The following is a 112,846-nucleotide window of genomic DNA, read 5'->3' as shown; positions in this document are numbered from 1 at the left end:
CGGCCGCGCGCGTCGAAGATCAGGTTGTGCATCGGGCAGTTCATCGGCTTGAGGTAGTAGTCCACGCCCTCGTCGAGCTGCATGGGCGGGTACATACCGTCCGCGTACCAGTCCAGGTGGCCGCTCTTCTCGAAGAGCTTCCCCTTGGTGGCGTGCGGGGTGTAGACGAACTCGTAGCCCTCCTCCTCGTGCCGGCGGCGCGAGTAGTCCTCCATGGCGCGGCGGATGATGCCGCCCTTGGGGTGGAAGACCGCGAGGCCGGAGCCGATCTCCTCGGGGATGGAGAAGAGGTCGAGCTCGTTGCCGAGCTTGCGGTGGTCGCGCTTGGCGGCCTCCTCCAGGAACTCCAGGTGCGCCTTGAGCTCGTCCTTGCTCGGCCAGGCGGTCCCGTAGAGGCGCTGGAGCATCGGGTTCTTCTCGCTGCCGCGCCAGTAGGCGGCGGCCGAGCGCATGATCTTGAACGCCGGGATCATCCGGGTGCTGGGCAGGTGCGGGCCGCGGCAGAGGTCGCCCCAGCACAGCTCGCCGCTCTTGGCGTCCAGGTTGTCGTAGATGGTGAGCTCGCCGGTGCCGACCTCGACGTCGGCACCCTCGCCGGCGGTGGCGGCGGAGCCCTTGAGGCCGATCAGCTCCAGCTTGTACGGCTCGCCGGACAGCTCCTCGCGGGCGGCCTCGTCGGTGACGACGCGGCGCGAGAAGCGCTGGCCCTTCTTGATGATCTCCTGCATCTTCTTCTCGATGGCCTTGAGGTCATCGGGGTGGAACGGCTTCTCGACGTCGAAGTCGTAGTAGAAGCCGTCCTTGACCGGCGGGCCGATGCCGAGCTTGGCCTCCGGGAAGAGCTGCTGCACGGCCTGGGCCATCACGTGCGCGGTGGAGTGGCGCAGGATGTCGAGGCCGTCGGGGCTGCCGATCACGACCGGCTCGACCTCGTCGCCGTCCTGGACGGCGTAGGCGAGGTCCTTGAGCTGGCCGGCGACCTTGGCCGCGATGATCGAGCGGTCGTCCGCGAAGAGCTCGGCGGCCGTGGTGCCCGTGGTCACCACGCGCTCTTCCCGATCGGGTTCGCGGTTGATGATTACCCGGACGTCCGTCACCGGTCTCTCCTGACGTGCTGGATTCAGAGGACGCAGCACAGCGCTGCGCCTGACGATGGTACCGAGACCGGTGGCCCCACCGTCACCTCCGTACCCCTCCTATGCCTCACGCCCCTCCCCCAGGGTCTTGAGCAGCCGCTCGCGCTCGGCGTCCTCCAGTCCGCAGGGCTCGAGGCCGGAGGGCCGGGTGAGGCGGCGGAAGCCGCCGCGCCGTTCCAGGCGGCCGGAGATCCGTACGGGGGTGCCGGCCAGGTGGGCCTCGGCGGCGAGCCGGTAGGCGGCGTCGGGCAGCCGCACCTTGACCTCGTCGACCTCGGCGCCGCCGAGCACCCGCAGCCGGACGCTGCCGGGCCCGGCGGGGTCGGCCCGCTTGAGCCGGACCACGAGGCCGACCAGGGTGACGGCGACGGCGGGTTCGAGGCGTTCGAGCAGTTCGGCGGCCTCGGCCAGGGCGGGCAGGTCGCCGGGCGAGAACTCGACGGCGGTCCGGCGGTCGCCGAAGCCGCCCGGGGTGCCGGCGGCGGCCGACCAGGCGACGGTGAACCGGCTCGCGGTGGCGCCGCGCACGAGGTCCTGGACCGCGTCGACCAGCTCGCGGCTGACCCCGGACTGGACGGCGTTCTCGAAGGCCTCGGCGCCGCCGCTGACCCGGCGGTAGTCGACGGCGTCGCGCAGCGCCTCCAGGGCGCGGACCAGGGTGGTGATCGCCGCCCGGCCCTCGGGGGCGGGGCTGTGGGCGGTGAGTCCGGGGCCGTCGGCGACGACCAGGACCCGGTCCAGGAAGTCGCCGGCCCAGCTGTCCAGGCGGGCGCCGAAGTAGGCGGCGCGGGTGCGGCCGGCCTTGGCACCGGCGGCGAGCATGGCGCGGGCGGCCCGCCGGAGCCGTTCGGTCTCGTCCCAGGGCGCGGTGCCGGGGGTGGCGGCGCCGTGCGGTCCGGCCGGGTCGCGGTGCCAGTGCAGCTCGTCGCCGGGGACGGCGAGGGCGAGCAGGATGGCCCGGGCGGAGGGGCTGGCGGAGCGGGAGAGCGCGGTGACGGCGTCGGCGAGCAGGTCGACCGCGTCGTCGAAGCCGTCGCCGGCCGGGACGAGCAGGCTGACGGCGGGGTCGGTGCCCTCGGGGGGCGTCCAGCGCCCGTAGCGGGCGGAGGGTCCGCCGCGCCGGACCCAGCCGTGCCGGGCGAGCAGGACGGCGAGCACCGCGGGGTCGACGGCGGCTGGATCGGGCAGCGGCCCGGTCTGCGGCGGTTCGCCGGGCGCGGGGCGCAACGGCCCGTGGGGCAGTGTCATGGAGCGGCTCCTCCCGGCCGGGGGCCGGGCCGTCACGGGCTGCCGCCCGCTCCGACCCTGGCCATGATGTCGCACAGGGCGCGGTCGTCGAAGACCTTCGCGGTGGGGACGCGGACGTTGGTCCGGCGCTGCCCGGTGACGGGGTGGCCGGCCAGGTTGACCCAGTAGCAGCAGTGCCGCAGCTCCAGCGCGTCGGGCCGGGCGGCGAGCCAGCGGTCCACCCGGTGGGGCAGCAGCATGACGACGAGGATCCGGGGCACCGCGACCCGGGGCCGGGCGAGCTTGCGCAGGTGGTCGTTGTCCAGGGTGAAGGAGAAGAAGGCGCCGCGCGGGTCGGGCGCGATCTGCTGGGTGGCCTTCAGCTGGATCTTGACGGTGACCTCGTCGTCGACCTCGTGGCTGCGCGAGCCGTGGCTGACCTGCCAGTCGATGCCGTTGTCCGGGAACGGCTGCGAGAGCGAGCAGCCGGCCGCGGCGACGACCGCGTGCAGATAGCCGACCTGCAGGGTCTCCATGCAGGCCGTCACCGCCAGATCGCCCCGCAGGACGGCCGCCGCCTCGTCGGGCTGCGGCTGCGTCAGCGCCATGACCGTCCGTCCCTCCCCCGTCCCCCCGGCCGGTCCGGATTCGAACACGGCACCCGTGGGCAGGGTGCCCGGCCGGTGTCGCGCCAAACGGTTGAGGGGGTGTCAGGGGCGGGTATCACCGGGGCGGGAACACGCTGTTTTCGAGGGGCAGTCATGCAGCAGCACTGGTTCACCGGCCCGCTCGCCTCCTTCGACACCGAGACCACCGGCGTGGACGTCGAGTCCGATCGCATCGTCTCGGCCGCCCTGGTCGTCCAACCCGCCCCGGGCGCGGCCCCGGTGGCGACCACCTGGCTCGCCGATCCCGGCGTGCCGATACCCGACGGGGCCCGCGCGGTGCACGGGATAGACGACGCCAGGGTGCGGGCGTTCGGGCGCCCGGCGGCGGCGGTGGTGGCCGAGGTGGCCGCCGCGCTGGCCGAACAGGCCCGGGCCGGGCGGCCGGTGGTGGTGATGAACGCGCCGTACGACCTGACGCTGCTGGACCGCGAGCTGCGCCGGCACCGGGGGACGTCGCTGGCCGAGGCGACCGGTCCGGCGGCGCTGCTGGTGCTGGACCCGCGGGTGCTGGACAAGCACGTGGACCGCTACCGCCGGGGCCGGCGGACGCTGACGGACCTCTGCGCGCACTACGGGGTCGAGCTGACCGGGGCGCACGAGGCGGCGGCGGACGCGACGGCGGCGCTGGAGCTGGTGCGGGCGGTCGGTGCCCGGTTCCCGGGGGCGCTGGGCGGGCTGACGGTGGGCGAGCTGCATCTGCGGCAGGCGGTCTGGCACGCGGCGCAGGCCCGGGGGCTGCAGGCCTGGTTCGACCGGTCGGGGGCGGACGAGCAGGTGGACCTGTCCTGGCCGATGCGCCCGGCCCGGTGCGGTTGCGGGCGGCGGCTGTCGCCGGAGCACGACTGCGAGGTGGCGGCGTAGCGGCCGGCGGCACTCGACGCGCACGAACGCCGCAGGCCCTGACCGGTATCCGATCAGGGCCTGCGTGCTGTCCGGTGGGCGATACTGGGATCGAACCAGTGACCCCTTCGGTGTGAACGAAGTGCTCTCCCGCTGAGCTAATCGCCCGGGCAACGAGAAGAACTGTAGCACCATTCGGGGGGTGCCGTACAACTCGTTCGGGGAGTGCCGCCCGACGCTCCCACAGAACTCCCGCGCGGTGCGGAAGATGACTGCGCCTCAGAACATTCCCCGACACCGTTCACCGGATTGCGGGAAATACATGTGAGGCCCAGCCGATAATCGGCTGGGCCTCACATATCACAATGCATTCCGGTGGGCGATACTGGGATCGAACCAGTGACCCCTTCGGTGTGAACGAAGTGCTCTCCCGCTGAGCTAATCGCCCGGGTGCAGGGAAAACATTACCGCATCCCGGAGGGTGGTCCGAACCCGCTCTCCCGGCGGCCCGACCGCCGCCCCCGGCGACGCCCTCACCCGGACGGCCCCGCCCGGCGGGCGGGCGGACGGCTCAGTCCTCGTGGATCTTCCAGGGCATGACCAGCCCGTACTTCCACAGGTACCAGCCGCCGAGCGCGGCGATCACCGCCAGACCGATCGCGGTGAGCGTCAGATTGCGCCGCCGGACCTTCGGGTCCAGGGCCTTCTGGGCCGCCTCGGCCACCTTGCGGCGGGTCCAGCGCAGCGCCAGCTGGGCCCAGACGAACTCGGTCGCCCAGATGCCCATGCCCAGGAAGATCACCACCCAGCCCGGGCCGGGCAGCGGCAGCATGACCACACCGAGCGCCACGACGGCCAGGCCGACCAGGAAGACCGCGACCTGCCAGCTCAGGTGCAGCGGGCGGGAGCGGCGGATGAAGCGCGGGGCCCGCGAGCCGAGCGGCCTGCCGCCTTCCGCGCCGGCCTCCGCCGCCCCCTCCGCCGCCCCCTCCGCGCCGGGGCCCCCGCTCCCGTCGTCCGCCCCCGTCGGCACCCCCGTGTCGTCCGGCACGACCACATCCCCCGTTCCGGTGTTCCCGCCCGCGTCACCGCGTGCCTTGTCGCTTCGCACAGTCATGCCAGGAAACTAACCGAGAAGGGCTCCGCTAATCGCCCGGAGGCCGGTCTGTGGCGATTCCGCAATGCGCCGTAAGGGGTACGACTCGCGCCCGAATCGGGACAGAGGGGTTTACATCGGTCTTGGAGGTGGGATGGTCCGTTCGCCGACGTGCGATTCCCCGAGCGCACACTGAGCGAAAGGCCATGGCGCTTATGAACACCACGGTCAGCTGCGAGCTGCACCTGCGCCTCATCGTGTCCAGCGAGTCCTCACTGCCCGTCCCCGCGGGCCTGCGCTACGACACCGCCGACCCCTATGCCGTGCACGCCACGTTCCACACCGGCGCGGACGAGACCGTGGAGTGGGTGTTCGCCCGAGATCTCCTCGCGGAGGGGCTGCACCGACCCACCGGTACCGGCGACGTCAGGGTCTGGCCGTCGCGCAGTCACGGGCAAGGGGTGGTCTGCATCGCCCTGAGCTCTCCGGAAGGAGAAGCCCTGCTGGAAGCCCCGGCCCGGGCGCTTGAGTCTTTCCTCAAGCGGACGGACGCCGCCGTGCCACCCGGCACCGAACACCGTCACTTCGACCTCGACCGGGAGCTGTCCCACATCCTCGCCGAAAGCTGACCGACCGGAGGCGGTCACGCCCCGCTGTCGGCGGGGTCGTCACCCCTGCCGTCACCGCAGCCGTCCTACTCGGGGGCACGGCAGCACACTCAGCCGCGCACGACGCGGTCTCGGGGCCGGTGACGAAACGGTTCACCCCGACCGGGGTGGGCCCGCAGCACCGCACGCGCCCGGCACCGGAGCCGGCCATCCCACGGGTGGCCGGCCTCGCTGTCGGGCGCGACCGTTTTCCCGGCGCTCCGCCGTTCACTCCCCCGCCCGCACGGACGGCCGTGCCCGGGACGCCGCGCCGACTGCCCCGGAGTCCGCCCCGGCAGGCACCGTCCGGCCCGGCCCTCGGAGGAAACTCCGTACAGACCTACGGAATCCGTACGCGTCTTCGAAGCAAGCCACCGCCGGACCCCTCGCCGCCCCGGTAAGGTCTGGGAATGACCCGTAGTCGCGGGGTGCCCACGGCCCCCTCCGCACGAGGAGCCTCCACGTGCTGATCACCCATGACACCGAGTGCGCCCTGAGCATCCTCGTCGAGCTGCTCAACACCGCACCCGAGGTGTGCGGCACCGAGCTGCTGCCCGACACCGCGGCGCTCGACGCCTTCGTGGTCCGGCAGGAGATCAGCGAGGTCGACTCCCTCACCGAGGACGACCTGCGCCAGGTGCACGAGCTGCGCTCCCGGCTGCGCGAGGTCTTCGGCACCGAGTCCACCGAAGAGGCCGCCGAGCAGGTGAACGCCCTGGTCGCGGCCGCCGGGACGACACCCCGGCTGACCAACCACGACCACCACGGGTGGCACATCCACTACTTCGCGCCGCACGCCGCCCTCGGCGACCACCTGGCCGCCGAGCTGGGCATGGCGCTGGCCTTCATCCTCACCGCGGGCGAGCGCGAGCGGCTGCGCCGCTGCGAGGCGCCGGACTGCGCGAGGGTCTTCGTGGACCTCTCGCGCAACCGCTCGCGCCGCTACTGCGACAGCCGCACCTGCGGGAACCGGCTGCACGTGGCCGCCTACCGGGCCCGCCAGCGCTCGGCGGAAGCGGTGCCCTCGGCCTGAGCGGCCCGGGGCCCCGGGGAGACCGGGGGCGCGGGGAGACCGGGGAGACCGGGGCCGGGACGCCAGGAGCGGGGCGGAACGGGGCGGTCAGAGGCCGCGCCGGCGCAGGATCTCCTCGATGTCGGCGAACTCGTCCAGACCGTCGTCGCCCTTGCCGCCCTTGCCTGCCTTGCCGGGCTTCCCTGCCTTGCCCGCCCTGCCCTGCTCGGCCCGGGCGGCCTCCTCGGCCCGCTTCGGGGCCGGCCCGGCGGCCGGGGCGCCGGCGGCCGGGGCCACGGCCGGCCTGGCCGGCGCGGGCCCGGCGGCCGCCGGACGGGACTCGCTCCCGCCGGCCACGGCCCCGCGACGGCCCGCCCAGCGGGTGGCGGCCAGCAGACCGGCCGAGACACCCAGCAGCACGATGCCGGTCCACACCCGGGGATCGAACACCAGCTTGGTCGCCCAGTCGGCCAGCTCGTCGCCGATCGTCCGCGCCACCGGGAACAGACCGGTCAGATAGAGGCCCAGCGGCACCAGCGCCACGGCGAACCAGCGGGTCGCGGAGAGGTAGCGCCGGCGGTAGGCCCGCAGGCCCGCCACGGCCACCCCGGCCGCCGTGAGCGCGACACTCACCGCCGCCGTCAGCACGGCCGCCTCCGCTCGCCCGTCACCGCGGCCCGGGGCCCGGTCCGGCCCTCGGTGCCCGGGGCCGTCCTGCTGGTCGGGGCCGTCGCGGCCGTCACCGCCGCCCCGTCGGTCGAAGTCGTCATCCCGTCGGACCTCCCGTCGCTCCCGGTCTGGCCGGGCCCGGCCGCCGACTGTCCTGGCGGGGGCCCCACAGGTGGAACACTGGAGGCATGATCGAAGGTTCCCTCCCCCGTCTCGAGTTCTGGTGCGAACTCCAGTGCCCGGACTGCCGCACCGCCTTGGACGACGTCCGCGAGCTGCGCGCCCGCTACGGCGACGCGCTGCCGATCGAGCTGCGGCACTTCCCGCTCGAGAAGCACAAGTACGCCTACGCCGCCGCCGAGGCCGCCGAGGAGGCGTTCGCCCAGGGCCTGGGCTGGCCCTTCGTCGAGGCGCTGCTCGCCCGGGTCGAGGACCTCTCCGAGCGCGGCACCGAGGTGCTGCTCGAGGTCGCCCGCGAGGTCGGGGTCGACCCCGAGGAGGTGGACACCGCGCTGGTGGACGGCCGGCACATGCTCACCGTCGACGCCGACCAGGCCGAGGGCCGCGCGATCGGGGTGAAGGGCACGCCGACCTACATCGTCGCCGGGCAGCGCTTCGACGGCGGGCAGAGCCAGGACGGCCTGCTGGAGCGCCTCGTCGCCGCCGTCGAGGCCGCCGGGGCCACCCGCACCGCCTGACCCGCGCCTGACCCGCGCCGACGGCCCGGCGGCTCACAGCAGCTGCTTGCCGTAGACCCGGTTGGTGACCCGGTAGCCGAGCGAGTCGTACAGCCGGACCGCGACCTCGTTGCCGCTGAAGACGTTCAGCCCGAGGTCGCGGACCCCGGCCGCCAGGCACTCGCGCTCCGCGAGCCGCATCAGCGTCCGCCCGTGCCCGCGCCCCCGGTGCTCGTCGGCCACCTCCACCACCATCACCCAGCCGAGCGGCGCACCGTCCGACAGCTCACGGACCCGCAGTGCCAGCCAGAGCGAGCCCAGCGGCTCCTCCCCCGCCCCGTACAGCCGGCGCAGCGCCACACCCGGGGTGCCGGCCCCCTGCGGCAGCAGCTTCAGGTGGTCGGCCTCGGCCTTGGCCCGGGCCTGCTCCTCGCCCAGCCCGGAGGCCAGCAGGTCGCGCACATAGCCCTCCTTGGCCTCGACCAGCCAGGCCGGGAACGCGGCGTCGTCGATCGGGCGGGCGACGACGCCCCCCGGCAGCGAGGGCCGGCCGTCGAGCCGCTTGATCATGTTCCGCATCCGCTCGGTGTAACCGAGGGTCACCGCGAGCGAGCGGGCGATCCGCGCGGTCTCCGGGATGTCCGCGTCCACCCGGACGCAGCCCCAGCCCCGCAGCACCTCCTCGGCGGCCAGCGCGGCGATCGTGCCCCGGCCCCGGCCGCGCCCGCTGCGCACCTCCAACTCGGCTATCTCGCCCCAGAGTCGGTCGCCCCGGGGGACGGCCGTGGTGCGCAGCCCGCCGACCGGGCGGCCGTTGACGCAGATCTGCCAGCGTCTGGTCCGGCCGCCCGCGGCGGTGGGGGTCTCCTGGCTCTCGGGGCGCAGCGTGATGGTCATGTCCCGCTCCCTTCCCCGCCGTCCGGCCGTTCTACCGGTCGGGGCCCCTCGGGCGTGCCCGGCGGGACCCTGCGCACGGGGCCCCCGGGGGTCTCAGGGGTCTCAGGGGTCGAGGTCGTCGCCGCTGAGCCGGGCGAAGGCCGCCATGGCCCCGAGGGTGACCGGGCCGGGGCCGGCGAGCTCCCGGTCGTCGATCCGGGTGACGGCCTGGACGTCGCGCAGGGAGGAGGTGAGGAAGACCTCCTCCGCCTGCTGGAGGGCGTCCAGCGGCAGGTCGGCCTCCTCGGCGCCGCACCAGTCGACGACGAGCTGCCGGGTGATGCCGGCCAGGCAGCCGGAGGCGAGCGGCGGGGTGAGCAGCCGGCCGTCGAGGACGACGAAGACGTTGGAGCCGGTGCCTTCGCAGAGCCGGCCGGCGGTGTTGGCGAGCAGCGCCTCGGAGGCGCCGACGCGGTGGGCGGCGGCGAGGGCGACGACGTTCTCGGCGTAGGAGGTGGTCTTGAGTCCGGCGACGGCGCTGTGCTCGTTGCGGCGCCAGGGGACGACCGCGACGGCGGTGGTGTCGGGGCGGCGGGCGGCGGTGCCGAGGGAGGCCACCAGGGTGGGGGCGCCGTCGCCGCGTTCGGAGCCGAGCGGCGCCCGGCCGCCGGTGTAGGTGAGGCGCAGCCGGCCGAGGGGCATCGGGTTGGCGTCCAGGACGGCGGCGCAGGCCTCGCGGACCAGGTCGTGGTCGGGGTCGGGCAGTCCGAGGCCGCGGGCGGAGCGGGTGAGCCGGTCGAGGTGGCGGGTGATCGCGAAGGGCCGGCCGTCGACGGTCTTCATGGTCTCGAACACGCCGTCGCCGGTGGTGAGTCCGTGGTCGAGCACGGACAGGGCCGGGTCCGCGGAGTCGACGAGGGTGCCGTTGACCCAGCTGGTGGTCGGGTGCTGCATCGCGGGGGGCTCCTCGCGGGACGGGCACGGGCCGGCCGGGTCCGGGTGGCGGCCGGTCCGGTCCGTGTCGGGTTCAGTCGGTGTCGGAGTACGTCTCGGCACCCGACGCTATCGCGACCAGGCGGGCCGCCTTCAGTTCGGTTTCCGCCCATTCCCGTTCGGGGTCGGAGTCCCAGGTGATGCCGGCGCCGGTGCCGAAGCGCAGTTCGGGTGCCGCCGGGTCGGTCCGGTCGATCCAGAACGTGCGGATGCCGACGGCGAGTTCGGCCTCGCCCCGGTCGGCGTCGACCCAGCCGACGGCGCCGCAGTAGGGGCCGCGCGGCGCGGTCTCCAGGGCCTCGATGATCCGCAGGGCGCTGGACTTGGGGGCGCCGGTGACGGATCCGGGCGGGAAGGTGGCGGAGAACAGCTCGGGCCAGCCGGCGTCCTCGCGCAGGGTCCCCTCGACGGTGGAGACCAGGTGGACCAGGCCGGGGTGCTTCTCGACCGCGCACAGGTCGGGCACGGTGACGCTGCCGGTGGCGCAGACCCGGCCGAGGTCGTTGCGGACCAGGTCGACGATCATCACGTTCTCGGCGTGGTCCTTGTCGAGCAGGTCGTGCTCGGTGCGGCCGGTGCCCTTGATCGGGCCGGAGGCGACGGTGCGGCCGGTGCGGCGCAGATAGAGCTCCGGCGAGGCGGTGGCTATCTCCACGCCGTGGCCGGGCAGCCGGATCGTTCCGGCGTAGGGGGCCGGGTTGCCGTGGGCGAGCAGGCCGGTGAGGGCGTCGATGTCGGAGCGGTCCGGGTCGGGCAGCGGGGCGCAGAGCACCCGGCAGAGGTTGGCCTGGTAGACCTCGCCGGCGGCGATGTGCTCGCGGATCCGGCGGACGCCCCCGGTGTAGGCGGCGCGGTCGAGCGAGCTGTGCCAGCTGCCGGCGGCCGGGCCGAGCCAGCCGGCACCGGAGGGCGCGGCCGGGGCGGGGCGGACGTCGTCGAAGCGGGCGCAGGTGAGCCGGCCCTCGAAGTCGTGGGCGACGGCCCACCAGCCGGTGGAGTCCAGCGCGGCCGGGTCCGAGGTGATGTCGCGCAGTCCGGTGGCGACGCGGCCGCCGAAGCGGGCGAGGGGCTGCTGGGGGGCGGGGTGGCCGGACACGGTTCTCCTGCACAGGGCTTTGCGAGGTTGCGGTGCCTGAAGTGTAGGTCGGGAGGAGTGAGCAGAGTCGGGCGTCGCGCGGGCGTACGCCGGGTGACCTGCGGGTGTCACTCAGGGTGTTCCGTCGCCCCCGGTGGGTCCGTCCGGGGTGGTCGGAGCCGGGGCGGCCGGGGGGCGTCGGGCGGGGACCCCGGGGGCACGCTGCGGGAACGGATTTTTAGCTGGCCCGGGAATCCGCTAGAGTTCAACACGTCGCCAGGGAGCGCAGCCGGGAAAACCGGTGAGGATCCCCGGGGGACAGGCGGACGTGGCTCAGTTGGTAGAGCATCACCTTGCCAAGGTGAGGGTCGCGAGTTCGAATCTCGTCGTCCGCTCGACGAAGGACAGTGTAAGATCGTCCTTCGAGTGTTGCCTGGTGGAGTGGCCGAGAGGCGAGGCAACGGCCTGCAAAGCCGTGTACACGGGTTCAAATCCCGTCTCCACCTCCAAGAGGATCCCCGGTTCCACTGGGTGTCCTCCCCGCGCGATTAGCTCAGCGGGAGAGCACTACCTTGACACGGTAGGGGTCACTGGTTCAATCCCAGTATCGCGCACCACGCCCGGTTCCACCGAGGCATCAGCCCCGCGCGATTAGCTCAGCGGGAGAGCACCACCTTGACACGGTGGGGGTCACTGGTTCAATCCCAGTATCGCGCACGTCGGATCCCCCGGGATCCGCTGCGGAAGCACCGCACCAGCGCGATTAGCTCAGCGGGAGAGCACTACCTTGACACGGTAGGGGTCACTGGTTCAATCCCAGTATCGCGCACGTCAGGCCCTCCGGGGTCTGCTGCAGAACCGCCTTACCAGGCGCGATTAGCTCAGCGGGAGAGCACTACCTTGACACGGTAGGGGTCACTGGTTCAATCCCAGTATCGCGCACAGTGACGGCCGGGGCCGCGACTCGAACGAGTCGCGGCCCCGGCCGTTTTCGGCGTTCCGCCCCCGGTGGCTGTGCGGCCCGTCCGTGGAGTGGTCCGCGGGATGCGTGACGGGAAGAGCCGCGTACGGTCGCCCTCACCGACGTCCGTACGCGGCATCTCCGCCTGCCGGGGCGCTCTGCGCGCCGCACTCGCCCGTCCGCGAGTTGTCGCGGCGGCGGCCTCCCCGGCGGCACCGGCTCCCCGTCCCCAGGGGATCAGTGCCAGCTTCTGTGGTGCGCCTCAGTGGCCGAGCAACTCGGCCACCGCCTGCGCCTGGTTCGCCATCTGCTCCCAGCCTCCGAACAGGACGGCCAGCAGCACCGCGCAGGGCAGCGCCATGGCCAGCGCCACCGCCGGGTGCCTGGTGGGCTCCGCGGCCTGCGGCTGAGTGAAGGCCGGCCGACGGCGGCGGGAGGTGGATCCCGAGTGCTGCGCTGCCATGCCCTGACTCCTGATTCGTGAGCTCGGCCGGTGGTGGAAGGCGGAACGGTGGTGCACGTGGACGCGGTGGACGGCTTACCTCGGGGGACGAGCTCCCCGTCCACCGCTGAGAACAACGGTATGGCGCGAGGGGGTTGGCGGACGTCATGCCGTCGTACTGTTCTCCGGGCCTCCCGGAGGATGACGACCGGACCTGGGGCCTACTACCGCAGGCGGAGACGCCCGCCGCGGCTCCCCCGGGGGAACCCTGAGAGGGGACCCCGAGAAACGATTCGGCACGGCCCCGCCGACTGTCAGTCCAAGATCCGACAATCGGACGGTGGCTTCAGGTGTTGCGTATCAGCACACCGCAGCGGGCAGTCCGTAAGCTGTGCCGGACAGGAACTGACGACGCCCCACTCGACGGGGCCTCACCGACAGTCTGACGGGGAAACGGGAATGACGATGATGCGGCTGAGGCGTGAGGACCCCCGCATCGTCGGGCCGTACCGGCTGCACCGGCGGCTCGGGGCGGGCGGCATGGGCGTGGTCTACCTCGGCTCCGACCGCCGGGGGCAGCGGGTCGCACTCAAACTGATCCGGGCCGAACTGGCCGAGGACGTCGAGTTCCGTACCCGCTTCGCCCGCGAGATCGCCGCCGCGTCCAGGATCCGGGGCGGCTGCACCGCCCGCGTCATGGGCTCCGACATCGAGGCCGACCGGCCCTGGCTGGCCACCGCGTACGTCCCCGGGCCCTCGCTGTACAAGCGGGTCGGCGACGAAGGGGCGCTGGGCTGGCCCGAGGTCGCCCGGATCGGGGCCGCGCTGGCCGACGGGCTGGTCAAGGTGCACGAGGCGGGCGTGGTCCACCGGGACCTCAAGCCCTCCAACATCCTGCTGTCGCCGCGCGGGCCGCGGATCATCGACTTCGGCATCGCCTGGTCGCGCGGGGCGAGCACGCTCACCCACGTCGGCACCGCCGTCGGCTCCCCCGGCTTCCTCGCCCCCGAGCAGGTCCGGGGGGTCGCCGTCACGCCCGCGACCGACGTCTTCGCCTTCGGCGCGACGCTCGCCTACGCGCTCACCGGGGACACCCCGTTCGGGTCCGGCGCCTCCTCCGAGGTCATGCTCTACCGCGTCGTGCACGAGGAGCCCGACCTCTCCGCAGTGCCGCCGCAGCTGGCGCCGCTGATCCGGGCCTGCCTGGCCAAGGAGCCCGCCGAACGGCCCGGCGCGGCCGCGCTGCACGAGCGGCTGAGCGAGCTCGCCGTGCGGGGCGCGGGCGGCGGGTCCGGCGGGCCGTTCGGCCGGGGCCGCGGGGCCGGGGCGCGCGGCGAGGCGGCCGGACGGGACGACCCGTCCGGTCGGGCCGGGGCCGCGCCCGGAGCGGCGGGCCGGCCCGCCGAGGGACGACCCGGGCCCGGCGGCGCGGACCGGCCCGGCGCCACCGCGCGCCCGGCCCAGGCGGCACCGGCGGGAGCGTCCGCCGCCGCGCCGCGCGGCGTCCCGGCTCCCGGCCGGGCACCCGACCCGGCGGCGGCCCGGGCCCGGGCCGGCGGAATCGGCCGGAGCGGCGGGGCACCCGGCGGCGCGGTGCGGCGTGCGCCCGGCCAGGGGCACGACAGCAGCCAGGCGGTCACCGCACCGCTCCCCCGGCCCGAGGCGGTCCAGGCCACCCGGCCGATGCGCGAGCGGCAGACCACGCCGCCGCCCGGACACGACCGGGTCCAGCGGCCCGGCCGGCCCCGCGACCGGCAGCACACCCCGGTGCCCGGCGGGCGGCCGGGCACGGCACGGCAGCGGCTGCTGCGGCAGCGGCTCGTGGTGTTCGTGACGGTGACGGTCGGCGTGGCGCTGGCCATCGCGGCGGCGCAGGGCTGCGAGAACCGCGACAACCAGGGGCTGCGGCCGTCCGTGAGCTCCTCCGTGGCCCAGGGCTCGACGGGCGCCCCCGGGGCCGCTGCCGGGGCCGCCGTCCCCGGGGAACAGACGAACGGCGGGACGCCCCCGGCCGGGGCGGGACTCTCGGCGGACGGCATCGCGCCGTCGACCAGCCCGCTGGCCGCCGCGGCCCACGGCGCCCCGGCGGCCGGGGACGCGGCGCTGGCGCCCGCCCAGGGCGCCGGGCCTGCGGTCGACTGGCCGAACCGCTCCTACGCCGATCCGGCGGGCGGCCCCGCGGTCACCCTGCGGGACGGCCGCTCGGCCGGCCCGGGGCCGCAGGTCGTGCTCAGCGCCGTACTCCCGGCGCGCTACAAGGGCGGGCCGGCGGCGCTGGTCGTCCTGCGGCGCTCGGAGGGGTCGGTGCCGGTCGACCTGGTGCAGCTCTTCTCGTTCACCGGGGACACCCCGGTGGCCCTGACCTCGCGCTCCTCGGCGGCGGATCCGCAGGCGGCAGCGACCTGGCGGCTGGACAACGGCGCGCTGGTCCGCGAGGAGCGGGTCGCCCAGACCGGGGCGGTCACCTCCACCCGCTACGCGCTGCGGGCGGACGGCACGCTGGACGAGTCCTGGCCCGGTTCGGCCACCACGACCCCGGCGGTCACCCCGCCCCCGGCAGCCGCCCCGGCACCGCCCACGGCCCCGACGGGCTGACGTCCGGGGAGCACCTGGGAGTACCTGGGAGCCTGCGGGAGTGCCCGGGAGTGGGAAGTCCGTCGGGCCGACTTCCTGTGCAGCGCCCCCCGGGGGCCGAGGGGCGGGGTCAGCGGGTGGCGGTGACGGCGTAGAAGGCCACGGCCGCGGCGGCGCCGACGTTCAGCGAGTCGATGCCGTGGGCCATCGGGATGCGGACGGCGTGGTCGGCGGCGGCCAGGGCCTGCTGGGTGAGGCCGTCGCCCTCGGCCCCGAGCATCAGCGCCGTCCTGGCACCGCCCTCGGGGACCACCGAGGCCAGGTCCACGGCGGTCTCGGCCGGGGTGAGCGCGAGCAGCTCGAAACCGGCGGCGCGCACCGTCCCCAGGGCGGCCGGCCAGGGCTCCAGCCGCGCGTACGGGACGGCGAAGACCGCGCCCATCGAGACCTTGACCGCGCGCCGGTACAGCGGGTCGGCGCAGTCGGGCGACAGCAGCACGGCGTCCATGCCGAGGGCGGCGGCGCTGCGGAAGATCGCGCCGAGGTTGGTGTGGTCGACCAGGCCCTCCAGCACGGCCACCCGGCGGGCGCCCGACAGCAGGTCGGCGGCGTCCGGCAGCGGCTGCCGCTCCATCGAGGCGAGCGCGCCGCGGTGGACGTGGTAGCCGGTGACGGCCTCGGCCAGGTCGGGTTCGACGACGTGCACCGGGGCGTCGGCCTCGGCGATGACGTCCGCCATCACGTCCAGCCACTTGGGAGTCAGCAGCATCGACCGCATCCGGTAGCCGGCCGCGAGGGCGCGGCGGACGACCTTCTCGCCCTCCGCGATGAACAGGCCCTCGGCGGGTTCGCGGCGGCGGCGGAGTTCGACGTCGGTCAGGCCGGTGTAGTCGGCGAGACGGGGGTCGGCGGGGTCGGTGATGGTGCTGGGTTCGGACACCCTGCGATCTTGCCAAGTCGGGCCGGTGAAGGCCAACCGGCCCAACGCTCGTCGCGGGTGGCCTTGGCCCGTCGGCTCGCGGAGTGCAAATATGACGTATGGCCCGTTTTTCGGGCCGATCCTGGGCTCCGTCGGACCCTGGTGCGACCGGTTCCGCTTCCGGCTCCCGATCCACCGGTACCGCCGCCGGCTCCCCCGGTGGGCGCCCACACGGTCGGCACCAGCACGCCCGCACGGCCCGGCCCAAGCCGGTCCGGCTGCGCTCGGTGGCCGGACAGGTCTTCGCGTTGCAGGTCGTGGTGGTGCTGTTGCTGGTGGTGGCCGCCGTGGTCGCCCTGGTGGTGCAGTCCCGCAACGACGCCCGGCAGGAGGCCACCACCCGGTCCGTCGCGGTCGCCCAGACCTACGCCAACTCGCCCGGCATCGTCGAGGCGCTGCGCTCCCCCGACCCGAGCGCGGTCCTCCAGCCCTCGGCCCAGGCGGCACGGATCAACGCGGGCGTGGACTTCATCGTCGTGCTCAACAACGACGGCATCCGCTACACCCACCCGAACCCGGACCGGATCGGCCACAAGTTCGTCGGCAACTACCAGCCGGCGCTGTCCGGGCAGGTGGTGACCGAGGAGGTCACCGGCACCATCGGGCCGCTGGTGCAGGCGATCGTGCCGGTGCGGGCGCCGGACGGGCAGATCGTCGGGATGGTGTCGGCGGGCATCACGATCGCCAATGTGAGCAGCGCCAGCGAGCGGCAGCTGCCGGTGGTGCTGGGCGCGGCGGCGGCCGCGCTCGGGCTGGCGACCGGTGGGGCGGCGCTGATCAGCCGGCGGCTGAAGCGGCAGACCCACGGCCTGGGGCCGACCGAGATGACCCGCATGTACGAGCACCACGCGGCGGTGCTGCACGCGGTGCGCGAGGGCGTGCTGATCCTCGGCGGTGACGGACGGCTGCTGCTCTGCAACGACGAGGCGCGCCGGCTGCTCGACCTGCCGCCCGACGCCGAGGGGCGGCCGCTGGCCGAGCTGGGCCTGGAACCGGCGCCGCTGGAGCTGCTGGCGGCCGGGCGGGCGGTCACCGACCAGGTGGTGATGGCCGGTGAGCGGCTGCTCGCGGTGAACGTGCGGCCCACGGACCGGGACGGCGGGCCGCCCGGGTCGGTGGCGACGCTGCGGGACTCCACCGAGCTGCTGGCGCTGACCGGGCGGGCCGAGGTGGCGCAGCGGCGGCTGCGGCTGCTGTACGACGCCGGGGTCACGGTGGGCAGCACGCTGGACGTGACCCGGACGGCGGAGGAGCTGGCCCAGGTGACGGTGGGCCGGTTCGCGGACATCGTCACCGTCGACCTGGCCGAGCAGGTAATGGAGGGCGACGAGCCGCCGACCGGGGCGCTGCTGCGGATGCGGCGGGCCGCGCTGTCGGCCGCGCGGGACGATCCGCCGTTCTACCCGGTGGGCACGGTGGTGGAGGTCGTGCCGTCGACGCCGCTCGCGGGCACGCTGAGCAGCGGGCTGCCCGGGGTGGAGCCGCGGCTGGCGGAGGCGCAGGCGTGGCGGGAGCAGGATCCCGAGGGCGCGGCGCGGGTGCTCGCCCACGGGGTGCACTCGCTGGTGCGGGTGCCGTTGAAGGCGCGCGGGGTGCTGCTCGGGGTGGCGCGGTTCTGGCGCTCGGAGCGGCAGGAGCCGTTCGAGGAGGAGGACCTCGCGCTGGCGGAGGAGCTGGTCTCGCACGCCGCCGTCTGCATCGACAACGCCCGCCGGTACACCCGGGAGCACGCGATGGCGGTGACCCTGCAGCACAGTCTGCTGCCGCGCAGCCTGCCGGCGCAGAACGCGCTGGAGGTGGCGCACCGGTACCTGCCGGCGCAGGCGGGGGTGGGCGGCGACTGGTTCGACGTGATCCCGCTGCCGGGCGCGCGGGTGGCGATGGTGGTCGGGGACGTGGTCGGGCACGGGCTGCACGCGGCCGCGACGATGGGGCGGCTGCGGACGGCGATCCACAACTTCTCGACGCTGGACCTGCCGCCGGACGAGCTGCTGGGGCACCTGGACGAGCTGGTGAACCGGATCGACCAGGAGGAGTCGGCGAGCGGCGGGGCGGCGGCGGCCGTGACGGGTGCGACCTGTCTGTACCTGATCTACGACCCGGTGTCGCGGCGGTGCACGCTGGCCAGTGCCGGGCATCCGCCGCCGGCGCTGGTGCGGCCGGACGGGACGGTGGTGTTCCCGGAGCTGCCGACGGGACCGCCGCTGGGGCTCGCGGTGCTGCCGTTCGAGACGGTGGAGCTGGAGGTCGAGGAGGGCAGCCGGCTGGTGCTGTACACGGACGGGCTGGTCGAGGACCGTCAGCGGGACATCGACGTGGGGCTCGAGCTGCTGCGGACGGCGCTGAGCGGGCCGCCGCGCACTCCGGAGCAGACCTGTGCGGACGTGCTGGGGGCGCTGCTGCCGGCGCGGCCGCAGGACGACATCGCGCTGCTGGTGGCGCGGACCAGGGTGCTGCCGGAGGACCGGGTGGCGCAGTGGGAGGTGCCGGCGGACCCGGCGGCGGTGTCCGGGGTGCGGGCGGCGGTGGCGGAGCGGCTGGAGCAGTGGGGGCTGGACGAGGCGGCGTTCGTCACCGAGCTGATCCTGAGCGAGCTGGTGACCAATGCGATCCGGTACGGCACCGGGCCGATCCGGGTGCGGCTGCTCCTCGACCGGTCGCTGATCTGCGAGGTGTCGGACGGGAGCAGTACGTCGCCGCACCTGCGGTACGCGGCCACCACGGACGAGGGCGGGCGCGGGCTCTTCCTGGTCGCGCAGTTCGCGGACCGGTGGGGGACGCGGTACACCGCCACGGGGAAGGTGATCTGGACGGAGCAGCCGTTGGAGTGAGGTGGGGTGCTGCGCTCCCTCACCCCCGCACTTTGCAAAGTGCGACTTTGCAAAGTGCGGGAGAACGGCCGCCCCTCGTGCCGCTGCCCTCAGGCGTCCGGGGTGGCGAGGACGTTGACGACGTCACCGATGACGATGACGGCCGGGGGCTTGATCCGCTCGGCCTCGACGGTGGCGGCGACCGTCGCCAGGGTGGCGTCGACCCGGCGCTGGGCGGCGGTGGTGCCCTCCTGGACGACGGCGACCGGGGTGTCGGCCGCCCGGCCGTCCCGGATCAGCCGGGCCGCGATGGCGCCGATCTTGTCGACGGCCATCAGCAGCACCAGGGTGCCGGTCATCCCGGCGAGCGCCTCCCAGTTGGTCAGCGACCGCTCGTCGTCCGGCCCCACGTGGCCCGAGACCACGGTGAACTCGTGGGTCATCCCCCGATGGGTGACCGGCACCCCGACCGCCGCCGGCACGCTGATGGAGCTGGAGATGCCCGGCACCACCGTGACCGGCAGCCCCGCCTCCACACAGGCCAGCAGCTCCTCGCCGCCGCGCCCGAACACGTACGGGTCGCCGCCCTTGAGCCGCACAACGAACTTGCCGGCCCTGGCGTGCTCGACCAGCGTCCGGTTGATCGCCTCCTGCGCCATGAAGCGCCCGTACGGGATCTTCGACGCGTCGATGACCTCGACGTGCTCCGGCAGCTCGGCGAGCAGCTCGCGCGGTGCCAACCGGTCGGCCACCACCACGTCCGCGTCGGCGAGCAGCCGGCGGCCGCGCACCGTGATGAGGTCCGGGTCGCCCGGGCCGCCGCCGACCAGTGCCACCCCCGCACCCCGGGCGCGGTACTGGCGGGCGGCGAGCGAGCCGTCCCGCAGCCCCTCGACGATCGAGTCCCGCAGCGCGGCCGAGTGGCGCGGGTCCCCGGTGAGGACGGCCACGGTCGCCCCGGCGTCGCGCCCGCTGGCGGGCGTCCACGCGGTGGCGGCGGCGGCGTCGTCGCTGCGGGCGCAGAACACCCGCCCGCGCTCCGCCTCGGCGCTGACGGCGGTGTTCACCGCCGGGTCGTCGGTGGCGACCAGTACGTACCAGGTGTCGGCGAGGTCGCCCTCCCGGTAGCGGCGCTCGTGCCAGGTCAGCTCACCGGCGTCGGCCATCGCCTGCACGGCCGGGGTGGTGACCGGCGATATGAGGTGCACGTCGGCGCCGGTGGCGAGCAGCGCGGGCAGCCGCCGCTGGGCGACGTGGCCGCCGCCGACCACCACGACACGGCGGCCGGCCAGCAGCAGGCCGACCGGGTACGGGGTGCGAGCGCGGCCCTCGGTGCTGGGGTTGGGCCCCTCCTGCCCGTCGGCGGGCAAGGAGGGCGGGGTGGGCGCGGTCATCGGCGGTGCTCCTGGGTCGGGTGAGGGTGTGCTGGGGTACGGCGCCGCTCCGCGCACCGGCGCGCCCTCGGGCCGGTGCACGGAGCGGTGCGGACGGGCGTCAGGCCTTCTCGGTGACCCCGGCGGAGTCGAAGGTGGCTACATCGTGCATCGCGCGGGCCGCACTCTGCACCAGTGGCAGGGCCAGCAGGGCGCCCGTGCCCTCGCCGAGGCGCAGGTCGAGGTCGATCAGCGGGCGCAGTCCCAGCTTGGCCAGGGCGGCCTGGTGGCCGGGCTCGGCCGAGCGGTGGCCGGCGATGCAGGCGGCGAGCACCTCGGGGGCGATCGCCTTGGCGACGAGCGCGGCCGAACCGGCGATCACGCCGTCCAGGATCACCGGGGTGCGCAGGCTGGCCGCGCCGAGCAGGAAGCCGGCCAGGGCGGCGTGCTCCAGGCCGCCGACCGCGGCCAGCACGCCGATCGGGTCGGCCGGGTCGGGCTGGTGCAGGGCCAGCGCGGCGCGGACGACCTCGATCTTGCGGGTGTGGGTCGCGTCGTCGATGCCGGTACCGCGGCCGGTGACCTCGGCCGGGTCCAGCCCGGTGAAGACCGAGATCAGGGCGGCGGAGGCGGTGGTGTTGGCGATGCCCATGTCGCCGGTGATCAGCGCCTTGTTGCCGGCCGCGACGAGGTCGCGGGCGGTCTCGATGCCGACCTCGAGGGCCTTGAGGGCCTCCTCGCGGGTCATCGCCGGGCCCTGGGTCATGTCGTCGGTGCCGGGCTTGACCTTGCGCGGCAGCAGGCCGGTGGTGCGGCCCTGCTGGATCGCTTCGGGCAGCTCGGCGGCCACGCCCACGTCGACAACGCAGACCTCGGTGCCGATCTGCTTGGCGAAGGCGTTGACCACCGCTCCCCCGGCCAGGAAGTTGCCCACCATCTGGGCGGTGACCTCCTGCGGCCAGGGGGTGACGCCCTGGGCGTGCACGCCGTGGTCGGCGGCGAAGACCGCGACGCAGGCGGGCTCCGGGATCGGCGGCGGGCACTTCCGGGACAGGCCGCTGAGCTGGGCCGAGATGATCTCCAGCATGCCGAGCGAGCCGGCCGGCTTGGTCATCCGCTTCTGCCGGTCCCAGGCCTCGCCGAGCGCCTTGGCGTCCAGCGGGCGGATGCCGCGCAGGGTCTCGGAGAGCACGCTGTGCGGCTCCTCGCCGGGCAGGGCGCGGTTGCCGTACTGCTCCTCGTGGACGACCCAGGACAGCGGGCGCTTCTTCGCCCAGCCCTGCTGCTGGAGCTCGGGCTCGTCCGGGAAGGCGTCGACGAAGCCGACGCACAGGTAGGCGACGACCTCCAGGTGCTCGGGCAGGCCGAGCTCGCGGACCAGCTCCTCCTCGTCGAAGAAGCTCACCCAGCCGACGCCGAGGCCCTCGGCGCGGGCGGCCAGCCAGAGGTTCTCGACCGCGAGGGCGGCCGAGTACGGGGCCATCTGCGGCTGGGTGTGCCGGCCCAGGGTGTGCCGGCCGCCGCGGGTGCGGTCGGCGGTGACGACGATGTTGACGGGCGTCTCGAGGATCGCCTCGATCTTGATTTCCTTGAACTGCTTCGCGCGGCCCTTGGGGAGCGAGTCGGCGAACGCCTCGCGCTGGCGCTCGGCCAGTTCGTGCATCTTGCGGCGGGTCTTGGCGGAGCGGATGACCACGAAGTCCCAGGGCTGCGAGTAGCCGACGCTGGGGGCGGTGTGGGCGGCCTCCAGGACGCGGATCAGCACCTCGTGGGGGATCGCGTCGGGGCGGAAGCCGTTGCGGATGTCGCGGCGCTCGCGGATGACCTGGTGGACGGCCTCGCGGCCGAGTTCGTCGTAGCCGGGGGCGGCGGGGCCGCGCGGCTCGGCGGGCTCCTGGGGCTCGGCGGCCTCCTCGGCGTCGGCGGGCTGCTCGCCGTCGACGGGTGCCTCGGCGGCCGCGGGCGCCTCGGCGGGGTCGGCCGGGGCCTCGGGGGTCTCGGCCGTGTCGGTGGGCCCGGTGGCCTCGGCCGGCTCGGCCGCAGTGGCGGGCTCTGCGACGGCGGCGGTCGGCTCGGTGACGGCGGTCGGCTCGGCCGGGGTGCCGTCCTCGGCCTGCGGGGCCGGGGCGGTCTCGGCGGCCTCGGTCGCGGGCAGTTCGGCGGGGGCGTCGGCCGGGGGCGCGTCGACGGGCACGGCGTCCGTCGGCAGCGTGTCCGTCGGCACGGCGGGCTGCTCGACCGCGGGCTGCTGCTCGGCGGGGGCCTCGGCCGGCTCGGCGACGGCGGCGGACACCGGCTCGGCCGGGACGTCCACCGGGGCGGCGACGGGCTGGCCGGAGGGCATCTCGCCGGTGCCGGCGGCGGTCTCGGCGGCCGCCTCCGGGGCGGGGGCCTCGACGGGGGCCTCGGCGGCGGCTTCCACCGCGGCCGGGCCGGCCACGGGCTCGGCCACCGGCTCGACGGGCGCCTCGCCCTCGGGCCCGGCGGCCTCCACCGCGGGCCCGGGCTGCTCGGCCGGGACCGGCTCGACGGCGGCGGGCGCGGCGGGCTCGACGGCCTCGGGCCCGGCCTGGGCGGGGGCCTCGGCCGGGTCGGCGACGGGCGCTATGGGGGCGGACTGCTCCGCCTCGGTCCCGACGGCGGCCGGGGCGGACTGCTCGACCAGCGGCTCGGCCACGGGCTCGGCGACCGGCTCGACCTGCGGGAGGCCGTGCGGGGTCGGCGCGGCGAGGAAGGCGGAGATGCGGCGCGGCTGACCGCCCCCGGCCTGTGCCTCGGCGGCGGCTTCGGCGACAGCGGCGGAACCCTCGGCGGCGGGAGCCTCGGCGGTCGGAGCCTCGGCGATGGGAGCCCCGGCCGGGGCCTCGACGGCGACGGCGGCCGGCTCGACGACGGCCGGCTCGGTGTTCCCGGGTGCCGCGGTGGTCTCGGGGACGGCCTCGACCGGCGCCTCGACGACCGCCTCGGCCACGACCGGCGCCTCGACCGGAACGGCGACGGGCAGCACGACGGGAGGCTGCTGGACGGCGGCCTCGACCGGCTGCGGCGCGGGTACGGGCTGGACGGCGACGGGCACGGCCATCGGCTCGGGCTGGACGGCGGCCGGAACCACCGGGATGCCGTGCGCGGGCGTGCTGCCGGTCGACGGGCCGCGGTCGGCCAGCGAGCGGACCGGGACCTGGCCGGTCATCAGGGACGGGTCCGGGATCGGCGGCCCGGCGTGCAGCGGTCGGCGCGGCGACTGAACGGCCGTCACCGGCTCGGGGCCCTGCTGCTGGGCCGGCACGGTCTGGACGCCGGGGGCGGCCTGCGGCGCGAAGCCGTGGGGGGCGCCGGCCTGGTCGGCGCCGAGCACGGGCGGCTCCAGCGGCGGCCAGGACGGCTCGACGGGAGTGCCGGGCGGGGTCTGCGGGTCGGCGGCCTGGTCGGCGGCGGGCGCCGTCGGCTCGCCCCAGGAGCCCTGCGGACCGGGCATCAGCAGGACGTCGTCCTCGTCGTCGAGGCCGTCCGGCTGGTCGACGAAGTGGAACGTCGGGCGCGGGGCGGCGGCCCAGGCCTCACCGGCGGCGCCGGGCGCTCCGGGGGCGGGCGCGGCGAATCCGGGCGCGCCGAGCGGGGTGCCCGGTGCGGGGACGCCCGGTGCCGGGACACCCTGCACGGGCACGGCCTGGGCCGGCACTCCGTGGGCCGGGACGCCGTGGGCGGGTACGCCCTGCGGCGGGAGGACGGCGGCGCCGGGCGGGACCGCACCGGGAACGCCGACCCCGGGCACACCGGGGAGGGTGCCGTCCAGCGCGACGCCCTGTACGGGTGCGACAGCCGCGACGCCCTCCGGGCCGCCGAGCCGGTCGGGCCCGGCGAGCAGGTGCTCCGGCAGTCCCTCGTTCGGGACGTGGCCGCCATCGGTCATGTCAAAGCTCCTTCCAGGCCGCTGCCGCGCCCTCGGCGACACGATCACCGACCGCAGCGCCCATCCGCACGGGCCGGGCCTGCACCGGCCCGCCCCTCAATCACACACGGCCGCCGCGCCGAGGCGCTGCGGCCGAAATCCTTCCGGCGCGCTGCGGCACCCCGGCCCGCGCGCCACCCGGGTGGGGCGGCGCGTCATCTGAGACAACGACAAGCCGGGGCAACCGGCACGACCGCACCGGACCCTACGGCATTCTCCAGGTCCGGCGGGCGGCCCGTCGAATTGCCCACACTCCGAACCCCGTCGGTCTGCGCCATGTCAGAAAGGCACCGGACCCGACCGGATCGGGCGGGCTGTCGGACACCGCAGCCGTCCCGGACGCCACACTACCGGCCCGGGGAGGCCGCCTCCCGAATCGGTGTCCGGATGCGACCTGGATCACCGTCCGGCCGGGCCGTGCGCCGGGTCCGGGCCCACGGCCCGACCGGAGCGCACGGTGGGCGGACGCGGCGGACGGGCCCGGGAACACGTGGATCGGCACCGGCTCCCACCGGGATCACCACCCGGCGCCACCGGGTCTTCACGGTTTCTGCGCGCCCCAGAGCAGGAAGGTGCCCGGGTCGCCCATGCCGAGGCGCAGGCCGGGTCCGTCGGCGGCGGCCCCGGCGGGCGGGAGCAGCGGCGCGGACTGGAGCAGCGCGCCGTCGGCGCGGTAGCCAGCGCCGGCGATGACGCGGCGGACCTCCTCGGCCTCGGCGAGGGTGCGGGCGACGGCGACGATCCGTTCGGGGCGGCGGGAGAGCACGGCGCGCACGGCTTCCGGGCCGCCGGTCTCGACGACGGCGGCGTCGGGTTCGGGGAGTTCGCCGAGGACGTCGGGGCCCCGGCCGTGGACGATCTCGACCTCGACGCCGTAGCGGCGGGCGTTGACGGCTAGCCGGGCGCAGGCGGAGCGGTCGGCCTCGACGGCGACGACGGCCGCGCCGAAGCGGGCGGCGTCGACGGCGAGGGCGCCGCTGCCGGCGCCGACGGTCCAGACGAGGTCGCCGGGGCGGGCACCCAGGCGGGCGAGCACGAGCGCGCGGACGTGCGCCGGGAGCGTGTCGGATGCGCCGGGTGCGCCGGGGTCGGCGGGGGCGCCCGGTGGGGCGGGGGTGCGGCCGGTGCCGGTGTAGGTCTCGGTGGGCAGGGCCCAGCCCCGGTCCGGTCCCGGGTAGCCGACGGGGCGTCCGGCGAGCCAGCCGGCGGCCTCGCCGGCGGCGCCGTTCGCGGGTCCGCCGCCGGGGCCGCCGCCGCTGCTGCCGCCGATGACGAGGACGACGCTGGGGTCGCGCCAGATGTGGTCGGCGACGCGGTCGGAGGTGAGGACGGTGACGTCCTCGTCGGGGGTGCCGAGAGCTTCGCAGACGACGAAGGTGCGGTGGACGCCGCGGAGCATGAGGGCGAGTTCGGCGGGGCCGGCGCCGGGTGCGGTGAGGACGGCGACCTTGGGGTGGGCGCGGCAGAGGTTGGCGGCGCGGCGCAGGCGGCCGCCGTGCGCGCTGGCAACCTGGGCGTCCTCCCAGGGCATGCCGGCGCGGGCGAAGGCGGCGGCGACGGAGGAGACTGCGGGGAGGACTTCGAGTTCGAGGCCGTACTCGGGGCGGCGCAGGGTGCGGACGACGCCGAAGAAGCCGGGGTCGCCCTCGGCGATGACGACGGCGGCGCCGCGGTGTTCGGCGATCCGGCGGGCGGCGAGCTGGATGCTGCCGAGGGCGATGCGTTCGGCGGCGGGCGGCACCGGGAGGGCCTTGAGCTGGTAGGGGGCGCCGGCCACCAGGGTGGCTGCGGCGAGGGCCGCGGCGGCGGCCTCGGTGAGCGGTGTGCCGTCCCACCCGATGACCGTGATCCGGTCAGCCATCTGTGGCTGTTCTCCCTCGCCGTCCGTGCGCCGACAGGCGGCGCCGGCGTGCGGCACCGGTGGAGAGGCTACCGGGTGTGATCCCCTCGGCGCGGACATCTCGTACACATGTCCGTGCCGGTCGGCCCCGAAGGGCAGCCCGGCGGTGGTCCGGGCCGGTTGTACGGGCCCCTCGTACGTCCGGTCGTGCGGGTCGGTCGCGCGGGCCCACGTGCGGGTCAGTCGCGCAGCACGTAGCGGTGGCCGCCGGCCCAGGCGGGGGCGGCGGCCTCGGGGGTCTCCAGGTCCTCGGGGAGCAGGCTCCACAGGATGAGGTCGCTGCGGCTCTCGCCGACGGCCGGACGGTCCGGGGCCGGGCGGTCGGCGGCCCGGCGGTCGTGGCCGGAGGAGGGGTAGTAGCCCGAGGGGTCGTAGCCGGAAGGGTCGTAGCCCGAGCGGTCGTGGCCCCGGCGGTCCCCCGCCGCACCGGCGGCGGACTCGCCGGACTCGCCGGACTCGCCGCGCACTATCCAGGCGCTGCGCAGGACGCCCTCGCTGATGCCGCCGATCTTCTGGGCGACCTGCTGGGCGGCGGTGTTCCCGGCGGCGGTGCGCAGTTCGAGGCGCAGGAAGTCCCGGTCCTCGAAGAGCCACTGGGCGACGCCGAGGACGGCCTCGGGGGCGTAGCCCTCGCCGCGGGCCCAGGCGGCGGTGACGAAGGAGATCTCGGTGGAGCGCAGCCGCCAGTCGGTGTGCCGGAGTTCGACCAGGCCGACCAGGCGCTGGGTGAGGTGTTCGGTGACGGCGAGCACGATGCCGCGGCCGGTGGCGCGGTGGGCGGGTGCGAGGGTGCGGGCCAGGTCGAGGGCGTGGGCCTCGGTGAAGGGGTGCGGGTGGTCGGTCCAGGCCAGGACGAGTTCGTCGGCCATCATGTCGGCCAGGCCGGGGGCGTCGTCCTCCGCAAGCGGGCGCAGCAGCAGCCGTTCGGTGCTGATGGCGGTCTCGGGGAAGCTCGCTGCCATGCCGTCTCTCCTCGCCGGGTCGTGGACACACCGTACGCCTCGCCGGTGCCGGGTGGTCACGCGGTGCACGGACCGGACGACGGTACGTCAGAAATGGGCCTGTCGGACCGTCACTGGTGCATACTGCCCGACCGGGCCCCCGCCTGGTTGCGGCGGGGGCCCGGTCGGTGGTCCGGCGGGACGGGTCGGGAGCGGTCGGCTCCGGGGATCAGAACGCCGGGATGACGGAGCCCTGGAAGGTGTCGTCGATGAACTTCTTGACCTCGGCGGAGTGCAGCAGCTCGGCGAGCTTCTTCACCCGCGGGTCGTTCTCCTTGCCCTTCTTGACGGCGAGGATGTTGGCGTAGGGGTTGCCCTCGGCCTTCTCCAGCACGATCGCGTCGGTGGCGGGCTTGAGGCCGGAGTCGAGCGCGTAGTTGCCGTTGATGACGGCGGCGTCGACGTCGGCGATGGAGCGGGGCAGCTGGGCGGCCTCCAGCTCCTTCCACTTGAAGTTCTTCGGGTTGCCGGTGACGTCGGCGGGGGTGGCGGCGGTGCCGGCCCCGTCCTTGAGGGTGATGAGCTTGTTGTCGGCGAGCAGCTTGAGCGCGCGGCCCTCGTTGGTGGCGTCGTTGGGCAGGCCGATGGTGGCGCCGTCCGGCAGGTCGGCGATCGCCTTGACCTTCTTGGAGTAGACGCCCAGCGGCTCCAGGTGCACGGCCTCGACGGAGACGATGTCGGTGCCGCGCTTCTTGTTGAAGTCCTCCAGGTACGGCACGTGCTGGAAGTAGTTGGCGTCGGCCGAGCCGTCCTGCACCGCCGTGTTGGGGGTCACGTAGTCGGTGACCTCCTTGACGTTGAGCTTGAGGCCGGCCTTGTCCGCGAGGTTGTCCTTGACGTACTTGAGGATCTGGCCGTGCGGGGTGGGGCTGGCGACGACGGTGAGCGGCGCGTTCGCGTCCGAGGAGGACGAGTCGCCGTTGCTGCCGCAGGCGGCCAGCGAGAGGGCGATGCCGGCGGTGGCGAGGACGCTGGTGAACTTCAGGGCGTTGCGCACGAAAAGTGCCTTTCTGCGTATTGCGGGGAGCCGCGTCCGAGGATCGGACGGGCAAGTCTGCGAGGCGGGAGGCCTGCGGGAGGAGGAGGCCCGGAAGGTCCGGGAGGCCCCGAGGATCTAGGAGGCGACGAGGTCGGTGTCGGCGCGGGGGCGCAGCAGCCTGGTCCGGCCGCCGCCGCGGCCGCGGTTGGCGAGCCGTCGCACGGCGTAGTCGCCGGCCAGCTGGATCACGGTGACGATGATCGCGATCTCGGCGACGATGACCCACATGAAGGCGGTCTCGAAGCGCAGGTAGCCGTAGCGGTAGGCGAGGTCGCCGAGGCCGCCGCCGCCGACGGTGCCGGCCATCGCGGAGTAGCCGATGAGCGCGATGACGGTGGTGGTGACGGAGGCGACGATGCCGGGGAGGGCCTCGGGGACGAGCGTCTTGCGGACCAGGGTCCAGGTGTTGCCGCCCATCGCCTGGACGGCTTCGACCAGGCCGCGGTCGACCTCGCGGACGTTGGTCTCCACGAGCCGGGCGAAGAAGGGGATGGCGCCGACGGTCAGCGGGACGGTGGCGGCCTGCCAGCCGAGGGAGCTGCCGACCAGCCAGCGGGTGAAGGAGAACAGCGCGATCATCAGGATGATGAACGGCAGTGAGCGGGCGAGGTTCACGACCGCGCCGAGCACCTTGTTGACGGGCTGGTTCTGGAGGGCGCCGCCCTTGGCGGTGAGCACCAGCAGCACGCCGAGCGGCAGTCCGAGGACCACGGTGCACACGGTCGACACTCCGACCATCTGGAGGGTCTCCCAGGTGGCGGGCCACATCAGTTCCTGCATCTGGTCCCAGGTCATGCCACCGCTCCGTTCGCCGTTTCGATCACGTCCACCTGGAGGCCCTGTTCGCGCAGGAAGCCGATGGGCACCACGTTGTCGTGCCGCGAGCCGGGCAGTTCGACGCGCATCCGGCCGACCATGCGGCCGGCGATGGTCTCGACGGCGGCGCCGAGGATGTTGATTTCGATCTGGTAGGTGCGGGCGAGCTGGGAGACGAAGGGCTGGGCCGGGGCGTCGCCCTGGAAGGTGATCTCCAGCACGGTGGCGCCGGGGTGGCCGGTGCCGAATTCGCTGAGCGGGAAGAGTTCGCGGGCGAGTTCGGAGCCGGGCCGGGCGAGCAGGTCGGTGAGCGCGCCGGACTCGACCACCCGGCCGCCGCGCATCAGGGCGGCGGAGTCGCAGACGGACTTGATGACGTCCATCTCGTGGGTGATGAGCAGGACGGTGAGGCCGAGCTGTTCGTTGAGGTCGCGCAGCAGTTTGAGGATGGAGCGCGTGGTCTCGGGGTCGAGCGCGGAGGTGGCCTCGTCGGAGAGCAGCACCTTGGGGTCGCCGGCGAGGGCGCGGGCGATGCCGACGCGCTGCTTCTGGCCTCCGGAGAGCTGGCCGGGGTAGCTGCGGGCCTTGTCGGTGAGGCCGACGAGGTCGAGCAGTTCGGCGGCCTTGCGGCGGCGCTGGGTGCGGTCCAGTCCGATGATCTCCAGCGGGAGTTCGACGTTCTGCTGGACGGTGCGGGAGGACAGCAGGTTGAAGTGCTGGAAGACCATGCCGATGCGGCGGCGGGCTTCGCGGAGGTCCTTGCCGGCGCGGTTCTCGCCGCCGGCGAGGGCGGTGAGGTCGACGCCGTCCACGGTCACGGTGCCGGAGCTGGGGCGCTCCAGCATGTTGACGCAGCGGATGAGGGTGGACTTTCCGGCGCCGCTGGTGCCGACGACTCCGTAGACCTCGCCGGGGCGGACGTGGAGGTCGACGCCCGCGAGGGCGGTCACCTCGCGGCCGCGGGATCGGTAGACCTTGGTGAGGTCCGTGGTGGTGATCACAGCTGCTTCCGTGGGTCGGGGGCGGGCGGCGTGCGGAGGTCGCACCGCCGTGCGGTCGGCGACGGGAACGGCGTCGCACCGGGGGGATCCGGACCTGCCACCCCTTGATCGTCGCCGCTGGGCGGCCGGGCCGCGCGACGGCGTGGCCCTTACGAGTCAGTGGACCGCCGGCGGGTGTGCGGGCAGGCCGAAGAAGGGGGTGCGGGCAGGACGGGCGCGTCCGCACGGACGGGAACGACGCCGGGTTTCTCGCTTCGGGGCGCGAGGAGAGGCACTCTCAGCGGGTGCCGGGGGCGGTGGCCCTCAGCGGTGACACATTCGACGGCACATGGCGCTCTCACCTGCCGGCGGGGTGCCGGTGGGGGTCCATTTCGTCGTCGCAGTCATGTGAGCCAGTAAATCAGATGGTTCGAGGAGGTCCCAATTATTTCGCAGCGGCGTCCGCAATGCGGACACTCGTGGCATTGAGCTGGGCGAACGGCGACCGGCGCCGCCTTCGGGAGTCCGAATGATGGCGGCGCCGGTTCGACGGGGCCCGCGCGGGGCGGGCCGGGGCCTCGGGTGACGGGCTTCGGGCGGTGGGCTTCGGGCGGTGGGCTTCAGGCGGTCGCGGCGAGCGGGGCCGCGACGGACTTCTCCAGGTGCACCAGGGTGATCCGGCCGCTGATCTGTTCGACGGTGGTCTGGCGGTAGCCCTGGCGGGCGTAGAGGCGCAGGTTGCCGAGGCTGCGGTGGCCGGTGAAGAGGCGGTAGGAGTTCACCGCGCCGTCCGCGGCGAGGCGGCGCTCCAGGGCCTCCAGCAGTCGGCCGCCCAGGCCGTGGCGCTGCATCCGGGGGTGGACGACCAGGCGCCCTATCCGGCCGACGCCGTCGGGTCCGAGGTGGCCCCGGACGGTGCCGACGATCTCGTCGCCGAGGCGGGCGACGAGCACGTGCCGTTCGGTCAGCTCTTCTCGCAGGCTCTCCAGGGTCTGGGTCAGCGGCTCGATGGCCCAGTCGCCGTAGAGCTCGGCCTCGCTCTGGTAGCCGAGGTACTGGAGCTTGAGGATCTGCTCCGCGTCGTCCGTCCCGGCGGTCGAAATGTTCACGCTCATGCCCATGTGCGGGGGCCTCCCCATCGTTGTACCCGGCGCGCGAGAGGTGAGGGTGACGCACCGGTTGGCTGCCGGAGGGTGTCCCGGCCGGGGATCCGCCCAGACCGGGGGTGGCGCACGAACGTACCAGCCCGCACGGCCCTGGTGGGGCCGTGTCGGCGGCGGCGCGCTCACGGTCAGTATCCGAGCGGGCGCGCCACCGTCAAGAGCCGCGTTCGCCAGCGCCTTACCCGGCTGTCAGCTGATCTCAACCTCGTGGCCGCCGGACGTGGCGAGGGTCACGCCCGGCGGGGCGCGGCGGGACAGGTGCCGGGCGAGGACCGCGCGAGGCCCGGGCGGGGGCGGCGGGGCGCGGGCGGGGAGCGGGCCGGGGGCGGCGGGGCGCGGGCCGGGGGGAGCACCGCCGCCGCTCAGGCGTAGCGCTCGGCGTGCAGCAGGACGCGCAGGCAGGCCAGGCAGCGGGCCCGGGTGGGGCCGATGGAGCCGCGCGGCATGCCGAGGCGGCGGGAGAGCTCGCGGTAGGTCGGCGGCGGGTCCTCGGCGAGGGCGGCCATCAGCTGCGGGCAGCGTCCGGGCAGCGCGGCGACGGCCTCGCGGACGAGGCGGCGGCGCAGCTCGGCGAGGACCTCGTCCTCGGCGGAGGGGACGGACGGGAGGGCGGTGCACATACCGTTCTTGACCGGGTGGGGGCCGTCCCGGTTACGGGTGACCGGTCGCATACGGACGGGAGGGGCGCGGCGGAGTACCCGCCGCGCCCCTCCCCCGTGCCGGGTGGTGGGGGCCGGTCAGCCCGTCACCCACTCCTGCTGGGCGGCGAGGTCGGCCTTGATCTCGCCGAGCTGGACGGCGACGGCGCTGGGCGCGGTGCCGCCGCGGCCGTTGCGGGAGGCGATGGCGCCGTGGACGTTGAGCACCGACCGCACCTCGGGGGTGAGGTGCGCGGAGATGGCGGCGAACTGCTCGTCCGTCAGGTCGGCGAGTTCGATGCCGTGCGCCTCGCACTCCTTGACACAGGCTCCGGCGACCTCGTGCGCGACCCGGAACGGCACGCCCTGCTTGACGAGCCATTCGGCGATGTCGGTGGCGAGGGAGAAGCCGGCCGGGGCGAGCTCCTCCAGCCGCTCGCGGTGCACGGTGAGGGTGGCCATCATGCCGGTGAAGGCGGGCAGCAGGACCTCGAGGGTGTCGCAGGAGTCGAAGACCGGCTCCTTGTCCTCCTGGAGGTCGCGGTTGTAGGCGAGCGGGAGGGCCTTGAGGGTGGCGAGCAGGCCGGTGAGGTTGCCGATGAGCCGGCCGGACTTGCCGCGGGCGAGCTCGGCGATGTCGGGGTTCTTCTTCTGCGGCATGATCGACGAACCGGTGGAGAAGGCGTCGTGCAGCGTGATGAAGCCGAACTCCTTGGTGTTCCAGATGATCACCTCCTCCGCGATCCGGGACAGGTCGATCCCGATCATCGCGGTGACGAAGGCGAATTCGGCGACGAAGTCGCGCGAGGCCGTGCCGTCGATCGAGTTGCCGACCGAGCCGCCCTCGAAGCCGAGGTCGGCGGCGACGGCCTCCGGGTCGAGGCCGAGCGAGGAGCCGGCCAGCGCCCCGGAGCCGTAGGGGGAGACGGCGGTGCGGGCGTCCCACTGGCGCAGCCGCTCGGCGTCCCGGCCGAGGGCCTGCACGTGCGCGAGGACGTGGTGGGCGAAGAGCACGGGCTGGGCGTGCTGGAGGTGGGTGCGGCCCGGCATCGCGGTGTCCGGGTGGGCCTCGGCGAGGCCGACCAGGGCGTGCTGGAGGTCGAGCAGCAGTCCGCCGATGGTCTTCGCGTGGTCCCGCAGGTACATCCGGAAGAGGGTGGCGATCTGGTCGTTGCGGGAGCGTCCGGCCCGCAGCTTGCCGCCGAGGTCGGGGCCGAGCCGCTCCAGCAGGCCGCGCTCCAGGGCGGTGTGGACGTCCTCGTCGGCGACGGTGCCGGTGAAGGTGCCGGCCTCGACGTCGGCGAGCAGCCGGTCGAGTCCGTCGTGCATGGCGGCGAGTTCGTCGGCGGTGAGCAGGCCGGCCTTGTGCAGGACGCGGGCGTGGGCCTTGGAGCCGGCGATGTCGTAGGGGGCGAGGCGCCAGTCGAAGTGCACCGAGGCGGAGAGCCGGGCCAGGGCCTCGGAGGGGCCGTCGGCGAAGCGGGCGCCCCAGAGGCGGACGTCGCCACCGGTGGCGGTCTGGTCGGCGGACATCGCTGGCTCCTTACGGACGTGCGGGAAAGGGGGGTTGGGGGGTGGTCCCGGCCGGCCCCGCGGGAGCGGGGCGCGGCCGGGTCCGGGGCGGCTCAGCCCAGGTCGCGGCGGGCGGCGATCTTCGAGGAGAGGCCGAAGATCTCGATGAAGCCCTTGGACATCGACTGGTCGAAGGTGTCGCCGGTGTCGTAGGTGGCGAGGTTGAAGTCGTACAGCGACTGGTCGGACTTGCGGCCGTTGACGACGGCCCGGCCGCCGTGCAGGACGATCCGGATCTCGCCGGAGACGTGCTGGTTGGCCTCGTTGACGAAGCCGTCCAGGGCGCGCTTGAGCGGGGAGAACCACAGGCCGTCGTAGACCAGTTCGGCCCACCGCTGCTCGACCTGCCGCTTGTAGCGGGCGAGTTCGCGCTCGACGGTGACGTTCTCCAGCGCCTGGTGGGCGGTGATCAGGGCGATCGCGCCGGGGGCCTCGTAGATCTCCCGGGACTTGATGCCGACGAGGCGGTCCTCGACCATGTCGAGCCGGCCGACGCCCTGGGCGCCGGCGCGCTTGTTGAGCTCCTCGATCGCCTGCAGGACGGTGACCTTGCGGCCGTCGATCGCGACCGGGACGCCGGCGTCGAAGGTGATGACCACCTCGTCGGCCTCGCGCGCGGTGGCGGGGTTCTGGGTGTACTCGTAGACGTCCTCGATCGGGGCGTTCCAGATGTCCTCGAGGAAGCCGGTCTCGACGGCCCGGCCGAAGACGTTCTGGTCGATCGAGTACGGGGACTTCTTGGTGGTGGCGATCGGCAGGCCCTTGGCCTCGGCGAAGGCGATCGCCTTGTCCCGGGTCATCGCGTAGTCGCGGACCGGGGCGATGCACTTGAGGCCCGGGGCCAGCGAGTTGATGCCGACCTCGAAGCGGACCTGGTCGTTGCCCTTGCCGGTGCAGCCGTGGGCGACGGTGGTGGCGCCGTGCTTCTGGGCGGCGGCCACCAGGTGCTTGACGATGACCGGCCGGGAGAGGGCGGACACCAGCGGGTACTGGCCCTGGTAGAGGGCGTTGGCCTTGACGGCCGGGAGGCAGTACTCGTCGGCGAACTCGTCGCGGGCGTCGGCGACCTCGGCCTCGACGGCGCCGCAGTCCAGCGCCCGCTGGCGGATGACGTCCAGGTCCTCGCCGCCCTGGCCGACGTCGACGGCGACGGCGATGACCTCGGCGCCCGTCTCCTCGGCGATCCAGCCGATGCAGACGGACGTGTCCAGACCGCCCGAATAGGCGAGTACGACGCGCTCGGTCACGGCTTTCTCCTTCACAACTGTGCGAACAGGCTTACGGCGACAGGCATAAGTATGCACTACTCCGTATGAATCTCAAAACCCTGTGGCGGGGAAGGTTCCGGATACGCCAGTGGGCCCGGTCGGAACCGGGCCCACAGGGCGGTGCGGGGCTGTGCGGGGGCCGTACGAGGACTGCACGGGGGCTTGTGGCGAGGGCTGGGCGGGGGCTGTGCGGGGGGCTACTGCGCCTTCGCCTGGGCGAGCTGCATGAGGTGGTCGGCGAGGGCCTGGCCGCCGGCCGGGTCGCGGCTGATCAGCAGGACGGTGTCGTCGCCGGCGATGGTGCCGATGATCTCGAACACCTCGGCCTGGTCGATCGCCGAGGCCAGGAACTGCGCCGCGCCGGGCGGGGTGCGCAGCACCACCAGGTTGCCGGAGGCGGTCGCGGAGACCATCAGCTCGCCGGCCAGCCGGGCCATCCGGCCCTCGGTGGCGGACTCCCCCATCGGCGCGCGCGGGGTGCGGTCGCCGCCCTCGGCCGGGACGGCGTAGATGAGCGCGCCGTCCCGGTTGCGGATCTTCACCGCGCCCAGCTCGTCCAGGTCCCGGGACAGGGTGGCCTGGGTGACCACGAGTCCGTCGTCGGCGAGCAGCTTGGCGAGCTGGCTCTGCGAGCGCACGGGCTGGCGGGTGAGCAGGTCCACGATCCGCCGGTGGCGCGCGGTGCGGGTCTGCGGGACCTGCGGCGTCGGGCCGGCGGCGGGCTGGCCGGAGTGGGGAACGGTCATGTGATTATTCTCCCGGACTACGCTCGGTTCGCATCGTCCGGGGCGTCCGCCCGCACGGCCCGCAGGACGGCCGGCAGCGCGGCGAGGAAGGCGTCCGCCTCCTGCTCGGTGAGCACCAGCGGCGGGGCGAGGCGCACCGCGTCCGGCACCGCGGCGTTCACCAGGAAGCCGGCCTCCTGGAGGCCCGCCTGCACCTTCGCGGAGACCGGGGCGGTGAGCACGATGCCGAGCAGCAGCCCGGCGCCGCGCACGTGCGAGACCAGCGGGTCGTCGATCGCCTCGACGCCGTGCCGCAGCCGCTCGCCGATCTTGCGGGCGTGCTCCAGCAGCCCTTCGGACCCGATGGTGTCCAGCACCGCGAGCGCGGCCGCCGCGACCACCGGGTTGCCGCCGAAGGTGGTGCCGTGCTGGCCCGGGGTGAGCAGCTCGGCGGCCTCGCCGAAGGCGAGCACGGCCCCGATCGGCAGGCCGCCGCCGAGCGCCTTGGCGAGCGTGACGACGTCCGGCTCGACGCCGTCGAAGGCCTGGTGGGCGAACCAGTGGCCGGTGCGGCCGACGCCGGTCTGGATCTCGTCGAGGACGAGCAGGGTGCCGGTGGCGCGGGTGATCTCGCGGGCGGCCCGCAGATAGCCGTCGGGCAGCGGGACGGCGCCGTTCTCGCCCTGGATCGGCTCCAGGAAGACGGCGGCCGTGTCGGTGGTGACGGCCGCGCGCAGCGCCTCCACGTCGCCGAACGGGACGTGGGTGACGTCGCCGGGCAGCGGGCGGAACGGCTCCTGCTTGGCGGGCTGGCCGGTGAGCGCGAGGGCGCCCATGGTGCGGCCGTGGAAGGCGCCCTCCAGGGCGACCAGGTGGGTGCGGCCGGTCCGGCGGGAGATCTTGAAGGCGGCCTCGTTGGCCTCGGCGCCGGAGTTGCAGAAGAACACCCGTCCGGGGCGCCCGTCGAGCTCCAGCAGCCGTTCGGCGAGGGCGACGGTGGGCTCGGCCAGGAAAAGGTTGGAGATGTGGCCGAGGGTGGCGATCTGCCGACTCACGGCCTCGACCACGGCCGGGTGGGCGGTGCCGAGGGCGTTGACCGCGATGCCGCCGAGCAGGTCGGTGTAGGCCTTGCCGTCGGCGTCCCAGAGGGTGCTGCCCTCGCCGCGGACCAGCGGGATCCGCGGGGTGCCGTAGTTGTCGGTGAAGGCGTGCTGCCACCGCTCGGTCAGCTGGGCGTTGGAAGTCATGCGAGTCCCCCGGTCACGGTCGGTTCGTCGTCGGGCACGACCATGGTGCCGATGCCCTCGTCGGTGAAGATCTCCAGCAGCAGGCTGTGCGGCACCCGGCCGTCCAGCACGCGGGCGGTGCCGACGCCCGAGCGGACGGCGTTCAGGCAGCCCTCCATCTTGGGCACCATGCCGGAGGCGAGGCCCGGCAGCAGTTCCTCCAGCTCGGTGGCGTCCAGCTGGCTGATCACGTCGTCCGAGTTCGGCCAGTCCTTGTAGAGGCCCTCGACGTCGGTCAGCACGACGAGCATCTCGGCGCCGAGGGCGACCGCGAGCGCGGAGGCGGCGGTGTCGGCGTTGATGTTGTAGACGTGGCCGTCGGTGCCGCGGGCGATCGAGGAGACCACCGGGATCCGGCCGTCCGCGATCAGCGCCTTCACCGCGCCGGCCTCGACGTTGACGATGTCGCCGACCAGGCCGATGTCGACCGACTCGCCGTCGACGACCGCGTAGCGCTTGACCGCGGTCATGGTGTGGGCGTCCTCGCCGGTCATGCCGACCGCGAACGGGCCGTGCTCGTTGAGCAGGCCGACCAGCTCGCGCTGCACCTGGCCGGCGAGCACCATCCGGACCACGTCCATGGTCTCCGGGGTGGTGACCCGTAGGCCGTTGGTGAACGAGGACTCCAGGCCGAGCCGGTCCAGCTGGGCGCTGATCTGCGGGCCGCCGCCGTGCACCACGACGGGGTGCAGCCCGGCGAAGCGCAGGAAGACGACGTCCGCGGCGAAGGCGGCCTTGAGCTCGTCGTCGACCATGGCGTTGCCGCCGAACTTGATGACGACGGTCTTGCCGTGGAAGCGCTCCAGCCAGGGCAGGGCCTCGATGAGCGTCATGGCCTTGGGCAACGCGGTGTTGTTCCGGGCCTGTTCGCCCTTGGGTGCGATCTTCACGGTTCTGGTCATCCCCCGGCTCGGGTGGCGGCGTTCGGACGGGTCGGCCGGCGGGCCGGCCCGCCGTCAGGTGGAGTAGGCGCTGTTCTCGTGCACGTAGTCGGCGGTGAGGTCGTTGGTCCACAGGGTGGCGGCGGCCCCGCCGGCGTTGAGGTTCGCGGTGATCACGACCTCGCGCCCGCTCATGTCGACCAGGTCCCGGTCCTCCCCCACGCTGCCGTCGCGGCACACCCAGACGCCGTTGATCGCGACGTCGAGGCGGTCCGGGTCGAAGGCGGCGTCGGTGGTGCCGATCGCGGCCAGCACCCGGCCCCAGTTCGGGTCCTCGCCGTGGATGGCGCACTTGAGCAGGTTGTTGCGGCCGATCACCCGGGCGACGCCGACGGCCTCGTCCTCGGTGGCGGCGCCGGTGACGTCGATCCGGATGTCCTTGCTCGCGCCCTCGGAGTCGCCGATCAGCTGCCGGGCGAGGTCGGCGCAGACCGTGCGCACCGCCTCGTCGAACTCGGCCGGCTCCGGGGCGGTGCCGCTGGCGCCGGAGGCGAGCAGCAGCACGGTGTCGTTGGTCGACATGCAGCCGTCGGAGTCGATCCGGTCGAAGGTGGTGCGGGTGGCGGCGCGCAGCGCGGTGTCCAGGGCGGCCGCGTCGGCGTCGGCGTCGGTGGTGAGCACGACCAGCATGGTGGCCAGGCCCGGGGCGAGCATGCCGGCGCCCTTGGCCATGCCGCCGACGGTCCAGCCGGCCGGGCTGGTGACCTGCGCGGTCTTGTGGACGGTGTCGGTGGTCTTGATGGCGATCGCGGCGGCCTCGCCGCCGGCGGCGTCCAGCGCGGCGGCGGCGGTGGCGACGCCGGGCAGCAGGATGTCCATCGGCAGCCGGACGCCGATCAGGCCGGTGGAGGCGACGGCGACCTCGCCGGCGCTCAGCTTCAGCTCCTCGGCGACCTTCTCGGCGGTGGCGTGGGTGTCCTGGAAGCCCAGCGGGCCGGTGCAGGCGTTGGCGCCACCGGAGTTGAGGACGACGGCGGAGACCGTGCCGCCCTTGAGGACCTGCTCGGACCAGAGCACGGGGGCGGCCTTGACCCGGTTGGAGGTGAAGACGCCGGCCGCGGCGAGCGAGGGGCCGTCGTTGACGACCAGGGCGAGGTCCGGGGTGCCGGAGGCCTTGATCCCGGCGGTGACGCCGGCCGCCCGGAAGCCCAGGGCCGCGGTCACGCCGATGTTCTGGTGGTCGGTCACGGTGCGACTCCGTTCACGGGAAGGCCGAGCTCCTCGGGCAGACCGAGGGCGATGTTCATGCTCTGCACCGCGCCGCCGGCGGTGCCCTTGACCAGGTTGTCGATCGCGCTGATCGCCACGATCCGCCCGGCGGCCCCGTCCAGGGCGACCTGCACCAGCGCGGTGTTGGCGCCGTAGACGCTGCTGGTCTGCGGCCACTGCCCGGCGGGGAGCAGGTGGACGAACGGCTCGTCCGCGTACGCCTCGGCGTAGGCGGCGCGCAGTTCCTCGGCGCCCACCCCCGGCCGGGCCTTCGCGGAGCAGGTGGCGAGGATGCCGCGCGGCATCGGGACCAGGGTGGGGGTGAAGGAGACGCTGACCGGCTCGCCCGCGAGCGGGGTGAGGTTCTGCGCCATCTCCGGGGTGTGCCGGTGGACGCCGCCGACGCCGTAGGCGCTGACGCTGCCCATCACCTCGCTGCCGAGCAGGTGGGTCTTGGCGGCCTTGCCGGCGCCGGAGGTGCCGGAGGCGGCGACCACCACGGCCTCGGGCTCGGCGAGGCCGGCCGCGTAGGCGGGGAACAGCGCCAGCGAGACGGCCGTCGGGTAGCAGCCGGGGACGGCGATCCGGTTGACGCCCTTGAGCGCGTCGCGGTGACCGGGCAGTTCGGGCAGGCCGTAGGGCCAGGTGCCGGCGTGCGCCGAGCCGTAGAACTGCTCCCAGTCGGAGGCAGCCTTGAGCCGGAAGTCGGCGCCGCAGTCGACCACCAGGACGTTCTCGCCGAGCGCCTCGGCCACGGCAGCGGACTGTCCGTGCGGCAGCGCCAGGAAGACCACGTCGTGGTCGGCCAGCACCTCCGGGGTGGTGGGCTCCAGGATCCGGCCGGCCAGCGCCGGCAGGTGCGGCTGGAGCAGTCCCAGCGCGGTGCCCGCGTTGGAGCCGCCGGTCAGCGCCCCGATCTCGACCTCCGGGTGGCCGAGCAGCAGGCGCAGGACCTCGCCGCCCGCGTATCCGCTCGCGCCGGCGACGGCGACTCGCAATGCCATGGCGTTCCTCCTTTGTCGAGGCATGAATATACGCAGTACCGAACATTCATGCAAGGAGCACAGGAGAGCGAACCGAAGACCGAATCGGAAGCCGGAAGCCGGAAGCCGGACCCGCCCAGGACTTGTTAGCAATTTAGCTAATCTGCTAAACAGTCTCCCATGACCGAATCCCACGACGACAGCGGGGTCTTCAAGGCACTCGCCGATCCGACCCGGCGCCAGATCCTGGAGGACCTGCGCGGCGGCGAACTCGCGGCCGGGCAGATCGCGGGCCGGTTCGCGATCAGCGCGCCGTCCGTCTCCCGGCACCTCGGCGTGCTCCGGACGGCCGGACTGATCACCGAACGCCGGGACGGCAACCGGATCCTCTACGCACTGGCCGAGGACCGCCTCGCGGCGTGCGTCGGCCGCTTCCTCAGCGCGGTCTGCCCCGAGCAGATCGTGCTCCGGCACACCAAGTGGCGCCCGGACACCCGGGCCGACGAGAAGGGGACCGAGGCATGACGGGCCTGAGGCAACCACGGCTTGCCAGCGTCGTCGAACGCCGGCTCCTGGTGAACTACCGGGTCGACCCCGGGGCGGCCGCCCGGCTGCTCCCCGCGCCGCTGCGCCCGCAGCTGGTGCGCGGCCACGCCGTCGCCGGCCTCTGCCTGCTGCGGCTCGGCCGGGTCCGCCCGGCCTGGGCGCCCGCCTCGCTGGGGCTGCGCAGCGAGAACGTCGCCCACCGGATCGCCGTCGAGTGGGACGGGCCCAACGGCGTCGAGACCGGCGTCTACATCCCGCGCCGCGACACCGGATCCCGGCTCAACGCCTGGGCCGGCGGCCGGGTCTTCCCCGGCGAGTACGGCCTCGCCGACTTCACGGTGGACGAGGGCGCCGACCGGCTGCGGGTCGCCTTCGCGACCCGCGACGGCGACCTCCGGGCCGAGGTCGCCGTCGAGCTCGCCGCGGAACTGCCCGCGAGCCGGCTGTTCAGCGGCCTGGCCGAGGCCTCCGCCTTCTTCCGGTGCGGCTCCCGGGGTTTCTCCGCGACCCGGGACGGCGGCCTCCGGCTGGACGGCATGGAACTGCACACCGACGCCTGGCGGCTGGAGGCCTGCCGGGTGGAGTCCGCCGCCTCGTCCTTCTTCGACGACCCGGAGCGCTTCCCGCCGGGGAGCGCCGAGCTGGACTGCGCGCTGGTCATGCGGGACGTGCCGGTGGCCTGGGACCCGCTGCCGGCCATGGCCGTCAGCGCTTGACGGCCTTCAGCACCACGAACTTCGGATTGCCCGCGACCGTCCGGCAGTTGCCGAACAGGCGGCGCAGCTTGACGTGGTAGTCGAGGTGGCGGTTGCCGACCACCCAGAGCTCGCCGCCGGGGCGAAGCGCGCGCTTGGCGCCGGTGAACATCCGCCAGGCGGTGGCGTCGGTGGTGGCCCGCTGGGAGTGGAACGGCGGGTTGTTGAGGACCAGGTCCACCGAGTCGGCCGGCACGTCCGCGTCGGCGAGCGCGTCGGCGGTGCGGAACTCCGCCCGGGCGTCCGGGCCGAGGTTGGCGCGGAAGGTCTCCTCGGCGGAGGCCACCGCCTGGTGCGACTCGTCGACGAAGAGCAGCTCGGCCCCGGGGGTGGCCAGCGCCACCGCGGTGCCGACCACGCCGTTGCCGCAGCCGAGGTCCACCACCCGGTCGCCGGGGGCGGCGGTCGGCAGGTGGGCGAGCAGGAAGCGGGTGCCGATGTCCAGGCGGTCCGCGCAGAAGGTGCCGGCGTGGTTGACGACGGTGCGGCCCGAGACCGCGCCGATGTCGCCGGGCAGGGCGTAGCGGTACGGCCACGGGTTGGGGCCGGGGTCGAGCGCCCGGTCCGGGGTGCAGAGGATCAGCCGGGCCTTGCGGACCGCGAGCGAGGTGCGGGTCGGGCCGAGGATCCGCTCGAAGAGCTTCAGGGTGGAGGTGTGGATCTCGGTGACCATGCCGGTGCCGAGGACGACCGTGTCCGGGTGGACGGCCGGGGCGAGCCGGAGCAGCTGGTCCTCCAGCAGGGCGAGGCTCCTCGGGACCCGCACCAGCAGGACGTCGATCCGCTCGGGCGGGGTGTCGCGGGTGGTCAGCAGCCGGGCGGCGGCGGGGTCGGCGCCGGCCCGGGCGAGGTTGGCGAGGGTGGCGCGCTGGGCGAGGTGCGAGTCGCTGATCTGGGTGAGCTCGGCGGGGGCCGCGGCGGCCGGCGCGGTGGCGAGCGCGGTGGTGAGCGCGCCCCAGCGGTCGCCGAGGACGGTGACGGCGCGGCCGGCCAGGGCGGTGGACCGGCCCTCGGCAGAGTCGGCCTCACCGGCCAGGTGCCGCAGCAGGTACTCGTCGGCGGCGTCCCAGGCGCGCAGCCGCTCGCGCGGGTCCTCCGGGAAGCGGGTGAGGCCGAGGGCCCCCCAGGGAGTCGGGAAAGGGGTCGGGGCGGCCGGTTCGGCGAGGGGATTCATTGTGGCCCAGGCTAACCGACCGCCGGACCGCCCGTGCCGGGCCCGGGAGGGGCGGTCCGGGCGCGGGGCGGGCGGTCGGGGCCCGGGGCGGGCACGTGCCGGGCGCGGTGCGGGGCCGCGGCCGATACTGGAAGGGCCCGAGGGATCCCGAGGGAAGGCACGAGGCCATGGATTGGAAGCTGGAAGTGGTGGTGGTCCCGGTGGCGGACGTCGACCGGGCCAAGGTCTTCTACGAGGAGCAGGCCGGTTTCGCCGTCGACCACGACACCCGGATCCGGGACGGCCTGCGGGTGGTGCAGCTGACGCCGCCCGGCTCCGGCTGCTCGATCGTGCTGGGCACCGGCCTGACCGACGCCCCGGCCGGCTCGGTGAAGGGCCTCCAGCTCGTGGTGCCGGACATCGACCGCGCCTACAAGGAGCTGCTGGCCCGCGGCGTCGAAGTGAGCCCGGTGCAGCACTTCGAGGCCGGGGACCGGGTCGACGGCCGGGGCGAGGTGTGGAACTCCTTCGTCTTCTTCAACGACCCGGACGGCAACGGCTGGGCCGTCCAGGAAGCCCCCGGCCGCCGCTGAGCGCCGCACGGCGCGGTCCTAAGCTCGGAGGATGGTCGAGAACGAGGGAAACGTCCGGGTGGACAGCTGGATCTGGTCGGTGCGGCTGGCGAAGACGCGGTCGGCCGCCGCGGCGGCCTGCAAGGCCGGGCACGTGCGGGTGAACGGCGAACGGGCCAAGCCGGCGCAGGCGGTGAAGCCCGGCGACGAGGTCCGGGTGCGCCAGGAGGGCTGGGAGCGGGTCGTCGTGGTGCGCAAGCTCATCCGCAAGCGGGTCGGCGCCGAGGTCGCGGCCGACTGCCTGGTGGACAACAGCCCGCCGCGCCCGGCCCGGGAGTTCGTGGCCGCCCCCGGCCTGCGCGACCGCGGCGCCGGCCGCCCCACCAAGCGCGACCGCCGCGACATGGACGGCCTGCGCGGCCGCTGACCCCGGCCACCGGGGCCGGGCGGACCGCCCGGCCCCGGGCCGCCGCTCCCTCGGGCGACTGCCCGGCCGCCGCTCAGTTCTTGAAGGCGACGCCGGCGTAGGCCGAGACGTCCTGCCAGCCGGCCGGGAGGTCGGCGGTGGGGACGTGGCCGGCGACGGGGCGCCAGAGCGGGAGCTGGACCAGCCCGGGGCCGACGAACTCGAAGTCGCCGAAGAAGGGTTCGACGGCCGCGCGGGGGCGCAGCACCAGCGGCGCGCTGGCGCTGCGGTAGATGCGGGTGCCCTCGGCGGCGCTCTCGCGGGAGGCGAAGTCGGGGCTGCCGTGGGAGAGGATCAGCGCGCTGCCGGGGGCGAGCGCGTCGCGCAGGGTGCGGACGATCCGCTCGGCGCCGTCCTCGTCGCGGATGAAGTGCAGCACGGCGACCAGCATCAGGGCGACCGGCTCGCCGAGGTCGACGGCGCCGCGCAGGGCGGGGTGGTCGAGGATCGCCTCGGGCTCGCGCATGTCCGCCTCGATGACGGAGGTGTGGCCCGCCGGGTGGCCGGAGAGCAGGGCGCGGGCGTGGGTGGCCACGATCGGGTCGTTGTCGATGTAGACGACCCGGGCGTCGGGCGCGGCCCGCTGGGCGACCTCGCTGGTGGAGCCGACGGCCGGGATGCCGGTGCCGATGTCGACGAACTGCCGGATCCCCCGGCCGGCCGCGAACTCCACGGCCCGGCCGAGGAACTCGCGGTTGGTGCGGGCCAGCAGCGGCAGCGCCGGGTAGGCGGCGATGGCGGCCTCGGCGGCCTTGCGGTCGGCCTCGAAGTTGTCCTTGCCGCCGAGGTAGTAGTCGTACATCCGGGCGGTGTGCGGCACGCCGGTGTCGAGTTCCGTCGGCGGCTGCCAGTCCTCGGCGCGCGCCCATTCCCATGCGTCCACGACGTCGGCCGTCGTGCTGGTGTCCTCGGTCATCTTCCGCCCCCTGGTGTCCGCTGCGTGTCCGCCGCGTGCTGTGCGCCGGCCCGTCCGCTGCCGGACGTCCCGGGCCCCCGTCGCGCCGTGCGGCCGTCGGGCGGCCGCCGAGCGGCCCCCACCGCACGGTGCGCCGTGATCGTAACCGACGACACGCCGCCGAAACAGCGGTAGTTCAGGTTTCCGCAGCGTCCGAACGATGCCGCGCGGGCGGCCTGGTCCCGGTCCGCGCCCGGCGCGGCCGCCGTTCGCCGCCGGGGGGCGGCGTCTCTATGCTGGCTGCCGATGACTGTCGACCGGCGCACCGTTCTGCGCACCACCGTCAAGCTGGCCGCTCTCGCCTCGGCCGGCGGGCTGCTCACCGCCTGCGGCGACACCGGCCGCCGCCGGGCCGATCCGGGGTCGTTCGCCGTGCGTCCGGGCCCGGTGGACCCGTCCGGCACCGTGGACCCGGCCTGGCCGGCCGACGAGGGTCCCGCCTCACCCGCGCCCACCGCGTCGGCCCCGCCGTCCGACGGGCCGGTGCCGGACGGCTCGGCCGCCCGGGCCGCGGCGGCCGCCAGTGCGCCGCCCGTCCCGCCGGTGCTGCCGCCGTTGGCGGCCGGCACGCCCTTCGAGGTGGCGTACGGGCCGCGCACCGGCCGCAATGTCGCGCTGACCTGCCACGGCAGCGGTGATCCGGCGCTGGCCACGGCGCTGCTGGAGACCGCCGAGAAGCGCGGCGTCGGCCTCACCGTGATGGTCGTCGGCAGCTGGCTGGACCAGCAGCCGCAGATGGCCCGGCGGATCCTGGACGGCGGCCACGAGCTGGGCAACCACACCCAGAACCACCAGAACATCTCGGCGATGTCCCCGGACCGGGCGCGCGACGAGATCGCCCAGTGCGCGGAGCGGCTGCAGCGGCTGACCGGCTCGATCGGCCGCTGGTTCCGCCCGTCCGCCGCCCAGTACGCGACGCCGATGGTGCGGGAGCAGGCCAGGGCGGTCGGCTACGAGCACGTGCTCGCCTTCGACGTGGACCCGCGCGACTACGCCGACCCGACCGCCGCCGAACTGCAGCGGCGGGTGCTCAACTCGGTGCGCGGCGGCTCGGTGGTCGCCCTGCACATGGGGCACCGCTGCACGGTGGACGCCCTGCCGGGCATCCTCGACGGCCTCGCCAAGGCCGGCCTCACCCCGGTGACCGCCAGCCGCCTCTGCGCCTGACCCCGGTCGTCCCGGCCCGCCCTCCACGGCCCCACAGCCCCTCTCCGCCCGGGCCGGACGGGGGCCGTGGGGCCGTGGGGCGGCCGTGGGATGCTTCGGGCATGCGCTACATCATCATCGGGGCGGGTGCGGTGGGCGGCACGATCGGTGCCCGGCTGCACGAGGGCGGACACGAGGTGGTCCTGGTGGCGCGCGGCGCGCACCTGGGGGCACTGCGCGCGGAGGGGCTGTGGTTCGGGACGCCGCAGGGCACCCGGACGCTGCGGGTCCCGGCGGTCGGCGGGCCGACGGAGCTGGAGCTGCGGCCGGACGACGTGCTGCTGCTCGCCGTGAAGTCGCAGGACACCGCCGCCGTGCTGGCCGAGTGGGCGCCGCGCCCGGTGGCGGGCGGCGGGACGGCCGGCGAGCGGCTGCCGCTGGTGTGCGCGCAGAACGGCGTGGAGAACGAGCGGCTCGCGCTGCGGCTGTTCCGCGAGGTGCTGGCGGTGTTCGTGTGGATGCCGTCCACCCATGTGGCGCCGGGCCGGGTGAGCGCCAACGGCACCCCGGTGAGCGGGATCCTGCGGCTGGGCGGGTACCCGTCCGGCAGCGGGGGCGAGCGGGCCGCCGCGATCGCCGCCGACCTCGACGGGTCGGGCTTCAGCGCGCCGGTGGACGCGGACGTGGCGCGCTGGAAGTACACCAAGCTGCTCGGCAACCTCGGCAACGCCCTGGACGCGGTGGCCGGGCGGGGCCCGTACGGCCGGGGGTCGGCGGACGGCCGGCTGGAGGCGCTGTACGAGCGGGTGACCGCCGAGGGCGCGGCCGTGCTGGCGGCCGCCGGCATCCCCCACGACGATCCGGACGAGCTGGCCCGCACCTGCGGCAAGGCTCTGCGGCTGGAGCCGGTGGAGGGCGAGCAGCGGACCGGGTCCTCGTCCTGGCAGAGCCTGGCGCGCGGGACGGGTTCGATCGAGGCGGACCACCTGAACGGGGAGATCGTCCTGCTGGCGCGGCTGCACGGGGCGGCGGCGCCGCTGAACGAGGCGCTCCAGCGGCTGGCCGGGGAGTTCGCCCGGGCCGGGCGGGCGCCGGGTTCGCTGACGCCGGAGGAACTGGACGCATTGGCGGCGCTCGCCGGCCTCTGAGCGCCCCTCCCCCGCTCCGTCACGCCCGCGCGCTGTCCCGCCCCGCACGCCCGCACCCGGACACCCCGCACCCGGTCAGCCCATCGGGTCGTCCGGCCCGTAGGCGCGCAGCCGCAGCGTCCGGGCGTCCGCCGCGCGGATCTCCTCCGCGCGGCGGACGAGCTCCTCCAGGTTGTCCCGCCCGGCGTGGATGAACCGGCCGTGCAGCGCGTCGAAGCGCCCGCGCGCGGCGTCCACGGTGACGGCGACCATGTACGGGACGGAGCCCCAGGCCTTCATGTCCTGGAACATCGGCATCCCGGCGGTCATGTCGGTGGCGACGGCGCCGGGGCTGATGTCGAGGACGACGATGCCGTGCTCGGCGAGCGGGTCGGCGAGGTTGTCGGAGAGCCGGAGCAGCGCGGCCTTGGAGGTGGCGTACGCGGTGTACCGGCTCTCGGGGCGCAGCGCGAAGCCGGAGTTGAGGTTGACGACGCGGCCGCGGCGGCGCTCGACCATGCCGGGCAGGACGCAGCGCAGCAGGTTGTAGGGGCCGCGCAGGTTGACCTCGACGACCTGCCACCACTGGTTGACGTCGGTCTCCCAGAGCGGGGCCTCGACCGGGTCGGTCCGGCCGGCGTTGTTGACCAGCAGGTCGATCGGGCCGAGGTCGCGTTCGACGAGGCGGACGGCCTCGCGGACCGAGCCGGGGCGGGTGACGTCGGCGGTGACGGCGACGCCGCGCGAGCCGTGCCGGACGCATTCCTTGAGGGTGTCGGTGAGGGTCTCGTGGGTGCGGCCGACCAGGCCGACGGCCATGCCCTCGGCGGCGAGGCCGATGGCGATCTCCCGGCCGATGCCGCGGCCGGCGCCGGTGACCAGGGCGACCTGTCCCATGAGCGATCCCGTCGGCATGCCCCTGCTCCTTCGCGTCTCCCCGGCCACCCGCTGTCCGGCCCGCATTCTGTCCCCCGGCGGGCGGGGGCGGTGCCCGGGGCGCCGTACGACGCGGACGGGCCCACCCGTTCGGCGCAGGCCCGGGGCGGCGGCGGGGCGGGGGCGGGGCGGGGGCGGGGCGGGAACGCGCAGGGAGGGACCGGGGACCGGCGGGGCGACGCGGTCGGGACGACCTGGGGGCGGGGACCGGCCGTTCCGCCCGGGGAGGGGATGACCTACTCGCCGGTAGGGAGTAGTAACGTCGTCGGGACGGTGCACCGGTCCGCACATACCGGTGCCCCCGAACCGCCGAACAGCAGCTGCTGGGCCACTGTCGCTGGGCGACCCCCGGCACCACCGAAGGGCAACTGAGTGAGTGACATCGCGCGCGTCGGAGTGATCGGCTGCGGCCTGATGGGGTCGGGCATCGCGGAGGTGTTCGCCCGGGCGGGGCTGGACGTCCTGGTCGCCGAGGCCAGTGGGGAGGCGCTGGAGTTCGGGCGCACCCGGCTGACCAACTCACTGGAGACGGCCGTGAAGCGCGGCAAGCTGACGGAGGAGGAGAAGGACGAGGCGCTCGCCCGGCTGTCCTTCACCGTCGACCTGGCGGACTTCGCCGACCGCGACCTGGTGGTCGAGGCGGTCGCCGAGCGCGAGGACATCAAGGTGAAGATCTTCGAGACGCTGGACCGCGTCGTCGAGCGGCGGGACGCGATCCTCGCCTCCAACACCTCCTCGATCCCGATCGTGAAGCTGGCCGCCGCCACCTCCCGTCCCGAGCAGGTGATCGGCCTGCACTTCTTCAACCCGGCGCCGGTGCAGAAGCTGGTCGAGGTGATCCCGACCCTGACCACCTCCTCGGCGACCACCGACCGCGCCGAGACCTTCGCCGTCGAGGTGCTGCACAAGGCCCCGATCCGCGCCCGGGACCGGGCCGGCTTCGTGGTCAACGCGCTGCTGGTGCCGTACCTGCTGTCCGCGGTGCGGATGTTCGAGACCGGTGTGGCCACCGCCTCCGACATCGACAAGGGCATGGAGGCCGGCTGCGCCCACCCGATGGGCCCGCTGCGGCTGTGCGACCTGATCGGCCTGGACACCATCGTCTCCATCGCCGAGTCGATGTACGACGAGTACAAGGAGCCGCTGTACGCCGCTCCGCCGCTGCTGTCCCGGATGGTCGACGCGGGCCTGCTGGGCCGCAAGTCCGGCCGGGGCTTCTACGACTACACCGCGACCGCCTGACGGTCCGCCGGCAGCGGACGTGACGGGGCCCGGGAGCGGTATCCAGCTCCCGGGCCCCTGATGTGCCACCCAATTGCTCTGCACCGGCACGTTTAAGGGTGTGGGTCAGTCTCACAACGTTGCTCTGCCATTGAAGCTACCGCGCCACGGAGAGGCGCAGACGGGAGTCGAACCCGCAACCCACGCTGTAGCACACACCCGGTCGATCCGGCACTCGGCGGCGAATGCTGAGTCTTGAGCGAGAGTCTGAGTCTTACGGGGCGCCTCTGCCATTTGGGCCACTCCGGCAGGTGGTGCCGGAGGAGGGAATCGAACCCCCACCATTTCCCCGGTATCAGCTTCAACCTCAGTATCAGCTTGCGCTCTTCGCGCCACCCCCGGTCTCACCCGGGGGCGATCATGGGGCTACCCGAACAGGTAGCCGAACACCGCGTCGCCCACCCTGCGGTCGTCGACCTCGGCCCCGTTGGCCTCCTCGCGGGCGAACTGCACGGCCTGCTGGAGCTTCTCGACCCGCTCGACGAGCTCGTTGACCCGCCGGGCCGGGAGCGCCCCGGAGAACTTCACCGTCGTCCAGTAGCCGATCGCGATGTCCTCGTAGTACACCTCGACCTGGGCCGGGTGCTTCTCGGTCGCCTCGGCCTTGACGTGGTTGCGCGGCACCTTCCTGGTCCGGTTGGTGCGCACCGCCTCGGTCTTCCAGGAGTCCGTGGACGGGTCGTGGCTCCAGGCCTCGGCGGCGTCCAGCACGGGCAGCTTGCGGACGAAGGTCCGCAGGTCGGTGAGCTGCTTCTCCAGGAAGAGCAGGTAGGTGACCGGCGCGTCGGCGACGAGGGTGCGGCCGTCCACCACCACGTCCGCGCGGGCGGTGGTGTTCGCCCAGTCCTTGGTCGCGACCACGTCGAACAGCCTGGTCAGGGTGGTGGCCGTGGCCCGCAGCACGTCCTCGGCCTTGATCTGGACCCGGGTGGACTCCGGCGGAAGCTGCTCCCCCTCCTCGTCCTTGGGCTGGTAGGTACGGGAGATGCCGGCCAGCAGCGGGGGCTTCTGCAAGTCCTGGTGGGACTGCGTCAGCTCCTGGAAGGACTTCGACTTGACGCCCTTTTCGACGGCGATGATCTGGTTCAGCTTTGCCACGTCGGGGACGCTACCAGCGCACGCGTTCGACCGTCATCCGAATTACGGGGCACCGCACGTCCGTTCCGGGCACGCCCGCGGCGGGAGGCCCGGCCGCCGCCGCGCCTCCCGCCCGCCACCGGGCGGTCCGTCAGCTGTTGATGGCGTAGCTGTCCCCGTAGACCTTCCACTTCAGCGGCGGGTTGAGGTCGAAGTTCTTGGCGTTGAGGAACACCGTCTGCTCGGTGTCGACCCGGCTGGTGTCGGAGTGGGCCTCCTCCTTCAGCATCACGGTCTTGCGGGCCGCCAGGAAGGCCTTGAGGTAGGCGGCCTCGTCGCCGCCCTGGGCGGGGGTCTTGGCCTTCTTCATGGCGGCCTTGCGGATGCCGCCGAAGCTGTCCGAGCTGTCGCCGGGGCCGTGCATGACGATCGCGTCGTAGTAGGCGAACTGGCCGAGCGCGCGCAGGCCGTCGGCCTTGGCCTGGTTGACCGCGGGGTTGAAGTAGACGCGGTCGCGCTCGTCGTTCTGGGCCTGCTGGAAGACGCTGTCCTTGGCGGCGGTGGCCCAGTCCTTCTCGAAGGCGGAGCCGAGGCCGGCGTGCGACTCGGTGCCGTTGACCTTGCGCAGCGCCGGGAGGTACTTGGCGAGGATGTTGCCCGGCTTGAGGTCGGTGTAGTGCTCGACCAGGTCGAGCATGTCACCGGTGCCGGAACAGAAGCCGATGATGCCGGCGGTGTAGCCGCGGCCGTCCTTGATGTCCTCGATGTACTTGTACTGGGACTTCCAGTCGAGGGAGGAGTTCTCGGCGCTGGACACCAGCTGCATGGCGATGTCCTTCTTGTGCGGGTCGTCCAGGCCGACGGCCGCGAGCCGGGTGGCGCTCGCGGGGGCCGGGGCGGCGTGGACGGTGCCGGCGGCCGCGACACTGGCCGGGACGGCGACCAGCAGGGCGGCGAGGGCGAGCCGGGCGGTGGGGTGCTTGAGTCGCATGGGGCGCTCCGTTTCCCTGGTCCGGGGCATGGGGGTCTCCGGACCCATGAGGAGAGTTAGGAAAGTTTCCTAACTAGATTGAAGCGTTCACGCCCACCACCGCGCAAGGCCCTGACGCCATCTTTGCGGGCCCGGTCATGCGAAAGGCCCCGACCGGAACTCCGGTCGGGGCCCTCGTACCGCTGGGCGGACTGTCCGTCAGGCGCCGCGCAGCACCGCGCCGGTGCGGGCGACGGCCTCGGCGACGGCCGCCTCGCGGGCGGCGCTCGCCTCGTCGGCGGTCAGCGTCCGGTCCGCGGCGCGGAACCGCAGCGCGTACGCCAGCGACTTGCGGCCCTCGCCGACCTGCTCGCCGGTGAAGACGTCGAACAGCCGGATCGCCTCCAGCAGCTCGCCGGCCCCGGCCCGCAGCGCGGCCTCGACCTCGGCGGCCGGCACGGCCGCGTCGACGATCAGCGCGACGTCCTGGGTGGCCACCGGGAACCCGGAGACCGGCGGGCCGTCGACCCGCACGGCGCCGTCGGCGGACAGCAGGTCCAGGTCGAGCTCCATCGCGGCGGTGCGCTCGGGCAGGCCCAGCGCCTTGACGGCGCGCGGGTGCAGCTCACCGGCGTGGCCGACCACCCGGTCGGTGCCCGCCACGACCAGCTCGGCGCAGCGGCCCGGGTGCCAGGGCAGCAGCTGGCCCCGGCGCACGTCCAGCTCGACACCGGCGGCCCGGGCCACCGCGCGGGCGGCCTCGATCGCGTCGGCCCAGCCGGCCGCGGAGCCCTTGCCCCACCAGCCGGACGGCAGCCGCTCGCCGGCCAGCGCCACCGCGACCCGGCGCGGCTGGTGCGGCAGCGCGGCGTCCAGCGCGGCCAGCTCCTCGGCGCTGGGACGGCGGTCGACGGCCGGGCGCGGGGCGACCGACAGCTCGTCCTTCGGCAGGAACACCGTCCCCGTCTCGAAGATCGCCAGATCGGTGTTGCCGCGGCCGATGTTGCGGCGCAGCGCCCCGAGCAGGCCCGGCAGCAGCGTGGTGCGCAGCCCCGGCTCCTCGTCGTTGAGCGGGTTGACCAGCGTCACCGTCCGGCGGCGGCGGTCGTCCGGCTCCAGGCCGAGCGCGTCGAAGGACGCCTCGCCGACGAACGGGTAGTTGTTGACCTCGACGAAGCCGGCGCCGGCCAGCGCCACGCCCACCCGGCGGTGCGTCCGCTGGGCCTCGGTCAGGCCCTTGCCCGGCGGGACGGTGGGCATCCGGGCGGGGACGTTGTCGTACCCCTCCAGTCGGATGACCTCCTCCGCGAGGTCGTACGGGTCGGTGAGGTCGGGGCGCCAGGTCGGCGGGGTGACCTCCAGGACGTCGGCGCCGGAGACCGAGCAGCCGATCTCCTGGAGGCGCCGGGTGACGGTCTCGCGGCCGTACCCGGTGCCGGCGACCCGGTCGGGCAGGTCGGCGGCGATGGTGATGGTGCGCACCGGGTGCGGGGCGGCGATGTCGGTGACACCGGCCTCGGCGGTGCCGCCGGCGATCAGCACCAGCAGGTCGACGGCGCGCTGCGCGGCGGCGCGGGCGGCCTCCGGGTCGACGCCGCGCTCGAAGCGCTTGGACGCCTCGGAGGGCAGCTTGTGCCGCTTGGCACCGCGGGCGATGGCGACCGGGTCGAAGTGCGCCGCCTCGATGATCACCTCGGTGGTGCCCGGGCCGGCGGCCGGGTCGAGGATCTCGGTGGAGGCGCCGCCCATGACACCGGCCAGGCCGATCGGGCCGCTGTTGTCGCAGATCAGCAGGTCCTCGGCGGACAGCGTGCGCTTGACGCCGTCGAGGGTGGTCAGGCTCTCGCCCGGCTCGGCCCGGCGGACCGTGATCGGGCCGTCCACGCGCTGCTTGTCGTAGGCGTGCAGCGGCTGCCCGACCTCCAGCATCACGTAGTTGGTGATGTCGACGGCGAGCGAGATCGGGCGGATGCCCGCCTTCTGCAGCCGGCGCTGGAGCCAGATCGGGGACTTGGCGGCCGGGTCGATGCCGACCACGGTGCGGGCCACGAAGCGGTCGCAGCCGGCCGGGTCGTTGACCTTCACCAGGTAGCCGAAGGAGTTCGCCGGCGGCACGTCGAGCAGCGCCGGGTCGGCCAGCGGCAGCCCGTACGCGGCGGCGGCCTCGCGGGCGACGCCGCGCATGGACAGGCAGTAGCCGCGGTCCGGGGTGACGGCGATGTCGAGCACCTCGTCGACCAACTGGAGCAGCTCGATCGCGTCGGTGCCGGGCTCGTACTCGGGCGGCAGCACGATGATGCCGTCGTGGTCGTCGCCCATGCCCAGCTCGCGGGCGGAGCAGATCATGCCGGCCGAGGTGTGGCCGTAGGTCTGGCGGGCGGCGATCGGGAACGGACCGGGCAGCACGGCGCCCGGGAGGACCACGACGACCTTGTCGCCGACGGCGAAGTTGGTGGCGCCGCAGACGATCTCCTGCGGGTCGCCGGTGCCGTTGGCCTCGCCGACGTTGACCCAGCAGTGCCGGATCGGCTTCTTGAAGCCGGTCAGCTCCTCGATGGAGAGCACCTCGCCGACCACCAGCGGGCCCTTGAGGTCGCCGCCGATCTGCTCGACGGTCTCGACCTCCAGGCCGGCCCGGACCAGGCGCTCGGCCACGTCGCGGCCGGTCTCGCCGGCCGGCAGGTCGACGTACTCGCGCAGCCAGGAAAGCGGGACGCGCATCAGATCTCCATCCCGAACGGGAGGGTGAAGCGCACGTCACCCTCGACCATGTCGCGCATGTCGGCGACGTTGTGACGGTTCATCAGGATCCGCTCCAGGCCCAGGCCGAACGCGAACCCGCTGTAGCGGTCGGGGTCGACACCGCAGGCGACCAGCACCCGCGGGTTGACGACGCCGCAGCCGCCGAGCTCGATCCAGCCCTCGGAGCCGCAGGTGCGGCAGGGCCGGTCCGGGTTGCCGACCGACTCGCCGCGGCACACGAAGCACTGCAGGTCGATCTCGGCACTCGGCTCGGTGAACGGGAAGTACGAGGGCCGCCAGCGCAGTTCCAGGCCGTCGCCGATCAGGGTCGAGACCAGCTGCTCGATGGTGCCCTTGAGGTCGGCGAAGGTGATGCCCTCGTCCACGGCCAAGCCCTCGACCTGCCGGAAGACCGGGGTGTGGGTGGCGTCCAGCTCGTCGGTGCGGTAGACCCGGCCGGGGCAGACCACGTAGACGGGGGGCTTGCGGTCGAGCAGGGTGCGGGCCTGGACCGGGGAGGTCTGGGTGCGCAGCACCACGCCGGAGTCGGCGGAGCCGTCCGGGGCCCGGACGAAGAAGGTGTCCTGCATGGAGCGGGCCGGGTGGTCCGGGCCCAGGTTGAGGGCGTCGAAGTTCAGCCACTCGGCCTCGACCTCTGGGCCCTCGGCGACCTGGTAGCCCATCGCGACGAAGGTGTCCTCGATGCGCTCGGCCAGCGTGGTCAGCGGGTGGCGGGCGCCGCGCGGGGTGCGGTCGTAGGGCAGGGTGACGTCCACCGCCTCCTCGACCAGCACCCGGGCGTCGCGCTCGGCCTCCAGTTCGCCCTGCCGCTTGGCGAGGGCCTGGTTGACGGCGCCCCGGGCCTGGCCGATCAGCTTGCCGGCGGCGGCCTTGGCGTGCGGGGGCAGGGCTCCGATCTCGCGGTTGGCGAGGGAGAGCGCGGAGCGGTCGCCGGTGTGGGCGACCTTGGCCTGCTTCAGCTCGTCGAGGCTGGTGGCGGCGGCGAACGCGGCGAGCGCCTCGTCCCGGGCCGCCTCCACCACCTCGGGCTTGAGGGCCTCGACCTCGACCGGGTCGTACGACTTGTTGGGTGCCGACATCTCTATCTTCCCGTGCTCCTGCTCGTCCGTGCTCAGGTAAGGGGGCTCGTGCGCCCTCCGGGCCCGCCGACGGGCAGGAGGGGGCCACCGCGTCACGCCCGGCGTGGCCGGGGCACGGGCAGCCGGTCTCCGAACGGGGGAGGTGGGATGTCCGCGGCACAACCGCGCAGGGCGTTCCACAACGCCAAAGGTCGAGTGTAGTCGCAGCGCGTAGCGCGACCGCCGTCAAGCCCGCCCGTGGACCGACCGCGCCCTGCGGGGCAGGGCGCCGGTGCTCGTTCAGAGCATGAAGTCGGGGATCCCGGCGGGCAGGACGAATCGGAACCGGGCGCCGCCGCCGGGTGCGCGGTCCACCCGGATCGAGCCGCCGTGGGCCTCGACGATGCCCTTGACGATGTAGAGGCCGAGGCCGGTGCCGCCGCGCCTGGAGCCGCGCCAGAAGCGGGTGAAGACGCGTGGGACCGCCTCTTCGGGGATGCCGCTTCCTTCGTCGCTCACGGTGACCGCTGTGCCTTCCACGATGCGGGGCGGGGTGCCGGGGCGCTCCCAGACGGGGGCCTCGACGACCTCCTTGGCCGGTGCCACCTCGATGGTGACAGTCCCCTCGCCGTGGCGCACCGCATTTTCCAGCAGGTTGGCGAGCACCTGGTCGACCTTGTCCGGGTCCGCCCACAGCACCGTCAGCGGCTCGCCGATCCGGATGTCGAAGCGGTCCTCGGGGATGCCGGTGGCGACCTTGCGCTCGACGTGGCGGCGGACGGCGGCGCCCAGGTCGACCACCTGCTTGCGCAGCTCCAGCCGACCCGCGTCGATCCGGGAGATGTCGAGCAGCTCGGCGATCAGCCGGGTGACCCGGTCGGCGTCCGCGTCCACGGTCTCCAGCATCAGCCGCTTCTGCCCGTCGGTGAACCGCTCCCACTTGGCGAGCAGGGTCGCCGTGAAGCCCTTGACACTGGTGAGCGGCGAGCGCAGCTCGTGGGCGACGGTGGCGATCAGTTCGGCGTGGCTGCGCTCGGTGCGGCGGCGGGCCTCGGTGCCGCGCAGGGCGATCACCAGCTTCTCCACCGGCCCCTTGGGGCGGGACCGCACGTAGCGGGCGGAGACCAGCACCTCGCGGCCGCCGGGCAGCAGCAGATTGCGCTCCGGCTGGCTGGTGCGGACGGCGAGGCCGCCGTACGGGTCGGTCAGCTGCCACCAGCGGCGGCCGTCGAGGTCCTCCAGCGGGAGGACGTCCTCCAGTCCGCTGCCGAGGGCGGCCCCCGGTTGGACGCCGGTCAGCCGGGCGGCGGCGCGGTTGAAGCAGACCACCCGGCCCAACGCGTCGGCGACCACCAGGCCGTCCGGCAGGTCGTCCGGGTCGAGCTCTGGCCCGCTGCCGACCATGGGTGTCCTCCCCGATTACCCACCGTGTCTTTCCCCCCACCGAGGCAGACCCTAGCGCCTCCCAGCCTCGGGTAATAGGGCCCACGACGAGTTCCCGGCGCGCCCGGGCGGCCCCGTTCCCGGGCTGTCGCCGGGGGACCGGCCCCGGGACGGCCGGGCGTGGCGCGCAGCCCGGCCGGGCGGGGGTGCCGCCGGCGGCCGCTACCGGGCGGCCGCGCGGCACCCGCCGGGCGAGCGCTGGGCGCGGGCCGAGGCGTACAGGCAGACCGCGGCGGCGGTGGCCAGGTTGAGGCTCTCGGCGTGCCCGTGGATCGGCACGCGCACGACCTCGTCGGTGAGCGCGCGGGTCTCCTCCGGGAGCCCCCACGCCTCGTTGCCGAACACCCACGCGCCGGGCGCGCCCAGGGTGCCCTCGTCGAGCTCCTGGTCGAGGTCGCGCTCCCCCGCGCCGTCGGCGGCGAGCACCCGCACGCCGGCCTCGCGCAGCCGGCCGATCGCCTCCTCGACCGGCACGCCGACGGCGACCGGGAGGTGGAACAGGCTGCCGACCGAGGCCCGCACGGCCTTCGGGTTGTAGAGGTCCACGGAGGCGTCGGTGAGCACCACGGCGTCGGCCCCGGCCGCGTCGGCGGTGCGCAGCACGGTGCCGGCGTTCCCGGGGTCGCGGACGTGGGCGAGCACGGCGACCAGCTTCGGCCGGGCGGCCAGCACCTCGGCGAACGGGGTGTCGATGAAGCGGCAGAGGGCGACGATGCCCTGCGGGGTGACGGTGTCGCAGATCCCGGCGATCACCTCGTCCGTGGCGGTGAGCACCGGCAGCCCCTCGGCCAGCGCGGACTCGACGATCCCGGCGTGCCGTTCGGCGGCCTCGACCGTGGCGTACACCTCGACGACGACGTGCTCGCCCGAGCCCGGCAGCCGCCCGTACGCGACGGCCTCGCGCACGGCCTGCGGGCCCTCGGCGAGGAAGCGGCGCTCCTTGCCGCGCTGGCTGCGCTTGGCGAGCCTCCGGGCGGCGATGACGCGCGGCGAGCGCAGGGAGGTGAGCAGGGGCGTGTCGGTGCTCGGCATGGTCTCGTCTCTGTACTGGCGTCTGTGCGGTGACGCTGCGCGGTAACGCAAAACCGGACCCGCAGGATCGAGCCTGCGGGTCCGGTCAGCTCAACACAACTGATCCGAGGATCAGGCGGCGTCGGCGGCGGCCTTCGGGGCGTTGACGTCGGCCGGCAGCGCCTTCTGGGCGACCTCGACGAGCGCGGCGAACGCACCCGGGTCGTTGACGGCCAGGTCGGCCAGCATCTTGCGGTCGATCTCGACGCTGGCGGCCTTCAGGCCCTGCACGAAGCGGTTGTAGGTGATGCCGTTGGCACGGGCCGCAGCGTTGATGCGCTGGATCCACAGCTGACGGAAGTCGCCCTTGCGCTTCTTGCGGTCGTTGAAGTTGTAGACCAGCGAGTGGGTGACCTGCTCCTTGGCCTTGCGGTACAGGCGCGAGCGCTGGCCGCGGTAGCCGCTGGCGCGCTCCAGGATGACCCGGCGCTTCTTGTGGGCGTTCACTGCCCGCTTGACGCGTGCCACTTGATTACTCCTTGGGTTGGACCACGGACTACTTCACGTGGTCCGTCATTCGAATGGGTCGGGAAGGATCAGCTGCCCCGCACACGGCTGGCGCCGGGCGGGAGGGCGATCACTTGCCGAGAAGCTTCTTGATCTTCTTGGCGTCGGCGGGGGCCAGCTCGACCGTCCCGGCCAGCTTGCGGGTCAGCGTCGAGGGCTTGTGCTCCAGGAGGTGGCGGCGGCCGGCGCGCTCGCGCAGCACCTTGCCAGAGCCACTGATCTTGAAGCGCTTGCTGGCGCCACTGTGCGTCTTCTGCTTCGGCATGTCGCCGTATCTCCTCGTCGGTCCGTCCACGCCCGCGCGGTGTGCGCCGCGCGGGCGTGAAGGATGGATCTGCGGTGACCGGGCGGATGCCCTGTCACCCTGGTGGCCGGTCTCCCGGGCCGCTCTGACCGGGGAAGGTCAGGCGCCCTGGGAGGCCTCGGCCGGCTGCTCGACCGGAGCGGCGGCCTCGGGGGCCTCCGTCTCGGCGGCGGCGTCCTGGGCCTCGGCGAGGTCCTCCGTGAGGTCCTCGGCGACGTCCTCGGACTCCAGGAGCTCGTCCTGGGCCTCGAGGAGATCCTCGGAGTCCGCGGCGGCGTCGGAACCGGGGGTCCGGCCCTGACGCTCGGCCTTGCGGGCGTCAGCGAGGGCGCGGGCCTCGGCCATCGCCTCGGTCTTCTTCTTGTGCGGGCCGAGGACCATGATCATGTTTCGGCCGTCCTGCTTGGGCGACGACTCGACGAAGCCCAGGTCCTGGACGTCGTCGGCGAGCCGCTGGAGCAGACGGAAGCCCAGCTCGGGGCGGGACTGCTCACGACCACGGAACATGATCGTGATCTTGACCTTGTCGCCCTGCTTGAGGAACCGAACGACGTGACCCTTCTTGGTGTCATAGTCGTGCGGATCGATCTTCGGCCGGAGCTTCATCTCCTTGATGACCGTGTGCGCCTGGTTCTTGCGCGCCTCACGGGCCTTCATGGCCGACTCGTACTTGAACTTGCCGTAGTCCATGAGCTTGCACACCGGCGGCCGGGCGGTCGCCGCGACCTCGACCAGGTCGAGGTCGTACTCCTGCGCGAGCTCCAGCGCCTTGGCAAGCGGCACGATGCCGACCTGCTCGCCGCTGGGACCGACGAGTCGCACCTCGGGGACGCGAATCCGGTCGTTGATGCGGGGCTCGGTGCTGATGGGGCCTCCTCGGTTGCACCTTCTGCGATGCGGCCGTCGGGCGGCGGTCGCACGTAGTGGACTCGACCACTGGGCGGGGCTTCATTCGTGCTGCGCTGTGGGTCCCTACGCCCACACCGCGACACGAAAAAAGCCCCGCTCGGTACAAGCGGGGCTCCACACAACCGGGGGCGGCACCCGGTGAGGGGTGCTGCGGCGACTGTCGGCGCTGGGCGCCCGTCGCGGACCGGACCCGTCGACCGCGAGGCCGCTCGGGTGGGAGACTTTCGCGGTTGCCCTCTCGGGCCTCCTGGGTGGAGCCTCCTCTTGCTGGCCGGGGTTCCCTGGGGATTCCTGGCCGGTCAGTCTCGAAGCATACAGCGCCGGGGGATCGAACGCCATTCCGCCCCGGCCCGGCCCGGCTTGTACGCTCCCTCTGTACGGACACCGGCACGACGGAACGAGCCCCCCTTGAGCAGCGAGCCCATCCAGAACCCCGCCGCGGACGACGAGGCGATCGGCTTCGACGACCTCACCCGGGACATCGCCGAGGTCCCGGCCGTCGAAGTGATCACCACCGTCGCGGTGCACCTGATGAGCGCCGCGGCCGTCAAGTGCGGTCTCGCCGAGGGCGGCGACAAGGACAAGGACCTCGACGAGGCCCGCAAGCTCATCACCGCGCTGGCCGGGCTGGTCACCGCCGGCGCCCCGGAGATCAGCAACTTCCACGCGGCGCCGCTGCGGGACGGCCTGCGCTCGCTGCAGCTGGCCTTCCGCGAGGCCTCGATCGTCCCGGACGCCCCGGGCTCGGGCCCGGGCGAGAAGTTCACCGGGCCGGTCTACTCCTGAGCCGACGGCGCACGGCGGAGGGGCACCTACTCACGTGAGCAGGTGCCCCTCCGTCCGTCGTCAGCGCCGGTAGAGCGGTTCGCCGGGCAGCCCCGCGCCCGCCGGGAGGACCGCCAGGTCCAGCCCCAGGTCCAGCCGCACCCGCAGCACCGGGTCGGTGGCGACCGCCCGGCCCACCCGCTGCGCGGCCTCCTGCATCCCGGCCCGGTCCAGCGCCGGGTCCAGGACCACCGCCAGCACGCCGTCCGAGTCCTCGGCCGCCGCCAGCACCCCGGCGACCACCTGCGGCTCGGCGGCCAGCAGCGCCCGCACCGCCTCCCGCACCTCCGGGTCGGCGGCCGGCGCCAGGTACGGCCGGTTCTCCGCCAGCGCGCGCAGCCGGGCCCCGGACAGCAGGAACGGCACCGGCCCGGCCGGGTCCAGCAGCAGGGTGTCCGCGCGCTCGGAGAAGGCGACCATGGCGGCCTGGGGCGCGGCCACCGGCGCCGGGCGGGCGTCGGCCCGCCAGCGGGCCAGCGACTCCAGCGAGGTGAAGGCCGGCAGGGCGCGCCGGCCGTCGGCGGCCTCGACCAGCGGGACGGCCATGTCGCTGCTCTTGTCGTGCTTGTGCCCGTGCTCGTCCACCTCGACCTCGCCGAGGATCGCCACGATCGGCACCATCAGCCGGGTCGGCGCCAGCGCCGCCAGCACCTGCGGCTCGGCGGCGGGGTCCTGCGCCCAGCGGGCGAGCGCGGCGGTCAGCGCCGGGTCCGCGGTGCCGTCGTCGCCGGAGAAGCCGGGGTCGGGGATGCTCTTGCCGACGAAGGCCGGGTTCGGGAAGTCGTTGCGGTCCACCCGGCCGACCCTATGCCACCGTGCGGCCGCCCCGCGCGGACCGAAGGTCCCGGCCGGGCTCCCGGTCCGGCGCGCCCGTCCGAAGGTCCCCCGTCCAACCCCTACCCGCGGGTAGCGCGGGTGTGGCACGCTGCGCCCATGGCCACGCCCGAAGCCGCTGCCCGCACCGCGTCCGCCCGACCGCCCGCCGCGCTCGACCACCGGGCGCACAACCCGGCCGCCGACCGCGCCCGGTACGACCGGGCCACCGCCCATCTGGACGGCCCGGTGGCCGTCGTCGACCTGGCGGCCTTCGACGCCAACGCCGCCGACCTGGTGCGCCGGGCCGGGGGCAAGCCGGTCCGGGTGGCCAGCAAGTCGGTGCGCTGCCGCGCCCTGCTGGAGCGGGTACTGGCCGTGGAGGGCTTCGCCGGGGTGATGGGCTTCACCCTCGCCGAGTCGCTCTGGCTGGCCCGCACCGGCCTGCGCGACATCCTGCTCGCCTACCCCTCCAGCGACCGCGCCGGCTTCGCCGAGCTGACCGCCGACCCGGAGCTGGCCGCCGCCGTCACCGTGGTCCTGGACGACCCGGCCCAGCTGGACCTGGTCGACGCGGCCCGGGCCGGCTCCGCCGAGGTGCGGGTCTGCCTGGAGCTGGACACCGCGCTGCACCTGCTCGGCGGCCGGGTCCGGGTCGGCGCCCGCCGCTCGCCGCTGCGCACCCCCGGGGACGTGGCCGCCTTCGCCGAACTGGTGCAGCGCCGCCGGGGCTTCCGGGTGGTCGGGCTGATGGCCTACGAGGGGCACGTCGCCGGCGTGGGCGACGCGGTGCCCGGGCGGCCGGTGCGCTCCGGCCTGATCCGGCTGATGCAGGCCCGGGCCCGGGCCGAGCTGGCCGAGCGGCGGGCGGCGACGGTGCGGCTGGTGCGCCGGGTGGCCGAGCTGGAGTTCGTCAACGGCGGCGGCACCGGCAGCGTCGAGTCGACGGTGGCCGAGCGCGCGGTGACCGAGGTGGCGGCCGGCTCCGGGCTGTACCAGCCGCGGCTGTTCGACAACTACCGCTCGTTCCGGGGCCGGCCGGCCGCCCTGTTCGGCCAGCCGGTGGTCCGCCGGCCCGGGCTCGGCGTGGTGACGGTGCTGGGCGGCGGCTACCCGGCGTCCGGTGCGGCCGGTCCGGACCGCTCCCCCGTGCCGTACCTGCCGGCCGGGCTGCGCTACGACCCGATGGAGGGGGCCGGCGAGGTGCAGACGCCGCTGCTCGGCGCGGCCGCGGACGACCTGCTGATCGGCGACCGGGTCTGGTTCCGGCACGCCAAGGCGGGAGAACTCTGCGAGCGCTTCCCGGAGTTGCACCTGGTGGAGGGTGACCGGGTGGTCCGGACGGTGCCCACCTACCGGGGCGAGGGGCACACCTTCCTCTGAGCCGCGCGGTCCGCGCCGTTCCGCCCCTTCCGGACCCCGGTTCCACTACCGTGGACGGGGATCGCACCGACGGAGGGGGAGGCCGTGGAGGCCGAGATCGCGCAGCTGGTGACGACGGGGGCCACGACGGTGGTCGGGCTGATGGCCACCGAGGCGTGGACGCAGGCCCGTTCGCGTCTGGCCGCGCTCTTCGGGCGGGGCCGGGACACCGAGGAGGTGTCGGCCGAGCTGGAGGAGATCCGGGTCGAGGTGGTCCGGGCGGACGGCGACGCCGAACTGGTCGGCGACCAGGCCGCCGAGCTGCGCAACCGGCTCCGCCGGCTGCTGCGGCAGGACCCGCAGGCGGTGGACCGGCTCCGAGCCGTCCTGGAGGAGTTCGCGCCGCGGGCGCCGCAGCCGGGCAGCACCGTGTACAACCACACGGTCAACCACGGGACGATCACCGAGTCCGTGATCCAGGCCGGCCGGATCACCACGTACAACAACTACCAGTCCCCGCCCCCGAAGGACTGAACCCCGGCGCGGGAGCCCCGGCCGAACCTTGGCCGGACCTTAAGAGGGCCCGATGGGATGCCTAACTACGGCGCCCCGTCGGGCCTTTGCGCTGCTCGGCGGGCTACATTCCGTCAAAAAGTGGCCCACAGCGCGCTATTGCCAGCTGGTCTAGTCCAATCATACGCTCAGCCCAGGGACCGGACCGCCGGGTCGACCGGCCCCTCGGGCAGACGTGCCCGGCACTCCCCCACAACCTCGGCCCGGTACACGGTCAAGGAGTCCCCACCCCATGTCCATGAAGCGCACCGCCCTGTCCGTCGGCGTCATCGGCGCCGCGTTCCTCTCCGTCTCGGCGGCCGGCATCGGCACGGCCGGCGCCCACGGCACCGTGACCAACCCGGTCAGCCGGATCGCGGCCTGCTACGCCGAGGGTCCGGAGACCCCCAAGTCGCAGATCTGCAAGGACCTCGTCGGGCTGAGCGGCACCCAGCCGCTGTACGACTGGAACGAGGTCAACCTCGCCAACGCCGCCGGCAACCACCAGGCGCTGATCCCGGACGGCAAGCTCTGCTCCGCCGGCCGCGACAAGTACAAGGCCCTGGACCTGCCGCGCGCCGACTGGCCGGCCACCGCGGTCACCGCCGGAAAGATCGACTTCAAGTTCCGGGTCACCGCCCCGCACCAGGGCAACCAGACCATCTACATCACCAAGCAGAGCTGGAACCCCACCCAGCCGCTGAAGTGGTCCGACCTCGACGCGGTGCCGGTCGCCCAGGTGCCGACCCTCCGCACCTCCGACAACGGCTACTACAACTACAGCGGCACCCTGCCGCAGCGCACCGGCCGCCAGCTGCTCTACATGGTGTGGCAGCGCACCGACAGCCCCGAGGCGTTCTACAGCTGCTCGGACGTCGACTTCGGCAAGGGCGCCTCGCTCACCGAGGCCGTCTCCGCGCTCACCGCCCAGGCCCCGGCCGCGCCGAGCGAGGCGCAGATCGCCGCCGGTCAGTCCAAGTCCACCGTGGCCCACCACGGACACGGCGGCAACGCCGAGGAGCCGGCCGGCAAGGTCGTCGCGGCCGACAGCGCGGCGGTCGGCGGCGCCCGGAGTGTTCCGGGCGGGCCGCCGCCGTGCGTGAGCCAATCGTGCGGGCCGCGCCCGGGGCCCGTGTCGGGGCCCCGGGGCGACTGCCGCGGTCAGGTGTTGGAGGTGCCGGTGCCGCCGCCGTCCTGGCCGCCGGGGAAGCCCGGGATCGCGGGCAGCTTGCCGCTGTAGTCGTTGATGCCCTTGAGGATGCTGTCCATCACCGAGACGTCCGGCGCCTTGTCGGCGATGTCGAAGCCGAAGTGCACCGATACCAGCGACTTGCCGTCGGCGGACGGGAAGACCACCGTCTGCACATAGCCGTCGTTGCCCTTGGCGGCGTCCACCTTCCAGCGGACCAGGTAGCCGTCGCGGCCGTCCACCTTGACCGCCTCGGACTTGAGCTCCTGGTGCGAGAGGACCTCGTTGTAGGAGTCCTTGACGGCCTTGTCGATGTCGGCCTTGGCCGCCGCCTGGACGTCGGTGCCGCCGCCGTCGATCCGGCCGGTGTTGGCACCGCCCAGCGAGCAGCTGCCGCCGCCCTCGCAGTCGTAGGAGCCGACGGTCATCAGGGCGAAGCCGTCGCGGGTGGTGCCGCCCTCCCAGCCCGAGGGGACGGACAGGACCAGCCGGTTCACCGCGTCGATGGCCTGGTTGCTGTTGGCGCCGTTGCCCCGGCCGCCGTTGCCGTTCCCGTTGCCCTGGCCACCGTTGCCCTGGCCACCGTTGCCCTGGCCACCGTTCCCGTTGCCCCGGCCGCCGTTGCCGTTGCCGTTGCCCTGGCCGCCGTTGTTGTTGCCGCCGTTGCCGCCGTTGCCGCCCGGGTCGCCGAAGTCCGGCAGACCGCGCCACGGGCCGCCGTTCCCGTTCCCGTTGCCGCCGGGCGGAACGGCCGGGCGCGCGCTGTGGTGCCGGTCGCCGTGGTCGTCCATCGCCAGGTAGGTGATGCCCGAGCCGACGCCCAGGCCCAGCGCGGCCGCCACGGTGGCCGCGATCACGAGCTTGGACGGCTTGCGCCGCCGCTTCGGCGGTGGGGGCGGCGGCGAACCGTAGGCGGTGCCGAAGGGCGGCGGCTCCGGGTAGCGGACCGACGGTCCGCTCTCCAGCACCTCGCCCTCCAGCACCCGGGTCTCGGCGGTCTCCTCCGGCCCCGGAGCGCCGGCCGCCGGGGCCTCCGGCGGCGGCGCGTCCGAGGGTGCGGGCCGGGTGCTGGCCGTCCAGCCCTTGCCGTCCCACCAGCGCTGGGGTCGCGGGTCGCTGGTGATGTCCTTCGGGTCCGGGTACCACCCGGCGGGGATCTGCTCACTCACGACAGAGAATCTAAAGGCAGCCGGATAAGCGCGAAATCAGCTGGACCCCGAATTCCGGCCCTTTTCGATGAAATTACCGTGAGAAGGCGGGAGCGGCCCCTCCGAACACCCGGAACGTGTCTTTCCGATCACACCCCGGGTCGCAGCCGGTCACTCCCGGGTCACCCCCCGGGGCCGTGCAGCGGCGTCACGTAGGCGCCGGAGATCCCGCCGTCCACCAGGAACTCGCCGGCCGTCATGAACGAGGAGTCGTCGCTGGCCAGGAAGGCCACCGCGGCCGCGATCTCCTCCGGCCGGGCGAAGCGGCCCAGCGGGATGTGCACCAGGCGGCGCGCCGCCCGCTCCGGGTCCGCGGCGAACAGCTCGCGCAGCAGCGGGGTGTCCACCGGCCCCGGGGAGAGCGCGTTCACCCGGATGCCCTCCCGGGCGAACTGCACGCCCAGCTCGCGCGACATCGCCAGCACGCCGCCCTTGGACGCGGTGTACGAGATCTGCGAGGTCGCCGCGCCCGTCCGGGCCACGAAGCTCGCGGTGTTGATGATCGAACCCCGCCCGTGCCGGCGCATGTACGGCAGCACGGCCCGGCAGCACAGGTAGACCGAGGTCAGGTTGACCTCCTGGACCCGGCGCCAGGCGTCCAGCCCGGTGGTGAGGATCGAGTCGTCCTCGGGCGGCGAGATGCCGGCGTTGTTGAAGGCGACGTCCACGCTGCCGAAGGTCTCGTAGGCCTCGTCGAAGAGTGCCTCGACCATCGCCGGGTCGGTCACGTCGGTGTGCACGAACAGGCCGCCGACCGCCTCGGCGGCCGCCTTCCCGGCGGCCTCGTCGATGTCGGCACAGACCACCCGGGCGCCCTCGGCGGCGAGCCGGCGCGCCGAGGCCAGGCCGATCCCGCTGCCCGCACCGGTGATCACGGCCGTGCGCCCGACCAGCCGGCGGCAGACCCGCCCGTCGTCCTCCCCGGACTCGTGGGGGTGGTGCGGCCGGGGGTCGTTCCGGGTCACTGGCGGCTCCTACGAATCGGTGCGGATGTAGACGTTCTTGGTCTCGGTGAAGTGCGCCAGCGCCTCCGGCCCCAGCTCGCGGCCGACCCCGGACTCCCCGAAGCCGCCGAACGGCGTCCAGTAGCGCACCGAGGAGTGCGAGTTGACCGAGAGGTTCCCGGCCGCGACCCCGCGGGCCAGCCGCAGCGCCCGGCCCAGGTCGCGGGTCCAGATCGAGCCGGACAGGCCGTACCGGGTGGCGTTGGCCAGCCGCAGCGCGTCCGCCTCGTCCTCGAACGGGAGCACCACCGCGACCGGGCCGAAGATCTCCTCGGTGACCGCCGGGACGTCCGGCCGGGTCGGCGCCAGCACCGTCGGCGGGTACCAGAAGCCGGGGCCGTCCGGCACCGCGCCGCGGGCCAGCACCGGCAGGTCGGGCGTCACGTACGAGGCGACCCGCCGTACCTGCGCGGCCGAGATCAGCGGGCCGAGCGTGGTCCGCGGATCGGCCGGGTCGCCGGTGCGGACCGCCTCGACGGCCGGCAGCAGCAGGGCCAGGAAGTCGTCGAGGACCTCCCGCTGGACCAGGATCCGGCTGCGGGCGCAGCAGTCCTGGCCGCTGTTGTCGAGGAAGGACATCGGGTCGGCGGCGCCCGCGAGGTCGGCGTCGGCGAAGACGATGTTGGGGCTCTTGCCGCCGAGTTCGAGGGTCACCCGTTTGGCCCGGGCCGCGCAGCGGGCGGCGACCTCCTTGCCGATCAGGGTGGAGCCGGTGAAGACGATCTTCCGCACCTCCGGGTGGTCCACCAGCGCCCGGCCGGTCACCGCCCCGGAGCCCGGCACCACCTGGAACAGGCCCTCGGGCAGTCCGGCGGCGAGGGCGAGCTCGGCCAGCCGCAGCGCGGTGAGCGGGGTCGCCTCGGCGGGCTTGAGCAGGACGGCGTTGCCGGCCGCGAGGGCGGGTGCGAAGCCCCAGGCGGCGATCGGCATCGGGAAGTTCCACGGCGCGATCACCCCGACCACGCCGACCGGTTCGCGGAAGGTGACGTCCAGCCCGCCGGCCACCGGGATCTGCCGCCCGGTCAGGCGCTCCACTCCCCCGGCGGCGTACTCCAGCAGGTCGCGGACGTTGCCGGCCTCCCAGGTGGCGTTGCCGATGGTGTGGCCGGCCTCGGTGACCTCCAGCGCGGCGAGTTCGGGGACGTGCACGTCCACCTGGTCGGCGAAGCGCCGCAGCAGCCGGGCCCGTTCGCCGGGCGGCAGGGCGGCCCAGCCGCGCTGGGCCGCGACGGCGCGCCGCACGGCGGCGTCGAGCTGCCCTGGCGTGGTGTCGGGCAGGGTGGCGAGGACCTCGCCGGTGGCGGGGTTGCGGACGGTGCAGGCGGGGGGCGCCGCCTCGGTGAGGGTGGTGGTGGTCGTGTCGATGGTGCTCACATCCGCTCGAAGGATCGGTAGCGCTCCCAGTCGGTGATCGCGCCGTCGTAGGCGTCCTGCTCGACCCGGGCCATGTGGAGGTAGTGCTCGACCACGTCGTCCCCGAAGGCCGTGCGGGCGAGTTCGCTGGCGCCCCACAGGTCGGCGGCCTCGCGCAGCGAGCCGGGCACCCGGGCGTAGTCCTCGACGGCGTAGGCGTTGCCCAGGCAGGGGGCGGGCAGCTCCAGTTTCTGCTGGACGCCGTGCAGGCCGGCGGCGATCATGCCGGCCACCGCCAGGTAGGGGTTGACGTCCCCGCCGGGCACCCGGTTCTCCATCCGCAGGCCCGCGCCGTGCCCCACCACCCGGTAGGCGCAGGTCCGGTTGTCCCGGCCCCAGGCGACCGCGGTCGGCGCGAACGAGCCGGGGCGGTAGCGCTTGTAGGAGTTGATGTTCGGCGCGTACAGCAGGGTGAACTCGCGCAGCGCGAGCAGCTGCCCGGCCAGGAAGTGCCGCATGGTGTCGGTCATCCGGCCGTCGGCGGCGGCGAACGCCGGGGCGCCCACCGCGTCCCGCAGCGACAGGTGGATGTGGCAGCTGTTGCCCTCGCGCTGGTCGTACTTGGCCATGAAGGTGAGTGCGCAGCCGAGTTGGGCGGCGATCTCCTTGGCGCCGGTCTTGTAGACGCTGTGCTGGTCGCAGGTGGTGAGCGCGTCGGCGTACCGGAAGGCGATCTCGTGCTGGCCGAGGTTGCACTCGCCCTTGGCGGACTCCACCACCAGGCCCGCGCCGGCCATCTCGGTGCGGATCCGGGAGAGCAGCGGCTCGACCCGGGCGGTGCCCAGCAGCGAGTAGTCGACGTTGTAGAGGTTGGCCGGGGTGAGGCCGCGGTAGCCGCCCTGCCAGGCTTGTTCGTAGGTGTCGCGGAAGACCAGGAACTCCAACTCGGTGCCGATGTCGGCGGCCAGGCCGTACTCGGCGAGCCGGGCGATCTGGCGGCGCAGCAGCTGGCGGGGCGCGGCGGCCACCGGGTGGCCGCCGTGGCCGGCCAGGTCGGCGGTGACCTGGGCGGTGCCGGGCTGCCAGGGGGTCAGGCGGAGGGTCGACAGGTCGGGGCGCATGGCGAAGTCGCCGTAGCCGGTCTCCCAGGAGGAGAGCGCGTAGCCGTCCACGGTGTTGAGTTCGACGTCGACGGCCAGCAGGTACTCGCAGGCGTCGGCGCCGTGCTCGGCCACCTCGTCGAGGAAGAAGCCGGCGGCGAAGCGCTTGCCCTGGAGCCGGCCCTGCATGTCGGTGAAGGCCAGGGCGACGGTGTGGACCTCGCCCGCGTCGACCAGCGCGCGCAGCTCGTCGAGGGTGAGCGGGGCGCGCCGCCGGGGGGTGCCGGGCCCGGCGGCCCCGGGTGCGGTGGTGCGGTCGGACATGGCGGACGCCCTCCTCCTCTTCCTCGATCACGCAGCGAGACCGAGCGGTCACAGCGAACCGTACGGCCTGGCGCTGACAGCACGGAAGAGGGCGGACGGGTGTGGCGCGCCGAGGTGCGAGGTTGACGGGTGATCGGGCGGGACGGGAGGAGAATGCGCGCCATGGATCGCAGGCCTATTGTCGGCGTCAGCACCTATCTGGTGGACGCGAGTTGGAGCGACTGGCGGGACCGCCGGGTGGCCCTGGTGCCCGAGCGGTACACCGCCTATGTACAGAATTCGGGCGGGATCGCGGTGCTCCTGCCGCCCGACGCCCCCGAGCGCGCGCCGGAGGTGCTCGCCCGGCTGGACGCACTGGTCGTCGCGGGCGGACCGGACATCGACCCCGCCTACTACGGGCAGCCGCCGCACCCGCTGACCGATGTGGACACGGTCGAGCGCGACGTCTGGGAGTCGGCGCTGCTGCGGGCGGCGCTGGCGGCGGGGATGCCGCTGCTGGGGATCTGCCGGGGCATGCAGGTGCTCAACGTGGTGTGCGGGGGCACGCTGATCCAGCACCTGCCGGACGTGGTGGACGTGGATGTGCACGCGGGTTCGCCCGGCCGGTACGGGACGCATGTGGTGCGGCCGGTGCCGGGGACGCTGCTGGGCGGGCTGCTGCCGGAGCCCGAGCTGACCGTGCCGACCTTCCACCACCAGGCGGTGGACCGGCTGGGGACCGGGCTGCGGGTGAGCGCGCACGCGCCGGACGGGACGGTGGAGGCGGTGGAGGGGCCGGGGTTCACGCTCGGGGTGCAGTGGCATCCGGAGCAGGGCGAGGACCTGCGGGTGATGCGGGCGCTGGTGCGGGCCGCGACGGCGGCGCGGTCGCTGCAGCTGGAGCCGGTGGAGGTCGGGTAGGGCGTGCCCCTCGGGTCGGGGTGCGCCGCGGCGCACCCCGACCGGGCGCTACGGGGCGGTGGGGACGGGGGTGGGGGCGGCGGGGAGCGTGGCCGCGGCGGCGAGGAGGGCGGGAAGCATCCGGGTCGCGTGCTCGGCGTAGCCCCGGGGGGACGGGTGGACGCCGTCGGGGCCGAGGAGGTGGTCGGCCCGGTCGCGGAACTCGGGGCCGGAGGAGACGGCCACCGGGATGCCGACGCGTTCGGCCGCCCGGGTCTGGCGGCGGGCGAGGCGGTGCGAGCGGGGCGCGCCGAGGAGGCGGGCCGGGGCGCGGAAGCCCGGGGCGTGGCCGGGGTCGGGGCAGGGCACGACGACCGGGTGCCAGCCGGTGTCGCGGAGCCGCTGGAGCACCAGGGCGAACCGGCGGGCGGCGCGGCCGAGCGGGAGTGGGAGGAGTACGTCGTTGCCGCCGACGATCAGCACGGCGATGCCGGGCCGGATCCGGTCCGCCCGGGCGACCTGCTGCCGCAGGGCAGCCGTGGTGGCGCCGACCCGGGCGAGCACCCGCAGGTCGACGGGGCGGTCGAGGTGCTCGCCGAGGGCCTGGGCGAGCCGCGCGCCGAGGGTCTCCTCGGGCCGGCCGGCGCCGAAGCTGCGGGCGAGCGAGTCGCCGAGCATCAGCAGGGTGAGCGGCCGGGGGTCGGCGGGTTCGGCCGGGCCGTAGCGGCCGTCGGCGGGCGGGACGGTCCAGTCGGCGGGCGGGCGGCTCATCACCAGCCGCTGGTAGAGGCCGGCGGCGGTGAGCCGGGCCCGGGTGAGCGGCCTGCGGGTGGCGGGGGTGGGCATGGCGGACTCCGGGGGCGGGACGGCGGAGAGTGACGGGTTGCGGGTGACGGGTGGCGGTGGCTCGGGCGGCGGCAGCTCAGGCTGCGGTGAGGACGACGGCCGCGTTCTGCCCGCCGAAGCCGCTGGAGACCGAGACGGCGGCGTCCAGGGCGAGCCGTCTCGGCACCTTGGCGACCACGTCGAGGCCGAGGGACTCGTCGGGCCGTTCGAGGTTGGCGGTGGGCGGGACCAGTCCGTGCTGGAGGGAGAGCACGGTGACCGCCGCCTCGATCGCCCCGGCGCCGCCCATGGTGTGGCCGATCGCGCCCTTGACCGAGGTGACCGGGGGCGGCCGGTGGAAGACCCGGTGCAGGGCCGCCGCCTCGGCCGTGTCGTTCAGCCGGGTGCCGGTGCCGTGCGCGTTGACGTGCCCGATGTCGTGCGGGGCGAGTCCGGCGTCGGCGAGGGCGGCCCGGATCGCCCGGGCCAGGCCGTCGCCCCCGGGGTGCGGGGCGGTGAAGTGGTGGGCGTCGGCGGTGGAGCCGTGGCCGGCCAGGTACGCGCGCGGCCGGACGCCGCGCGCCCGGGCGTGCGCGACCCGTTCCAGTACCAGGACGCCCGCGCCCTCGCCGATCACGAAGCCGTCCCGGTCCGCCTCGAAGGGGCGGGAGGCGCCGGCCGGGTCGTGGCGCCGGCGGGAGAGCGCGCCGAGCCGGTCGAAGGCGGTGGCCACCATTGGTGCGCGGGGGCAGTCGGTGCCGCCGGCCAGAACGAGGTCGCAGGTCCCGGCCCGGAGCAGGTCGCAGGCGACGGCGAGGGCGGTGGTGCCGGAGGCGCAGGCGGTGCTGGTGACCAGGTTGGGCCCGCGGGCACCGAGGTCGAGGCCGACCTCGCCGGCCGCCATGTTCGGGATGGACCGGGGCAGCATCAGCGGGGAGACCAGGTCGGGCCGGCCGTCGGCGAGCCGGGCGTACTCGGTCTCGTAGGTCAGGGTGCTGTTGGCGCTGACGCCGAGGACGACGCCGACCCGGGCGGAGTCCCAGGCCGACGGGTCGAGTCCGGCGTCGGCGACGGCCTCGCGGGCGGCCAGAACGGCGAGTTGGGAGAAGCGGTCGAGTCTGCGGACCAGCCGGCCGCCGAGCAGCTCGACCGCTTCGAAGCCCTCGGCCGGGCAGGAGAAGTCGACGGCCAGCCCCGCGAGCCGGGGATCGGTGCGGGCGGTGGACGTGCCGTCGAGCAGGCGGGCCCAGCTCGCCGCCGCGCCGAACCCGGCGGGGGTGACCAGGCCGATCCCGGTCACGGCGACCGCCCGGGAGGCTGTCACCCGGGTGCCTCCGGTGGCGCGAATACCGCCGGTGCCGCCGGTGCTCAACTGACGGCGCTCGACGCGAGGGTGGTGCTCGCGGCAGGGACGGTGCTCGCGGTGGGGACGGCGGCGGGAGCCGCGGCCCGGACGGCGTCCGCGTGGGCGGCCAGGTCGCCGAGGGTGGACTCGGGGCGGATGTCGCTGACGGTCGCCCCGATCCGCTCCTCGACCAGCAGGGACAGTTCGACCAGGGCGAGGCTGTCCAGCTCCAGCGAGGCGAGGGTGGCCCCGGGCTCCACCCGGTCGGCCGGAACGTCGAACTCGGCGACCAGGCAGTCGCGCAGGACGGTGAAGGTGTCGGACACGGGGATTCCTCTCGGAAGGGGACAACGGGAAGGAAGGGGTGACGGGTCCGGCGTTCAGCCCGGTCCGGGTGCCGCCGGGGCCGGGCGGCCGGTGGCCGCCGAGGGTTCACGCCCGGGCAGCCGGAGCCAGGCGAGCGGTACGGCCGCCGCGGCGACCGCCCCGCCGACCAGGGCGGCGGCGCCCAGACCGGCGGTGAAGGCGGCCCGGTCACCCGGTGCGGCGCCGTCCGCGACCGTGGCCAGTACGGAGCCGAGCACCGCCACACCGAGCGTGGAACCGACCTGCCGGGTGGCGTCGTTGAGGGCCGAACCGACCCCGGCCATGGCCGACGGCACGGCACTCATCACGAGTTCGGTGGCCACCGGTGCGAGCAGGCCCGCTCCGAGTCCGGCCGCCGCCTCGAAGAGCAGCACCGGGGCGTCCCCCGACTCCGCCTCCAGGAGGGCGAGTTGGACGAACCCGGCGGCGATCAGCAGCTGACCGGCGGCCACCGGCACCCGGGCCCCGGCGTGCCGGGCGACCACCGGCCCCAGCACGGCGCCGACGGCCAGCCCCAGCGAGAGCGGCACCATCCGCAGCCCGGCCTGCCAGGCCGAGAGGCCGCGCACCTGCTGGAGGTGGAGCGTGAGCAGGAACATCGCGCCGAACATCGCGAAGGACATCAGCGCCAGGCTGACCGTGGCCGGCCAGACCGGCCCTCCGCGCAGGATCCGGAGCGGCACCATGGGCGCGGCGCAGCGGAGTTGGCGCCGCACGAAGAGACCGGTCAGCACGGCGGAGGCGGCGAACGCCGTGAGCACCGCGGCACTGGTCCAGCCCCGGCCCGGTGCCTCGATGAAGCCCCAGACGAGGGTGAGCAGGGCGGCGCAGGACAGCGGTGCGCCGAGCCGGTCCAGCGGTCGGGCCCCGGGGTCGCGGGACTCGGGGACGACCGGGGTGAGTGCCAGGATCACGGCCACCACGGGGACGTTCAGCCAGAACGCGGCCTGCCACCCGTGCCGTTCGACCAGCCAGCCGCCGACCACCGGGCCGAACAGCGCGCCGACCCCGGCCACCGCCGCCCAGATGCCGATCGCCCGCCGCCGGTCCTCCGGCGCGTCCAGCACGTGGACGACGGTGGAGAGCGTGGCCGGCATGAAGAACGCCGCACCGAGGCCCATCGCGCAGCGGGCGGCGACGAGTTGCCCGGGGGTGTCGCCGAGCGCGCCCGCCACCGAGGCGAGCGCGCAGAGCGCGAGTCCGGCGGCGAACGCACGGCGCCGCCCGTACCGGTCGCCGAGGGCGCCGCCGGCGAGGACGCAGCCGCCGAGGGCGAGCGCGTAGCCGTCGACGATCCACTGGGTCTCGGCGAGGGTGGGGCCGAGTTCGGCGCGCAGGCCGGGGACCGCCACGTTGAGCACGGTGAAGTCGAGTCCGAGCAGGAAGAGCGCGGCGCAGACGACCCCCACCGCGGCCCAGGCCCGCCGCCTGCCCACCGGGCCGGGGGCGGCGGCTCCGGGAACGGCGGTGGCAGGGGCGACGGCGGTGGCAGGGGCGGCGGCGGTGGCAGGGGCGGCGGCGGTGGCGAGCGGCTCGGTGGGGCTTCCCGGTAAGGGCGACGAATCGGCGGGAGCGGCGGAGGGACTCATCCGGCCGGCCCTCAGCCCGCCGGCCGGAGCGGCTCGTCGCGCCGCCGGAAGCCGATCCGGTAGAGCGTGGCCGCGCCGCGCAGGAAGGTGACCTCGCAGGCCCGCAGATAGCGGCGGTACCGGCGGTAGCCGTCCGGGCCGACGAGCTGCTCGGCCTCGGCGCGGGCCCGCAGCAGCCGGGCGGACCAGGCGCCCAGGGTTCGGGCGTAGTCCTCGGCGGAGGCCCGGACGACGGTGACGGCGAAGTAGGGGTCGCTCGCGAGCACGATCTCGCCCAGCCGGGGCAGTACCGCGCCGGGGAAGACCTCGGCCGCGACGAAGGCGCCGACCGGGCCGTCGCCCCCGGTCACCCCGTCGTAGGCGATGGTCTGCAGCGACATCCGGGCGCCGGGCCGCAGCCAGCCGTGGCAGCGCTCGAAGTAGGCCCGGTAGGCGGCGAGTCGGGCGGAGGCGTCCATGTCGGCGGTGGCGAAGTGCTCGAAGGCGCCGACCGAGACGATGCCGTCGTACGGGCGCCCGGGCTCGTGGGCGTCCCAGCTCTCCAGCCGGACGTCGACGCCGGGCAGTCGGAGCGACCGGACGTGGGCGTGCTGGGCCCGGGACAGGGTGAGCCCGGTGGCCTCGGCGGCCCGGCCGGTGCGGACGGCGCGGTCGATCAGCCCGCCCCAGCCGCAGCCGACGTCGAGCAGGCGCAGCCCGGCCCCGGGGGCGGCGCCGGCCAGGTCGAGGTGGAGGTCGAGCTTGGCCCGCTGGGCGCGGGGCAGGGCCGTGGTGTCGGGCTCGGCGGGGTCGATGCCGTCCCAGACGGCGGCCGAGTAGCTGAGCGTCTCGTCGAGCCACAGGCCGTAGAAGTCGTTGCCGAGGTCGTAGTGGAACTCGATGTCGGCGGCGCTGGTGCCGACGGTCGTGGTGCCGCGGGTATCGGCGCCACCGTCGATGGTGGTGGTCATGCCTCTCCTGTCCGGGGGCGGGGAGTACGGGTCGGTCGCGGTCGGTCGCGGGCGGCGCGGTCAGTCGCGGGCGGCGCGGACGGCCAGCGCCCGGGCGCGGCGTTCGACGAAGCGGGCGGCGCGGGTGTCGAGCACGGCGAGCTGTTCGGCGAGCCCGTCACGGGCCCGCTCGCCGTCCGGGCCGAGCCCGGTCAGCTCGAAGACCCGCAGGGAGCGGAGCAGCGGGGCGAGCACCTCGTCGTGGTGGACCCGCGGGTCGTAGACGCCGGCGACGGCGATCTCGGCGGCCAGGGCGGCGAAGCCGGGCATGCCCTGGCCGGGCATGGCGAACGCGCGGACCGTGGCGTCGAGCCGGACCAGGACCTCGTCGGGCTCCAGTTCCAGTGCGGCGCGCAGCAGTTCGCGGTAGAAGACCATGTGCAGGTTCTCGTCCTGGGCGACCCGGGCGAGCAGCCGGTCGCAGACCGGGTCGCCGCTGAGCCGGCCGGTGTTGCGGTGGCTGACCCGGGTGGCCAGCTCCTGCACGGCGGCGTAGGCGACCAGGCCGAGCACGCCGTCCGGCCGGGGGAGGGTACCGGTGGAGATCTGGGCCGCCCGGGCGCGCTCCAGGGCCACCGGGTCGACGGCGCGGGTGGCGTGCAGATAGGCGCGGATGGCGGCGGCGTGCCGGTCCTCCTCCGCCGTCCACTGGTGCAGCCAGGCTCCCCAGGCGCCGTCGCGGGAGGTCTGCGCGCCGATGGTCCAGTGGTAGCCGGGGAGGTTGTCCTCGGTGAGCAGGTTGACCACCAGGGCGGAGCGGATCGCGGGGGCGAGCGCGGACTGCTCCGGCCGCCAGGGCTCGCCGCCGAGCGGTCCGTCGAAGTCCCGGCCGAGGCTCCACGGCACGTACTGGTGCGGGAACCACTCGCGCGCCGAATTGATATGACGGTTCATCAATTCGGCGGCGACGGGCTCAAGTTCCGAGAGCCAGTGGACGGACCGAGCCGCGATGATCTTCACGGGTGCCGATCGTGGCGCAGGCGCACAGGGGCGCGCAAACCGGGCTCACCCGGTCGAGTGAGCCCCCCGCCCCAGGTTCACGCCGGAGGCTGAATGCTTGTGCGACCCCGGGGGTCCGTACGGACCGAGCGCACGTACGGACCGGAGGCTCAGGCCGGCGGCAGCCCGGCGGCCACGGCGAGCACGCCCGCCGCACCGGCGGCCAGCAGGGCGAGCACCACACCCCGGCGGGCGAGCACCAGCCAGAGCAGCGCCCCGGCCAGTACGCCCCACTGCCAGCCGTACCCGAGCGAGGCGGCCAGCGGCAGCGCCGAGCCGGCGATGGCACCGGTCACGGCCGGTCCGGCGCCGGTGAGGAAGTCCCGCACCCGCCGGTCGGCCCGGAGCCGGTCGAAGTGCCGGCCGCCGAGGAGCACGAAGAGGAAGGACGGCGCGAAGGCGACCACCGCCGCGAGCAGGCCGCCGCCGAGCCCGGCGGCCGCGTAGCCGACCGCCGCGACGGTGTGCACCACCGGCCCCGGGGTGACCTGGCCGAGGGCGACGGCGTTGAGGAACTGTCCGTCGGTCATCCAGTGGTAGCGGTTGACCGCGTCGTCCCGCATCAGCGGGATGATCACGAACCCTCCCCCGTAGGAGAGCGCGCCCACCTTGAACGCCACCCAGGCCACCGCCCCGAGCACGCCGAGCCCGCCCAGGGCGAGCGGGCCGGTGGCGAGCGGCAGCACGGCCCGTCCGCCCGATCCGCCCGATCCCCGGTCGCCCGTCCCACTCCCTCCGCCCCGGACGGCGATCTCGGCCAGTCCGGCGGCGATCAGCACCAGCACCAGCCAGGGGCCGGTCAGCACCGCCGCCACCGCCCCGGCCAGCGCGTACCCGGCCCAGCGGGCGCGGGCGCCCCGGGCCCGGCCGATCCGGCCGAGGCTGGCCGGGACGAGCGAGGTGGCCGCCTGCACCGCGACCGCCGGCACCGCCGCCCCGGCCCCGGCCGCCGCGCCGAGCACCCACAGCGGCGGGTCGCCGGCCAGGAACAGCGCCGCGAGCGCGAGGATCAGCACCAGCCCGGGCCCGATGAAGCAGACCCCGCCGACCAGCGCGCCGGGCACACCGCGCAGCCGCCACGCGGTCAGCACGGCGAGCTGGGTGGAGGCCGGGCCGGGCAGCAGGTTGGTGGCCGCGATGCCGTCCTCGAACTCCTCGGCGGTCAGCCAGCGCCGCCGCTCCACGCAGAGTTTGCGCAGCAGCAGGATGTGCGCGGGCGGCCCGCCGAAGCCGGTGATCCCGATCCGGCCCCACTCGCGGGCGATCGTGCCGAGGCCGACCACCCGTTCGGCCCCTGCTCTGCGTCCGTCCGGCCCCATGCGATTCTCCCCTGGTCAATGGCGGCGAGACGATACCCCACGAGGGTTACGACGCGGCAATGACAACGGTCTCCAATGCAGCCTTTGGATCTTCGTTCGATGTGCGGTTCACTTCGGGTGCGGGGCGGTCACGGACATCGCCCCTTACCCCCACGCGTTCATGGGCTCCAGGAGAGGACTTCGATGGCCGGCCACGAGCACTCCCAGCATGATCATGAGCATGACCACAAGCACGGCGGCCGGGGCGGCCACGGCGGGCATTCGCACGGCGTCGCCGCCGACGCCGACCGCCGGTGGCTGCTGAGCGCGCTCGCGCTGATCGTGGTGTTCATGGCCGGCGAGGTGGTGGTCGGCTTCGCCGCCCAGTCGCTGGCGCTGATCTCGGACGCCGCGCACATGCTCACCGACGCCGCCTCGATCGTGCTGGCCCTGATCGCCATGCGGCTCTCCGCCCGCCCCGCGCGCGGCGGCTACACCTACGGGCTCAAGCGCGCGGAGATCCTCTCGGCCCAGGCCAACGGGGTGACGCTGCTGATCCTCTCCGCCTGGCTCGGCTACGAGGCCGTCACCCGACTGTTCGAGCCCCCGGAGGTGGCCGGCACGCTGGTGCTGGTCACGGCGCTGATCGGGATCGTCGTCAACATCGCCGCCGCCTGGTGCATGTCCAAGGCCAACCGCAGCTCCCTCAACGTCGAGGGCGCCTTCCAGCACGTGCTCACCGACCTGTACGCGTTCATCGCGACCGCCGTCGCCGGCGTGATCATGGTGACCACCGGCTTCGCCCGCGCCGACTCGATCGCCTCGTTGATCGTGGTGGCGCTGATGCTCAAGGCCGGCATCGGCCTGGTCCGCGACTCCGGGCGGATCTTCCTGGAGGCCGCACCGGCGGGCATCGACCCGGACACGGTCGCGGACCGGCTGGTCGCCCAGCCGCTGGTGGAGGAGATCCACGACCTGCACATCTGGGAGATCACCTCCAACCAGCCGGCCCTCTCCGCCCACATCCTGGTCACCCCCGGCGGGGACTGCCACGCCGTCCGCCGCGAACTGCAGCGCAGGCTCGCCGACGAGTACGGGATCTCGCACAGCACGCTCCAGGTCGACCACGTCGGCGAGGACGAGGCCGGCGCACTGCTGCAGATCACCACCCCGGGCGACCTCTCGCCCGACCACTGCGCCGACGCCCACGGCCCGGTCCACCGCGCCGGCCCGCACAAGCACTGACCGCATCCACCCGCACAGGCATCGGCGACACGTCCCTGTCCGCCCGGTACGGCATGATCGGAGGCGTGACCGCACCCCGTCTGATGCTGCTCGACTCCGCCAGCCTGTACTTCCGGGCCTACTTCGGCGTACCGGACACCCTGCGCTCGCCGCAGGGTGAGCCGGTCAACGCCGTCCGGGGCCTGCTGGACTTCATCGCCCGGCTGGTCCACGACCACCGGCCCGACCAGCTGGTCGCCTGCATGGACGCCGCCTGGCGGCCGCAGTGGCGGGTGGACCTCATCCCCTCCTACAAGACCCACCGGGTCGCCGAGGCCGCCGAGGACGGCGCGGAGGAGGTGCCGGACACCCTCGCCCCGCAGGTCCCGGTGATCGAGCAGGTGCTGGACGCGCTCGGCATCGCCCGGATCGGCTCCGCCGACTACGAGGCGGACGACGTGATCGGCACCCTGGCCGCGCGGGCCACCGGACCGGTGCAGATCGTCACCGGCGACCGCGACCTGTTCCAACTGGTCGACGACGCCCGCGGGATCACCGTGCTCTATCCCGTCAAGGGCATGGGCAACCTCCAGATCACCGACGACGCGCTGCTCCGGGAGAAGTACGGCGTGGGCGGCGCCCAGTACGCCGACCTGGCCGCCCTGCGCGGCGACCCGAGCGACGGCCTGCCCGGCGTCAAGGGCATCGGCGAGAAGACGGCGGCCCAGCTGATCCACGAGTACGGCGACCTCGCCGGCATCCGCGCCGCCGCCCAGGACATCGGCTCCGCCCTCACCCCGGCCCGGCGCCGCAACATCCTGGAGGCCGCGGCCTACCTGGACGTGGCGCCGACCGTGGTCCGGGTCGCCACCGACGCCCCGCTCCCCGACTTCGACCCGGCCCTCCCCCGCGAGCCCCTCGACCCGATGACCCTGGAGGACCTCGCCACCCGCTGGGGCCTCGGCACCTCCCTGGACCGCGTCCTGGAGACCCTCGCCGCCCGCTGATCGCCGCCCCTCCCCCGCCCCCGGGCCCGTCGCACCGCGCGACGGGCCCTTTGCTTTGCCATGACGTGAACTCTTGACTGCAATGTACTTTGCGATGCAAAGTCTAAGTACTGACACGACGTCACCAGGGGTGGACCATGGACACACTGCACCGCGACGACCCGGCCGGCCTGCTCGCCGCGACGGAGGGCCTGCGCGCCCGGGCCCGGACCCGCCTGCGCGGCGCGGGCGTCCCGCTGCTCGGCTTCGGACTGCTGGCCCTGGCGGCCGTCCCGATCGCGCGCGAGGCCTACAACTTCGGCGCCACCGGGCGGACCATCACCTCGTACCCAGCTTTCGCCTATGCGGAGTACAACCATCTCTGCGTGCAGCACGGCGCACTCGACAGCCCCTGCGTGACCAGCGATTTCGACGGTGCGATTCTGCGCTTCCTGGCCTGGGGGGTCTGGTTCGTGCTGCTCCCGCTGGCCTGGTTCGCCCTGGCCCGCTGGTACCGGCGGCGCGGCGAGGCCCGCGGCATCGTCCCGCACCGCAGCGCCTGGCTCGGCGCCACGGCCGCGACCGCCGTCGTGCTCACCGCCGTCGTGCTCACGTTGGCCTTCGCCGACCGGGTGCCGTTCTCGCTCTCCCTCCTCGGGAACGACTACGCCTCACCCTGGTACATGGTCGACATCGGCCTGCTGGTCCTCGGCTTCACCGAGCGCAGCCCGCTGGTGGCCGGCACGGGCCTCGTCCACGCCGTGCTGCTCACCGTCCTCCTCGGCGAATCCTCGGGTGGCAGCTGGCTTCCGTGGCTCGACGGCCCCCGATCGAAGGCCCTGCTGCTCGCCGGGCTCCTGCTGGTCGCCGGCCTGGCCCAGTGGGCCGCCGAGCGTCGCACCCCCGCCGTATCCCGTACGGTCACCCCATGAACGTCGTGGACGACCCCGAGGAGCAGCACCCGACCCTGGCCCTGGACGACACCGTCCACCAGCGGGTCCGGCTGGGCATCCTGGCGATCGCCCGCGAGGCCGAGAGCGTCGACTTCGCCTTCCTCAAGCAGGAGCTCGGCCTCACCGACGGCAACCTCTCCCGGCATCTGAAGGTGCTGGAGGACTCCGGCCTGGTCGCGGTGAACAAGGGCTACGCCGGCCGCCGCCCCCGCACCTGGGTCACCCTCACCACCGCCGGGGCCGAGGCCCTCGCCCGTGAACTGCGCGCCCTCCGCGCCCTGGTCCACCGCCTCGACGCGGCCGGCCCGCCCCCGGCCTGAGCCGGCCGCCGACGTCACGCGTCCGCACTCGCGCCCGCGCCCGCGCCCGCGCCGGAAGTCGGCCGCTCCGACTTCCGGCGCGCACCCCGCTCTGAAATGATCATGGCGGACCGCCCCGCGACCTGGCGGTCCGTCATCTTCCGGTACCGGGGGGCACACAGATGCTGGACACCTTCGAACAGGCGGCCGAGGAGGCCGGCTTCGCGCTCGACGAGGCGCAGCGGGCCGCCGCCGCACGACTCGCCCGGCTCGGCGCCGAGGTCACCGGACGCCGGCGCTTCTTCGCCGGGCCGCCGCCGCGCGGCCTCTACGTCTGGGGGCCGGTCGGCCGGGGCAAGAGCTGGCTGACCGAGGTGTTCTACGAGGCACTCCCCCTCCCCCGCAAGCGGCGGGTGCACTTCCACGAGTTCTTCCGGGAGTTCCACGCGGTGTACGCGCGCCACCGCCGGGAGCGGGACGCCTGCGACCTCGCGGTGGCGGAGCTCCTCGGCGACTGCCGGCTGCTCTTCTTCGACGAGTTCCACGTCCACGACCCGGGCGACGCCATGATGATGGGCCGGGTCCTCGGCTCGCTGTTCGAACGCGGGACCACCCTGGTGGCGACGTCGAACTACCCGCCGGCCGGCCTGCTGCCGAACCCGGTCCACCACCACATGTTCGAGCCGACCATCCGGCTCCTCGAAGCCTCGCTGGACATCGTCGAGGTCGCCGGACCGCGCGACTACCGTACCGACCGCCCCTCCGGGGGCGCCCGTTCACGCTTCGGGACCGGCCGCTACCTGTGCCCCGGCACCCCGGCGCAGCTCCGCGCGGCCGGGCTCGAACCGCCCTCGGCCGAGGAGCGCCGGCAGCTGGACGTCGGCGGCCGCACCGTCACCGCCCGCGCCGTGCGCGACGGGCTGGTCTGGTTCGACTTCCACGAGCTGTGCGGCGCGCGCACCTCCACCATCGACTTCCTGGCCCTGGCCGACCGCTTCGACTCCTGGGTGCTGGCCGGCCTGCCGCGGCTGTCCTCGGCCGACCGCGACAGCGCCCAGCGCTTCGCCAATCTCGTCGACGTCCTGCACGACCGCGACGCCCGGCTCCACCTCGTCGCCGAGGCCCCGCTGGCCGACGCCCTCGGCGGGGACTCGCTCCCCCTGGACATCAACCGCACCCTCAGCCGCCTCCGGCTCCTCGACCGGTCCTGAGGAACGCCGACGCCGTCGGCCCACCGCTCGGGGCGGGGGGCCGACGGCGTCGGGGCTCCGGGCGGGTCAGCCGACGGAGGAGTACGCGATGATGCCGCGGCGCAGGCCGTCGACCGCCTTGCGGGCGGTCCTGCGCAGTTCGGCGTCCTCGCCGGCGGCGTCCTGGATCTGGCCCAGGACGTCGATCAGCTGCTTCGTCCAGCGGACGAAGTCGCCGGCCGGCATGTCGGCGTCGCGCAGGACCTGGTCCAGCGAGTGGCCGAGCGCCCAGCGGTAGGCGGCCCAGGCGAAGCCGAGGTCGGGCTCGCGCTGGCCGACGCCCTCGGCGGTGTTGATCCGGTGCTGCTCCTCCAGCGCGTCCAGGTGGCCCCAGATGCGGACCATCTCGCCGAGCGCCGTCTTCGCCGCGCCCTCCGGGACCCGGGGGGCGGTGGCGTCGTCCGACTGGCGGGACTCGTAGACCAGCGCCGAGGCGCAGGCCGCGAGTTCGGCGGCGGCGAGGTCGCTCCACACGCCCTCGCGGATGCACTCCGAGGCGAGCAGGTCGAGTTCGCCGTAGAGCCGGCCGAGCCGCTTGCCGTCGTCGGTGACGGTGTCGCCGCTGAGGTAGCCGAGGTCCGTGAGCAGCCCGCAGACCCGGTCGAAGGTGCGCGCGATGGTGTGGGTGCGGGAGCGCATCCGGCGCTCCAGCAGCTCGGTGTCGCGGTGCAGCCGGTGGTAGCGCTCGGACCAGCGGGCGTGGTCCTCCCGCTCGTCGCAGCCGTGGCAGGGGTGCTGGCGCAGGACGGTGCGCAGCCGGGTGATCTCCGCGTCGTCGGCGGCGGCCGCGCGGCCCTTGCGGAACCGCTCGGGCTCCAGGTGGCCGGCCTTGGTGCGCAGCGCCGAGGCGAGGTCGCGCCGGGACTGCGGGCTGCGCGGGTTGAAGGACTTGGGGATGCGCAGCCGGTCCATGGCGACGACCGGGTGCGGGAAGTCGATCATCGCGAGCCGCTTGACCTGCCGCTCGGCGGTGAGCACCACCGGGCGCGGCCCGTCCTGGTAGTCGGGGTGGCGCGGCCCGCCGCGCGGCGAGCGGCGGTCCGGCGGCAGGCCCGGGTCGAGGACGAGCGCGAGGCCGGCGAACTTCCCGGTGGGGACGTGGATGACGTCGCCGGGCTTGAGCTGCTCGATGGACTCGACGGCGGCGGCGCGGCGCTGGCTGCTGCCCTCGCGGGCGAGCTCGTTCTCCCGGTCCTTGAGCTTGCGGCGCAGGTCCATGTACTCCTCGAAGTCGCCGAGGTGGCAGGTCATGGACTCGCGGTAGCCCTCCAGCCCCTCCTCGTTGCGCTGGACCTGGCGGGCGATGCCGACCACCGAGCGGTCGGCCTGGAACTGCGCGAAGGACGTCTCCAGGAGTTCCCGCGAACGGTGCCGGCCGAACTGGGAGACCAGGTTGACGGCCATGTTGTAGGACGGCCGGAACGAGGACTTGAGCGGATAGGTGCGGGTACCGGCGAGGCCCGCCAGCGCCTCCGGGTCGAGGCCGCGCTGCCAGAGCACGACGGCGTGGCCCTCGACGTCGATGCCGCGCCGACCGGCCCGGCCGGTGAGCTGGGTGTACTCGCCGGGGGTGATGTCGGCGTGGGTCTCGCCGTTCCACTTGACGAGCTTCTCCATGACCACGGAGCGGGCGGGCATGTTGATGCCCAGGGCCAGGGTCTCGGTCGCGAAGACGGCCTTGACCAGGCCCTTCACGAACAGCTCCTCGACCACTTCCTTGAACCGGGGCAGCATGCCGGCGTGGTGGGCGGCGATGCCGCGCTCCAGGCCGTCCAGCCACTCGAAGTAGCCGAGGACGTGGAGGTCCTCGTCGGGGATGTCGGCGCAGCGCTCCTCGACGAAGGCGCGGACCCGGGCGCGGTCGCCGTCCTTGTTCAGCCGCAGGCCGGAGGAGAGGCACTGCTGGACGGCGGCCTCGCAGCCGGCCCGGCTGAAGATGAAGGTGATCGCGGGCAGCAGGCCCTCGGCGTCGAGGCGGTCGATGACGTCGACCCGGCCCGGGGTCCAGACCTTGCCGGGGCGGCCGTTGGGCATGGAGCGGCCCCGGCCCCGGCCGAACCGGTCGCGGGGGTTGCGGTCGAGCTCGCTGCGGGCGAGGCGGACCAGCTCGGGGTTGACGGCCTTGCCGGGGTTGCGCGGGCTGCTCTTCGGCCGGCCGTCGCGGTCGGGGCTGGCGAACAGGTCGTACATCCGGTTGCCGGCCATCACGTGCTGCCACAGCGGGACCGGCCGGTGCTCGGAGACGATCACCCGGGTGCCGCCGCGGACGGTGTCCAGCCAGTCGCCGAACTCCTCGGCGTTGGACACGGTCGCGGAGAGCGAGACCAGGGTGACGGACTCGGGGAGGTGGATGATGACCTCCTCCCAGACCGCGCCGCGGAAGCGGTCGGCGAGGTAGTGGACCTCGTCCATGACCACGTAGCCGAGGCCGTCGAGGGTGCTGGAGCCCGCGTAGAGCATGTTGCGGAGCACCTCGGTGGTCATCACCACCACCGGGGCGTCGCCGTTGACGCTGTTGTCGCCGGTGAGCAGGCCGACCTTGGCGGCGCCGTAGCGCTTGACCAGGTCGCCGTACTTCTGGTTCGACAGCGCCTTGATCGGGGTGGTGTAGAAGCACTTCCGCCCGCCCCGCAGGGCCAGGTGGACGGCGAATTCGCCGACGATGGTCTTGCCGGATCCGGTGGGAGCGGCGACCAGGACGCCCTCGCCCGCCTCCAGGGCGCGGCAGGCCTCCAGCTGGAAGTCGTCCAGCGGGAAGTCGTACAGCTCCTGGAAGCCGTACAGGGCGGTGGCCTGCTCCTTGGCCCGGCGGCGGGAGGCCGCGAAGGCCTCGGCGGGGCTCAGCTCCCGGTCGTCGGAGGGCTCGGGCTCAGGGGTGTTCATCGCCGTCCGGGGGTCGTTGGTGTGATCTCGCATCTCAGCGAGAGGTTACCCGCCGGGACCGACATCGATAGCACCGTTTTTCCCGGGCAATGCATCGGATCTCTCTCACATCCATAGTTGCAAATGTCTTCAAGCAGTCACCCGGCGACCATCTTCGAACGACTCCGGTCATTCGCGGTGCCGCGCCCGGAGTCCTCCCTACATTCGGTGCCACATCCCGGTGGCACCCACCGGGCCCGCGGGAGGAGCGCACAATGGCGAATCTGGAGACCTCGCTCAAGGAGGCCATGGCGATCGAGGGCGCCATCGGCGTGGCCCTGGTCGACTACGGCAGCGGCATGGCGCTCGGGAGCCTGGGCGACAGCACCGAGATCGACCTCCACGTCGCCGCCGCCGGGAACACCGACGTGGTGCGGGCCAAGATGCGGGCGATGGAGATGCTCAACCTGCACGACAACGAGATCGAGGACATCCTGGTCAGCCTCACCAGCCAGTACCACCTGCTGCGGCCGCTGACCACGCAGAGCGGGCGCGGGCTGTTCCTGTTCCTGGCGCTGAACCGCTCCCGCGCCAACCTCGCGATGGCCCGCCACCAGCTGAAGCGGATCGAGCTCTCGCTGGAGATCTGACCGCACCGGGGGCACCCGGAGCACACACCAGGGGGACGCACGAGGGCACGCACAGGGAGGGAGCGCCGTGGCGGTCGCGCTGTACCAGGCCAAGGCCGAGTTCTTCCGGATGCTCGGCCACCCCGTCCGGATCCGGGTCCTGGAGCTGCTGCAGGCCGGACCGACGCCCGTCCGCGACCTGCTGGCGGAGCTGGAGATCGAACCGTCCAGCCTCTCCCAGCAGCTCGCAGTACTGCGCCGGTCCGGCATCGTCACCGCCACCCGGGAGGGCAGCACGGTGGTGTACGCGCTGGCCGGCGGGGACGTCGCCGACCTGCTCCGGGCGGCGCGGCGGATCCTCACCGGGCTCATCGCGGAGCAGCACGCGCTGCTCGCCGAGCTGCGCGCCGCCGCGGACGGCCCCCGGGAGGACGGCGTCCCCGGCGACCGCTAGGCCGAGGCGGGACCGACTACCGCAGCAGCTCCGCCAGCCCGTCCGCCAGCACCCGGTACTCCGGCGCCCGGTTGTACAGCTGCCCGCACAGCCGCAGCACCCCGCCGCCCGCCCAGGGCCGCGCCACCGTCCGCACGGCGTACCGGCGCCACATCTGCGCCATCAGCTCCTGCGCCTGCGGGAGCGTCTCGGAGACGCCGGGCGGCAGCCGCAGCGCGCGCATCGACAGCCCGGCCGAGGTCGGCAGCGCAGCCAGTCCGACCCGCTCGGCGACCACCGCGGCGCCGTACGCGACGAGCCGCTCGTTGTGCTCGCGCACCAGCCCGGGCCCCAGCCCGTCCAGCAGGTCGATCCCGGCCGGGGCGGCCAGCCAGGGCGTGTAGTCCAGCGTGCCGCGCCATTCGACGGCGGCCGGATAGCCCTGGTGGTCCTCCCAGGAGAGGATCAGCGGCCGGATCTTCCCGGTCCACTCCGGGCGGACCACCAGCACCCCGGTGGCGCGCGGGGCGAACGCCCACTTGTGCAGGTTGCCGAACCAGAAGTCGGCCTCCGCCGGGACCGGGTCGGCCAGCATGCCGGGCTCGTGCGCGGCGTCCACCACGGTGGTCACCCCGCGCCCGCGCAGCTCCCGGAGCAGGCCGGGGGTGGCGACCCGGCGGGCGGTGGGCGAGGTGATGCCGTCCAGGACGGCGAGTGCGGTGCGGTCGGTGACCTCGGCCAGCACGGCCTCCCGGACGGCGTCCCCGTCCGGGAGGTCCAGCGGCAGCCGGACGGTGCGCAGTTCGGCGCCCAGCTCCTCGGCCCGCCGGCGGACGGCCTCGGTGACCGTGCCGTAGCCGTGGTCGGTGACCAGGACCTGGTCCCCGGCCGCGAGCGGGACGTTGGCGAGGGCGACGGCGATCGCGTCGGTCACGTTGGGGACGAGCGCCAGCAGCTCCGGCCGGGTGCCGAGGGCGTCGGCGAGCCGGGCCCGGGCCGCCGCGACCCGGGCGGGCAGGTCGGCGAAGAAGCCGTCCGGGTCGGCCTCCTGCTCCTCGTACAGCCGCCGCTGGAGCTGCTGGACCGGGACCGGGACGGCGCCGAAGGACCCGTGGTTGAGGTGGACCACCGCCGGGTCCAGCGTGAACAGCCGGTCGGTCCCGGCCAGCGGCTCGGGGGCTTCGACGGTCGGCGCGGTCTCGGTCACTGCGTTCCTCCTGGAGTGGTGTCGGGGCCGGGGCCGGGGTCGGCGCCCGGACTTTCTGTTACCCAGATCACGTGATGTGTGACATTTCACATGTCGTCCTACTGGTGGCGAGCCCGTTCCACGGCGACCATCGGGCGGTGACCATCACCGACTCCTACCTCTCCCTCAGCGCCCGGACCGGCCGCTTCAGTTTCGGTGCCCCGCGAGCGATCTCGCTCAACGAGGACGGTACCCGCCTGCTGCTGCTCCGCTCCAGCGGTCCCGAGGACCGGTTCGACCGGCTCCACCTCCTCGACCTCGCCACCGGTGCCGAGCGAGAGGTGGCCGATCCGACCGTGCTGGCCCCCGGCCGTACCGGCTCCACCGCCGACCTGCCCGACGTCGAGCGCCGACTGCGCGAGCGGTCCCGGCTCACCGCCGCCGGTATCGGCACCTTCGCCGCCACCCCCGACCTCGCCGTCGCCGTCTTCGCCCTCGACGGCCGGCTCTTCCGCACCGAGACCGCGACCGGCCGCACCACCGAACTCGCCACCGCCGGCCCCGCCTTCGACCCCCGCCCGGACGCGACCGGCGAGCGCATCGCCTACGTCGCCGACGACGCCCTGTACGTCACCGCCCCGGACGGCGGGGCCGACCGGCGCCTCAGCCCGGACGACGGCGCCCGCTGGGGCGTCGCCGAGTTCGCCGCCGCCGAGGAGCTCGGCCGCCACCGCGGCCACTGGTGGCGCCCCGACGGCGGCGCCGTGCTCGCCGCCCGGGTGGACGAGTCCGCCGTCCCGCCGCGGCACTTCGCCGACCCGGCGCACCCGGAGCAGGCCCCCGAGCGGTTCGCCTACCCGCAGGCCGGCGGCCCCAACGCGGACGTCCGGCTCTGGGTGCTCGGCCTGGACGACACCCGGGTCGAACTCCACTGGGACACCGAGGCCTTCCCCTACCTGTGCGCCGCCCGGTGGGCCGGGCCGGAGGAGCTGCTGCTCACCGTCGCCGACCGGCTGCAGCAGAACGTGCTGCTGCTGAGCGCCGACCCGGCCACCGGCGGCACCACCGAACTCTCCCGCACCACAGACGAGTTCTGGGTGGACGACCTGCCCGGCACGCCGGACCGGCTGGACGGCGGCCGGCTGCTCACCGTCCTGGACACGCCCGAGGCCCGCGGCCTGGCCGTGGACGGCAAGCCGCTCGACACCACCGGCCTGCAGATCCGCCGGGTCGTCGGCCGGGTCGGCGACCGGCTGCTCTGCGAGACCGGCGAGGGCGACCCGTTCGACCAGCACGTCCACCTGATCGACCCGGACGGCGGCGCGCCCGAGCGGCTCTCCGAGGGCCCCGGCGTGCACAGCGCGCAGGCCGCCGGCGACACCCTGCTGCTCGTCTCGGCCGACCCGGACGGGGTGCGCCGCGAGGCCCGCACCCCGCACGGCACCGTCACCCTGACCGACCTCTCCGCCCCGCTGCCGTACCGGGTCGAGCCGCTGCTGGCCCGGGTCACCGAGCGCGGCCTGCCGAGCGCCGTGGTCTACCCGCGCGGGCACGTCCCGGGCCGCAAGCTGCCCGTACTGCTCGACGTCTACGGCGGCCCCGGCTTCCAGGCCGTGGCCAACGAGCCGCGCCGCTGGCAGCTCAAGCAGTGGTGGGCCGACCAGGGCTTCGCGGTGGTCACCGTCGACAACGGCGGCACCCCGTTCGTCTCCCCCGCCTTCGTGCGGACCATCTTCCGCCGCTTCTCCCAGGTGGCGCTGGACGACCAGGCCGACGCGCTGCGGGCGCTCGGCGAGATCCACCCCGACCTCGACCTCGACCGGGTCGGTGTGCGCGGCTGGTCGTACGGCGGCTACCTCGGGGCACTGGCCGTGCTGCGCCGCCCGGACGTCTTCCACGCCGCCTGCGCCGGCGCCCCGCCCACCGACTTCCGGCTGTACGACACCGCGTACACCGAGCGGTACCTGGGACTGCCCCAGGAGAACCCGGAGGGCTACGCGGCCGACTGCCTGGTGGACGACGCGGCCTCGCTCGACCGGCCGCTGCTGCTCATCCACGGTCTGGCGGACGACAACGTGCACCCCTCGCACACCCTGCTGCTCTCCCAGGCACTCACCGGGGCGGGCCGGCCGCACAGCCTGCTGGCCCTGCCGGGAATCACCCACATGACGCCGGGCGGCGTCAACGAGCAGCTGACCCAGGCCGAACTCGCCTTCCTGCGGACCGCGTTGAAGCTCTGATCCGCCGCGACCCCCCGTCGTCCGGGCCGCCCGCCGCAGCACGCGGGCGGCCCGGCCGCGTTCCCCGGTCGGAGGCCGCCCACACCTCCCGCGGTCCGATCTCTTCCGTGTGACCCATGACATGTGAAATATTACCTGCGCTCGCCCGACCACCCACCGTCCGGAAAGGACAGGTCAGTTGCGCAGACTGTCCGCGGCGTTCGCGGCCGCGCTCACCACGAGCGCGATAGCGGTCACCCTGCTCGGTACCCCCGCCCAGGCCGCTCCCCCCACGCCCGCATCCACCATCTCCGCCGAGTCCGGCGACAGCGCCGAGGCCGGGGGCCTCGAGGCCCCGCCGGCGCCGCTCGCGCCCCAGGAGCGCGAGCGCCAGTCGCTGCGCACCAAGGCACTGGAACAGCTCAACAAGGGCGCCGTGGCCAAGACCACGGACCGCCGGGCACCCGCCAAGGTGCGGGTCGGCAACGACTACGTCCAGCTCGCGCAGCAGCGCAAGGACAAGGTCTTCGTGATCCTCGCCCAGTTCGGCGACCAGGTGGACAACACCACGCTGTACAACGGCCAGCCGCGCTACGGGGGCACCCCCGGCCCGCAGCACAACGCCATCCCGAAGCCCGGCAAGAGCGACAACCACACGCTCTGGAACCAGGACTTCGACCGGAACTACTACCAGAAGATGTTCTTCGACGACTCGCCCGGCGCGGTCTCGATGCGCAACTTCTACCGCACCCAGTCCTCGGGCCGGTACGACATCGAGGGCACCGTCAGCAACTGGGTCACCGTGCCGTGGAACGAGGCCCGCTACGGCTCCAACAAGGGCCCGCAGGGCTCCGGCGCCTGGACCCAGGGCCAGGAGTTCATCCGGGACGCCGTCAAGGCCTGGTACGACGGCGAGATCGCCAAGGGCCGCACGGCCGCGGACGTCAAGGCCGAGCTGGCCCAGTACGACGTCTACGACCGCTACGACCACGACAAGGACGGCGAGTTCAACCAGCCCGACGGCTACCTGGACAACGTCATCGTCGTGCACGCCGGCGCGGACGAGACCTGGGGCGGCGGCGCGCAGGGCGCCGACGCGCTGTGGGCGCACCGCAGCTGGACCTTCCCGGACCCGACCGGCCAGACCGGCCCGGTCGGCAACAGGATCGGCGGCGCGCCGGTCGGCGACACCGGCCTGTACGTCTACGACTACGTCCAGGCGGGCGAGAACAGCGGAGTCGGCCTGTTCTCCCACGAGTTCGGCCACAACCTCGGCCTGCCCGACCTGTACAGCACCAGCGGCGGCGACAACAGCGTCAACTTCTGGTCGCTGATGTCCTCCGCCTCGTACCTGGGCAAGGGCAAGAACACCACCGGCGCCTACCCCGGCGACCTCGACGCCTGGAGCAAGCTGCAGTTCGGCTGGCTCAACTACGACGAGGCGCAGGCCGCCACCCGGTCCAGCCACGCGCTCGGCGTCAGCGGCTACAACACCGACCAGGCGCAGGCCGTCCTGGTCCACCTGCCGGACGGCACCACCAGCACCGACCTCGCCGACCCGCGCGAGGGCGCCAAGCAGTGGTGGAGCGACACCGGCGACAACCTGGACAACGCGCTGGCCCGCGACGTCGACCTCGGCGGGACCACCGGCCCGGCCGCCCTCGACGCGGCGGTCTGGTACGACATCGAGCAGGACTACGACTTCCTGACCGCCGAGGCCTCGACCGACGGCGGCAAGACCTGGACCGCCCTGCCCGGCACCGTCGACGGCACCCCGCTCGGCAACACCAGCTCCAACGTCCCGGGCCTGAGCGGCACCTCCGGCGCGTACCGGCAGCTGCACATCCCGCTGGACGCCTACGCCGGCCAGAAGGTCCGGCTGCGGCTGCACGTCACCTCCGACGGCAACACCCACGGCAAGGGCGTCCTGGTCGACGCGGTGAGGATCACCGCCGGCGCCACCACCCTGTTCACCGACGGCGCCGAGAACGGCACCAACGGCTGGACCGCCACCGGCTTCACCGTCATCACCGGCCGCACCGCGGTCAAGCAGCACCCGCGCGCCTACCTGGTGGAGAACCGGCGCTACGCCGGCTACGGCGAGTTCCTGAAGACCGGCCCGTACAACTTCGGCTACACCGGGGTCGAGGGCAAGAAGGACATCGTCGACAACTACCCGTACCAGGAGGGCGTGCTCGTCTGGCTCTGGGACACCGGCTACGGCGACAACAACACCAAGGACCACCCCGGCGGCGGCCTGATCCTGCCGATCGACGCCCACCCGGCGCCGATCCGCTTCGCCGACGGCACCCTGGTCAACGCCCGGGCGCAGACCTTCGACGCGACCTTCTCGCTCAAGCCGACCACCGGGTTCACGCTGCACAAGGCCGGCGTCCCGGTGAAGATCGGCTCGGAGAAGGCCGTCCCGGCCTTCAACGACCGCACCGGCGTCTACAGCGACCCGGCCACCCCGCAGCTCGGGGTGAAGGTGCCGGACACCAACACCAAGATCGAGGTCGTCCGCGAGTCCCAGGGCGGACGGATCACCACCGTCCGGGTGGGCCCCGCGTCCTGACCCCGCTGCCCGGGTCCGGCCGCGCACACCCCGCGCGACCGGGCCCGGCAGTCCGAACCCCGGTGTCCTGAGCGCCGGGCCTCCCCGTGGAAGACAGGTCCCACGGACAGGCAGACCGCCCCGGTCCTCCCACACGGAGGGCCGGGGCGGTCCGTTTCCCGCCCGACTCAGGCCTGGACCCAGGCCTCGACTCAGACCTCGGCTCAGACCCCGCTCAGGCCTCGGAGCGCGCCCGCCGCAGGCTCAGCGCGGCGGTGGCGGTGCCGAACACGGTGAGGGCGCCGAGCCCGAAGACCATGTAGCGGGCGCCGTCCAGCGTGGAGTCCCCGCCGAAGCTCACCAGCGTCCCGGCCAGCGCCGAGCTCACCGTGAAGGCGATCAGCTGGGTGGTGTTGAGGCCGGCGGCCGCCTTGGCGCCCTCCACCTCGTCGTCGGTGCTGCGCATCGCCGTGACGCTCAGGTGCGGGAAGGCCGCCCCGATGCCGGTCCCGCCGATCACCAGCACCACCGCCCACAGCAGCACCCGGCCGCCGGAGGCCTGCGAGGTCTGCAGCAGGCCGTAGGCCAGCAGACCGGCCGTGAGCACCGCCGGACCGACCCGGATCGCCAGCGAACGGGCCCGCTCCGAGCGCAGGTTGACGCTGAACAGCTGGGCCGAGGTCCAGCCGACCGACACCGTCGCGCCGAGGAAGCCGGCCGCCAGCGGGCTCAGCCCGCCCAGCTCCTGGCCGAACAGCGGGATGAAGGTCTCGGTCATCACGCCGGTGCAGTACACCGCGACGGTCAGGTAGATCCACTTCAGGTGGTTGCCGCGACGGTAGGTCAGCTTGGGCAGCACGGTCGCCGATCCGCGGCGCTCCACCAGCAGGAAGCCCGCCAGCAGCACCAGGCCCAGCACGATGCACAGCGCCGTCGCCCAGCCGCGCGGCACGGTGGAGCTGATGCTGAAGGCGCCCGCCGCGAGCGTCAGCAGCAGCAGCGAGGGCAGCGGCAGCGGTTCGACGGTGCGCGCGGACCCGGTCGGGCCGGGCAGTGAGCGGCGGGCCAGCACGGCCAGCACCAGGGCGGCCACCATGAGCAGGACGTAGGAGCCGCGCCAGGCGTCGAGTTCGGCGAAGAGCCCGCCGAGCGAGGGGCCGACCAGCGTGCCCACGCCCCACATCGCCGACACCAGGCCGGCCGCCCTGGTCCACAGCCGCTCCGGCAGCGCGGTGCGGATCACCGCGTAGCCGAGGCCGGCCATCAGCCCGCCGCCCAGGCCCTGGACGATCCGGCCGACGATCAGCGTCTCCATCGACGGGCTGGCCGCGGTCAGCCCGGCGCCGGCGGCGAACACCAGGAAGCCGGTCAGGTAGGAGCGCGAGGGCCCGAGCCGGGCGAGCAGCCGGCTGACCAGCATCGCGGCGGTCACCGCGGCGATCAGGAAGCCGGTCGCCACCCAGGCGTAGAAGCGGGCGCCGCCGATGTCCTCGACGATCGAGGGCAGCAGGGCGGCGGTGAAGTAGAGGTTCATCGCGTAGAGCGCGACGCCGCCGGCCATGATCGAGGCCTGGGCGGCGTACTGCTTGGAGAAGAGGTCCCCCCAGCCGCCGGAGGGCGCCGCCGACTCGGCAACGGGAGCGCGATCTCCCTGGTCGGAGGGGGTGGGGGCGGTCTGGACGCGCGGAGTTTCGGTCACGTGCACACGCTATGAGTTCAAGTGAACTTCAAGTCAAGCGCTCGCACGGACCCGGGGACGGACAGAACTACCGGGCCAGGGAACGGCGAAAGGGCCCGCCGGGTCCGACGACCCGGTCGGACCCGGCGAGCCCCGCCCGTCCGGTGGGTTTCCACCGGACGGGACCCGGTCGGGCGCGGCCCTCATCACAGGCTCCCCGCCGCTCCCGACCGGGGGCTCGGCACGCGAGGAGGATCGCTCCTCGCGCGTTCGGTGCCGTACCGTCCGCCGTGGGGGTGGCCGGACGGTACGGCGGTTCAGCCGCGGCCGGAGGCGCGCCCAATGGCAGGCGCCCCCGACCGCGAGACCTCGTCCCGGATCAGTTCTCCGGGAAGTGGCAGGCCGCCTCGCGCCCGCCCGGCCCGGCGATCCGCAGCAGCGGACGCTCGGTCCGGCAGATCTCCTGGGCCTTCGGGCAGCGCGGGTGGAAGCTGCACCCGGGCGGCGGGGCGGCCGGGCTCGGCGGGTCGCCGAGCAGCACGATCCGCTCCCGCGCCCGCTCCGCGGCCGGGTCCGGCAGCGGAACGGCGGACAGCAGGGCCTTGGTGTAGGGGTGCGCCGGGTTGCTGTACACCTGGTGCTTCTCGCCGATCTCGACGATCCGGCCCAGGTACATCACCGCGACCCGGTCGCACACGCGCTTGACCACCGAGAGGTCGTGCGCGATGAAGATGTACGCCAGCCCCAGTTCGTCCTGGAGCCGCTCCATCAGATTGACCACCTGTGCCTGGATGGAGACGTCCAGCGCGGACACCGGCTCGTCGGCGACCACCAGCCGGGGCGAGGTGGCCAGCGAGCGGGCGATGCCGATGCGCTGGGCCTGGCCGCCGGAGAACTCGTGCGGGTAGCGGTCCAGGTGCTCGGGGATGAGGCCGACCAGCTCCATCAGCTCGGAAGCCCGCTTGCGGGCGTCGGCCGCGCTGCTGCCCTGGACCAGCAGCGGTTCGGAGATGATCCGGGCCACCGTCTGCCGGGGGTTGAGCGAGGAGTACGGGTCCTGGAACACCATCTGCAGGTGCCTGCGGTGCGGGCGCAGCTGAGCCTGGGTCAGGCCGCCGATCTCGGTGCCGTCGAAGTTCACGGTGCCCGAGGTCGGGTCGATCAGCCGGACGACCATGCGCCCGGTGGTCGACTTGCCGCAGCCGGACTCGCCGACCAGGCCGAGGGTCTCGCCGGCGCCGACGTCGAAGCTGACGCCGTCCACGGCCCTGATCGGGGCGCCGGGCTGGCCGGTGCGTGAGCGGCGGCCGGGGAAGGTCTTCACCAGATCCCGGACCGTCAGCAGGGGTTCGGTCATCCCAGGACTCCTTCCGGCACCAGCGGCAGGTGACAGGCGGCCTGGTGGCCGGGGGCGAGCGGGCCGAACGCGGGCCGCTCGGACAGGCAGCGGGCGTGCTCCTCGGCGGCGGCGGCGATGGTGCGGGCGCAGCGCGGTGCGAAGGAACAGCCGGGGGCGGGGGCGATCAGCGACGGCGGGCTGCCGGGGATGGCCCGCAGCGGGGCGTCGTCGGTGTCGTCCAGGCGGGGCAGGGAGTCGAGCAGCCCGCGGGTGTACGGGTGCGCGGGGGCGGCGAACAGCCGGTCCACGGGCGCCTGTTCGGCGGCGCGGCCGCCGTACATGACGAGCACTTCGTGGGCGACCCGGGCGACCACGCCGAGGTCGTGGGTGATCATCACGACGCCGAGTCCGCGCTGCTCCTGGATCCTGGCGATCAGGTCGAGGATCTGGGCCTGGACGGTGACGTCGAGCGCGGTGGTCGGCTCGTCGGCGATCAGCAGCTCGGGCTCGCAGGCGAGCGCCATGGCGATCATCACACGCTGGCGCATGCCGCCGGAGAACTGGTGCGGGTACTCGTCGACGCGGCGGGCCGGCTCGGGGATGCCCACCTCGGCGAGCATCTCGATCGCACGCTCGCGGCCGGCCTTGCGGGAGGCCTTGAAGTGCACCCGGTAGTGCTCGGCGATCTGCTCGCCGACCGGGTAGAAGGGGTGCAGGCTGGACAGCGGGTCCTGGAAGATCATGGCGATCCTCCGGCCGCGGATCGCGCCGAGCTGCTTCTCGCCCAGGCCGTTGAGCTCCTGGCCGTCGAGCCTGATCGAGCCGCCGACCTTCGCGCCGCGGTGCAGGCCCATGACGGCGAGGGAGGTGACGGACTTCCCGCTGCCGGACTCACCGACCAGGCCGAGGGTCTTCCCGGCCTCGACGGTGAAGTTGATGCCGTCGACGGCCCGGACGGTGCCGCGCGGGGTGTCGAAGGTGACCTTGAGGTCCTCGACCTCCAACAACGACGTCATCAGTACCTCACTCTCGGGTCGACGTACGCGTAGAGCACGTCGACCAGCAGGTTCGCGACGACGATGAAGAAGGCCGCGAGCAGGGTGACGCCGAGGATGACGGGCTGGTCGGAGCGGAGCAGGCCGTCGTAGAAGAGGCGTCCGATTCCGGGCAGTCCGAAGATCGACTCGGTGATCACGGCACCGGCCAGCAGGCCGCCGAGGTCCATCCCGAAGATGGTGAGGATCGGCGTCATGCCGGAGCGCAGACCGTGCTTGACGGTGACGGTGAGCGCCGGCATGCCCTTGGCGCGGGCGGTGCGGATGTAGGGCTCGGCCATCGCCTCGATCATCGAGGTCCGGCTCTGCCGGGCGTACTGGGCCGCGTAGAGCAGCGCCAGCGCGGTCCACGGCAGCAGCAGGTTGGAGGCCCAGGACAGCGGGTTGTCGGTGAGGTTGTGGTACGCGGGGTAGGGCAGCAGGCCGGCGGTCCGCACCACGCCCCAGATCAGCATGATCGAGGTGAAGTAGACCGGCAGCGAGGCGGCGCCGACCGACAGGACGGTGAGGATCTTGTCGACCACGGTGTTCTTGCGCAGCGCCGAGGTGATGCCGGCGCCGAGGCCGAGCACCAGCCAGAGCACGGCCGAGCCGATGGCGAGCGAGACCGACACCGGCAGGCGGTCGACCAGCAGGTCCCAGACCGGCAGCGAGTACTCGTAGGAGTAGCCGAGGCAGGGGAAGCCGCAGTGGGTGGCGCTGGCTCCGCTGCCGTAGTCGCGGCCGGCGAAGATGCCCAGCAGGTAGACGAAGAACTGCTCCCAGACGGGCTTGTCCAGGCCCATCGCGGCCTTGACCTCGACCAGCCGCTCGGGGCTGCAGGTCTTGCCGCAGGCGGCTGCGGCCGGGTCGTTGGGCAGCAGGTAGAAGATGGTGAAGGTGATGGCGCAGATGGCCAGCAGGATGCCGGCGACGCCGAGCAGCCGGCGCCCGAGGTAGAGGATCACGACCGTCCTCCCTTCGGGTCGAGGATGTCGCGCAGCGCGTCGCCGAGCAGGGTGAAGGCGAGGACGGCGACGAACAGGAAGACCGTCGGGATCAGGAAGTACGTCGGGTCGGTCTCGTAGAAGACGATCGATTCGGCGATCATCTGCCCCCAGGAGGGGGTCGGCGGCCGGACGCCCACGCCGAGGTAGGAGAGCGCGGCCTCGGTGGCGATCATGCCGGGGATCAGCAGGGTGGTGTAGGCGATGATCGGCCCGGAGACGTTGGGCAGGATCTCCCGGGTGAGGATGCGCCAGGACCGGGCGCCGCCGACCTTGGCCGCCTCGACGTACTCGCGGTGCTTGAGCGAGAGGGTCTGGCCGCGGACGACGCGGGCCACGCCGGGCCAGCCGAACAGCCCGATGACCACGGTCATCAGCAGGATCCGGTTGACGTCCCTGGCGACCGACATCATCGCGATCATGAAGATCAGCGACGGGAAGGACATCGTGAGGTCCATCAGCCGGGACAGCAGGCTGTCGATGCGGCCGCCGAAGTAGCCGGCCGCGATGCCGGCCAGGGTGCCGGCGACGACGACGACGGCGGTGGCGACGAACGCGATCAGCAGCGACACCTGGCCGCCGTGCAGGACCCGGGCGAACAGGTCGCGGCCGGTGGCCGGCTCGACGCCGAACCAGTGCCGGGCGCCGACGCCGCCGAAGTCGCCCTTGGGCAGGCCGCCCAGGTAGGCGTCGACGGCGCGCTTGTCGAACTCCTCGGCGTTCCAGCCGCCGAGCGCGCTCAGCGGGCCGGCCAGCACGGCCATCAGGACGAGGAGGACGACCATGATCAGGCCGAAGCGGGCCGAGCCCTTGGCCCACAGCTGGTCCCAGACCAGCCGCCAGGGCCCGCGCCCGGAGGCTTTCGCGGGGCCCGCCGCCGCGACGGGCGCGGCGGCGGGCTCAGTCGTAGTGGTGCTCATGACGGACGGTTCCTCAGCCCTGGCTCTTGGCGGGGTCCTTGAGGCCGACCGTGGCCATGTCGATCATGCCGGCGTAGCCCGGGGCACCGAAGGCGCCGGCCACGTTGGTGCCGACCAGCAGCGCGCGGCGCTGCCACATGAGCGGGACGGCCGGGGCCTTCTGCAGGAGCGCCTCGTCCAGCTTCTTCCAGGCCTCGTTGGCCTCGTTCACGTCCGGGAGGGCCGCGATGCGGTCCATCTCGTCCATGGTGGCCTGGTCGCGGAACTGGCTGTAGTTGCCCTGGTTGCCCTTGTCCTTGATGGTGCGGCCGTCGAACAGGAAGGGCAGGAAGGTGGCACCGGACGGGTAGTCCGGGCACCAGCCGTTGATGGTCAGCTCGGGCGCGGCCTTGGCGTCGCCGAGGGTGTCGGTGAACGCCGACGGGTCGACGGTGTTGACGGTGACCTGGATGCCGGCCTTGGACAGCGACTGCTGGATGGCCTCGCCGCGGGTCTTGTCACCGAGCGAGACGGTGAGCGAGACCTTGAGGTCGGTCTTGCCGGCCGCCTTGAGCAGGTCCTTGGCCTTCGCCGCGTCGCCGGCGGCCGGGATCTTCAGCGGGTCGGCCTTGACGCCGCCGGTCAGCGACGGCGGCAGGAAGGAGGTGGCGACGTCGGCGATCGCGGGGCCGCCGAACGCGGTGACCTGGGCCTCGCGGTCGACCGCCCACATGACGGCCTCGCGGACCTTCGGGTCGTCGAACGGCGCCTTGGAGGTGTTGAGGTAGAGGCTGTCGGTGCAGCCGGTGCGCTCGGCCACCATGCGGGCCTTGACGTCGGCCTTGGGCAGCACCTTGGCGACCGACTCGGGGCGCATCCAGGGCATCTCGATCGCGGAGGCGTCGGCGCCGTCGCTGGCGATGATGCGGTCGTCGACCTGGCCGCCCTTGAGGCCCTGGGTGACGACGATCTTGTCCGGGTAGGCCTTGCGGATCGGGTCCGAGGACGGGTCCCAGTTGGTGTTGCGGACCAGCACCAGCTGCTTGCCGCGGTCGTAGCTCTCGATCTTGTACGGGCCGGAGGAGAACGGCCGCATGTCGTACTGGGTGCCCTTCTCCTGGGCCGGCGGCACCGGCGCGAAGGTGGGCAGGGTCGCGGTGTAGGCGAACTCGGCGACCGGGCGCTTGAGGCGGAAGACGATGGTCCTGTCGTCCGGCGTCTCGATGCTCGCCAGGTGCTCGCCGGTCAGCGGGCCCTTGTAGTTCTCGCCGCCGGCCAGGTACTGGGCCGCGTAGTCGGGGCCGCCGGTGAGGTCCGGGGAGAACGAGCGCTCGACGTTGTACTTGATGTCGGAGGACTTGATCGGCGAGCCGTCCTCGTACTTCAGCCCGTCGCGCAGGGTGAAGGACCAGGTCTTGCCGCCGTCGGACGGGCGGCCGGTGTCGGTGGCCAGGTCGGGGACGATCTGGTTGCCGGCGTCACCGGGCTCGGCCTTGAAGGTGACCAGGGTGCGGTAGATCAGCCGGGTGCCGAAGTCCATCTGCGGCAGGGTCCAGTTGCGGGCCGGGTCGAGGTGGGCGAAGTCCTGGTTGGTCAGCACGGTCAGGGTGCCGCCCTTGACCGGGGTGCCGCCCACGGCCGTGCCGGTGTCGGCACCGGGTCCCTTGGTGGAGCTGGCGGCGGCGGTGTCGCCGGAGCCGCTGTCGCTCTTGTCCTTGCTTCCGCAGGCGCCGAGCCCGAGGGTGAGTGCCGCCGCGATGGCCGCCGCGAGGGCGGTCTGGGTACGCCTGTTCATATCTGACTCCGCAGTGGGGGGCCCGCCGAGAAGGCCCGTCGTCCAACCCCGGGGGTGGATCCGGGGCCCGGCCGGGAGGGCGACCTCAGGGGGTCTAGCCGCTCCGCGGTGTGACCCGTAACATAGTAATGTGAAATTGCACTGCACAAGAGGTGACGCCACCCGTTACCGAGATGTGTCCGTGCAGCCCCCTCCTCCCCCAACCTCGCACCACGCGTTTTAGGAGTACCCGGTGACCCTCCGTCAGACCGGCCTCAACACCGGCAGCCACGACCTCCCGGTGTCGGCGGCGCTCAACGCCTTCATGGGCACCTCCTGGGCCCCCACCCCGCTCCCGGCCGAGGACCGCGTCCCCGGCTACGCCGTCACCCCCGGCCGGCGCACCCGGCTGTCCGCGGCCTTCCCCGGCGAGCGCCTGATCGTCCCGGCCGGCCGGCTCAAGGTCCGCAGCAACGACGTCGACTACCGCTTCCGCCCGCACAGCGCCTACGCCTGGCTGACCGGCCTCACCGGCGAGGACCAGGTCGGCCACGTGCTCGTCCTGGAGCCGACCGGCCCCGACGGCCACGAGCCCGTCCTCTACCTGCGGCCCCGCTCCCCCCGCGGCGGCGACCCGGTGCGCGGCGCCGAGTTCTTCCGCGACCGCCGCTACGGCGAGTTCTGGGTCGGCCGCCGCCCCGACCTCGACGAGGCCTCCCGGCTCACCGGCGTGCGCGTCGAGCACCTCGACGAGCTGGACAAGCTGCTCACCGGCCCGCAGCCCGCCACCCGGGTGCTGGCCGGCGTCGACCCCGAGCTCGACGCCGCCACCGGCCGCCCCGGCCCCGCCGCGCTCGTCGACGCCGACGGCCTCTTCGCCGCCGTGCTGTCCGAGCTGCGACTGGTCAAGGACACCTGGGAGGTGGAGCAGCTCCAGCTCTCCGTCGACCACACCGTGCTCGGCTTCGAGGACGTCGTCCGCGCCCTGCCCGCCGCCCTGCGCCACCACCGCGGCGAGCGCTGGATCGAGGGCGTGTTCAACCTCCGCGCCCGCGCCGAGGGCAACGGCATCGGCTACGAGACCATCGCCGCCAGCGGCGCCCACGCCGGCGTCCTGCACTGGATCCGCAACGACGGCGCGCTCGACCCGAACTCCCTGCTGCTGCTGGACGCCGGCGTCGAGACCGACACCCTCTACACCGCCGACATCACCCGCACCATCCCGCTGAGCGGCACCTTCACGCCGGTCCAGCGCCAGGTCTACGAGCTGGTGCTCGCCGCCCAGCAGGCCGGCATCGACACCCTGCGCCCCGGCGCCCGCTTCCGCGACTTCCACGCCGCGGCCGCCCGGGTCATCGCCGAGGGCCTCGCCGACTGGGGCGTCCTGCCCGTCTCCGCCGAGGAGGCGCTCGCCGAGGACAGCGGCCTCTACCGCCGCTACACCCTCTGCGGCACCGGCCACATGCTCGGCCTCGACGTCCACGACTGCGCCAAGGCCCGCGCCGAGACGTACCTGGACGCCGTCCTGGAGGAGGGTCACGTGCTCACCGTCGAGCCCGGCCTCTACCTCCAGCCCGACGACGAGACCCTCCCCGCCGAGCTGCGCGGCATCGGCGTCCGGATCGAGGACGACCTGGTCGTCACCGCCGACGGCGCCCGGCTGATGTCCGGCGCGCTGCCCCGCAGCGTCCCGGCCATCGAGGCCTGGATGGCCGAGCTGCTCGGCTGAGCCCGCGGTGCCGGCCCCACGGCGGTCGGGCCGGCACCGCAGGGGACCGCCGCAGGGCCGCCGGGCTCACCGCCCGGCGGCCCGGGCCTCCTCCCACAACCGGGCCACGATCCCCGCCGCCGGGCCGCCGCGCGCCGCCCGGTGGCCCGTCCCGGCCCACAGGTGCATCGCCCCGGTGTCCCCGCGCCCGGCCGCCGCCGCGCGCAGCGGCTGGGTCAGGTGGTGCACCTCCGGATAGGCGGCGGGCGCGTACGGCCCGTACCGGTCGATGAACGCGTTGCGCAGCCCCCGCGCCGGACGCCCGGTGAACGCCCGGGTCACCGCCGTCGACTCGAACTCCGTCAGCGCCGCCCGGTGCGCCGCCGAGGTACCCGCCTCCTCCGCCCGCAGCAGCGCCGTCCCCACCTGGACCGCCACCGCCCCGGCCCGCAGCGCGGCCGCCACCGACGCCCCGTCGGCCAGCCCGCCCGCCGCGACCAGCGGCAGCCCCGTCACCGCCCGCACCGCGGGCAGCAGATCGAGCAGCGGGACCTCGCCCGGCCGGTCCGCGACCCCGTGGGTGGCCCGGTGCCCGCCGGCCTCCGGGCCCTGCACGCAGAGCGCGTCCATCCCGGCCGCCTCGGCCCGCCGGGCCTCCTCCGGCGTGGTCACCGTGCCCACCTGGAGGACCCCCGCCGCCCGCAGCGCCCGCGCCTCATCGGCGGCGGGCAGCCCGAAGGTGTACGAGACCACCGCGACCGGCCCGGCGAGCAGCACGGCGATCTTGGCGTCCCAGTCGTCCCGGTCCGGCCCGATCGCCTCCGGCAGCACGACCCCGTGCCGCTCCGCCTCGGGCCGCAGCCGCTCCCGGTAGGCGGCGACCGCCGCCGGGTCGCCGGGCTCGGCCGGTACGAAGAGGTTCACCCCGAACGGACGGTCCGTCAGCTTCCGGGTGAGTGCGACCTGTTCGGCCGTCGCGGCGGCACTCCGGTAGCCGGCCGCCAGGAAGCCCAGCCCGCCCGCCGCGTTCACCGCCGCCACCAGCTCCGGCGTGGTCGCCCCGCCGGCCATCGGTGCGCCGATCACGGGCACGGCGAGTTCGTCGAGTCGGACGGCCATCCGGGGATCCTCCGGTCACGGGCGGACGAGGTCGCCGACCACCCTACGCCCGCCGCCCGCCGGCCCTCCGCGCCGTCACCCCATGCGCCGTCACCCCCCGCGCCGGATCAGCCCCCGCGCCCGCGCCTCCCGCACCGCCGCCGTCCGCGACTCCACGCCCAACTTGGTGTAGATGTGCACCAGATGCGACTTCACCGTGGCCAGGCTCAGATGCAGCCGCCCGCCGATCGCCTGGTTGGTCAGCCCGTCCGCGACCAGCCCCAGCACCTCGGTCTCCCGCGCGCTGAGCGCCGCCGCGGGCGTCCGCATCCGCTCCAGCAGCCGGTCCGCCACCGTGGGCGCCAGCGCCGGCCGGCCCGCCGCCGCCGACCGCACCGCGCGAGCCAGCTCCTCCGGCGGCGCGTCCTTCAGCAGGTACCCGGTGGCCCCGGCCTCCAGCGCGGGCAGCGTGTCCGCGTCCGTGTCGTAGGTGGTCACCACCAGGACCCGCGGCGCCCCCGCGCCCCGGGCCGTGATCGCCGCCGTGGCCTGCGCGCCGTTCATCGCCGCCCCCGGCCCGAACTGCAGGTCCATCAGCACCACGTCCACCGCCAGCTCCGCCGCCAGCTCGACCGCGCGCTCGGCGGTGGCCGCCTCCGCGACGATCTCGAAGTCCGGCTCGCTCTCCAGGACCGCCCGCAGCCCGGCCCGGACCACCGGGTGGTCGTCGGCGAGCAGCAGCCGGATCACGGTGCCGGTCACGACGACCCCTCCTTCGTGCCGCCCGCTCCCCCGGGCACCGGCAGCAGCACCGCCAGCGCCGTGCCCTCCCCCGGCGCGGACTCCACCGCGAAGCTCCCGCCCAGCGCCCGCGCCCGGGCCCGCATCGACGGCAGCCCGTAGCCGCTGTCCCCGCCGTCCCCGGCACCGCCACCGGCGGCGGTCCGCGTCCGCACGGCCTCCGGGTCGAACCCCGCGCCGTCGTCCACCACGTCCAGCGCCACCTCGCCCGCCATGAAGCTGAGCGTCACCTCGGCGTGGCCCGCCCCGGCGTGCCGCACCGTGTTGCCGAGCGCGGACTGCGCGATCCGCAGCAGCGCCACCTCGTGCGGCACCGGCAGCGGGACCCGCTCCCCGAGGACGTGCAGCCGCACCGGCAGACCGCTGCGCACCGAGGTCGTGGCGCACAGCCGCTCCAGCGCCACCGGCAGGGTGTCGCTCTCCAGCGCCGGCGGGGTGAGCGCCCGCACGAAGCGGCGGGCCTCGTCGAGGTTGTCCTGCGCGGCCTGCCGGGCCTGCTCCACGTACTCGCCGGCGGCCTGCGTCCGGTCCGGCAGCGCGCGCTGCGCGGCCCGCAGCAGCAGCTGGATGCTGGTGAGGCTCTGCGCCAGGGTGTCGTGGATCTCCCGGGCCAGCCGCTCCCGCTCGGCGAGGACCCCGGCCGCGTGGTGGGCGGTGGCGAGGTCGGCGCGGGCGGCCGTCAGCTCGTCGATGAGCCGGCGCCGCTCCTCGCTCTCCCGGTAGAGCGCCTGGTAGCCGAACACGGTCGCGACGGCGAAGGCGGCCCCCAGCAGCGGCCCGATCGCCGGCGCGACGCCGACGGTGTGCTGATGGGCGGAGTAGGCGACGATCGCCGCGACGGCGGTCAGCCCGACCGCCGCCACCCCGGCCCGCCGGCCGAGCAGGTGCAGCTCCAGGAAGTACAGCGGGAACGCCAGCCAGACCCCGTCCGGGGTGGCCACCAGCACGCCCACCCAGGTGACCCCGAGCAGCGCCAGCCAGAGCGCGGCGGCCCGGCCGGAGCGGCCGACGGCACCGATCAGCGGACCGGCCGCGTAGACGGCGGCCATCGCGGTGGCGGCGGCCGCGACCGCCGCCGGGTCCCCGTCGCGCCCGGCCAGGGCCCGGAGCACGGCGAGCGCGAGCAGGCCCGCCACCAGCAGGTGCAGACAGACCCGGAGCACACGGGCGACGGGGGTGGTTCGAGGTCGATCGGTCGCCATCCGTCCAGCCTAGGGTCCGTGCCGCCGACCGGCATCAATCGAAAGGTTGAACTCCGCTTCCGCCCTTCGAAGCCGAGGTTCCAATCCCCGGTGCGATGCCCGGCGGGCCTCCGTTCGACCACTCTCGTCAGTGTCGCAGCGGAACGGACGAAAGGGCTCGCGGTGTTCGTCGCCTGGAGGGATCTGGGGTTCGCCAAGGGGCGGTTCGCCCTGATGGGAACCGTCATCGTACTGATCACCGTGCTGGTCGGCCTGCTGTCGGGGCTGACCGCCGGACTCGGCCGGGAGAACACCTCGGCCATCACCGGCCTGCCCGCCGACCACCTGGCCTTCGGCCGGCCCGCGGACGGCCAGAAGCTGTCCTTCACCGACTCCCAGGTCACCCCCGAGCAGTGGCAGGGCTGGGCCCGGACCCCCGGCGTGACCGAGGCGCAACCGCTCGGCATCGCCACCACCAAGGGCGCCGCCGGAGCACGCACCGCCGCGCTCTCCGTCCTCGGCGTCCCCGACGGCTCCGCGCTGGCCCCCCGGGGCGACACCCTCTCCCCCGGCCGGGCGGTGCTGTCGCAGACCGCCGCGAAGGACCTCGGCGGACTGCGCCCAGGCGACGCCTTCACCGTCGCCGGCCGGCCGCTGACCGTCGCGGCCGTCGCCGGTGACGCCTCCTACAGCCACACCCCGGTGGTCTGGACGACCCTGGCCGACTGGCAGCAGGCCGCCCCCGGCGGGGCCGGGCACGCCACCGTGGTCGCGCTGACCACCGCGAAGGGCGCCGACCTCGCCGCCGCCGACACCGCCCTCGGCACCGAGACCCGCGACCGCGACGGCGCGCTCGCCGCGATCGGCTCCTACACCTCGGAGAACGGCTCGCTGCAGCTGATGCGGGGCTTCCTGTTCGCCATCTCGGCGCTGGTGATCGGCGCCTTCTTCACCGTCTGGACGATCCAGCGCAGCGGCGACATCGCCGTCCTGAAGGCCCTCGGCGCCTCCACCCGCTACCTGCTGCGCGACGCGCTCGGCCAGGCCGTCCTGCTGCTGCTCCTGGGCACCGCGCTCGGCACCGCGGTCGCGGTCGGCGTCGGCGCGCTGATCGGCTCCGCCGTCCCGTTCGTCCTGGACGCCCCGACGGTGCTGCTGCCCGCCGCCGTCATGATCGCACTCGGCGCGGTCGGCGCGGCCCTGTCCGTCCGCCGCATCACCTCCGTCGACCCGCTGACCGCCCTGGGGAGTGCCCGATGACCCTGCACCTCGACCGCGTCACCCTCACCTACCCGGACGGCGACGGCCGGCTGACCGCCCTCGACGAGGTGTCGCTGACCGTGCCGAAGGGCACCCTCACCGCCGTGGTCGGCCCGTCCGGCTCGGGCAAGTCCAGCCTGCTGGCGGTCGCCGCGACCCTGATCGCCCCGGACTCCGGACGCGTGGTGGTCGACGGCACCGACACCGCCGGGCTGGACCGCGCCGGACTGACCGCGCTGCGGCGGCACCGGATCGGCATCGTCTTCCAGCAGCCCAACCTGCTGCCCGCGCTGACCGCCGCCGAACAGCTCCAGGTGATGGCCCACCTCGACGGCCGCTCCCCGCGCGCCGCCCTGCCCCGCGCCCTGGAACTGCTGGCCGCCGTCGGCCTGCGCGACCTGGCCGCCCGCCGCCCGCACCAGCTCTCCGGCGGTCAGCGCCAGCGCGTCAACATCGCCCGCGCACTGATGAACGACCCCACCGTGCTGCTGGTCGACGAGCCCACCAGCGCCCTCGACCACGAACGCGGCGCCGCCGTCCTCGACCTGCTGACCACCCTCACCCACCGCCGCGCCACCGCCACCGTCCTGGTCACCCACGACCGCACCCACCTGACAGCGGTCGACCAGGTCGCCGAGGTCCACGACGGCCGCCTGACGGTACCGGCGGCGTTGTGAGCTACTTCTTGGCGGCCAGCACCTCGTCCACCGAAAGCGTCACCGCGGCACCGATCGACTCCGGAAGCGCGAAGGACTGCCCGGGGTGGTGGCCCTCACCCGAACGGGTGGTTTACCCCCGGGCGCGCAGGCGGAGGCCGGTGCGGGACTCCTCCTCGGCCGCCTCCTCCTGGCCTTCCGCCCACAGCGAGCGGACGTGGCTGAGGTGGCGGGTCATGCAGGACTCGGCAGCCGGGGCGTCGCCGGCGATCATCAGGTCCAGCAGCTCCAGGTGCTCCTCCGCCGAGGAGACCAGCTCGCCGCGCTCGGCCAGCCGGTTGAGGCCGTAGAGGCGGGAGCGCTTGCGCAGGTCGCCGACGACCTCGACCAGGCGGGAGTTGCCGGCCAGGCCGAGCAGGTCGAGGTGGAACTGGCGGTCGGCCTCCAGGTAGCCGATGAGGTCCTGCTTGCCGGCCGCGACGACGATCGCCTCGGCCTGCGGGCGCAGCGCCTCCAACTGCTCGGGGGTGGCGGTGCGGGCGACCCGGCCGACGGTCGGGACCTCGATCAGGGCGCGGATCTCGGTGAAGTCGTCGAGGTCCCGCTCGGTGAGCTCGGTGACCCGGAAGCCCTTGTTGCGGACGGCCTCGACCAGGCCCTCGCGGGCGAGGTCCAGCATGGCCTCGCGGACGGGGGTGGCGGAGACGCCGAAGTCGGCGGCCAGGGCGGGCGCGGAGTAGACGACCCCGGGGCGCAGCTCGCCGGAGATCAGGGCGGCTCGCAGGGCGTGGGCGACCTGGTCGCGCAGCCGCTCCTGGACGGAGATCAGGGTGCGGGGTTTGAGGTCGGCCATGGTGTTCCTCCGGTGAGTGCAGAACACCAGCGTACAATGTCACGTTACGTTGAGTGTGCAACATCCCGTGATTTCGAACGACCTGTCAGCGCACGGCATCCATGGTCGCACCCCATGGTGGCAGGGCCGCCGCCCGCTGACAACGGTCGGCGGCCCACCTCCTCGTTCCCGTCCCTCTCACTTCCCCTTGAACAGGGGCACCAGGCCGGTCACGCTGGACCCGCCGTGTCCGGCCTCGACCGCCTTCCGGAAGGTGTCGGCGAGCAGCCGGGGCAGCGCCCCGTCCACCCCGGAGGCCTCGACGGTGTGCAGCACGTGTTCGAGGCTCGCAACGCCCATGGTCAGCCGGTCGACGTCGCCCTCGTGGTTCCCGGCGGCGATCCGGGGCGCGTAGAAGGCGAGGAAGCCGGGCATCGAGGCGGCCGTCGACGTGGCGTAGGGCAGGAACTCGTCCGCCGGGATGCCGTTGGCCTCCGCGACGGCGGTGGCGTGCAGGTAGGCGGTCAGCGAGGTCCAGAAGAGGTCCATCTGGATCTGGTAGTAGAGCTGCGCCAGCCCCGGGTCGTCGCCCCGGTAGTCGGCGCCGGTGAGCACCTCCAGGGCGGCGCGGTGCCGCCGGAACAGCTCGACCGGGCCGCTGTAGAAGGTGGACGACTCGGGCCGCCCGATGCCGGACGGCGGGACCTGCACCCCGCCGGTGAGGTGCCCGGCGCCCCGCTCGGCGAGCCACCGGGCGGCCTCCCGGGCCCGGTCGGGGGTGTCCGAGCTGAGGTTGACGACGGTCCGCCCGGCCAGGGCCGGACCGGCGGCGGCCAGGACCGCGAACACCGCGTCGTAGTCGGTCAGGCTCAGCACGACCAGTTCATTGGCCGCGACCGCCGCGGCCGCGTCCGGCGCGAGCACGGCGCCCCGGGCGAGCAGGTCGTCGGCGCGGCCGGGGCTCCGGTTCCAGAGCGTCACGGCGTACCCGGCGTCCAGGTAGGCGCCGGCCATGGCGCGGCCCATCGGACCGAGGCCGATCAGGGTGACGGACGGCTCGCCGCCCCCGTCCTGCTTGCCGTTCTCCTGCTGCTCGACACTCTCCCGCTGCGCGACAGACATGGGGATCCCCTCCGAAGGCGACTAGAACGAACGCTCTATCCAGGAGAGGAAGCTAGCACAGCTCTGGAACGAACGCTCTATTCAATATTCGGCTAGACTCCCCCCGTGAAGACGACGACCACCGGCACCCGGGAGCGGATCGTCCGGGCCACCTCCCGGCTGCTCCAGCGCCAGGGGTACGAGGGCACCGGCATCAAGCAGATCTCCCGCGAGGCGGAGGCCACCCTCGGCTCCGTCTACCACTTCTTCCCGGGCGGCAAGCAGGAACTGGCCGCCGCGGCGATCCGCCACGGCGACCAGGAGTTCGCGGAGCTGCTGCGCGAGGGGCTGGACAGCGCCGCCGACCCCGCCGAGGCGGTCACCGCCTGCACCCGGCTGCTCGCCGAGGCCCTGCGCGCCTCCGACTGGCAGGACGGCTGTCCGATCACCACCACCGCGCTGGAGACGGTCGGCCGGGCGCCGGTCATCGAGGAGGCCGTCACCGCGGCGTTCGCGCACTGGCGCGCCGTCGTCGAGGAGAAGCTGCACGGCAGCGGCATCGGCCTCACCGACGCCCGCGAGCTCGCCGCCACCGTCATCAACACCCTGGAGGGCGCCGAGCTCGCCGCCCAGGTCGCCCGCAGCGAGGAGCCGCTCCACCTCACCGGCCGCCACCTCGCCCGGCTGATCGACACCTACCGGCCGCCGCGGACGGCGCCCGCGTTCACCACCGCTGCCCCCGCCGTTCCCTGACCGGAACGCGAAAAAGCGGCCGGCGTGGCGGGGGATCCCTTCCCACCACGCCGACCGCAACTCCGGCCGACACAACAACGACCGATCCCCGTCCGAGGTGACGGACTGGGGGACGGGTACCGACACAGCGCCGAGCGCCGGTACCCGATCGGCCGGGCCCCACAGCAGACCTGTGCCGACCGGAAGCCTCAGGGGCCTACCGGCCCACCCCGCGCCGGTGCACCTCGGCCGCGACCGCGAGGTCCTGCCAGGCCATGCCGACGCTCTTGAAGAACCTCGGCCGGTCGGCCGGCACCGGAGCCTCGCCCCGCACCAGCTCGGCCAGGTTCCACAGCGGATCGGCGCCGGTCACCCCCGCCATCAGCAGGTCACCGGCCTCCCGCAGCGCGGCGGCCCTGGCCTCCACGTACAGCGCGGACCGGCCGACCAGCACCTCGTCCACCTCGCGGGCGTCCACCTCGTGCGAACCGACCGCGGCCACCGCCGCGTGGTCCGGCACCAGCGCGCCGTCGAACAGCGGCGTGCGCGCGGTGGTGCAGCAGACCACCAGGTCCGCCCCCGCCACCGCGGCCGGGGTGCCGACTGCGGCCTCCAGGCCGAGCCCGCGGGCGTACCGGACCAGTGCCTCGGCCGGCTCCGCGCTGCGGGCGACCACGGTCACCCGGGTCAGCCGGCGGACGGCGAGCAGGGCGTCCAGATGCCCGTACGCCTGCGGGCCCGAGCCGAACAGCACCAGGTGCTCGGCCTCCGGCACCGCCAGCCGGTCCAGCGCGACGGCCGTGACCGCGGGGGTGCGCAGCGAGGTGAGCGCGATGCCGTCGAGCAGTGCGACCGGCTGCAGGGTCGGACCGTCCAGCAGCAGGTAGCTGCCGGTGATCCGGGGCAGCCCGACGGCGGGATTGGCCGGCGCGACGCCGGCGATCTTCACCCCGACGTAGGCCGTGGAGGCGGCCGGCATCATCAGCAGCTCCCCGGCCGGTACCGGGATCGCCGAGCGGGCGGGGACGGTCTCCGGGTCGAGCCCGTCGAGCAGCACGCCCTCGATCGCCCGCGCCGCCTCCTCCGGCGTCAGTTCGACCGCGCCGGCCGGCAGCACCGCCGGCCCTGCGGTCGGCCCGGCAGCCGGGGAGTCGGCGGGGGCAGTGCCCGGCGTGGCGGGCCGGAGCGGCTCGACCGCCACGCCGGGCGGTTCCGGGGCCGTCCGCCGGTCGCCGCTCACAGCAGGAATCCCGCGCCGAGCGTGTCCTGCGGGTCGAGCAGGAAGCGGTGCTCGCCGGTGCGGTGCGCGGTGCCGGTCACCTCGGTGACCACGCCGTCGCCCCACGGGTCGCCGCCGGGCAGTACCCGCCCGCCGAAGACCGTGCCGACGATCGACTCGTGCCGCAGCTCCGCGCCGGGGGCGAGCCGCCCCTCGGCGGCCAGCACGGCCAGCCGGGCCGAGCTGCCGGAGCCGCACGGCGAGCGGTCGATCTGGCCGTCCGCGAAGACGGTGACGTTGCGCTGGTTCAGCGTGCCGTCCACCGACGGGAGTTCGTCGAACAGGATGACGCCGTAGACGCCGGACAGCCGCGGGTCCACCGGGTGCCGCACGGCCGGGGAGTCGGCCAGCGCGGCCCGGATCTCCCGGCCGATGGCGGTGAGCTCGGGCAGCAGGTCGAGGGTCACCGAGAGGCCGAGGGCCGCGGCCGGCACCGAGACGTAGCAGGCGCCGGAGTGGGCGACGGCCACCTCGACGGTGCCGCGCGAGGTCTCGACCGGGAGCTTCAGCTCGCTCACCCAGGAGGGCACGTTGCGGAAGGTCACCCCGGTGGTCCGCCCGGCGGCCCGGTGCACCAGCGCGGTGACCCGGCCGGACGGCACGTCGATCCGGACCCGGGCGACGCCGTAGTCGGGTGCGGCGACCAGCCCGGAGTCGACCGCCCAGGCGCCGAGCGCGATGGTGCCGTGGCCGCAGGCGGTCGAGTAGCCGTCCTTGTGCCAGAACAGCACACCGAGGTCGGCCTCGTCGTCGTCCGGCGGCACCAGGAAGCCGCCGTACATGCCGGCGTGGCCGCGCGGCTCCCGGGTGAGCAGCTGCCGGATGTCGTCCAGCGGGCCCGGCCGGGGCGCGGTGGCGGTGCCGCCGGCCCCGATCGCGATCGCCCGCCGCTCGGCGACGCTGTCGCCGGGGATGACGGGCGTGCCGCCGACGACGATCCGGAACGGCTCGCCGGCCGTGTGGTAGTCGACCGTGTCGACCTGCACCACCGGGGGCGCCTCCCGGTCGGGGAGGTCCGTCGTCATCAGGCGCCCCCGCCCGGCAGCAGGGTGACGGTGCGGCTCTGGGTGTAGAAGTCCAGCGCGGCCTGCCCCTGCTCGCGGGCACCGTGGCTGGCGCCCTTGGCGCCGCCGAACGGCAGGTGGAAGTCGACGCCGCTGGACGGCGCGTTGACCCGGATCATGCCGGCGTTCAGGCGGTCGGCGGTGGCGAGCGCCGCGTCCAGGTCCCGGGTGTGCACCGAGGCGGACAGCGTGTACGGGGTGTTGTTGGCGAGCGCGATGGCCTCGTCCAGGTCGGCCGCCGCGTGCAGCACGGCGATCGGACCGAAGAACTCCTCGCGGCTCAGCGGGTGCTCGTCCGGGACCCCGGCGACCAGGGTCGGCTCCAGGTACCAGCCGTCCCGGGCGGGCGCGCCGCCGCCGGTCAGCACCTCGGCGCCGGCCTCGCGGGCGGAGTCGACGGCCGCGGTGATCTCGTCCCGGGTGGCCTCGTTGATGACCGGCCCGCAGGAGGTGCCGTCGACCTGGCCGAGCGCCTTGACCAGGGCCGCGCGCAGCGGCTCGTAGGCCTCGCCGACGGCGACCACCCGGCTGGTGGCGGTGCACTTCTGCCCCGCGTAGCCGGCGATCGCGTTGGCGAGGTGGGCGGCGGCCTGGTCGATGTCGGCGTCCGGCAGGACGATCGCGGTGTTCAGCCCGCCGAGCTCGGCCTGGACCGGGATGCCGCGGTCCGTGGCGGTGCGGACGACCTGGCGGCCGACGCCGGTGGAGCCGGTGAAGGAGACCACGTCGGCCGCGCCGACCAGGGTGCCGCCCTCGGCGCCGCCGCCGGGCAGCACGGTGAAGACGTCGGCCGGCAGCCCGGCCTCGGCGACCAGCTCGGCCAGCCGGCGGGCGCAGCCGATCGCCTCCGAGGAGGGCTTGAGCACCACGGTGTTGCCGACGGCCAGCGCCGGGGCGGCCTTCCAGGTGGGGATCGCCAGCGGGAAGTTCCACGGCGTGACCAGACCGGCGACCCCGTACGGGCGGCGGCGGGTGAGCAGCAGGCCGGGGCCGCCGGCGGTCTCGTGCACCTCGCCGGAGGCCGCGAACGGCGCCTGCGCGTAGTAGCGCCAGATCGCGACGGTGCGGGCGACCTCGCCGCGCGCCTCGGCGATCGGCTTGCCGACCTCGCGGACGACCAGCTCGGCCAGCTCCTCGGCGTGCGCCTCGACGACCGCGGCGATCCGGGTCAGCGCGGCCGAGCGGCCGCCGGCGCCGGCGGCGAGCCAGCCGGGCTGGGCGGCGCGGGCGCGGGCGACGGTGGCCAGGACGGCCTCGGCACCGGGGGCGGGCGCCTCGGCGACGAGGTCCGCGGGGTCGGCGGGGTTGTACGAACGGATCGTCACTGCAGGCAGCCCTTCGGGGGGTTCGACGGGTTTTCGGAGCGGGTCGGTCGGTCGGTGGGTCCCGCGGCGGACGGCCGGCCCCGGGACGGGGGGCCGGCCGGCCGCGGGGCCGGGGCGGGACCTCCGCGCGGAGCGGGAGGCCGAGCCGGAACAGCGGGCCGGGGCGGAGCAGGCCAGGGCGGAGCAGGCCGGGTCAGAGCAGGAAGCCGGCCGGGAACGGGTCGCTGGGGTCGAGGAAGTACTGGGCGGTGCCGGTGATCCAGGCCCGCCCGGTGACGGTCGGCACGACGGCCGGCCGGCCGCCCACCTCGGTCTCCTCCACCAGCCGCCCGACGAAGGTGGTCCCGATGAAGGAGTCGTTGCGGAAGTCCCGGTCCAGCGGCAGCTCGCCGCGCGCGTGCAGCTGGGCCATCCGGGCCGAGGTGCCGGTGCCGCAGGGCGAGCGGTCGAACCAGCCGGGGTGGATCGCCATCGCGTGCCGGGAGTGCTCGGCGGTCGAGCCGGGGGCCAGCAGCTGCACGTGGTGGCAGCTGTGGATGGACGGGTTCTCCGGGTGCACCGGCCGGTCCGGGCTCGCGTTGATGGCGTCCATCAGGGCGAGGCCCGCGTCCAGGATGTCCTGCTTGCGCTCCCGCTCGAACGGCAGGCCGAACTCGGCGAGCGGCAGGATCGCGTAGAAGTTGCCCCCGTACGCCAGGTCGTAGCTCACCGTGCCGTAGCCCGGGACGTCGATCTTGCGGTCCAGCGCCTCCGAGTAGGACGGCACGTTGCGGATGGTGACCGCCGTGGCGGCACCGTTCTCGACCGCGACGTCCGCGATCACCAGGCCCGCCGGGGTGTCCAGCCGGACGGTGGTCACCGGTTCGACGACCGGGACCATGCCGGTCTCGACCAGCACG

The 112,846-nt window shown here is 74.3% G+C and carries 97 protein-coding genes, 8 tRNA genes and 1 pseudogene (2 of these 106 running past the window's edge); 37 read left to right on the top strand and 69 right to left on the bottom strand.

Annotated features, from left to right (window positions below):
• From thrS to IF01_RS0126285, 3 genes are all read right to left on the bottom strand, one after another.
• Positions 1–1,097 carry the 5' portion of a threonine--tRNA ligase gene (gene thrS, locus IF01_RS0126295; RefSeq protein ID WP_030396017.1) on the bottom strand. Its footprint begins 883 nt before the window's first position, so the window shows 1,097 of its 1,980 coding nt (coding positions 1–1,097); it begins with the start codon at positions 1,095–1,097; the stop codon falls past the left edge of the window.
• Between the two features lie 99 nt (positions 1,098–1,196).
• Entirely contained in the window at positions 1,197–2,384 is a 1,188-nt protein-coding gene (locus IF01_RS0126290) for a hypothetical protein (RefSeq protein WP_030396016.1), read from the bottom strand.
• A gap of 32 nt (positions 2,385–2,416) precedes the next feature.
• Complete coding sequence (locus IF01_RS0126285; RefSeq protein WP_030396015.1) at positions 2,417–2,971, bottom strand: DUF4365 domain-containing protein; 555 nt, start codon at positions 2,969–2,971, stop codon at positions 2,417–2,419.
• Positions 2,972–3,124: 153 nt separating this feature from the next.
• On the opposite strand from IF01_RS0126285, the gene IF01_RS0126280 reads away from it, so the two are divergent.
• The gene (locus IF01_RS0126280) at positions 3,125–3,892 is read left to right on the top strand and encodes an exonuclease domain-containing protein (protein ID WP_030396014.1); all 768 of its coding nucleotides are present in this window, start codon (positions 3,125–3,127) and stop codon (positions 3,890–3,892) included.
• A gap of 75 nt (positions 3,893–3,967) precedes the next feature.
• On the opposite strand, the gene IF01_RS0126275 is transcribed toward IF01_RS0126280, so the two are convergent.
• From IF01_RS0126275 to IF01_RS0126265, 3 genes are all read right to left on the bottom strand, one after another.
• Positions 3,968–4,039 (bottom strand) — tRNA-Val (locus IF01_RS0126275).
• A gap of 208 nt (positions 4,040–4,247) precedes the next feature.
• A tRNA-Val gene (locus IF01_RS0126270) sits at positions 4,248–4,319 on the bottom strand.
• A 123-nt stretch (positions 4,320–4,442) separates the two neighbouring features.
• Entirely contained in the window at positions 4,443–4,988 is a 546-nt protein-coding gene (locus IF01_RS0126265) for a TIGR02611 family protein (protein WP_078880308.1), read from the bottom strand.
• Positions 4,989–5,182: 194 nt separating this feature from the next.
• Here IF01_RS0126265 and IF01_RS0126260 point away from each other — a divergent pair, with 194 nt between their 5' ends.
• Together IF01_RS0126260 and IF01_RS0126255 are read left to right on the top strand one after the other, a co-directional pair.
• Positions 5,183–5,596: an SsgA family sporulation/cell division regulator gene (locus tag IF01_RS0126260; protein WP_030056266.1), complete on the top strand. Its 414-nt coding sequence runs from the start codon at positions 5,183–5,185 to the stop codon at positions 5,594–5,596.
• A gap of 481 nt (positions 5,597–6,077) precedes the next feature.
• A complete protein-coding gene (locus IF01_RS0126255) occupies positions 6,078–6,647 on the top strand; it encodes a CGNR zinc finger domain-containing protein (protein WP_030396012.1) in 570 nt (189 codons plus the stop codon).
• Between the two features lie 87 nt (positions 6,648–6,734).
• Here IF01_RS0126255 and IF01_RS0126250 read toward each other — a convergent pair whose 3' ends face one another.
• Positions 6,735–7,274 carry a hypothetical protein gene (locus IF01_RS0126250; protein WP_030396011.1) on the bottom strand — a complete coding sequence of 180 codons (540 nt, stop codon included), beginning with the start codon at positions 7,272–7,274 and terminating at the stop codon, positions 6,735–6,737.
• 209 nt (positions 7,275–7,483) lie between these two features.
• Here IF01_RS0126250 and IF01_RS0126240 point away from each other — a divergent pair, with 209 nt between their 5' ends.
• Entirely contained in the window at positions 7,484–7,993 is a 510-nt protein-coding gene (locus tag IF01_RS0126240) for a DsbA family protein (RefSeq protein ID WP_030396010.1), read from the top strand.
• Positions 7,994–8,026: 33 nt separating this feature from the next.
• Here IF01_RS0126240 and IF01_RS0126235 read toward each other — a convergent pair whose 3' ends face one another.
• The 3 genes from IF01_RS0126235 to IF01_RS0126225 form a co-directional block, all read right to left on the bottom strand.
• Positions 8,027–8,869 (bottom strand): GNAT family N-acetyltransferase, encoded by an 843-nt coding sequence (locus IF01_RS0126235; RefSeq protein WP_030396009.1) that lies wholly within the window; start codon positions 8,867–8,869, stop codon positions 8,027–8,029.
• A 102-nt stretch (positions 8,870–8,971) separates the two neighbouring features.
• Positions 8,972–9,802, bottom strand: a complete 831-nt coding sequence (locus IF01_RS0126230; protein ID WP_030396008.1) for an aminotransferase class IV — start codon at positions 9,800–9,802, stop codon at positions 8,972–8,974.
• Between the two features lie 73 nt (positions 9,803–9,875).
• Positions 9,876–10,937, bottom strand: a complete 1,062-nt coding sequence (locus IF01_RS0126225; protein ID WP_030396007.1) for a chorismate-binding protein — start codon at positions 10,935–10,937, stop codon at positions 9,876–9,878.
• Positions 10,938–11,238: 301 nt separating this feature from the next.
• Here IF01_RS0126225 and IF01_RS0126220 point away from each other — a divergent pair.
• The 6 genes from IF01_RS0126220 to IF01_RS0126195 all read left to right on the top strand — a co-directional run bounded on the left by IF01_RS0126220 (position 11,239) and on the right by IF01_RS0126195 (position 11,858).
• Positions 11,239–11,311 (top strand) — tRNA-Gly (locus IF01_RS0126220).
• A gap of 40 nt (positions 11,312–11,351) precedes the next feature.
• A tRNA-Cys gene (locus tag IF01_RS0126215) sits at positions 11,352–11,425 on the top strand.
• 33 nt (positions 11,426–11,458) lie between these two features.
• Positions 11,459–11,533, top strand: a tRNA-Val gene (locus IF01_RS0126210).
• A gap of 28 nt (positions 11,534–11,561) precedes the next feature.
• Positions 11,562–11,633 (top strand) — tRNA-Val (locus tag IF01_RS0126205).
• A 40-nt stretch (positions 11,634–11,673) separates the two neighbouring features.
• Positions 11,674–11,745: transfer RNA gene (locus IF01_RS0126200), tRNA-Val, on the top strand.
• Between the two features lie 41 nt (positions 11,746–11,786).
• A tRNA-Val gene (locus IF01_RS0126195) sits at positions 11,787–11,858 on the top strand.
• A 281-nt stretch (positions 11,859–12,139) separates the two neighbouring features.
• Here the strand turns inward: IF01_RS0126195 and IF01_RS0126190 are convergent.
• Positions 12,140–12,340, bottom strand: coding sequence for a hypothetical protein (locus IF01_RS0126190; protein ID WP_030396006.1), 201 nt, complete (start codon positions 12,338–12,340; stop codon positions 12,140–12,142).
• 438 nt (positions 12,341–12,778) lie between these two features.
• Here IF01_RS0126190 and IF01_RS0126185 point away from each other — a divergent pair, with 438 nt between their 5' ends.
• Positions 12,779–14,914 (top strand): serine/threonine-protein kinase, encoded by a 2,136-nt coding sequence (locus IF01_RS0126185; RefSeq protein ID WP_063764299.1) that lies wholly within the window; start codon positions 12,779–12,781, stop codon positions 14,912–14,914.
• 109 nt (positions 14,915–15,023) lie between these two features.
• Here IF01_RS0126185 and IF01_RS0126175 read toward each other — a convergent pair whose 3' ends face one another.
• Positions 15,024–15,833, bottom strand: a complete 810-nt coding sequence (locus tag IF01_RS0126175) for a TrmH family RNA methyltransferase (RefSeq protein ID WP_030396004.1) — start codon at positions 15,831–15,833, stop codon at positions 15,024–15,026.
• Between the two features lie 98 nt (positions 15,834–15,931).
• On the opposite strand from IF01_RS0126175, the gene IF01_RS0126170 reads away from it, so the two are divergent.
• Positions 15,932–18,703, top strand: a complete 2,772-nt coding sequence (locus IF01_RS0126170; protein ID WP_078880307.1) for a SpoIIE family protein phosphatase — start codon at positions 15,932–15,934, stop codon at positions 18,701–18,703.
• Between the two features lie 89 nt (positions 18,704–18,792).
• Here the strand turns inward: IF01_RS0126170 and cobA are convergent, their stop codons facing one another.
• The 16 genes and pseudogenes from cobA to argC all read right to left on the bottom strand — a co-directional run bounded on the left by cobA (position 18,793) and on the right by argC (position 39,546).
• A complete protein-coding gene (cobA, locus tag IF01_RS0126165; RefSeq protein ID WP_078880306.1) occupies positions 18,793–20,076 on the bottom strand; it encodes a uroporphyrinogen-III C-methyltransferase in 1,284 nt (427 codons plus the stop codon).
• Positions 20,077–20,176: 100 nt separating this feature from the next.
• Positions 20,177–23,965: a nicotinate-nucleotide--dimethylbenzimidazole phosphoribosyltransferase gene (cobT, locus tag IF01_RS0126160; RefSeq protein WP_030396001.1), complete on the bottom strand. Its 3,789-nt coding sequence runs from the start codon at positions 23,963–23,965 to the stop codon at positions 20,177–20,179.
• 580 nt (positions 23,966–24,545) lie between these two features.
• Positions 24,546–25,865: a precorrin-6y C5,15-methyltransferase (decarboxylating) subunit CbiE gene (cbiE, locus tag IF01_RS0126155; protein WP_030396000.1), complete on the bottom strand. Its 1,320-nt coding sequence runs from the start codon at positions 25,863–25,865 to the stop codon at positions 24,546–24,548.
• 479 nt (positions 25,866–26,344) lie between these two features.
• A pseudogene (locus IF01_RS50265) lies at positions 26,345–26,866 on the bottom strand (GNAT family N-acetyltransferase); the annotation flags it as partial.
• A 208-nt stretch (positions 26,867–27,074) separates the two neighbouring features.
• A complete protein-coding gene (locus IF01_RS0126145) occupies positions 27,075–27,902 on the bottom strand; it encodes a MetQ/NlpA family ABC transporter substrate-binding protein (RefSeq protein ID WP_030395998.1) in 828 nt (275 codons plus the stop codon).
• Between the two features lie 117 nt (positions 27,903–28,019).
• Positions 28,020–28,739 carry a methionine ABC transporter permease gene (locus tag IF01_RS0126140; RefSeq protein WP_030395997.1) on the bottom strand — a complete coding sequence of 240 codons (720 nt, stop codon included), beginning with the start codon at positions 28,737–28,739 and terminating at the stop codon, positions 28,020–28,022.
• Entirely contained in the window at positions 28,736–29,761 is a 1,026-nt protein-coding gene (locus tag IF01_RS0126135) for a methionine ABC transporter ATP-binding protein (RefSeq protein WP_030395996.1), read from the bottom strand. Before IF01_RS0126135 ends, IF01_RS0126140 begins: the two co-directional genes overlap by 4 nt.
• Positions 29,762–30,360: 599 nt before the next feature.
• The gene (locus tag IF01_RS0126130; RefSeq protein ID WP_030395995.1) at positions 30,361–30,861 is read right to left on the bottom strand and encodes a GNAT family N-acetyltransferase; all 501 of its coding nucleotides are present in this window, start codon (positions 30,859–30,861) and stop codon (positions 30,361–30,363) included.
• A gap of 404 nt (positions 30,862–31,265) precedes the next feature.
• Positions 31,266–31,523, bottom strand: coding sequence for a sigma-70 RNA polymerase sigma factor region 4 domain-containing protein (locus tag IF01_RS42295; protein ID WP_051741819.1), 258 nt, complete (start codon positions 31,521–31,523; stop codon positions 31,266–31,268).
• A gap of 117 nt (positions 31,524–31,640) precedes the next feature.
• A complete protein-coding gene (gene argH, locus IF01_RS0126120) occupies positions 31,641–33,074 on the bottom strand; it encodes an argininosuccinate lyase (protein WP_030395993.1) in 1,434 nt (477 codons plus the stop codon).
• A gap of 92 nt (positions 33,075–33,166) precedes the next feature.
• On the bottom strand, positions 33,167–34,360 hold the full coding sequence (locus IF01_RS0126115; RefSeq protein ID WP_030395992.1) for an argininosuccinate synthase: 1,194 nt from the start codon (positions 34,358–34,360) through the stop codon (positions 33,167–33,169).
• Between the two features lie 218 nt (positions 34,361–34,578).
• Positions 34,579–35,127 carry an arginine repressor gene (locus IF01_RS0126110; RefSeq protein ID WP_030395991.1) on the bottom strand — a complete coding sequence of 183 codons (549 nt, stop codon included), beginning with the start codon at positions 35,125–35,127 and terminating at the stop codon, positions 34,579–34,581.
• Positions 35,128–35,144: 17 nt separating this feature from the next.
• Positions 35,145–36,353, bottom strand: coding sequence for an acetylornithine transaminase (locus IF01_RS0126105; RefSeq protein ID WP_030395990.1), 1,209 nt, complete (start codon positions 36,351–36,353; stop codon positions 35,145–35,147).
• Positions 36,350–37,294 (bottom strand): acetylglutamate kinase, encoded by a 945-nt coding sequence (gene argB / locus IF01_RS0126100; protein WP_051741821.1) that lies wholly within the window; start codon positions 37,292–37,294, stop codon positions 36,350–36,352. Before argB ends, IF01_RS0126105 begins: the two co-directional genes overlap by 4 nt.
• 54 nt (positions 37,295–37,348) lie before the next feature.
• The gene (gene argJ / locus IF01_RS0126095) at positions 37,349–38,503 is read right to left on the bottom strand and encodes a bifunctional glutamate N-acetyltransferase/amino-acid acetyltransferase ArgJ (protein WP_030395988.1); all 1,155 of its coding nucleotides are present in this window, start codon (positions 38,501–38,503) and stop codon (positions 37,349–37,351) included.
• A gap of 14 nt (positions 38,504–38,517) precedes the next feature.
• On the bottom strand, positions 38,518–39,546 hold the full coding sequence (gene argC / locus IF01_RS0126090) for an N-acetyl-gamma-glutamyl-phosphate reductase (protein WP_030395987.1): 1,029 nt from the start codon (positions 39,544–39,546) through the stop codon (positions 38,518–38,520).
• A 159-nt stretch (positions 39,547–39,705) separates the two neighbouring features.
• Between argC and IF01_RS0126085 the strand changes: the two genes are divergently transcribed.
• Both IF01_RS0126085 and IF01_RS0126080 read left to right on the top strand, forming a co-directional pair.
• Complete coding sequence (locus IF01_RS0126085) at positions 39,706–40,050, top strand: metalloregulator ArsR/SmtB family transcription factor (protein WP_030395986.1); 345 nt, start codon at positions 39,706–39,708, stop codon at positions 40,048–40,050.
• A gap of 5 nt (positions 40,051–40,055) precedes the next feature.
• On the top strand, positions 40,056–40,787 hold the full coding sequence (locus IF01_RS0126080) for a DUF2071 domain-containing protein (RefSeq protein ID WP_167349773.1): 732 nt from the start codon (positions 40,056–40,058) through the stop codon (positions 40,785–40,787).
• Here the strand turns inward: IF01_RS0126080 and IF01_RS0126075 are convergent.
• Positions 40,777–42,000 (bottom strand): methyltransferase, encoded by a 1,224-nt coding sequence (locus IF01_RS0126075; RefSeq protein WP_051756217.1) that lies wholly within the window; start codon positions 41,998–42,000, stop codon positions 40,777–40,779. The two genes, IF01_RS0126080 and IF01_RS0126075, sit on opposite strands and share 11 nt — an antisense overlap.
• A 167-nt stretch (positions 42,001–42,167) precedes the next feature.
• Between IF01_RS0126075 and IF01_RS0126070 the strand changes: the two genes are divergently transcribed.
• Positions 42,168–42,572 (top strand): VOC family protein, encoded by a 405-nt coding sequence (locus tag IF01_RS0126070; RefSeq protein WP_030395983.1) that lies wholly within the window; start codon positions 42,168–42,170, stop codon positions 42,570–42,572.
• 31 nt (positions 42,573–42,603) lie between these two features.
• Complete coding sequence (locus tag IF01_RS0126065; RefSeq protein WP_030395982.1) at positions 42,604–42,978, top strand: Hsp15 family ribosome-associated heat shock protein; 375 nt, start codon at positions 42,604–42,606, stop codon at positions 42,976–42,978.
• Positions 42,979–43,051: 73 nt separating this feature from the next.
• Here the strand turns inward: IF01_RS0126065 and IF01_RS0126060 are convergent, their stop codons facing one another.
• Positions 43,052–43,933, bottom strand: a complete 882-nt coding sequence (locus tag IF01_RS0126060) for an SAM-dependent methyltransferase (RefSeq protein WP_078880305.1) — start codon at positions 43,931–43,933, stop codon at positions 43,052–43,054.
• A 285-nt stretch (positions 43,934–44,218) separates the two neighbouring features.
• Here IF01_RS0126060 and IF01_RS0126055 point away from each other — a divergent pair, with 285 nt between their 5' ends.
• Both IF01_RS0126055 and IF01_RS0126050 read left to right on the top strand, forming a co-directional pair.
• On the top strand, positions 44,219–45,139 hold the full coding sequence (locus IF01_RS0126055) for a polysaccharide deacetylase family protein (RefSeq protein ID WP_037781164.1): 921 nt from the start codon (positions 44,219–44,221) through the stop codon (positions 45,137–45,139).
• A gap of 101 nt (positions 45,140–45,240) precedes the next feature.
• Positions 45,241–46,266: a ketopantoate reductase family protein gene (locus IF01_RS0126050; protein ID WP_030395979.1), complete on the top strand. Its 1,026-nt coding sequence runs from the start codon at positions 45,241–45,243 to the stop codon at positions 46,264–46,266.
• Between the two features lie 75 nt (positions 46,267–46,341).
• Here IF01_RS0126050 and IF01_RS0126045 read toward each other — a convergent pair whose 3' ends face one another.
• The gene (locus IF01_RS0126045) at positions 46,342–47,160 is read right to left on the bottom strand and encodes an SDR family NAD(P)-dependent oxidoreductase (RefSeq protein WP_030395978.1); all 819 of its coding nucleotides are present in this window, start codon (positions 47,158–47,160) and stop codon (positions 46,342–46,344) included.
• Between the two features lie 393 nt (positions 47,161–47,553).
• Between IF01_RS0126045 and IF01_RS0126040 the strand changes: the two genes are divergently transcribed.
• Positions 47,554–48,423 (top strand): 3-hydroxybutyryl-CoA dehydrogenase, encoded by an 870-nt coding sequence (locus tag IF01_RS0126040; RefSeq protein ID WP_030395977.1) that lies wholly within the window; start codon positions 47,554–47,556, stop codon positions 48,421–48,423.
• A gap of 405 nt (positions 48,424–48,828) precedes the next feature.
• Here the strand turns inward: IF01_RS0126040 and IF01_RS0126035 are convergent, their stop codons facing one another.
• From IF01_RS0126035 to infC, 9 genes are all read right to left on the bottom strand, one after another.
• On the bottom strand, positions 48,829–49,560 hold the full coding sequence (locus IF01_RS0126035; protein ID WP_030395976.1) for a DUF7873 family protein: 732 nt from the start codon (positions 49,558–49,560) through the stop codon (positions 48,829–48,831).
• Between the two features lie 130 nt (positions 49,561–49,690).
• Positions 49,691–50,530, bottom strand: coding sequence for a chitosanase (locus tag IF01_RS0126030; RefSeq protein ID WP_030395975.1), 840 nt, complete (start codon positions 50,528–50,530; stop codon positions 49,691–49,693).
• Between the two features lie 198 nt (positions 50,531–50,728).
• The gene (pheT, locus tag IF01_RS0126025) at positions 50,729–53,230 is read right to left on the bottom strand and encodes a phenylalanine--tRNA ligase subunit beta (protein WP_030395974.1); all 2,502 of its coding nucleotides are present in this window, start codon (positions 53,228–53,230) and stop codon (positions 50,729–50,731) included.
• Positions 53,230–54,351 carry a phenylalanine--tRNA ligase subunit alpha gene (gene pheS / locus IF01_RS0126020; RefSeq protein ID WP_030395973.1) on the bottom strand — a complete coding sequence of 374 codons (1,122 nt, stop codon included), beginning with the start codon at positions 54,349–54,351 and terminating at the stop codon, positions 53,230–53,232. Before pheS ends, pheT begins: the two co-directional genes overlap by 1 nt.
• A gap of 279 nt (positions 54,352–54,630) precedes the next feature.
• Entirely contained in the window at positions 54,631–55,734 is a 1,104-nt protein-coding gene (locus IF01_RS0126015; RefSeq protein WP_030395972.1) for a sensor histidine kinase, read from the bottom strand.
• 201 nt (positions 55,735–55,935) lie between these two features.
• The gene (locus IF01_RS0126010; RefSeq protein ID WP_030395971.1) at positions 55,936–56,805 is read right to left on the bottom strand and encodes a TrmH family RNA methyltransferase; all 870 of its coding nucleotides are present in this window, start codon (positions 56,803–56,805) and stop codon (positions 55,936–55,938) included.
• Positions 56,806–56,916: 111 nt separating this feature from the next.
• Complete coding sequence (gene rplT, locus IF01_RS0126005) at positions 56,917–57,312, bottom strand: 50S ribosomal protein L20 (RefSeq protein WP_030395970.1); 396 nt, start codon at positions 57,310–57,312, stop codon at positions 56,917–56,919.
• Between the two features lie 109 nt (positions 57,313–57,421).
• Complete coding sequence (rpmI, locus tag IF01_RS0126000) at positions 57,422–57,616, bottom strand: 50S ribosomal protein L35 (RefSeq protein WP_030055648.1); 195 nt, start codon at positions 57,614–57,616, stop codon at positions 57,422–57,424.
• 138 nt (positions 57,617–57,754) lie between these two features.
• Positions 57,755–58,522 (bottom strand): translation initiation factor IF-3, encoded by a 768-nt coding sequence (gene infC, locus IF01_RS0125995; RefSeq protein WP_078880304.1) that lies wholly within the window; start codon positions 58,520–58,522, stop codon positions 57,755–57,757.
• A gap of 450 nt (positions 58,523–58,972) precedes the next feature.
• Here infC and IF01_RS0125990 point away from each other — a divergent pair, with 450 nt between their 5' ends.
• Positions 58,973–59,350 (top strand): DUF1844 domain-containing protein, encoded by a 378-nt coding sequence (locus IF01_RS0125990; RefSeq protein ID WP_051741826.1) that lies wholly within the window; start codon positions 58,973–58,975, stop codon positions 59,348–59,350.
• Positions 59,351–59,410: 60 nt separating this feature from the next.
• Here IF01_RS0125990 and IF01_RS0125985 read toward each other — a convergent pair whose 3' ends face one another.
• Positions 59,411–60,184: an SseB family protein gene (locus IF01_RS0125985; protein ID WP_051741827.1), complete on the bottom strand. Its 774-nt coding sequence runs from the start codon at positions 60,182–60,184 to the stop codon at positions 59,411–59,413.
• A gap of 138 nt (positions 60,185–60,322) precedes the next feature.
• Here IF01_RS0125985 and IF01_RS0125980 point away from each other — a divergent pair, with 138 nt between their 5' ends.
• The 3 genes from IF01_RS0125980 (at position 60,323) to IF01_RS0125970 (ending at position 63,356) form a co-directional block, all read left to right on the top strand.
• On the top strand, positions 60,323–61,585 hold the full coding sequence (locus tag IF01_RS0125980) for an amino acid deaminase/aldolase (RefSeq protein ID WP_078880302.1): 1,263 nt from the start codon (positions 60,323–60,325) through the stop codon (positions 61,583–61,585).
• 84 nt (positions 61,586–61,669) lie between these two features.
• Positions 61,670–62,098 (top strand): hypothetical protein, encoded by a 429-nt coding sequence (locus tag IF01_RS0125975; RefSeq protein WP_030395965.1) that lies wholly within the window; start codon positions 61,670–61,672, stop codon positions 62,096–62,098.
• A gap of 271 nt (positions 62,099–62,369) precedes the next feature.
• Complete coding sequence (locus tag IF01_RS0125970; protein ID WP_051756214.1) at positions 62,370–63,356, top strand: lytic polysaccharide monooxygenase auxiliary activity family 9 protein; 987 nt, start codon at positions 62,370–62,372, stop codon at positions 63,354–63,356.
• On the opposite strand, the gene IF01_RS49350 is transcribed toward IF01_RS0125970, so the two are convergent.
• The 4 genes from IF01_RS49350 to IF01_RS0125950 all read right to left on the bottom strand — a co-directional run bounded on the left by IF01_RS49350 (position 63,278) and on the right by IF01_RS0125950 (position 68,294).
• Positions 63,278–64,474, bottom strand: coding sequence for a DUF2510 domain-containing protein (locus tag IF01_RS49350; RefSeq protein ID WP_030395963.1), 1,197 nt, complete (start codon positions 64,472–64,474; stop codon positions 63,278–63,280). The genes IF01_RS0125970 and IF01_RS49350 overlap by 79 nt on opposite strands.
• A gap of 161 nt (positions 64,475–64,635) precedes the next feature.
• Positions 64,636–65,478: a 3-oxoacyl-ACP reductase gene (locus tag IF01_RS0125960; RefSeq protein WP_051741829.1), complete on the bottom strand. Its 843-nt coding sequence runs from the start codon at positions 65,476–65,478 to the stop codon at positions 64,636–64,638.
• Positions 65,479–65,487: 9 nt separating this feature from the next.
• Positions 65,488–66,891 (bottom strand): aldehyde dehydrogenase family protein, encoded by a 1,404-nt coding sequence (locus IF01_RS0125955; RefSeq protein ID WP_244215628.1) that lies wholly within the window; start codon positions 66,889–66,891, stop codon positions 65,488–65,490.
• Complete coding sequence (locus IF01_RS0125950; protein WP_051741831.1) at positions 66,888–68,294, bottom strand: glutamine synthetase family protein; 1,407 nt, start codon at positions 68,292–68,294, stop codon at positions 66,888–66,890. The genes IF01_RS0125955 and IF01_RS0125950 overlap by 4 nt, the downstream gene beginning before the upstream one ends.
• 162 nt (positions 68,295–68,456) lie before the next feature.
• Between IF01_RS0125950 and IF01_RS0125945 the strand changes: the two genes are divergently transcribed.
• Complete coding sequence (locus IF01_RS0125945) at positions 68,457–69,194, top strand: gamma-glutamyl-gamma-aminobutyrate hydrolase family protein (protein WP_030395959.1); 738 nt, start codon at positions 68,457–68,459, stop codon at positions 69,192–69,194.
• A gap of 48 nt (positions 69,195–69,242) precedes the next feature.
• On the opposite strand, the gene IF01_RS0125940 is transcribed toward IF01_RS0125945, so the two are convergent.
• The 7 genes from IF01_RS0125940 to chrA form a co-directional block, all read right to left on the bottom strand.
• Positions 69,243–70,019, bottom strand: a complete 777-nt coding sequence (locus IF01_RS0125940) for an SGNH/GDSL hydrolase family protein (RefSeq protein ID WP_051756211.1) — start codon at positions 70,017–70,019, stop codon at positions 69,243–69,245.
• A 76-nt stretch (positions 70,020–70,095) separates the two neighbouring features.
• The gene (locus IF01_RS0125935; protein ID WP_030395957.1) at positions 70,096–71,322 is read right to left on the bottom strand and encodes a beta-ketoacyl-[acyl-carrier-protein] synthase family protein; all 1,227 of its coding nucleotides are present in this window, start codon (positions 71,320–71,322) and stop codon (positions 70,096–70,098) included.
• A 44-nt stretch (positions 71,323–71,366) separates the two neighbouring features.
• Positions 71,367–71,669, bottom strand: coding sequence for an acyl carrier protein (locus IF01_RS0125930; protein WP_063764298.1), 303 nt, complete (start codon positions 71,667–71,669; stop codon positions 71,367–71,369).
• A gap of 54 nt (positions 71,670–71,723) precedes the next feature.
• Positions 71,724–73,298: an MFS transporter gene (locus tag IF01_RS49050; RefSeq protein ID WP_051756208.1), complete on the bottom strand. Its 1,575-nt coding sequence runs from the start codon at positions 73,296–73,298 to the stop codon at positions 71,724–71,726.
• A gap of 11 nt (positions 73,299–73,309) precedes the next feature.
• Positions 73,310–74,248 (bottom strand): SAM-dependent methyltransferase, encoded by a 939-nt coding sequence (locus IF01_RS0125920; protein WP_030395954.1) that lies wholly within the window; start codon positions 74,246–74,248, stop codon positions 73,310–73,312.
• A 60-nt stretch (positions 74,249–74,308) separates the two neighbouring features.
• Entirely contained in the window at positions 74,309–75,247 is a 939-nt protein-coding gene (locus tag IF01_RS0125915) for an acyl-ACP desaturase (protein WP_244215627.1), read from the bottom strand.
• Between the two features lie 149 nt (positions 75,248–75,396).
• Positions 75,397–76,605 (bottom strand): chromate efflux transporter, encoded by a 1,209-nt coding sequence (gene chrA, locus IF01_RS0125910; RefSeq protein WP_030395952.1) that lies wholly within the window; start codon positions 76,603–76,605, stop codon positions 75,397–75,399.
• 183 nt (positions 76,606–76,788) lie between these two features.
• Between chrA and IF01_RS0125905 the strand changes: the two genes are divergently transcribed.
• The 5 genes from IF01_RS0125905 (at position 76,789) to zapE (ending at position 81,257) form a co-directional block, all read left to right on the top strand.
• Positions 76,789–77,829, top strand: a complete 1,041-nt coding sequence (locus tag IF01_RS0125905) for a cation diffusion facilitator family transporter (protein WP_030395951.1) — start codon at positions 76,789–76,791, stop codon at positions 77,827–77,829.
• A 53-nt stretch (positions 77,830–77,882) separates the two neighbouring features.
• Entirely contained in the window at positions 77,883–78,815 is a 933-nt protein-coding gene (locus IF01_RS0125900) for a 5'-3' exonuclease (protein ID WP_078880301.1), read from the top strand.
• Between the two features lie 137 nt (positions 78,816–78,952).
• A complete protein-coding gene (locus tag IF01_RS0125895; RefSeq protein WP_051756204.1) occupies positions 78,953–79,726 on the top strand; it encodes a hypothetical protein in 774 nt (257 codons plus the stop codon).
• A complete protein-coding gene (locus IF01_RS0125890; RefSeq protein WP_030395948.1) occupies positions 79,723–80,067 on the top strand; it encodes a winged helix-turn-helix domain-containing protein in 345 nt (114 codons plus the stop codon). Before IF01_RS0125895 ends, IF01_RS0125890 begins: the two co-directional genes overlap by 4 nt.
• 161 nt (positions 80,068–80,228) lie before the next feature.
• A complete protein-coding gene (zapE, locus tag IF01_RS0125885; RefSeq protein ID WP_030395947.1) occupies positions 80,229–81,257 on the top strand; it encodes a cell division protein ZapE in 1,029 nt (342 codons plus the stop codon).
• A gap of 66 nt (positions 81,258–81,323) precedes the next feature.
• On the opposite strand, the gene IF01_RS0125880 is transcribed toward zapE, so the two are convergent.
• Positions 81,324–84,179 (bottom strand): DEAD/DEAH box helicase, encoded by a 2,856-nt coding sequence (locus IF01_RS0125880; protein ID WP_051756201.1) that lies wholly within the window; start codon positions 84,177–84,179, stop codon positions 81,324–81,326.
• A 254-nt stretch (positions 84,180–84,433) separates the two neighbouring features.
• On the opposite strand from IF01_RS0125880, the gene IF01_RS0125875 reads away from it, so the two are divergent.
• The gene (locus IF01_RS0125875) at positions 84,434–84,808 is read left to right on the top strand and encodes a hypothetical protein (protein WP_030395945.1); all 375 of its coding nucleotides are present in this window, start codon (positions 84,434–84,436) and stop codon (positions 84,806–84,808) included.
• Between the two features lie 67 nt (positions 84,809–84,875).
• A complete protein-coding gene (locus IF01_RS0125870; RefSeq protein WP_030395944.1) occupies positions 84,876–85,241 on the top strand; it encodes an ArsR/SmtB family transcription factor in 366 nt (121 codons plus the stop codon).
• Positions 85,242–85,257: 16 nt separating this feature from the next.
• On the opposite strand, the gene IF01_RS0125865 is transcribed toward IF01_RS0125870, so the two are convergent.
• Entirely contained in the window at positions 85,258–86,427 is a 1,170-nt protein-coding gene (locus IF01_RS0125865) for an aminotransferase class V-fold PLP-dependent enzyme (RefSeq protein ID WP_030395943.1), read from the bottom strand.
• Positions 86,428–86,564: 137 nt separating this feature from the next.
• Between IF01_RS0125865 and IF01_RS0125860 the strand changes: the two genes are divergently transcribed.
• Together IF01_RS0125860 and IF01_RS0125855 are read left to right on the top strand one after the other, a co-directional pair.
• The gene (locus tag IF01_RS0125860; protein ID WP_208624355.1) at positions 86,565–88,646 is read left to right on the top strand and encodes a S9 family peptidase; all 2,082 of its coding nucleotides are present in this window, start codon (positions 86,565–86,567) and stop codon (positions 88,644–88,646) included.
• 178 nt (positions 88,647–88,824) lie between these two features.
• Entirely contained in the window at positions 88,825–91,200 is a 2,376-nt protein-coding gene (locus IF01_RS0125855) for an immune inhibitor A domain-containing protein (RefSeq protein ID WP_078880299.1), read from the top strand.
• Positions 91,201–91,414: 214 nt separating this feature from the next.
• Here IF01_RS0125855 and IF01_RS0125850 read toward each other — a convergent pair whose 3' ends face one another.
• The 6 genes from IF01_RS0125850 to IF01_RS0125825 form a co-directional block, all read right to left on the bottom strand.
• On the bottom strand, positions 91,415–92,878 hold the full coding sequence (locus IF01_RS0125850; protein WP_030395940.1) for an MFS transporter: 1,464 nt from the start codon (positions 92,876–92,878) through the stop codon (positions 91,415–91,417).
• A 358-nt stretch (positions 92,879–93,236) separates the two neighbouring features.
• Positions 93,237–94,214, bottom strand: a complete 978-nt coding sequence (locus IF01_RS0125845) for an ABC transporter ATP-binding protein (RefSeq protein WP_030395939.1) — start codon at positions 94,212–94,214, stop codon at positions 93,237–93,239.
• Entirely contained in the window at positions 94,211–95,212 is a 1,002-nt protein-coding gene (locus IF01_RS0125840; RefSeq protein ID WP_030395938.1) for an ABC transporter ATP-binding protein, read from the bottom strand. The genes IF01_RS0125845 and IF01_RS0125840 overlap by 4 nt, the downstream gene beginning before the upstream one ends.
• On the bottom strand, positions 95,212–96,198 hold the full coding sequence (locus tag IF01_RS0125835) for an ABC transporter permease (protein WP_030395937.1): 987 nt from the start codon (positions 96,196–96,198) through the stop codon (positions 95,212–95,214). Before IF01_RS0125835 ends, IF01_RS0125840 begins: the two co-directional genes overlap by 1 nt.
• Entirely contained in the window at positions 96,195–97,157 is a 963-nt protein-coding gene (locus IF01_RS0125830) for an ABC transporter permease (protein WP_030395936.1), read from the bottom strand. Before IF01_RS0125830 ends, IF01_RS0125835 begins: the two co-directional genes overlap by 4 nt.
• A 13-nt stretch (positions 97,158–97,170) precedes the next feature.
• Entirely contained in the window at positions 97,171–98,931 is a 1,761-nt protein-coding gene (locus IF01_RS0125825; RefSeq protein ID WP_030395935.1) for an ABC transporter substrate-binding protein, read from the bottom strand.
• A 232-nt stretch (positions 98,932–99,163) separates the two neighbouring features.
• Between IF01_RS0125825 and IF01_RS0125820 the strand changes: the two genes are divergently transcribed.
• Complete coding sequence (locus IF01_RS0125820) at positions 99,164–100,639, top strand: aminopeptidase P family protein (protein ID WP_030395934.1); 1,476 nt, start codon at positions 99,164–99,166, stop codon at positions 100,637–100,639.
• Positions 100,640–100,705: 66 nt separating this feature from the next.
• Here the strand turns inward: IF01_RS0125820 and IF01_RS0125815 are convergent, their stop codons facing one another.
• The 3 genes from IF01_RS0125815 to IF01_RS0125805 form a co-directional block, all read right to left on the bottom strand.
• On the bottom strand, positions 100,706–101,737 hold the full coding sequence (locus IF01_RS0125815; RefSeq protein ID WP_030395933.1) for an NAD(P)H-dependent flavin oxidoreductase: 1,032 nt from the start codon (positions 101,735–101,737) through the stop codon (positions 100,706–100,708).
• A 90-nt stretch (positions 101,738–101,827) separates the two neighbouring features.
• Positions 101,828–102,478 carry a response regulator gene (locus IF01_RS0125810; RefSeq protein WP_030395932.1) on the bottom strand — a complete coding sequence of 217 codons (651 nt, stop codon included), beginning with the start codon at positions 102,476–102,478 and terminating at the stop codon, positions 101,828–101,830.
• A complete protein-coding gene (locus tag IF01_RS0125805; RefSeq protein WP_037781159.1) occupies positions 102,475–103,719 on the bottom strand; it encodes a sensor histidine kinase in 1,245 nt (414 codons plus the stop codon). Before IF01_RS0125805 ends, IF01_RS0125810 begins: the two co-directional genes overlap by 4 nt.
• A 162-nt stretch (positions 103,720–103,881) precedes the next feature.
• Here IF01_RS0125805 and IF01_RS0125800 point away from each other — a divergent pair, with 162 nt between their 5' ends.
• Together IF01_RS0125800 and IF01_RS0125795 are read left to right on the top strand one after the other, a co-directional pair.
• Complete coding sequence (locus IF01_RS0125800; RefSeq protein ID WP_030395930.1) at positions 103,882–104,958, top strand: ABC transporter permease; 1,077 nt, start codon at positions 103,882–103,884, stop codon at positions 104,956–104,958.
• Positions 104,955–105,635 (top strand): ABC transporter ATP-binding protein, encoded by a 681-nt coding sequence (locus tag IF01_RS0125795; RefSeq protein WP_030395929.1) that lies wholly within the window; start codon positions 104,955–104,957, stop codon positions 105,633–105,635. The genes IF01_RS0125800 and IF01_RS0125795 overlap by 4 nt, the downstream gene beginning before the upstream one ends.
• 112 nt (positions 105,636–105,747) lie before the next feature.
• On the opposite strand, the gene IF01_RS0125790 is transcribed toward IF01_RS0125795, so the two are convergent.
• Together IF01_RS0125790 and IF01_RS0125785 are read right to left on the bottom strand one after the other, a co-directional pair.
• Positions 105,748–106,467: a GntR family transcriptional regulator gene (locus tag IF01_RS0125790; RefSeq protein WP_030395928.1), complete on the bottom strand. Its 720-nt coding sequence runs from the start codon at positions 106,465–106,467 to the stop codon at positions 105,748–105,750.
• A gap of 177 nt (positions 106,468–106,644) precedes the next feature.
• Positions 106,645–107,568 carry an NAD(P)-dependent oxidoreductase gene (locus IF01_RS0125785; protein ID WP_030395927.1) on the bottom strand — a complete coding sequence of 308 codons (924 nt, stop codon included), beginning with the start codon at positions 107,566–107,568 and terminating at the stop codon, positions 106,645–106,647.
• Between the two features lie 105 nt (positions 107,569–107,673).
• Here IF01_RS0125785 and IF01_RS0125780 point away from each other — a divergent pair, with 105 nt between their 5' ends.
• Positions 107,674–108,300: a TetR/AcrR family transcriptional regulator gene (locus IF01_RS0125780; RefSeq protein ID WP_051741842.1), complete on the top strand. Its 627-nt coding sequence runs from the start codon at positions 107,674–107,676 to the stop codon at positions 108,298–108,300.
• A 196-nt stretch (positions 108,301–108,496) separates the two neighbouring features.
• Here IF01_RS0125780 and IF01_RS0125775 read toward each other — a convergent pair whose 3' ends face one another.
• The 4 genes from IF01_RS0125775 to IF01_RS0125760 form a co-directional block, all read right to left on the bottom strand.
• The gene (locus IF01_RS0125775) at positions 108,497–109,396 is read right to left on the bottom strand and encodes an ornithine cyclodeaminase family protein (RefSeq protein WP_030395925.1); all 900 of its coding nucleotides are present in this window, start codon (positions 109,394–109,396) and stop codon (positions 108,497–108,499) included.
• 119 nt (positions 109,397–109,515) lie between these two features.
• Positions 109,516–110,583 carry a proline racemase family protein gene (locus tag IF01_RS0125770; RefSeq protein WP_051741844.1) on the bottom strand — a complete coding sequence of 356 codons (1,068 nt, stop codon included), beginning with the start codon at positions 110,581–110,583 and terminating at the stop codon, positions 109,516–109,518.
• Complete coding sequence (locus IF01_RS0125765) at positions 110,583–111,956, bottom strand: aldehyde dehydrogenase family protein (RefSeq protein WP_030395923.1); 1,374 nt, start codon at positions 111,954–111,956, stop codon at positions 110,583–110,585. Before IF01_RS0125765 ends, IF01_RS0125770 begins: the two co-directional genes overlap by 1 nt.
• 184 nt (positions 111,957–112,140) lie before the next feature.
• A protein-coding gene (locus IF01_RS0125760) for a proline racemase family protein (protein ID WP_030395922.1) crosses the window boundary here: on the bottom strand, positions 112,141–112,846 show its 3' portion. Its footprint extends 299 nt past the window's final position; 706 of the gene's 1,005 nt are visible here — the last part of the coding sequence; its start codon lies beyond the right edge, outside the window — the gene reads right to left on this strand; its stop codon occupies positions 112,141–112,143.

The organism is Kitasatospora purpeofusca (genome assembly GCF_000718025.1).
Classification (GTDB): Bacteria; Actinomycetota; Actinomycetes; order Streptomycetales; family Streptomycetaceae; genus Kitasatospora; species Kitasatospora purpeofusca.
Note: the sequence above shows the minus strand (reverse complement) of the source record. Positions and strands in the feature narration are given on the sequence as shown.

What these genes read in the sequence shown, in the direction of transcription:
- IF01_RS0126010 (WP_030395971.1), bottom strand. Translation starts at nt 56,805, where the DNA reads ATGCCGAGCACCGACACGCCCCTGCTCACCTCCCTGCGCTCGCCGCGC.
- IF01_RS0126085 (WP_030395986.1), top strand. Translation starts at nt 39,706, where the DNA reads ATGACCGAATCCCACGACGACAGCGGGGTCTTCAAGGCACTCGCCGAT.
- IF01_RS42295 (WP_051741819.1), bottom strand. Translation starts at nt 31,523, where the DNA reads ATGTGCACCGCCCTCCCGTCCGTCCCCTCCGCCGAGGACGAGGTCCTC.
- IF01_RS0126055 (WP_037781164.1), top strand. Translation starts at nt 44,219, where the DNA reads ATGACTGTCGACCGGCGCACCGTTCTGCGCACCACCGTCAAGCTGGCC.
- IF01_RS0126045 (WP_030395978.1), bottom strand. Translation starts at nt 47,160, where the DNA reads ATGCCGACGGGATCGCTCATGGGACAGGTCGCCCTGGTCACCGGCGCC.
- cbiE (WP_030396000.1), bottom strand. Translation starts at nt 25,865, where the DNA reads ATGGCTGACCGGATCACGGTCATCGGGTGGGACGGCACACCGCTCACC.
- IF01_RS0126230 (WP_030396008.1), bottom strand. Translation starts at nt 9,802, where the DNA reads ATGCAGCACCCGACCACCAGCTGGGTCAACGGCACCCTCGTCGACTCC.
- IF01_RS0126260 (WP_030056266.1), top strand. Translation starts at nt 5,183, where the DNA reads ATGAACACCACGGTCAGCTGCGAGCTGCACCTGCGCCTCATCGTGTCC.
- IF01_RS0125785 (WP_030395927.1), bottom strand. Translation starts at nt 107,568, where the DNA reads ATGTCTGTCGCGCAGCGGGAGAGTGTCGAGCAGCAGGAGAACGGCAAG.
- IF01_RS0126285 (WP_030396015.1), bottom strand. Translation starts at nt 2,971, where the DNA reads ATGGCGCTGACGCAGCCGCAGCCCGACGAGGCGGCGGCCGTCCTGCGG.
- zapE (WP_030395947.1), top strand. Translation starts at nt 80,229, where the DNA reads ATGCTGGACACCTTCGAACAGGCGGCCGAGGAGGCCGGCTTCGCGCTC.
- IF01_RS0126280 (WP_030396014.1), top strand. Translation starts at nt 3,125, where the DNA reads ATGCAGCAGCACTGGTTCACCGGCCCGCTCGCCTCCTTCGACACCGAG.
- IF01_RS0126235 (WP_030396009.1), bottom strand. Translation starts at nt 8,869, where the DNA reads ATGACCATCACGCTGCGCCCCGAGAGCCAGGAGACCCCCACCGCCGCG.
- chrA (WP_030395952.1), bottom strand. Translation starts at nt 76,605, where the DNA reads ATGGGGCCGGACGGACGCAGAGCAGGGGCCGAACGGGTGGTCGGCCTC.
- cobT (WP_030396001.1), bottom strand. Translation starts at nt 23,965, where the DNA reads ATGACCGATGGCGGCCACGTCCCGAACGAGGGACTGCCGGAGCACCTG.
- IF01_RS0125805 (WP_037781159.1), bottom strand. Translation starts at nt 103,719, where the DNA reads ATGGCGACCGATCGACCTCGAACCACCCCCGTCGCCCGTGTGCTCCGG.
- IF01_RS0126070 (WP_030395983.1), top strand. Translation starts at nt 42,168, where the DNA reads ATGGATTGGAAGCTGGAAGTGGTGGTGGTCCCGGTGGCGGACGTCGAC.
- IF01_RS0126030 (WP_030395975.1), bottom strand. Translation starts at nt 50,530, where the DNA reads ATGCGACTCAAGCACCCCACCGCCCGGCTCGCCCTCGCCGCCCTGCTG.
- IF01_RS0125795 (WP_030395929.1), top strand. Translation starts at nt 104,955, where the DNA reads ATGACCCTGCACCTCGACCGCGTCACCCTCACCTACCCGGACGGCGAC.
- IF01_RS0125770 (WP_051741844.1), bottom strand. Translation starts at nt 110,583, where the DNA reads ATGACGACGGACCTCCCCGACCGGGAGGCGCCCCCGGTGGTGCAGGTC.
- IF01_RS0126190 (WP_030396006.1), bottom strand. Translation starts at nt 12,340, where the DNA reads ATGGCAGCGCAGCACTCGGGATCCACCTCCCGCCGCCGTCGGCCGGCC.
- IF01_RS0126060 (WP_078880305.1), bottom strand. Translation starts at nt 43,933, where the DNA reads ATGACCGAGGACACCAGCACGACGGCCGACGTCGTGGACGCATGGGAA.
- rpmI (WP_030055648.1), bottom strand. Translation starts at nt 57,616, where the DNA reads ATGCCGAAGCAGAAGACGCACAGTGGCGCCAGCAAGCGCTTCAAGATC.
- IF01_RS0126240 (WP_030396010.1), top strand. Translation starts at nt 7,484, where the DNA reads ATGATCGAAGGTTCCCTCCCCCGTCTCGAGTTCTGGTGCGAACTCCAG.
- IF01_RS0126065 (WP_030395982.1), top strand. Translation starts at nt 42,604, where the DNA reads ATGGTCGAGAACGAGGGAAACGTCCGGGTGGACAGCTGGATCTGGTCG.
- argH (WP_030395993.1), bottom strand. Translation starts at nt 33,074, where the DNA reads ATGTCCGCCGACCAGACCGCCACCGGTGGCGACGTCCGCCTCTGGGGC.
- IF01_RS0126185 (WP_063764299.1), top strand. Translation starts at nt 12,779, where the DNA reads ATGACGATGATGCGGCTGAGGCGTGAGGACCCCCGCATCGTCGGGCCG.
- IF01_RS0125790 (WP_030395928.1), bottom strand. Translation starts at nt 106,467, where the DNA reads ATGGCCGACCTCAAACCCCGCACCCTGATCTCCGTCCAGGAGCGGCTG.
- argB (WP_051741821.1), bottom strand. Translation starts at nt 37,294, where the DNA reads ATGACCAGAACCGTGAAGATCGCACCCAAGGGCGAACAGGCCCGGAAC.
- IF01_RS0126110 (WP_030395991.1), bottom strand. Translation starts at nt 35,127, where the DNA reads ATGACCGTTCCCCACTCCGGCCAGCCCGCCGCCGGCCCGACGCCGCAG.
- IF01_RS0125830 (WP_030395936.1), bottom strand. Translation starts at nt 97,157, where the DNA reads ATGAGCACCACTACGACTGAGCCCGCCGCCGCGCCCGTCGCGGCGGCG.
- IF01_RS49050 (WP_051756208.1), bottom strand. Translation starts at nt 73,298, where the DNA reads ATGAGTCCCTCCGCCGCTCCCGCCGATTCGTCGCCCTTACCGGGAAGC.
- IF01_RS0126170 (WP_078880307.1), top strand. Translation starts at nt 15,932, where the DNA reads ATGGCCCGTTTTTCGGGCCGATCCTGGGCTCCGTCGGACCCTGGTGCG.
- IF01_RS0125825 (WP_030395935.1), bottom strand. Translation starts at nt 98,931, where the DNA reads ATGAACAGGCGTACCCAGACCGCCCTCGCGGCGGCCATCGCGGCGGCA.
- pheS (WP_030395973.1), bottom strand. Translation starts at nt 54,351, where the DNA reads ATGTCGGCACCCAACAAGTCGTACGACCCGGTCGAGGTCGAGGCCCTC.
- IF01_RS0126075 (WP_051756217.1), bottom strand. Translation starts at nt 42,000, where the DNA reads ATGAATCCCCTCGCCGAACCGGCCGCCCCGACCCCTTTCCCGACTCCC.
- IF01_RS0125950 (WP_051741831.1), bottom strand. Translation starts at nt 68,294, where the DNA reads ATGTCCGACCGCACCACCGCACCCGGGGCCGCCGGGCCCGGCACCCCC.
- IF01_RS0125940 (WP_051756211.1), bottom strand. Translation starts at nt 70,019, where the DNA reads ATGCCCACCCCCGCCACCCGCAGGCCGCTCACCCGGGCCCGGCTCACC.
- IF01_RS0126290 (WP_030396016.1), bottom strand. Translation starts at nt 2,384, where the DNA reads ATGACACTGCCCCACGGGCCGTTGCGCCCCGCGCCCGGCGAACCGCCG.
- cobA (WP_078880306.1), bottom strand. Translation starts at nt 20,076, where the DNA reads ATGACCGCGCCCACCCCGCCCTCCTTGCCCGCCGACGGGCAGGAGGGG.
- IF01_RS0125980 (WP_078880302.1), top strand. Translation starts at nt 60,323, where the DNA reads ATGGCCACGCCCGAAGCCGCTGCCCGCACCGCGTCCGCCCGACCGCCC.
- IF01_RS0126265 (WP_078880308.1), bottom strand. Translation starts at nt 4,988, where the DNA reads ATGACTGTGCGAAGCGACAAGGCACGCGGTGACGCGGGCGGGAACACC.
- IF01_RS0126130 (WP_030395995.1), bottom strand. Translation starts at nt 30,861, where the DNA reads ATGGGCATGAGCGTGAACATTTCGACCGCCGGGACGGACGACGCGGAG.
- argC (WP_030395987.1), bottom strand. Translation starts at nt 39,546, where the DNA reads ATGGCATTGCGAGTCGCCGTCGCCGGCGCGAGCGGATACGCGGGCGGC.
- pheT (WP_030395974.1), bottom strand. Translation starts at nt 53,230, where the DNA reads ATGCGCGTCCCGCTTTCCTGGCTGCGCGAGTACGTCGACCTGCCGGCC.
- IF01_RS0125945 (WP_030395959.1), top strand. Translation starts at nt 68,457, where the DNA reads ATGGATCGCAGGCCTATTGTCGGCGTCAGCACCTATCTGGTGGACGCG.
- IF01_RS0126105 (WP_030395990.1), bottom strand. Translation starts at nt 36,353, where the DNA reads ATGACTTCCAACGCCCAGCTGACCGAGCGGTGGCAGCACGCCTTCACC.
- IF01_RS0125970 (WP_051756214.1), top strand. Translation starts at nt 62,370, where the DNA reads ATGTCCATGAAGCGCACCGCCCTGTCCGTCGGCGTCATCGGCGCCGCG.
- IF01_RS0126015 (WP_030395972.1), bottom strand. Translation starts at nt 55,734, where the DNA reads ATGGTCGGCAGCGGGCCAGAGCTCGACCCGGACGACCTGCCGGACGGC.
- IF01_RS0125895 (WP_051756204.1), top strand. Translation starts at nt 78,953, where the DNA reads ATGGACACACTGCACCGCGACGACCCGGCCGGCCTGCTCGCCGCGACG.
- IF01_RS0125900 (WP_078880301.1), top strand. Translation starts at nt 77,883, where the DNA reads ATGATCGGAGGCGTGACCGCACCCCGTCTGATGCTGCTCGACTCCGCC.
- IF01_RS0125920 (WP_030395954.1), bottom strand. Translation starts at nt 74,248, where the DNA reads ATGACCACCACCATCGACGGTGGCGCCGATACCCGCGGCACCACGACC.
- IF01_RS0125840 (WP_030395938.1), bottom strand. Translation starts at nt 95,212, where the DNA reads ATGACGTCGTTGTTGGAGGTCGAGGACCTCAAGGTCACCTTCGACACC.
- IF01_RS0125875 (WP_030395945.1), top strand. Translation starts at nt 84,434, where the DNA reads ATGGCGAATCTGGAGACCTCGCTCAAGGAGGCCATGGCGATCGAGGGC.
- IF01_RS0125890 (WP_030395948.1), top strand. Translation starts at nt 79,723, where the DNA reads ATGAACGTCGTGGACGACCCCGAGGAGCAGCACCCGACCCTGGCCCTG.
- IF01_RS0125880 (WP_051756201.1), bottom strand. Translation starts at nt 84,179, where the DNA reads ATGAACACCCCTGAGCCCGAGCCCTCCGACGACCGGGAGCTGAGCCCC.
- IF01_RS0125815 (WP_030395933.1), bottom strand. Translation starts at nt 101,737, where the DNA reads ATGGCCGTCCGACTCGACGAACTCGCCGTGCCCGTGATCGGCGCACCG.
- IF01_RS0126140 (WP_030395997.1), bottom strand. Translation starts at nt 28,739, where the DNA reads ATGACCTGGGACCAGATGCAGGAACTGATGTGGCCCGCCACCTGGGAG.
- IF01_RS0126050 (WP_030395979.1), top strand. Translation starts at nt 45,241, where the DNA reads ATGCGCTACATCATCATCGGGGCGGGTGCGGTGGGCGGCACGATCGGT.
- IF01_RS0125905 (WP_030395951.1), top strand. Translation starts at nt 76,789, where the DNA reads ATGGCCGGCCACGAGCACTCCCAGCATGATCATGAGCATGACCACAAG.
- IF01_RS0125845 (WP_030395939.1), bottom strand. Translation starts at nt 94,214, where the DNA reads ATGACCGAACCCCTGCTGACGGTCCGGGATCTGGTGAAGACCTTCCCC.